The sequence below is a fragment of the Halomonas sp. SpR8 genome, from assembly GCF_031010195.1.
Taxonomy (GTDB): Bacteria; Pseudomonadota; Gammaproteobacteria; order Pseudomonadales; family Halomonadaceae; genus Vreelandella.
This window is the reverse complement of the sequence record NZ_JAUAMC010000003.1, coordinates 283922-397610: the sequence shown is the minus strand read 5'-3', so window position 1 is coordinate 397610 and position 113689 is coordinate 283922. Positions and strand designations below refer to the sequence as shown.

The following is a 113689-nucleotide window of genomic DNA, read 5'->3' as shown; positions in this document are numbered from 1 at the left end:
CACCGCCTCCTCATCGCTCCCAGCGAAAGAGAAGATTGCACAGTGGTCGAACATATGGCTGACGCTGCCGGGGGTGCCGATTTTACTCTTGGTTTTGGTAAAGCAGCCACGCACGTCGCCAAAGGTGCGGTTGGGGTTATCGGTAAGGCAGTCGACAATCACCATCACATTGCCAGGACCAAAGCCTTCGTAACGAGCAGCTGAGAAGTCTTCGCCGCCGGCGCCGCTGGCTTTGTCGAGTGCTTTATCGATAACGTGCGAAGGCACCTGGTCTTTTTTAGCCCGCTCCATTAAGCCGCGTAGCGCTAAATTACCATTCGGGTCGCTGCCACCCGCTTTGGCGCAAACGTAAATTTCGCGGCCATATTTGCTGTACACCTTGGTCTTTGCATCGGCCGTTTTGGCCATGGATTCCTTACGGTTCTGAAAAGCCCTACCCATGTTGCCGTCCTGTGTTAGCCATACGCCCCTCGTATTGAGCGACGATTCTGAAAGAAATAAGTGAAAATAAGCGCTAAAGGGGCAAATTTTACCCAACAGCGTACCATGCTAACAGCGTTATTTAAGACGCTCGCCAACCTGCGGCTTGGCTTGGCGTATACTGGCTGCCAGCCTACATACTGTGATATCGACCTTTCAACGAGGAACCGGGATGCCGTTGACGCTATGGCTATCATTAGCCGCTATCTGTGCCATGGGGGCTATGTCGCCGGGGCCAAGCTTGGCGCTGGTGCTGCGCCATACGCTAGGCGGTGGTCGCTTTTCTGGGGTGACCGCAGCGATATTTCATGCGTTTGGGGTGGGGTTTTATGCACTGTTAACCGTGTGGGGATTGGGCGCATTAATCGCCGGTTACCCGCTGCTGTTCCAATTGATTACCTGGTGTGGCGCCGCCTACTTGGCGTGGCTGGGCATTAAAGCGCTGCGAGCAGGCAAAGCAGGCGCCCTACGGCCCGAGGCCATTGCCACTAGCCGACAGCAGGCAGCCAAAGAGGGCGTGCTGGTCGCGCTAGGCAATCCTAAGCTGATACTGTTTTTTGTCGCGCTGCTGAGCCAGTTTGTCACCCCTGATATGAGCGTGCTCGCTAAGGCTATCATTGTGTTGACGGCGATGATTATTGATGGGGGCTGGTACGTACTCGTAGCGCTGGTGCTTTCGCACTCGCGCATTCTGCCTTGGCTGCAACAGCGTGCTCACTGGATCAATCGGATTACCGGGGTGCTGCTAATCACGCTGGCGTTAAGAGTGGTTGCCGGGCCACTGGTGTAAAAAGTATAGCCGTGGCATGGTAACTGCTATGCCGTTTGGGGTGTTTGTGGGGCTTAACGATGATTTACGATCAAGATTGTTTTAACCACCAAGGGCTGCCGTTTAATTTGCGTGCACTGCGCGGCCAAGTGCTTTTAGTGGTCAATGTCGCCAGCCAATGCGGCTTCACGCCGCAGCTAAAGGAGCTCGAAACCCTCTATCAACGTTACCGAGATCGCGGCTTCACCGTGCTTGGTTTTCCGTGCAACCAGTTTGGCCGCCAGTCGCCGGAAAACGCCCAAGCGTTCTGCCAGTTTGGAGAGCAGCAGTTTGGGGTGACGTTTCCGCTGATGGAGAAGGTGAAAGTGAACGGGGGAGATGCGCATCCGCTATTTATATGGCTTAAGGGCGAGGCGCCTGGTGTGCTGGGTACGCAAGCGATCAAATGGAACTTTACTAAGTTTCTGGTAGGCCGTGATGGCAACGTCATTGCCCGCTTTGGGCCTCGCGATCATGGACGGCCGCTGCGCTTGGCGTTAGAAGAAGCCCTCGATCAAACCTACCCCTAGGCTTGCTCCCCTCGCGAGACGGCCACGCGACTCATTAGTGCGTTCAAGCGATGACGTACCATCATGGTGGTTAAGCCTGAAAACAGTGCCCAACTTTTGCGCCGCCAGCCCTTTAAGCGCAAATTGTGATTGACCAACTGCTGCATCAGCTTACGGTCATTAAACTGTCGCCACTCGCTAGCAATAGAGAGTTGGTGGCGCGACAGCACCGGCGCCATTTCCAGGCGAAACATCCACTCAAGCTCGTTAAGGGTCATATCATAGCGCTCTATGACCTCGACCATGCGCGCGTAATCGCGCTCGCTGGGTTCACGGTCCAGCCACAGCGGGGCTAGCGCCAGCCATAAATCGCCGCGTTCATCTACTAGCTGCTGTGCATTCATGATCGCCTCATGGGAAGTCGTTGCTGACACAAGTACCGATATGAGTACCGATACAGGTACTGGCACAAGTACTGGGGCAGCTATCGTGACGCGAAAGCGCCTCTAGCTCAAGGGCAGACTAACGCTTAAAGATGGACAATCGCTCAAGAGCGGACAGGCTGCCCAGAGACCGCTAGAATACCCCCACTGAATCATGACATTGCTGTGGCAAACGCTATGGCAAAACGATGTTGCTAGTTATGATGTCAAAAGCAAAATCAATCCTATAACGAGGTTCGATGTGATTATTAAACCCAAAGTGCGCGGCTTTATTTGTACCACCACTCATCCTGTCGGCTGTGAGCAGAACGTTCGCGAACAGATCGAAGCGACCCGCGCCCGCGGCTTGGATAAGCAGGCTGGCCCAAAAAAAGTGCTCGTTATTGGGGCCTCAAGTGGCTATGGATTAGCCGCGCGTATCACCGCGGCGTTTGGCTACGGCGCAGACACCCTGGGCGTGTTCTTTGAAAAGCCAGCCACCGACAAAAAGCCAGGCACCGCCGGTTGGTACAACAGCGCTGCCTTCGACAAGTTCGCCAAGCAAGAAGGCCTATATAGCAACTCGATCAACGGCGATGCGTTCTCACACGAGGCGCGGGAAAAAGCCATTGAGCTGATCAAGCAGGATATGGGTGAAATCGATTTGGTGGTGTATTCGCTGGCATCCCCCGTGCGTAAGCTGCCAGACAGCGGCGAACTCAAACGGTCCAGTCTAAAGCCAATTGGCGAAACCTACCGCGCCACCGCTATCGATACTAATAAAGACGCGATTATTGAAGCGGAAGTCGAGCCCGCTACCCAGCAGGAGATCGACGACACCATCACCGTGATGGGTGGCGAAGATTGGGAGCTGTGGATGGAAGCCCTCGATCAAGCTGGTGTGTTGGCAGAAGGCGCTCGCAGCGTAGCGTTTAGCTATATTGGCACCGAAATCACCTGGCCGATCTACTGGCACGGTGCGTTGGGTAAAGCCAAGGAAGACCTTGATCGCGCCGCAACGGCGATCGACAGCAAGTTAAAAACCAGCGGCGGCGGTGCCAACGTGGCGGTGCTTAAGTCGGTGGTCACCCAGGCCAGCGCAGCGATTCCGGTCATGCCGCTTTACATCGCTATGGTCTATCGCATCATGAAAGAGCAGGGCCTGCACGAAGGCACAATTGATCAGTTGAACCGGCTATTCGGTGAGCAGCTCTATTCAGCCAAAGGGCTGCGTGGCGAACTTGCTACCGACGAAGCGGGTCGCCTACGCTTAGACGATTGGGAGTTGCGCGACGACGTGCAGCAAGCCTGCCAGGATCTATGGCCAGAAGTCACCACCGAAAACCTTTTCGAAATTACCGACTATGCTGGGTATAAGCACGAATTCTTGAAACTGTTTGGTTTCGAGCGTGACGATGTTGATTACGATGCCGACGTCAACCCAGAGGTTAAGTTTGACGTTGTGAATCTGTAAGCCATTCACTGACGCGCTAGCGCCGCGCCATTCGACCGGAACGCAGGAGGTGTTTATGGATACTAGGGAGAGCAAAACGCCGGAAGAAGAGAAGCAACACATTCTCAATGAGCGGATACCTGAGGATTATGAAACCTCAAAACCGCATCTACAGCCCGAAGCCAAGAAGCGACCAGAGGGGTTATACAAGCTGCTCCCTCTGGTGGTGATTGTTCTCGGCGTGATCGTGGTCAGTATCGTCGTGTTAGGCATTATTAATCGGGGAAATTAGTGCTTAACTAGGCTTTAAATTGCCGGGCTTTGGCCCGGCAATTTGCATTCATGCGTCACGTTTTTGCTGCAGTGGTCATAACGCTGCCATCCTCTACGCAATTGGGTAAGATGGTCGCTTCCCTAGGCCAATGGCGGTTTTTCATGCAGCTTTTCACGCGGTTTTTTATGCAGCTTTTTATACAACCCAGTCAGCTATCATGCTGCCCAACCCGTTAACTTCTCAAACTGGTATCTCTCGTCGGCGGGTGGCCTTTCTGCTGTTGCCGGGGTTTTCGCTATTGACCCACGCCAGTGCGCTGGAGCCGCTGCAAATGGCTAACCAGCTAAGTGGGCAAATGCTTTACCAAACCGTCACGCTTAGCCTCAATGATGAACCCGTGCGAAGTGGCGCCCAGCTTTCGCTAATAGCGCAACATGAGCTCAGTACTGCTCTAAGCCCACTCGACTTGCTGTTAGTATGCGCACCGACGCCGCTGCCCTATACGCTGCCTGCCAAGCTGAACGAATGGTTAAGAGGGCACCAGGGGCGCGGTGTGGCACTGGGCGGGCTAGCCGGTGGCACGGAGGTATTGGCGCGCTGTGGTTTGCTAGAAGGTTATCGGGCGACGCTGCCCTGGCAGCGTTTTGAGGCCTTTTCCCAGGCTTATCCGCAGGTGACGCTTTCTCAACAGCTGTTTGAAATTGACCGCGATAGACTCACCTGCGCGGGCGGTACTGCTGCCATGGACTTAATCCTCACGCTGATTGGTCAGCATCACGGAGCGCGCTTGGCGGAGCAGGTGTCTGAACAGTTTGCTTGCGACCGCATTCGCATGGCAGATGAGCGCCAGCACGTGCCGCTGCGTAGCCGTCTGGGCCACGCGCCGCAGAGCCTGGTGGATGCCGTGACACTGATGGAAGCCAACATAGAGGAGCCGCTCTCGACCCTGGAGCTGGCTGAGCACCTGGGGATTTCCCGGCGTCAGTTGGAGCGGCTATTTAAGAAATATCTTCAAATGGTGCCTAGCCGTTACTATCTCGACTTACGCTTGCGGGAAGCCCGCAAGCAACTGCGTGAGAGCGATCGGCCGGTAGGCGATATTGCTTTTGCCACAGGGTTCTCCTCTGGCGCTCACTTTTCTACCGCCTACCGACACCATTTCGGCATGACGCCGCGAGAAGAGCGCCTGGGATAAGCGCCGCTATTCATAATTTGCCGTCCCATTACTGAAAGCGGGCAACCTTGTTGGCCCCTTATACTGTTTGCATTCCTTTCCTCCACTGGAGCTAGCGTCCCATGAGCCATACCCCAAGCCGTCAAGATTACGACCACTACATGACGCCCAACTACTCACCACAGCAGGTCATTCCCGTGCGTGGTGAAGGTAGCCGCTTGTGGGATCAGCAGGGGCGTGAATATATCGATTTTGCCGGGGGCATTGCGGTTAACTCCCTTGGTCATTGCCATCCAGTGTTGGTCAATGCGCTCAAAGAGCAGGGCGAAAAGCTGTGGCACCTCTCCAACGTATTCACCAACGAGCCAGCGCTTGCCCTCGCCAAAACGCTGGTCGAGCGTACCTTCGCCGATAAAGTGTTCTTGTGCTCCTCTGGCGGTGAAGCCAATGAAGCTGCGCTTAAGCTGGCGCGCCGCTGGGCGGTGGATAACCACGGTGAAAACAAAGATAAAATCATCTCGTTCTACCAATCTTTCCACGGCCGCACTTTCTTTACCGTCAGCGTGGGTGGCCAACCCAAGTACTCCCAAGGCTTTGGCCCGGTGCCCGGCGGCATTCTGCACGCCAACTACAACGATCTGGAAAGCGTGCGCAAGCTGGTCGGCGACGATACCTGCGCGATTATGGTCGAGCCCATGCAGGGCGAGGGCGGTATCGTGCCCAGCACGCAAGCATTCCTCCAGGGTCTGCGCGACCTTTGTGATGAACATAACGCACTGCTGATTTTTGACGAAGTGCAAACCGGCGTTGGCCGCAGCGGCGAACTCTACGCCTATAAAAATTACGGCATTAAGCCGGATATTCTCACCAGCGCGAAATCCCTGGGCGGCGGTTTCCCCATTGGCGCCATGCTGGCAATCGACTCGGTGGCTAAATCGTTAGTTATCGGTACCCACGGCTCTACCTATGGCGGTAACGCGCTGGCATCCGCCGTTGCTCTGGCGGCAGTTGAATTTATCGACACCCCCGAGGTGCTTGAGGGGGTCAAAAAGCGTCACGATCTGTTCCGCGAGCATTTGGAGACCATCAACCGCAAGCACGGCGTGTTCAAAGAGATTCGTGGTATGGGCCTGTTGATGGGCGCCCAGATGTCGGACGCCTTTGAAGGCCGCGCCAAGGATATTCTGCCACTGGCCATTGAAGAGGGCCTGATGGCGCTGATCGCCGGGCCGAACGTACTGCGCATGGCGCCTTCGCTCGTTATTCCAGAGGCGGATATCGCCGAGGGCATGGCCCGCTTGGAGCGCGCGATTGAGCGGTTAGTTGCGGCCGCATGAGTGAACAACAGGCTGCGTCAGTCGTGTTAACGGAAGGGGAGGCGTCGAGAATGCTGGTAGTTCGACCCGTTAAAGCGTCAGATCTCATGGCGCTGGAGCAGTTGGCTGAGCACGCGGTGCCAAGGCTTACCAACTTACCCGCCAACCGTGAGCGGCTTCAGGAGCGCATTGCGCGCTCTCAAGACGCCTTTAACGGTGACGTTGAGTTTCCAGAAGACGAGCACTATACGTTTGTCCTGGCGGACGATACGCGCGAGGAAGTGCTGGGTACGGCCACTATCCGTGCCCAGGCGGGCGCCAACGAGGCCTATTACACTTACCGTCAGGAAACGCTGATTCACGCTTCCCAGCAGCTCAACGTGCGCCGCGAGGTGCAGACGCTGGCGCTCTCCCATGAAGTCTCTGATGCCACGCTGCTGTGCGCTTTCTCGCTTAACCCGCGCTATAAAGGGACCAGCGCGGAAAGTCTTTTACGTCGGGCGCGGCTGATGTTTATCGCCCAGTACCCTGAGCGCTTTTCGCGCATTCTGGCGGTGGCATTCCCCGGCTACTTGGATACCCGCAGCGAATCGCCGTTCTGGGAGAGCGTCGGGCGGCACTTTTTCGCCCGCAGCTTCCAGGATATGAATCACATTGCCGGAGTGCGTTCGAAAAGCTTTATTGCCGAAGTCATGCCCCAGTTTCCGCTCTATTTGCCGCTGCTAACGCCCCAGGCGCGTGCCGCGATAGGCCGTGAGCACCCGGCCCACGAAGAGGCGCTGGAAGAGATGCTGGCCGAGGGCTTTGTGCGTTCGCGGCATGTGGATATTTTCGACGCCGGGCCGATTGTCAAAGCCGAGCGCGAACGGCTGCAAACTTTCCGCAGTGCCGCCTGGCATCCGGTACGCATACGCCCGGAGCACACATTGCCTGACGCTGAACCGGCGCTGGTTGCCAATCAAAAGCTGAGTGAGTTCCGTTGCATCGTCGCGCGATACGCGCTCTCGCCCACCGGTCAGTTGATGCTATCTCCTGAACATGCCGAGCGGTTGAGCGTTACGGAAGGGCGGGCGGTACTTGCCGCGCCGCTAACGTTACCCACCGCGGTAGATGCACTCGATGAAGGAGAGATGTAATGCGCATTCGACCCATTGCCCGTGATGATTTGGATGGGCTTCAGGCGCTTGCGCAGCAGGCGGGTGTGGGGTTTACCTCGCTGCCGGATAATCGCGAGTTTCTGGCCGGTAAGATTGAATCCGCCGCCAGTGCCTTTGAAGAGCGCACCCCGGTGGATGACCGACTCTACTTCTTTGTGCTGGAAGACGAAGCAAGCGGCGAACTCGCTGGCTGCTGTGCCATAGAGGGCCAAGTGGGCCGCGAAGTGCCATTCTATAACTACCGGTTGGGCACCTTGGCCCACTCCTCGGTACAGTTGGATCTGCACCGCACCATCGATACGCTGTTTTTAAGCTCCGATCACACCGGTGACGCCGAAGTGTGCTCGCTGTTTCTGCGCCCGGAATACCGCGGCGAAGCCAACAAACATTTGCGCAACGGCGCGCTGCTCTCTAAAGCACGCTGGCTGTTTATCGCCCAGTTCCGCGACCGTTTCCCCGATAAAGTGCTGGCGGAGATGCGCGGTGTGTTTGACGAAAACAACACCAGTCCTTTCTGGGAGAGCCTGGGTAAACACTTCTTCCCCATGGATTTCAGTGAAGCGGATCGATTAACCGGTCTAGGGCAGAAAAGCTTTATCGGCGAGCTGATGCCCAAGTTCCCCATTTACACCACCTTTATGGCGGAAGAGGCGCGGGCCTGTATTGGTCAGGTGCATCGCCATACCCGCCCGGCGTTGGAGATGCTTAAAAAAGAGGGGCTGCGCTGGGAGGGCTATATCGATATTTTCGACGGTGGCCCGACGGTGGAAGCTTATATTGACGACGTGCGGGCTATCCGTAACTCACGGCTCTGCCAGGTGGAAATATCCAATAGCGCAGCGGAAGAGAGCGTTAGCCGCTGGCTGGCCGCCACCACCCAAATGCTGAACTTTACCGCCAGCTGGGTAGGTCGTGCGCCTACCGATGGCAACACCATCGTGCTTAGCGAACAAGAAGCGCAGCGTTTAGGCGTCGCTACCGGCGATACCCTTCGGCTACTCGAAACCTAGGCGACGTTTTTAGGAGATTTTTATGCACGCCCAACAGCAGCAACTCATCAATGGTGCCTGGGTCGCGGGCGACGCAGAGCCGTTGAGCAAGGTTGACCCCGTTTCCGGTCAACCGCTATGGCAAGCCGCGACCGCCAGCGCTGAGCAAGTCGCCGCCGCGGTAAAAGCCGCCCGCGGTGCCTTCCCCAACTGGGCACGCACCCCCTTTGCCGAGCGTCAGGCGCTGGTCGAACGGTTTGCCGGGGTGCTCAAAAACCGCGGTGAAGCGTTAGCCGTGGCGATAGCCTCTGAAACCGGTAAACCACTCTGGGAAGCGCGCACCGAAGCGGGTGCCATGGTGGGAAAGGTGGCGCTGTCGGTTAAGGCGTATAACGAGCGTACCGGCGAACGGGAAAAAGCCGTTGGCAGTGCAAAAGCCGTGTTGCGCCATCGCCCCCACGGCGTGATGGCGGTATTTGGCCCTTATAATTTCCCAGGTCATCTGCCCAACGGCCATATGGTGCCTGCGCTATTGGCGGGTAACTGTGTGGTCTTCAAGCCCAGCGACCAAACCCCGCTGACGGCAGATTTAACCCTGCAGTGCTGGCTGGAAGCCGGCCTGCCCGCAGGCGTTATCAACCTGGTGCAGGGCGGTGTGCCGGTGGGCCAAGCGCTGGCAGGTAACTCCGATATTGATGGGCTACTGTTTACCGGCAGCGCCAAAGTGGGCGGTATGCTGCACCAGCAGTTTGCCGGCCAACTGGATAAGATTTTGGCGCTGGAGCTGGGCGGCAATAACCCCCTGGTGGTGAAAGATGTCGACGACGAACGGGCCGCTGTGCTGGCGATTCTGCAGTCAGCGTTTCTTTCCGGCGGCCAACGCTGCACCTGCGCGCGGCGCTTAATGGTGCCGGAGGGTGCAGTCGGTGATCGCTTGATCGATGCGCTTTCAGAAGCTGTCACTAAGCTGCACGTGGCGGGTCAGTTCGAGGACGACCCAGCACCGTTTTATGGCGGTCTGGTCAGCATTGCTGCGGCAGATGGCCTGCTTAAGGCCCAGGATGAATTGGAGTCCATGGGCGGCACGGTAATCAACCGGATGCAGCGTCTGCAGGAGAACACCAGTTTGCTAAGCCCTGCGCTAATCGATGTAACAGGATTGGATGTGCCCGACGAGGAGCACTTCGGCCCGCTGCTAAAAATCCATCGCTATAGCGATTGGAATGAAGCTCTCGTGCTTGCCAACAACACTCGTTACGGGCTTTCCGCTGGGTTGATTGGCGGTGAGCAAGCCGATTGGGACGACTTTCTGCTGCGCATTCGCGCCGGGATCGTTAACTGGAACCGCCAAACCACCGGCGCCTCCGGCGATGCACCTTTCGGCGGCGTGGGTGACAGCGGCAACCACCGCCCCAGCGCGTTTTACGCGGCGGACTACTGCGCTTACCCGGTCGCTTCCATGGAAGCCGATAGCCTGGAGATGCCCGAGACCCTGCCGCCGGGAGTCAGCCTATGAGTGCTTCTGCGATCAATAACGTCCGAGAAGTCAATTTTGACGGCCTAGTCGGCCCGACCCATAACTACTCGGGGCTGGCGGTAGGTAACGTCGCTTCCATGAGCCACGGCGGGTTAGTGTCTAATCCCAAAGAGGGCGCATTGCAGGGTCTTCTAAAAATGAAGTCGTTGATGGACGCGGGCTATGCCCAAGGGGTGCTGCCACCCCAGCAGCGCCCAGATATTGGCGCACTGCGCGATTTGGGCTTTAGCGGCAGCAATAGAGATGTGCTGGCCCGAGCTGCCAAAGAGGCTCCTCAACTGCTGCGGGCAGTCTGCTCCGCGTCCAGTATGTGGACGGCGAACGCGGGCACTATCACGCCCAGCATGGATGCACCCGATAGTCGTGTACACCTCACCCCAGCCAACCTACAGTCCAGCTTTCACCGCTATTTAGAACCGCAAACGACAGGCTGCGTTCTAAAGGCAATTTTCCGCGACGAACAGCACTTCGCTCACCATCCGGTGCTGCCTGCAACGCCTGCCTTTTCCGATGAGGGTGCGGCCAACCACACCCGACTATGCGGTGAGTACGGCGAACCGGGCGTACATCTGTTTGTCTATGGCCGCCAGGCGTTTGGTGACGTGCGTAGCGGCGAGCGCGAACCCAAGCGCTATCCGGCTAGGCAAACCCTGGAAGCCAGCCAAGCGGTGGCTCGTCAGCACGGGTTAACGGAGGCGCAAACGGTGTTTGCCCAGCAGCACCCGGACGCCATCGACGCAGGGGTCTTCCACAACGATGTCATTGCCGTGGGCAACGGCCCCGTGCTGCTCTACCACGAAATGGCCTTTCTGGACGAAGAGGGCACCCTGGATGAGCTGCGCGCCAAAATGGCCACGCCGCTGATTCCTGTGCGCGTACCCTTGGAAGCGGTAAGCATGGAGGATGCGGTAGCCTCGTATCTGTTTAACTCGCAGCTACTCTCCAACCCGGACGGCACCATGACCCTGGTCGTGCCCGGCGAATGCCAAGAGCGTGAAGCGGTCTGGCGCACCATCCAGGACTACCTGCTGGCGGGCAATAACCCCATCAGCGAAGTGATCGTTAAAGACGTCAAGCAGAGCATGCGCAACGGCGGTGGCCCTGCCTGCCTGCGCCTGCGTGTTGTACTAACGGACGCTGAACGCGCCGCGCTCACCGGCCGTGTGCTGCTCACCGATGGGCTATACGATGATCTCACCGCTTGGGTGAATCGCCACTATCGCGACCGACTTGCCCCTGATGATCTCGCTGATCCACAGCTCGCGGAAGAGTCCCTCACTGCGCTGGGTGAGTTAACCCAGTTGTTAAAGATCGGGGCTGTTTATCCGTTTCAGTTGGGGTAGGGGATACGTCAGCCAGTAAAATAAAACGCCAAGGTAATGCCTTGGCGTTAATCGTATAGGGGAGAGCCGATACATCGCTCAAAGATAAACTCTAAAGGACGGTAGTCGCAGTAATAGCCTGCTATATTGGCTTCTATCCATTCATTGCGTTCAAGAGGATGCCATGAAAGGTGATAACCACAGTTGATTATCAGGTGTTCAAAAAACATTCGTTGCGCACGACCATTACCTTCGCGGAAGGGGTGAACGACATTCAAATCACCATATAGCTCCGCGCATGCGGGTATAAGATCTGCTTTTTCAAGCTGAGTGAAGTGGTTTCTTTCTGCAAGTTTATTGAATAGCTTTTCTGCCTCGGGAATGATGCGATTGACGTTGCAAAAACGCGTGTCGTCTTTGGCAATATCAATCGTTCGCACTTCTCCTGCCCAGTCATACAGGTCATGAAATAGCTGATGGTGAAGGCGTTTAAGATATGCAAAGTCGTAGGGCGGCAGCGAGAGTTCAATGCCATCAGCATTAATGAGCGACAACTCGCGCTCTGCCTCCTCAAGTTCTACTGCATCAAAAATCTCCAATTTATTACGCAGTATATCGGAGTCTGGGTAACAGTACGGATCCTGCCCCGTGCCGTACTTATCCATTAGCGAATTTTGTGCTTCTGATATTTAGCTATTACATCTGCTTTGCTGGCTTTTGGTGCTTGAGAGTCAACAGTGATCCCTTCAAGCGCCATGCTCGCTTGGTAATTGGAGCGTCGTACCTTCGCGTAATAGCGGCGCTTTGTTTCCAAAGAAACGTTGTTCATATTGCCTCCTTAGCTATTTGGCTCATTATAGCGGAATAACGTCGTGGTTCTCATCCCAATCGTGAGTCTATGCTAAACAGGCAGCAGCGCGGCGAGTCTTACCAATATCGAAGGCTAACGATCTCCAGATTACTGCTCTTCCAGGAGGCTAAGGATGCTATGATTTGTGTTAACTCTTCACATTGCGTCTCCTGTCGAGTTCTCCATTAATGGTAAGCAGCAATGAGACAATACATTTTGACCTTAATGATGGGAGTATTGTTAGCAATGTCTACAGAAACAAGTGCTAACGGCTTAGATTTCAAGGTGTTAGTTTCTGAGCAGGGCGCAGCGAGCCAAGTACCAACACTTCAGCGCTTTGAAGCGCGTGATGGAACAGGACTGGCGTATCGGCATTAACCCAGTGAATCTCCCACTGCACTGATTGTTCTTCATGGGTCAGGAGCGGACAGCAAATATTTGGCCACTTTTGCCCAGGCGTTAGCTGATGCAGGCGCCGCAACAGTGTATACCCCTGATATACGCGGTCATGGCCCTTCTCTGCAACGGCGCGGCGATATCGACTATATCAATCAGCTTATGGCTCGGAGACACTGGCTTATTCCTATCGTTTGATGACGGGGTTTAATCCTTCTAACTACCGAGATGACCTTCGTTCTATAAACGTGTCTAGCCTCTTCCTGATCGGCGCCGAGGATGAGGCCTTTTTCGCCGATCGATTTGAGTCTACTGTTCAACCACTTACCTCTGACGCAGAGGTCGCCATCGTCCCAGACACATCACACTTGGGGCTTTTAGTGAGTGAAGAAGGCATTGAAATGGTGCGTCATTGGCTTCAAGCGCTATAGGGCCAAAGAGTTACACGCTACCGCTGCCATTGCTTGAATGTTCGGCGATCGAAATACTACCGAGATTATGCTGATATGCCATTAATCGACATTCGCGCAGCACTCGCAACCGATATGGTTGATATTCAGACCTGCGCCCGCATGGCCTATGCAAAGTACATACAGCGTATCGGCCGTGAACCAGCACCGATGCATGCTGACTTTGCGAGCCAAATCGATAAAGGCTATATAGACGTTGCCACCTTTGATTTACAGTTTGCGGGCTACGTGGTGTTCTACCCAGATGGTGATTATGTTCATCTCGAAAACGTCGCCGTGCTGCCGATTTATAGTGGCAACGGTATTGGTAAGCACTTGATTGAACACGTTGAGCGTAAAGCCAAAGAGGCCGGGAACGAGGCGGTAGAACTCTATACGAATGAAGCCATGACGGAAAATCTTGCTATGTATGCGAAGCTTGGATACATCAAGATTGGTGGCAGGTGTGAGGCGGGTTTTAATCGCGTCTACTTCCGAAAACAGTTAAATTTTGGTAGCTGACTAGAAGAGAATTCCTAGTTCGGATGACTCAGTTGAAGCGTCAGACTTGAGTTTGCCACAGTTTTGGAGGCAGGCGATTTGAGGAAAGTATTAATAAGCGCCTGCCTTTTGGGGAAAAAGGTTCGCTACGATGGCGGCGCCCTTGCGGTGGCTGATCAGATCGTTGAGCGGTGGCGTTCTGAAGGCCGGATCGTTTCTGTCTGCCCTGAAGTTGAGGCGGGGATGAGTATTCCCAGGCAGCCAGCGGAAATTTTTATCAGCAACGGACAGAGTGTATTAAAAGGAGAAGCTGATGTGATTGAAAAAAATGGAACCAACGTCACTACCGATTTTTTGGCGGGTGCTTCCATTGCCTTGGATTTATGCCTTAAATTCAATATCACTGTCGCGGTACTCGCTGAATTCAGCCCATCATGTGGAAGCTCTGCTATTTATGATGGCAGTTTTTCCGGTAAAACAATGCCTGGTATGGGAGTAACCGCTGCGCTGCTTCGCCAGCATGGGGTTCACGTGTTTAATCAATATGAAATAGCGGAAGCCAACCAAGCGCTTCTCGCTAAACGTGGTGATTAAGAGATTGAAAAATAGAGGTATTTAGCCGCTATTAACACCCTGTTGAATTTTTTCGACTTGGGCAAGCGGCTAAAGTGGTTGCCATCGTTAAGCTTAATCGTCGTGAGTGGCACTGCTCTCATCGCTAGATTAACCTAGTGCTCACTGTATCGAGTCTTCGCGGCTTAATACCCTACGGTAAGTGCTTGTTGAATATGTATTGGCGTTTCTGCTTCATTGAGCATCGCCACCGCAAAATCCTCCATTGAAATACGCGACGCACCGTCATTGTCCGTGACGAGAGTGTCCGACCCAAGACGAAATGTGCCTGTCCGTTCTCCAGGACTGAGCATGGCGGCAGGGGAGAAGTAGGTCCATGCCGTGCGAGTTTCGGCAAGGCACCTTTCATACTGTGCTTGGCAGGCCTTGGCAATTTCTAGTGCCGTTGCCGGTAGAAAGTCTGGGGCTGTTAAGACCGTCTCGCCGTTGCGTCCGGGGATTAACAATCGTGCGGCTCCGCCCACCAATAGCACCCGCTGTTCTGCGAGGGCGCTCTCTAGAATCACATCCGTTAACGTCACAAGCAGCTCTTCTTGCCCCTCTGGTGGACGAACAGCACTGATAAGTAAATCCTGGCCTTCGACCACCTGCGCTAGCTGGCGCGGGTCTGATATATCGGCGACACGGTAACTTGCCTCAGCAGGCAGCTTATTAAGCTGATTTTCAGTTCTTACTACGCCTGTGACGTGATGTCCTCGTGCTAACGCTTCACTCATAATGCGTGTTCCGACGTCGCCTGCGGCACCCAATATCGCGATTTTCATGATAGTTATCTCTTGGTTTAGTTAATTTTGGTTTGGCTGTTTTTGATTTGGTTAGTACGAGGAAGCGGATTGGCTTTGCCAATATTGAGTAGGAAAACACCTGTGCCAATTAATACAATGCCTAGCAGTAAACCTTCGGGGGCGGCTTCTCCCTGGAGGAAAATAGCAACAGGTACCCCCACAACAGCGCCGACGGAACCCAATAAGCTCAGGAACACGGGGCCACCGCTTTTCTGTAGCAGGAACAGTAGTAAGAACTGGCCAGCGAACACTAGCGCTTGGAGCGCAATCAGCATGATGGGTAGGTGGTGCTGTGTTGGGACATTTAACGAAAACCCCGGTAAGAACCCTACTCCTAACAGGATTACAACAGCGGCAATTAGCATGCCGGGTGCTAGCGCATCGCTGGATACGCCTTCAGGCCAGCGTAGTGTTCGGTAAACGTTTCCGATGGCTAATAGCACTGGGCCAACCAGGGCAATGAGGATCCAGAGGTGATTGGCATCAGGCGAAGAGAGCTTACTGGTTGCTAAAGTGATGGCACCCAATAGCGCCGACATAACGCCAGCCGCTCGAATAAATTGGAATTTTTCTATTTTCAATAACAGTGCACCAACGTAGGTGAGCAGCGGCGGTAGGGTGATTATCAGCGCTACAAACCCTGCACCCACATGGGGGATAGCTGAGAAAAAGATTAAGTTAGAGCCAGCCACGCCAAGCAGTGCGGATACTGAGTAGTACTCAACCGAGCGAAAGCTAATAGGCGGTAAATGACCGCGGAGTGCTGAGATGGTCAGCAGAATTAACGCAGCCCCTGTGATTGACCAAAACAGAAATGCGAGTGCTGATAGCTGCATTTCACCGGCAAGTTTGGCCAAATTTGTTGATAGGCCTAGTAGTGCTCCACCTGACAGTAGATAAGCCAGTGGGGCAAGCCAGATTCTTTTGGATGAGTGTGTTGTCATTGTGTTTGATAATGTCATTAGCTACGCTCTCGATTAATGTCTTGATATCAAGATATATGCCATGTTTCTTGACGTCAAGATAAATGGGCGAAACGATAATTAGGAGCGCAGTACTTATATGGATCATGTAGATAGCATTCTTAATCAGTGGCGGCAGGAAAGGCCTGACCTTAATGTTGCTCCCATGGGCACCCTAGGACGGATTAAGCGGCTGAACCACACTTTAATGCGTGCAATGGAGAAGACCTGGGCGGAATACGGCCTGACTGACGCCAGCTTTGACGTTCTAGCGACTCTTCGCCGAGAGGGGGAGCCCTACGCGCTATCGCCGGGGGATTTGATGGCATCCACCATGGTGACCTCGGGCACCATGACTCATCGCATCAATCAACTGGAAAAGGCAGGGTTGATTGAGCGGGTCAAAAACCCCAATGATGGTCGCGGCTTTTTAATCTCTCTTTCCCAGCGCGGGTTCGATTTGATCGACGAAGCGGTGGCCGCCCATGTGGAAACCCAGGCTCAGTTGGTGAGTGGGCTGACTGACGAGCAACAAGCGCAACTTGATGAACTGCTCAAGCAGTTCTTGGCGGGGTTTGAGGACTTAGAATGAGTGAACAAAGATATCTCGAAAAATCACTCAACGCTCCTGTATACCCGCCACTAAAACAATCGCTTGAATTAGTGGAAAGCTCTTTGCCAAAGGTAGCCGTTGATGCTGGCTGCGGGTCTGGGCGTGATGCAATGTACTTGATGGAACACGGCTTTACGGTGCATGCCTTCGATAAAAGCGATGCGGCCATATCCCGCGTTCGTGAAGTTGGTGGTCGGCATATTGATAAAACGCTATTTCCTATGGTGTCCAGCTTTGAGCGGTTTGTGTATCCAAAAACGGTGCTCGTTAATGCATGCTCAAGCCTGTTTTTTTGTGATCCAGAGCGATTTGCTGGCGCTTGGCAAAATCTTACAAATTCACTGCTAAAGGGTGGTGTGTTTTGCGGTCATTTTATGGGCCCCAATGATAGCTGGGCTAAAATGGGGCGAGGAAATTTAACGATACATGCCTACTCTGAGATCCAAGCGCTATTTAATGGTCAGTTTATGATCATAGATATTGTTGAGCTCAACACAGAAGGTACGACACTGCTCGGTAAGACCAAGCATTGGCATGTTTACTCTGTTGTTGCTCAGAAGGTTATTTAACCCATCAAAGCAGAGCTTAAATCACTTCTTCCGAGCAGCATGGTAGGCAATTAAATAATCTCTACAGCTGTGCCAGCCACTACTGTTCCTCCTTGTTCGGGTACTTCAACCTGCAGCAGGCTTAATCGTCCCATCGCTTCACCCTGCTTTATCAGAAATTTTCCAGGCACATCCATTAACTTGGCATCGCGTAAATAACCGCCCAGGGCGGCCGCTGCAGCGCCAGTGGCAGGGTCTTCCACAACACCACCCACAGGGAAAGGATTGCGTGAATGGAAAAGGTTATCACTTTCGCGGAATATAAGCTGTAGCGTTGTTACTCCCTCTCGCGACATCCAAGACTTTAGTTTTTCAAAATCGTAGTCTAGTTGGTTCAGTCGACACTGGGAGTTGACCGCCAAAATAAGGTGCCAGACTCCGCCGTAGGCCAGGGCTGGAGGAATAGTGCGATCCAGTGCATCAGATCGCCACTGCAGTAGCGCGAGTACTTCATCGACAAGTTGTTCAGTAACAGGTTTATGGGCAGGCTCAACCGAGGTGAGTGCAGCCTGAATCTGACCATCAACCGAGTGAACCTTCACGGGTATGCGGCCTATTAATGTATCCAACTGATAAGTGCCGATACCACTTAGGCGCCCCAGCATAACGGCACTTGCAATCGTGGCATGACCACAAAAGTTGACCTCTGCTAGTGGGCTATAGTAACGAATGGTTCTAATGTCACCGCTTACTGGGGCGATAAATGCGGTTTCCGAGTAACCCACCTCTGCGGCGATACTCTGCATTGTCTTATTATCTGGCAGCGCATCACCAATCCAGACGCCCGCTGGGTTGCCCTTGGTTGGATCTGTCGAAAATGCCGCTAGTCGATATAAATGCTCACTCATGGTGCTCTGCTCCTAAAGGAATCATTTAAAAGAAAGCATCATTGTGACCTTAAAAATAATAATGGAAACTGCTTTATTGTCACCCATAGGGTTACTAGGATTTAGCCATGAGCAAAATCACTTCTCCTCCTTTAAACACCCTTCGTGCCTTTGAGGCTGCTGCACGATTAGGCAGCTTTGCCGCTGCTGCCCAGGAGCTTAGCCTGACCCCAGCAGCCGTCAGCCATCGTATAAAAGAGCTGGAGAGTAGGCTCGATATTGTGTTGTTTATACGCTTGCCACGGGGCGTAATCCTGACGGAGTCTGGCCGTCGCTACTATGGTCGTTTAGCTACTGTTTTTACCCAGATCGAACAAGCAACGAAAGAGCTTAGGCAACAGGGGATAGATGGCCCGCTGACGCTATCTGCCCCCCCACTCATTTATCCACTATTGGCTAATCCCACGGCTAGCTAATTTAAAAGCTCTTTACCCAGGCCTGCAGATAAAGCTGCGTGGTGAGAGTGAGTTATTGAGCTTTCGCGATAACCAAGCTGATATAGGCATCCGCTTTGGCACTGGTGACTACCCAAACCTTCATACTGAGCAGTTGATGGGCGATGCGGTGGCTGTCCTTGCTCCTACCATGTTGATAAGTAGGCTCAGCGACGTTCGTTCTGAAAGTTTATTGCAAACTCAACTTTTACTGGAAGACAGCACTATTCAGCCGTCAGAACCATGGAATACATGGCAGCCCTGGTTTCGTGAAGCGGGGGTTGAATGGCATTCATCATTACAGAAACTACAGTTCTCTGACAGCAGCCTGACCTTAACGGCCTGCGCTGAAGGGTTAGGACTCTGTATTGGCCGATACTCTATTGCCCGTCGACTACTTCAGGATAGGAAAGTCCAGGCAATCATGCCCTGGCGTAGCCATGAATTTGCCTATTACTTGGTATCGCATCCCGCTGAAGTTGAAAATCCGCGTGTTATGGCATTTAAACAGTGGTTAAGTGAAGAGATTAGAAATTTTCAAATGCCTTGAGTACCTGGATCGGCCAGCACTGAGCTAGATCCTTTGACTACGAAACCTCTCTCTTATCGTCTCCATAAATGCACGTACTCTGACCACATGGAGCAGGTCTGGATTCACTCTCTGACCATCGCTAGCACAATTTGAAGATCATCCCATCGTATCTGCTGTTCATTCATGCAAGCCTGATTCTCATTTTTAGCCAATGTTTTGGCGTATATGAACAGGTTAGCCTGTCGTCAAACCAATCGATAGGGGAGGCGCAGTATGAATGTGTTGATCGTTTTTGCTCATCCTGAGCGCAAGTCATTTAATGGCGGCCTTGTGGATGTGGCGGTCAAACAGCTGGTGGACGCGGGTCATACCGTCGAGGTGGATGATCTCTATGCTGAGCAGTTTGATCCGGTGGAGCGCGTTGAGCACTATACGCATAGCGCCGCGGTGTTGGACTACTTTTATCCCCTCAATGAGCAGCGGGCTCACTTCGAGAAAGGCTCATTACCACAGGATGTTCAGCGGGAGTTGGCGCGGCTGGAGTGGACTGATCTGGTGATCTTCCAGTTCCCTTTATGGTGGCACGCCCAGCCTGCCATTCTAAAAGGCTGGTTTGATCGCGTACTGGTATATGGAGGGCGCTACACAAGCCGTATGCGTTACGACCAAGGCTACTATCGCGGTAAGCAGGCGATGCTGTCAGTCACTACGGGCTCGCCGGAGAAGGCGTTTCGGCCCTTCGGTCGTGCCGGCAATATGGTGCACTGGCTATGGCCGATGCATGCATCGTTGTACTACGTTGGCTTTGATGTACTGGCCCCACAGGTAAGCTATGGCATTCAGGGCGGCGGTATTCGCTATCAAGAGGAAGCTGACATCATTGGCCATCTAGAGGCCTGCAAAGCGGCCTGGGTGGATCGCCTGACGAGTGTGGATAGCGAACGACCCATCCCCTTTACGGGTTGGGACGACTGGGATGATGAGGGCGTTTTACACCAGACAAGCCCGCTGCGCTGGCGGCTAGGCTGAGCTCGTGTAGACTCTTCACTGTCTACACAATCGATCAGCAAAAGGCCCGACCAGCGTCATGACCACCTTGAACCACCGTTTTTCCGATGCTGAGCGGCGTGGGCTCTACCGCGCCATCTTTGAGCGGCGCGATGTGCGCTCGCAGTTTTTGCCTGACCGGATTCCTCCTGAAGTGCTGAACCGCCTGTTGGAAGCTGCACATCATGCGCCGTCGGTTGGATTCATGCAGCCGTGGGATTTTATCGTGATTGAAAGTCGCGACGTTAGGGAGACGGTGCTGGCACTGTTCGAGCAGGAGAACCAGAAGGCCACCGAGCGCTTTGAAGGTGAGCGCCAAGCACATTACCGTAGCCTTAAGCTGCAAGGTATTATGGAAAGCCCGTTGAACCTTTGCATTACCTGCGACCGCAGCCGGGGCGGCCCTCATGTGCTGGGGCGCAATAGCATTGTCGATACCGATCTGTTCAGCACTTGTTTGGCAGTGCAAAACCTCTGGCTGGCAGCGCGAGCGGAAGGCATTGGTGTTGGTTGGGTGAGCATTCTCGACCAGGATCTGCTAAGTACGGCGCTGAACCTACCCGAGCATGTTTACCCACTGGCGTATCTCTGCCTTGGCTATGTAAGCGAATTTTTAGACCAGCCGGAGCTTGAGGCCAAAGGCTGGCGCTCCCGCCTGCCATTAAGTGAACTCGTGCATAGCGATAAGTGGGGACAATCATTTAGTAGTGATAATTGAAGCTGTTGCTGTTAGGGAGTGTTAGGGCATATCAATTGGATGTAACGAAGCATGCCCGCAACTGGCTATTAACTGGTTGGCGTGCTCACGTAGTGCCTCTTTGAGGCCATCCGGCTTGAGTACGGTAAATCGAAAAGGAAGCTGTGCCAGCCAAAAGGCAAACCACTCGAAGCTGTCGGTTCTGGTATTAAGTAATAGCCCACCTTCGACCTGTTCGAGTTGATCTGTACAGAATGAGTGGTTATCAAAGTAAGCGGCCGCGCTATGGTCAGTATGCAGTACCAGCGACACTTCATGAGTTGGGCCCCAGGACATGAGGCTTTCGCTCAAAAAAGCAGCTGCATCGAAGTGGTCGGGGCGTATAAAAGGATCGGCTAGTAGGTGAACGCCGCTGATACGATCCAGACGAAAGGAGCGCATGGCTCCCCTCAGGTGGCAAAAACCAACGACATACCACCGGCCTTGTTGGAAAACTAGTCCGTAGGGGTCGATCCGACGCGCAATTGGATCGTGCTGCGGAGAGTGGTAGATAAGCCCGACGGTTCGCATGGCTTCAGTGGCTTTAGTCAGTGTCTCAAGTGCACGGTCATCACGGCTGGGTTCACGCTGGGGTAAGAACACCTGAGTGGTCTCACTGATACTACGTACTCGTCTTTTTAAATTCGTAGGCATCACCCGTTCGAGCTTCGCTTGTACGCTGGCAATGGCGGGCGCTGCGTTCGTCAGGCCCAGTTGGCTGGCGGCCAATAAGCCTAGAGAAACGGCGAAAGTCTCTTCATCGGTAAACATCATGGGTGGCAGCTTGAAGCCTGCCACCAATCGGTAACCACCGTAGCGCCCCTGTTCGGTCACTATCGGCACACCTATATCTTCCAGCGCAGTAATGTAACGCCGGATAGTTCGTCGATCCACGCTTAGGCGTTCGGCCAACTCGGCTCCGCCCATCTGGCCATTAGTCTGCAGCAACTCAAGTACAGCAAGCACGCGCGTTGTGGGTCCAGCCATCGCCACCTTCCTCTCAAGGTTATTTTCGAAGTCTTGCAGAAAAAGTGCAGTATTGCGTTTATTTAGGACGCATTTTCGCCTATTAACCCACTAATCTTGCCTGGCAATATCTTGTGTCACTGAAAAATTGACTGAAAATGGAGCTCAGCATGTCAGAACTTACGTTTTACACTCATCCTATGTCTCGCGGGCGCGTGGTGCGCTGGATGCTGGAAGAAGTAGGTATACCCTATTCGGTAAAGGCGATGGAGTACGGCTCAGAGATGAAATCTGAGGACTACTTGGCCATAAACCCCATGGGGAAAGTGCCTGCCATTAAGCATGACAATACGGTGGTGACCGAAGTGGCCGCTATTTGTGCATACTTAGCGGATCAGTTTCCGGATAAAAAGCTGTCACCGCCCCCGCAATCTCCCGAACGCGGAACCTACTATCGCTGGCTGTTTTTTATGGCGGGTCCGTTTGAAATGGCGACCAGTGCCATGACTTATGATTGGAAAATCGATAGCAGCAACGCACAGGCCGTCGGCTGTGGCCAAGTGGAAGACAGCATCAATACGCTTGAAAAAGTCCTTAGTGAAAACAATTATATCTGCGGCGATCAGTTTACCGCTGCAGATATATTGGTTAGCAGTTATCTCTGGTGGGAAACGATGCAGAAGAACATCCAGCCAAACGAAGTGTTCAAGCATTACATAGAGCGCATGGAAAGCAGGCCAGCCGCCAAGCGGGCCAATGAGTTGGACGATAAACTGGCTGAGAAAATGAAGCCTGTCTCCATCTGATGATTTTGCCGCCAAACCTCTGGCCAGCAGCGTGTTCGGAAGGTATCGGCGCTGGCCAGCCTACCCTTAAATCGCTACTGTATTTGCTTGTGCTAAATAAGGCAGGGCACCGTTTATGCAAAGCGATATCTTCATCAAGCGGCTAAGAGCCGACGACCTTAATGCTGAAATAGTGGCGGGCTGGACATTTGAAGCCTGGGGGCATTTACACTCTGGGCTCACCCTAGAACAAGCCATTGAGCATCTAAAAAACGAATGTGGTCAGGGTGGCGTGCCTTCCATCTTTGTGGCAATGCAGGGTGAGACCCCTGTTGGGACTGCTAGCTTGATTGCTGATGATATGAGTATTCGCCGTGAATTGGCCCCGTGGCTGGCTTCGGTATTTGTCGTGCCCGAAAGGCGAGGGCAGGGTATTGCTTCGGCATTAGTGAAACGAGTGGAAATTGAGGCGCTTGAGAACGGTATTGAGCACTTTTATCTGTATACCCCAGACCAGCAGGCGCTCTATCGTCGCTTAGGTTGGCAAGATGTAGAAAGCCTTGAGTATCGAGGCGAAAATGTGACGTTGATGTCACGGCAGTTGGTGTAGTAAGGGGAGCTTATGATTAGTGGTCGTGCACTGCGTTACTTCGATACCGTGGCTCGCTGCCATTCGTTACGCCAAGCGGCGGCCCAGCTGCATATCGCTCCTACAGCGATTAGCCGTCAGATCGATTTACTCGAACACCAACTGGGTGCACCACTTATTGAGCGTGGCCCAAACGGTATTAGCCTGACCGCGGCGGGAGAGCTATTGGCCGCCCAGGCGCAGCGCACCCTGCGTGACCTAGAGCGGGTGCAGGAACATATCGCCGACCTTAAAGGTTTACGCACTGGCCGGGTAAGTCTGCAGGTGGCGGAAGGCGTTGTTGCGGGCTTGCTAGCTCCTGCGTTAGCTAAGATGGGGCTGCGCTTCCCTCATTTGAGTTTTGATATTGGGATCGTTAGCGCAAGCCAAATGGTGGAGGCACTACGCCGTGGCGATGCAGATATTGGCCTGTCGTTCTTTATGCCCCGCCACGATGACATCGTGTCGTTTGCCAGCGCGGAGTTACATCACCATGCCGTGATGGCCCCGGATCATCCGTTGGCCTCAGCTTGTGAGGTGAGTCTTCACACCTTGGCAGAGCACCGTCTGATCCTACCTGATGAATCCTACGGTGTGCGCCAAGCGCTGGAGCGCGCAGCACACCGGGCAGGCGTTACCCTAATCCCTACCTTCAAGACCGCTTCGTTGGAAACTCAAAAAGCACTTGCCCTTAACGGCGCGGGCGTTCTGGTATTGCCACCGATGGCGGTAGCCTGGGAGTGCCAATTAGGCGAGCTGGTGAGTGTTCCTCTATGCCCCTCGGAGCTGGAAGCTGCCAGAATTGATCTGTGCGTTTATCGCCATCGCCAGCGTAGCTTTGCCACTGAAGCGTGTCTTTCGTTGCTTGCGAGTGCACTGCAAACACTGTCAGTCCCATCATCCTAAAAGATCTTGAACCTAACAGACCTTGAACCTAACAGATTTTGAAACAACAGCGTGCACACAAAAAGTGGACACGCTGCGGTCATTATTGAAATAGCAGAAGACACGGTATGGGTTCATGCTGATCTTAACGACAGCGATAACAACAGCAAAAGGTAATGTGATGCCTGAACTACACCAACTTACGGCTACTCAGCTGCTGGATGGCTACCGCTTAAAATCGTTTTCTCCTAAAGAGGTGGCGGCTGCCTTGGTCGAGCATATTGCCATGTGGGAGCCGCACATCAATGCGCTCTATGCCTATCAGTCTGATGCATTCATTAAAGCAGCTGAAGCGTCTACCCAGCGCTGGGCCAGGGGCCAGCCTAGCGGCGCTTTGGATGGCGTGCCGATCACCCTTAAAGAGTTGATTGCCACCAAAGGGTTGCCGATCCCGATGGGAACAGGCCTTGGCGAGCAGGTAGCTGCCGCTGAAGACGCACCACCCGCCGCGCGTTTAGCGGAAGATAATGCGGTGCTGTTGGCGAAAACCACCTGCCCCGATTTTGGCATGCTCTCGTCCGGACTCTCATCGTTTCATGGTTTAACCCGTAACCCCTGGGATTTAGCCTGCAATACCGGCGGCTCAAGCTCCGGAGCTGGGGCGGCTGCGGCGGCTGGGTTCGGACCGCTACATGTGGGAACCGATATCGGTGGCTCCGTACGTTTGCCCGCCGCGTGGTGCGGCGTCGTCGGCTTTAAGCCTACTCTGGGTCGTATACCTATCGATCCGTATTATGTGGGTCGCTGTGCTGGGCCGATGACCCGCAGCGTAGAGGATGCGGCGTTAATGATGACGACACTTGCCCGCACGGATCGCCGCGACGCGATGCGCCTGCCGCCCAAAGAAATCAACTGGATGAATCTAGCGCTAGATATTAAGGGTTTGCGCGTGGGTGTGATGATAGAAGCGGGCTGCGGGTTACCTTTGAATGAGGAAATTCGTCTCCATGTTGAACAGGCCGCAAAGCAACTGGAAGCCGCTGGGGCAACGTTAGTATCGCTGGCGCCAGTGCTGACCCGCGACATGTTGGATGGGCTGGACCGCTTTTGGCAGGCCCGCCAATTGGGTGAGCTGCAAAAGCTCTCATCTGAAGAGCGTGAAAAGGTGCTACCCGCCATTTTAGCTTGGGCAGACGGTGGCACACGCTTAAGTGGCGTAGACGCGGTGCAGGGTTTTCAACAAACCATGGCCATGCGGCGCGCTACGGCGTCAGTATTTGATGAGGTAGACGCCGTTATTTCGCCGACTACGCCGAATATTGCCTTTCCCGCAGAGTGGCCATCGCCGACCAATGATCCGCGCCAGCCCTTTGAGCATATTGTGTATAACGTGCCGTGGAATATGGGCGAACAGCCTGCCATCTCGCTTAATGCTGGGTTCAGTAGCGGCAATATGCCGATAGGCGTGCAGTTGGTTGGCCCACGTTTTGCGGATCATTTTGTACTGAAGCTGGCGCGACAGCTTGAAGAGCGCTTGGCACTACCCATGCGCTGGCCAACGCTGCCAACTGATAAAGTGGGTGCTAAATAAAGCCGTTTTAAAAAACATTTTAAAAAGCCATCGTAAAAAACGGTTACTAAAAACCGTCATAAAAAACCATCTTTAAAACTTGAATTCAGAAACCAAGGGGAACACTCATGGGACGATTATTTGTGCTGCCTACCTCCCGAGCGGGCTGGGGGCTGTTAATCGCGTTTGTGGCACTGGTGCTGGCAGGTATATGGCCAGTGATTGGGTGGGTGAACCGGGCCACATTGGTGATGGGCTTGCCGCTGATAGTGGTGTGGAGTTACCTGGTGATTTTTGCCTGCGTAGTGGTAATGCTGATCGGCAACCGCATTGTGGAGCGAGACGACCATGAGTAGCCCCTGGCCACTACTGATAACCTTGACTTATGTTGCCATCGCGATGGTGATTGGCCTACGCGCCAGGGCAGGGCGCTCCATGAATAGCCTGGAAGAGTGGGGAGTGGCGGGCCGCAGCATGGGGCCGATAACGCTCTATCTGCTGATTGCCGCCGGTAGTGTGAGTGCTTATACCTTTATGGGCGCGCCGGGCTGGGCTTACTCCAAAGGGGTAGCGGTGTTTTATGTGGCGATCTACCTGGCTTATCTGGCGTTGGTAGCGTGGTACTTCGGCCCCAAAGTATGGCAGTTTGGTGAACAGTTTGGCCATGTGACTCAGGCGAGCGCCATTTCCGACCGCTACCAGAGCCCCGCGCTGGGCGCACTAGCGGCACTCGTTATGGCAATCGGCTCTATTGCCTACGCGGTACTGCAAACCATTGGCTCAGCGTATATTTTGTTTGTAATGAGCGGTGGTTTGATCCCCATTTGGCTAGGCGTCTTGCTGGTGCTGGCTTGTATTGCGGTGTATCTCTACGCCAGCGGTCAGCGAGCGATTGGCCGAACCAATGCATTTCAGGGCGTGTTAATGCTGATTGTGGCCTGGGCGGTTGGCCTGTGGGCTGTTCACAGTGCTACCGGTGGGCTGAGTTTTGCCGGAGTATTCGAACGCATTCAAATCGAGCATAGCGAGTTTCTCACTCTGCCGGGCGCAGGCGGCGATATGAGCTTTAGCTTCTGGACAACCTCGATTATCGTTTCGATGTTTTCATTTATGCCGCCGGTATGGACTCAGTGGATGAGTGCCTCTTCGGCGCGCACTATTCGCCGCAGTGCCACCTGGTTGCCTACTTATTATGTCGTCATTCTACCCATGGTTGTCGTTGGTTTTATCGGCATTTTCTCGCTGCCTGAGCTAGCCCGGGCCGATACCGTGGTACTCGAATACGCCATGCAACACTTGCCGGTGGTGCTGGTTGGATTGCTCGGCGCGGGAACCCTGGCGGCCTCAATGTCTTCAAGCGAGCCGTTTATCCATTCGGTATCGCTATCGCTCAGCAAAGATGTGCTTCAGCCAGTGCTAAAGCTTTCTGATGGCGTGACCGGCAAACTCGCCCGGCTGTTGATCCTGCCCATTATGTTCTTGGTGGTCGCGCCGCTGGCGATTGCCGAACCCGGCAGTTTGGTAATGATTCTGTTGGTGGGGCTAGGGTTCGCTTCCCAGGTGCTGCCGGCCTTTATCGGTATGTTCTTTTGGCCGCGGGCTTCTCGCTTGGGCGTGATGGCCGGTATCGTGGCGGGCTTTTTGATTACCGTGGCGTTTACTACGCTATGGCCGCACCCGCTAGGCATTCATGCGGGGTTCTGGGGGCTAATGCTTAATCTGCCGGTGTTTGTGACGGTCTCATTGATGACACCGGCTACCCATGCCGAGGTGGTGGAGCGCTTCTTTCGCATCGCTGCTCCCCGTGGATTCACCCGTTTGAGTCAATAGGTGTGTAGGGCGGCCACTGACTTAATCTATTCATGGTTATCGACTACCTTTATAACAAACCGTTTTTCTGCATCAACTTTTTTGCATCAAACAAGGTAATTCGATGAGTCATGCATTGACTGGACATAACCGTCCTCAGCGGGTGGTTGAGGCAACCCATCAGGCGAATAAGACCTTGCCAGCGGCCACCCGACAAGCCAAGTACGCAAAAATGGTGGCATCGCCCTACCGCTTTTACCGCGGTAGCAATCATCTGTATTGGAATGATGTATGGCACGATTGGCGTTTTGCCCTGTTTGGCGGCTGGCCCGAAACCCAAACCTGGCTGCAAGGCGATGCTCACGTCTACAACTTCGGCGCTTATGGTCATCATGACGATCAAGTCCGCTACGGCATGGATGACTTTGATGATGCGCTAATTGGCGACTACCAATATGATCTGTGGCGGCTAGCCATCAGCGTTGTGCTTGATAGCCGTGAAAACGCTGAGTTGGATCCAAAAGCGATCGATAAGGCGCTTAAAAAGTTACTAAAAGGCTACTACGAAACGCTGGCTGACCACGTAGACGGCAAGCCTCTTCACGCCGTGACGCTTGACAGCGCCAAAGGCCCGTTAAAGCCCTTTATGAGTAAAGTGGCGGATAAACAGAGCCGTGCCCGCATGCTCGAAAAGTGGACGGTGCTTGATGAGCAGAAGGGCCGCCAGTTCGCCGAGCGGCCGGGAAAACTTGCTAACCTGCCGGCAGATGTGGCCAGCCAACTGCGCCGCCTGATTGAGCAGGATTACCAACAAACGCTGCAACACGCCATAAAAGAGAGCGATCCCCACCATTTTCGCGTCAAAGATACGGCACGACGCCTGGATGCAGGCACCGGTTCCTTGGGTGTGGTGCGCTATTACATATTGATTGAAGGCGGTGTTGAACACGAGCACGATGACGTCATTCTGGATGTCAAAGAGCAGGTTCCCCCGGAAGCGTTTCGATTAATGGATAACAACCAGCAACAGGCGTGGCGAAAGTTATTCCCTAACGAAGCTATCCGCCATGCCGCTGCTTTCCACGCTATCGCCGAGCACCCAGACGCCTATCTCGGCTGGCTAACCATGAACGGCAAGGTGTTTTCAGTGCGTGAGCGCTCGCCGTTCAAGAAGGATTTTCCTACCCATAAACTCTCTGGTGGTAAGTCGTATCGAAAACTGGCCCAGCAGTGGGGGCAAATTCTCGCTCGAGAACACCTTCGCGGCGCTCAGGCGCTGAATCAGGGGAACTCAACACGCTTTGCCAAGGCTGTTTGTCAGCGATTAAAAGGGCGCGAAGCGCTGTTTGTGGAGGTGGTTTCGACGCTTGCAGTCGCTTACGCCGACTGTACAGAGCAGGATTATGCGGTCTTTATCGACCACTTTTTGGCGACCAATACGGACTAGCGTTGAGAGGGCATAGCCTTAATACAGCATAGATATGAAAAAACCGAGCCATTACTGGCTCGGTTTGATTGTGCTCGGAGTACATAGCTATTAAATCTTAGTGTCCGCTGGCAGCGCCGCCCACGATACCGCTGCGAAAATCATTGTCACTGCCGCTACGGCTTTTCAGATGGTTCTTCACTGCATCTTCCGGTGAGCCAGCCATTTCACGGAACATACCCATCGAACCAAGCAGCGCTGATGACTCGTATGGTACGAATACGCGCTCACCGTCCTTCGCCATAGTGGGTAATACCTTGATATAACTCTGACCAAGTAGGTAGCCGACTACCGTGCGCTTATTTTCTTCGCTATCACCAATGGCACTAAGCACCAGCTTGATCGACTCCTGCTCACCTTGAGCGCGTAGAATCGCCGACTCTTTATCACCTTGGGCATTAAGAATTGAAGACTCTCGCTGGCCCTGGGCCATGGCAATCGCCGCTGATTTTTCACCCTCGGCTTCAGTGACGGTGGCGCGGCGCTTACGCTCGGCGGCCATTTGCAAGCGCATTGCGGTTTCCACCTCTTCTGGCATGGCGATATCCTGCACCTCGACGCGGGAGATTTTGACCCCCCATTTAGAGGCAGGCTCTTCCATCGCCGCCTGGATCTCGTTATTCACTTCCGCGCGGGACTCAAACAGCTTATCCAGCTCCATTTTACCGACCACAGAGCGCAGCGTGGTTTTTGCCAACACCTCCACCGCTTGGCTCATATTCACCACTTCGTATACTGCCCGCTTTGGATCAATGATCTGGTAGTAGAGCGCACCGTTGATACGCACGGTGACGTTATCGGTGGTAACGACCGGTTGGCCTGGGAAATCCATGACCGTTTCGCGACGATCAATTCGGGTTTCGTCGGTAGTAATAGCGGTGTACTCCTCGCCCATTTTGCGATAGCGCAGCATGGTGATCGCTCGGGGCTGCTCAATAAAGGGAATGATAATGTTAATACCGCTTTCTAAAACGCGGTGGAACGACCCGAGGCGCTCAACCACCATCACTTCAGATTGGCGAATAATGATCAAACCTTTAGAGATGATCACGACGGCGATCAAAACGATAATCAGGCTTATTAATAAACCGGGGCTAATGGGTAAATCCATCGTTAGGGCTCCTTGCGTGGGGAATTATCTTCTTGAGGGTCAATATCGGTGGGCTGATATAGCGTGACCAGTGCAGTGGTGCCTTCAAAGCGTATAAACACAACCGACGTCCCGCTGGGTAATTCGGTTTCGCTGTTCTCAAGCACCCTGATGCGATAGAAATCGCCATTCACTTTTATGCCCGTAGCATCATCGAAGTCACGCCGCAGCGTGGTGTAGTGATTGCCTTTCTCGACGCCGGTACCTGTGGTGCCATAAGCAACGCCCCGAGGGGAGAAGCGCGGACGAATGACCATAATGCATAGTGGCAGCAGTACCCCGGTAAAAATCGCCATGCTAAGCAGTTGCCAAGGAAGCGTTAATCCCAACGCAGTGACGGCTGCTGTGAGTGCCGCGGCAATGCCCAGTGCAAGGAGTACCATCGCGCCGGAGGTTAACTCTGCCAAACTCAATAGTAGGGCGAGTACCAGCCAGCTGTAAGCTGGATTCCAGTCCATAGCTGTTTCCATTCCGTTATTATTGCGATACGTCAGCGTAACCTACTCGTAGGTATTTATCGCCCTTAGCGAACAAGTGTCGACGTCAATAAATGGTTAAAGGGTGCTATTCTGCCTGCCTTCAACAATAGCGAGCATAAAGGAGAAGGGCGTGTCGGGCGTGGTCTATTGGCTGGATATGGCGGGGGTCATCGTATTCGCGCTGTCGGGCGTTATTTTGGCGTGCAGGTCGCGCATGGACCCTATTGGCATGCTGGTGCTGGCGGCTGTGACCGGTATTGGTGGAGGCACACTGCGTGATTTAGTGCTTGGGGTAAGGCCGGTCTTTTGGGTGACGGATCCGACTTATCTGTGGGTGATTTTGGCCACTGTGAGCGTCTCGCTGGTGGGGTTTCACTATATCCATCGCCTGTCGCGGGGCTTCTTGCCTATCGCTGATGCGTTTGGGCTCGCGCTGTTCACTGTGATTGGTACGCATAAAGCGCTGCTGCTGGGTAGCTCGGGCACGGTAGCGGTATTGATGGGCATGATGACCGGGGTGGCCGGCGGGATGGTCCGTGATGTGCTGGCCCAGCGGGTGCCTATGGTGCTGCGTGAAGAGGTGTACGCTACGGCGGCAATGGCGGGAGGCATCATTTACGTGGTGCTGCATGCGCTGAGCGCGCCGCTTATGCTGGCGATTGCTGCATCAATAAGCGTGACCCTAGGGCTGCGTTTGGCGGCAATCCATTGGCATCTGGCTTTGCCGGTCTTTGCTTGGGTCACCGTGCCGCCAAAAACACACGATCAGTCGACGGCTCCGCTCTCTACCCCGAGAAAAGCCAAAGAGCGGGTCAGAATCATACGCCGTGAGCGAAAGAAACCCTAAGGGCTATACACGACATTAGGGGCTAATGGTTAAGGGCTAGCTAAACGGTTTGTTTCACGCCAGCGGTCAAACCAGCGGCGTGGTTGAATCACCCGCAACGTTGGCTCGCTCTCGTTAAGTTCTACTCCTAATCCAAGTACGCCCAGGCGCGCATAGAGCGCGCCATTAGCGTTGCGGTCAGCCAGCGTGACATCAGAAAGCAGCAGCAGTGGGCCGCCGGTGAGTGTTAAGTCCTGCAGGCTAATTTGCTCGCCGCTGATCTGTAGCTGCGCCGTGCCTTCAATATTGTGAACGTTAAGCAGCCTTCCTAACCAGTCGCTATTCCGGGCTCGGGCGAGAAATAGTCGGGCGAGTAGTCCGGTATCGCGCATCTCAAGGCGTAGCTGGCTATTGAGGCGAATAGGGTCTGCCCAGTCCAGCTCGGCATCCAGCATAGCGAGCTGTGCCCACCAGCCGGCATCTGCCGTGCCGTTTTCACTCAAGCGAGCGATATTTTCCAAGCGCAGAACAGAGTCATCGGCGGTAAAGCGGCGTGTTTCCAGATCGCCGTCGGTTAACTGTAGCGAGAGATGCAGATCACCGCGTAAACGCTGATCAAGTAACGCTAGCTCGGCGCCAAAGGCGCGCAAGGTGATTTCACCCTGGGCGTTTAAGCCTTCCAGCAACCACTCGCTTTCAAGGCTCGCTTGTCCATCCAGCAGTGTTATGCCTGCGCCCTCGGGTAGGTAACGGTTGTAGCGAGTGAAATCAGGCACCTCGGTTATCGGTAGCGCAATGCGGGTAGTGAAGTGATCGGGCTGAGGGGATTCGAGGACATCGCTAAAGTGCTCGGTTTGCGTGGTGAGGGCAAAATGGCGACCTTCCAGGTGCGGGCTGCCATCGTCTTGGCGCAGTAGGGCAACGCGGGGAATTCCAATGGAAAGCTGAGCTTGCTCGGCACTATCCAACTGAGCGGTGAGTTCGCCGCGCCCGGTGGCAAGATAATCTAAAAAAGTGACTTCGAGCTGCTTAGCATTAACGCGCAGCCGAGTAGGGGCCAACAAACGATCATCGCGAAAGGCGCCTTGGGCAAAGAGCTGGCCTTCGCCCCCAATAGACAAACCATGGGCGTCGGGCAAAAACGCGTTTAAAAAGCCTAGCTGTTGCACGCTGCCTTCAAGTACAAACTGCCCGCTGGGAACGTTGTTACGTCGTTGGAAGCGGCCATCGGTTAACACTAAAACGCTTTCTAAACGCTCACTAGGCCGGTCAATGTCGGCTACTTGCCAACTCAGGCGGGTGCCGCTGATCGTCAGTCTTGTGCCATCCATCGTTGCCTGCTGAATGGGCAGAAAAAGCTGCATATCGCTGGTTAAGGTGCCGGATTGTTCACCGTGTTGCCAGCGTGTGGTGAGTTCTTCTCCAGCTAGGTGAATCTCACCGCTCAACTGCTCTGACGCCATACTGAGCTGGCCGTGGCTAGCGGCTTGACCGCTAAGCAATTGAAGTGGTGGGGGAGCTGGCAAGATTGTGCTTAAGTAGTCTTGTAGCACGCTGATATCAGGCAGTCGCGCGTCATGCCAGCTAAGCGTCATAGTGGCTTCTTCGCGCGCGGTTTCCGGGTCAATGGGGCTGGTTGCGATGATCTCAATATCAGCCTCTTCAAGCAGTAACCGATCTTGGTGATTCAGGGTGGCCTCGGTAAAGTTAAGCGTTGCTTCTACGCCCTCTTGGGGCGTTAGTTGAGCAATGAGTGAGCCGTTACCCTGGACGGCGAAGCCGAGCGCATTCGCCATTAGCTCATTGGCTTGAATAGTTAGATGGCCATCATAAGGGCGCGACTCGCGAATATTTGCTTGCGCCTCGATTTGACCATTGCCTGACAAGCGAATGCCCTGGTTTTCAAAGGCGGTCACAAGGTGGCGGTCCAGCATATTCAAGCGGGTAATATCGCCCTGTAGCGCAAGTGTTGCCGAGGTAGGAAGATCGAGTTGATCCAGGCGCTGATTGGGAATCTGGGTGGCAAGCCTGAGCTCGGCATGCTCTGCGTAGGGCTGGGTGTCGGCCAGTGTTGCTTCCGCCAATGCTACATCGGCCAGTTGAGTCGAAAAATGCAGCTGATCGTTGTCTACCGACAAGCGTACCAGACCCTCCCCGGTGGCTGTGTGACGCGGGGGTGGGTTATCCGCGATTAGCCAGCGTGGCGAGTCATTGGGCGCACGCAAGCGTTGTTCATCCACCGCTAAGCGAAGCTCAGGGGCGTTTAGCGTGAGTTCGCTGGCGGGCTGTAAAACGCCAGCATTGAGCGCAAGCTCTCCTGTTAACGCACCGCGCCCTTCTAGGGTTAGCCAAGGCAGGGCATCCAAATACGGCATAAAGACATCCCAGGCATCCGCCTGCGCCTCAAGCTGGAGCCGCGTGGAAAGCGCTGTCAGCAAGTCGGGATTTAGCTCGCCACTGATGGCATCGACAGGCGTTATTCTATCAAGCGTTGCATCGGCGTTAAGATTAATATCACGAACTAAGGTCGCTTGATCACTCAGGCGAACTAAACGACCATGCGTAATAGCCAGCGAAAAATGAGGAACGGCTAGGGTGTCGCGACTTAACGTGGTGTCTGCTATTTGCAGTTGGCCCTCAGCTTCCAGTGCGATATCCCCAACGGTTAAGCGGCGAATGCCTTCTGCATCAAGGCTCTCGATATGCAGCTCGCCGCGCAGTAGGGCGAATAGCGATAGCGAAAGGGTGGCGCGTTCAGCCTCAATGGAGATAGGTAGTGCTTCGTCTTCACGGGCTAAATAAAGCCCCTCAACCTCCCAGCGGCCTGGGTGTCGGCTGGCGCCTTTTTCCCAGCGGATGTCGATGCCATCGAATTGAGAAATGCGGGTAGGTAGCCACTGGCTATTGAGCAGCCAATAGCTCCCCGCTATCCAGATAAGAAGGATTAAAAGTAGGCCAATCAACACCCTCGTCAGCAGGCGGGGTAGGCGGTTTTTACGAGTGTTCGCGTCAGACATAGTGGCTTTCCTAGCAGATAACTCCTGTTGGGGCGTATTTTGTGGCATTATGCGCGACGTTGGGCAGTGACGGGTTTTCGATTTCAACGCTAGGCAGGCAACAAACGCCATGTTCAAGGATTTTTACGCGCAGCGCGGAGAGTATGTTGTGATCTCCGCAGAGCAGGCCAGTCGTTTCGCCAAAGGCGTGGCGGGTGACTACAACCCTATTCATAACCCGGATGCACGCCGCTTTTGTGTCCCCGGTGATTTGCTGTTTGCGCTGGTACTCGCAACGTTTGGGCTATCGCGGCAAATGGAATTTCGCTTCACCAATATGGTGGGAGCCGACACGCCGCTTAAGTTTAGCGAAGCAGACGATGGCACGTTGCACGTCTGCGATGATAGCGGCAAGTGCTACCTGCAGGTGGTGCGCAGCGGCGAAATTACCCGCGATACGGCAGCGGTGGAAGCATTTGCACGCTGCTACGTGGCATTCTCTGGCAAAAATTTCCCCCACTATCTCAAACCATTGATGGAGCAACACGGGGTGATGTTTAACCCTAAACGCCCTTTGGTGATCTACGATAGCATGGGATTTTCGCTTGAGCGATTGGATGGCTTTTCACCCGGCTTGACGTTAAACCACTCCTCGTTAGAGGTGTATGGCAAGCGCGCTGATGCACTTTTGGATTTCTCGATTGAGTCTGCGGGCGAAGCGGTCGGCGTCGGCTCCAAAAAGCTCGTGGTGAGCGGTCTTTGTGATTATGACGCCGATGAAATGGCCGCCATTGTCGAAGAGTTTTATCGTCTCAAGGCCGCCTACGAGACGGCCTCAGCGTAGCTAACGTGCTTAATGATGGTGTTTCTTAGCCTCGTGAGAGGCTAGGTTAATGAGGGCTCCTGAACCGTTAAACCTACCGTGGTGATACGACCGCCGAGTGTTTCCAGCACTGCTAACGATATGCCCTCTATTTGCATTGAATCGCCTACCTTGGGCAGGTTAGGTAAGCTGTTGCGCAGTAGTGTATCCAGCGTCATTTGCCCATCCTGCTCCTTAATGAACAAGCCATAGGAGTGGCGTAAATCATCTATTTTTGTGCTGCCTTTTAGCTTTAATTCCTGGTCGGGGAGCTCTTCACTCACCACACCAATGGCGTCTGAAAAGACGCAGTCTATAAAGGGGCGCGTTTCTGGGCGTAGCACCACAAACAGGTGGTCGCCCGCCATTAGCTCTGTTGAGCCTCGAGGGGGAATCACATCTTTACCCCGAGTAATCATGGCGACCACCGTGGTATCGGGTAATGCCATTTGTGAAAGCCGCCGACCTGCTGCTCGTGGGTGATCACTCAGGGTGTACTCCACAATATCGGCATCTACCTCCTCCAGCGCGGTAATCTCAAGACTTGCTGCAGGTACTGCGGGGGGCATCTCGGTCAATCTTAATTTACGTGCCACGATAGGCAGAGTGGTACCTTGGATCGTTGCTGAAATCAGTACCACGAAAAACACCACGTTAAAGATTAACTCAGCGCCTTTCAGGCCAAACATAAGTGGAAAAATAGCCAAGATGATGGGCACGGAACCGCGTAAACCCACCCAGGCGACTAAACTGGTTTCACGGGCGTTAAAACCAAACAGTTTCATGATAGGGAAGACTGCAATGGGGCGTGCAATTAAAATAAGCACCGCCGCAATTAATAAACCTTCTAGCCATACATCCAGCAGTGATACGGGGTTAATCAGTAAGCCGAGTACCACAAACATGACGATTTGGCTTAACCAGGCGAGCCCGTCATGAAACAAGAAAGTGCTGCGTTGAAAAGCAATTCGATGATTGCCAATAAATACCCCGGTTAAGAAAATCGCCAGGAAACCGCTGCCGCCCAAATTGGCCGAGATGCCGAAGGAAAGAAAGCCGCAAGCAGCGACCATGACCGGGTAAAGTCCAGAGGCGACTAAGTGAATGCGGTTGATGAGTTTTACCGATACCCAGCCAACCCCTAACCCTACTAATCCACCCAGGCCCATTTGTAGAATAAGAAGCTTCAGTAATCCCGTGCCTGGCTGCATGTTATTAACCAGCACTTCCAGCAGGCCTACCGTCAAGAAAATAGCCATCGGGTCGTTCGAGGCGCTTTCAATCTCCAAGGTCGATTTAAGCTTTTTATTAATATGTATGCCAGCATTGCGCAGTAACGAAAATACCGCTGCGGCGTCTGTTGAGCCGACAATGGCGCCTAGTAAGAAACCGTCTAAAAGTGGCAGACCTAAAATATAGGCAGCGGCTAAACCGGTAATAAGAGCGGTAATTAATACCCCTAGCGTGGCGAGTAGGGAAGCAGGTTTCCAGACTTTTTTAATCGAGGACGTGGGTGTTTGTAGCCCGCCATCGAACAGGATCATCGCCAGCGCCAGCGTACCTAGCGCATGCGCGCCCGCGGGGTTGTCGAAGGCGATACCACCAATGCCACTCTCACCGGCAAGCATGCCTATCACTAAAAATAGTACTAACACTGGCAAGCCAAGACGCGCGGAGAGTTTGCTGGAAACAATGCCCACTAATATTAAAATTGCAGCAAGTAAAATGAGATGATCAACGGGAAACATAAACGGACGGCCCTTTTAAATGGTACCTACAACACGTTCTGGCAGTTAATTTCTGTGCTGCCAGCAACCATTAAGCAATCGTTAAATAACGGACTGTGATGTGGGGCGGAGCTCGATTCGGGGGGAGAATAGTGCGGCAGGAATTGGAGTAGCAGAACACTACTCTGGCTAAAACAGCGTGGTACAAAATTACTGGCGGTAGTGTGATAGTAGCGCCGGGAAATAGCTCATCACTGATAGGTAGAGCCAAACTCTCCGCTAGAGCTTCATCTGTCAGCCACTTGGTTGATTCATTTCGAATACGTAGTTTAGCGGGAAGCGAGGCAACACTATACTGGGTTGGATGACTTTGCAGATTTTCATCGGCTTGATGAAATGCCGCGAAATGGGGGGCGTGACACTGCTCAATAGCGCCAAACAGTAATACTAAAAAACAGCCTAAGAGTAGGCACCGGGAAGCCCACTGAGGCATATATCTAGCGTTTTGACCGCTCACACCATGCCGCATTGAGTCTTCCTTGAACCGACTAACCATGCTGCTGTTATACCTTAGGTGGGGGCTGTTTGCATTAGCTAGCTAAAGGCATCACGTCGACTTCGACCTCCAGACGATGCTCGCCGCCGCCGTTCATAACGCCTTTGAGCGGGGCGACATCTGCATAATCACGCCCCCAGGCCAACACCGGATGCTGCTCTCCAGCCACGGTGCCGTTGGTGGGGTCGAGAGTAAGCCAACCCCAGTCGGGAATCCAGGTTGCCAGCCACGCATGGGAAGCATCTGCGCCGATAAGGCGTGGCTGCCCTGGCGGTGGCTGGGTTTCTAGATAGCCGCTGACATAACGGGCGGCGAGACCCACTGAGCGCAAGGCGCCAATCGCCAGATGGGCGAAGTCCTGACACACGCCGCGGCGGTTGGCGAGCACCTCGCTTAGCGGTGTCGCCAGTGTGGTAAAGCTGGGGTCGTACTCAAAGGTTTGGTGAATCAGATGATTAAGCGCCAGCGCCGCTTCAACGATCGGTCTGCCTGGAGTAAAGCAGCTGTGGGCAAAGCTGGCTAGCTCATCGTTACGGCGGATAAACGGTGAGTCGAGGCGGTAAAGCTGAATATCAAAGCTGTTGTTCTGGCTAAGCTGCTGAGCAACCTGTTCCCACGTAGTTGAAGTGGTTGGTAGCGCCGCTAAGGGTTGTGTGCTCAGTGGCGTTACTACCGTGACATCCAGCGTTTGATGGACATCCTCCATCGCGAAATAGAGTACTCGATTGCCAAATACGTCGCGGCGCTCCATTTGCACCTGGGGCGCGGGGCTGATCTGAAGCTCCGATGCGCCGCACTGCTGGTGCGGGGTTTTACGCGGTAGCACCCGTGCTTCGCTATGGCACAACGTCACTGGGGCGCTGTAGTGGTAGCGAGTGGTATGGCGCAGCGTGTAGTTCATGCATCGGGCTCCATGCTGACTAACTGGCGCGGCCGCTCCACATGGCTGAAATGGCTCTGGCTGATGGCTTCACATAGCGCGCTTAAGGGGGCAATCAGGGCATCCAGCAGTTGCGCTAAGGCATCCTGCGCCTCCGGCGTATCGGCCAAGTGGCTTAAACGATCAATATCGGCCAGGTGCAGCGCCGCATTGGCTTGAATCAATAGCCGTCGCTCAGCGTTGCGGTAGGGCGATGTGCTGCCCGGTAGACGATCCATCTGGCGCTCAATGCGTTTGAGCATATAGCCCACCGAGCGGGGATTGGTTTCGTCGAACAGCAGGAGGTCGAGGATCGCTGCAGGGTGAAGCTCGCTGCGGTAGCGCCGCCGGTAGGCGGTAAAGTTGTCGGTGGTGGCGAGCACCACTTCCCATAGCGCTAAGCCCGGTGTATGGGGCGCATTGAGAGTGAGCTTGAGCAGCGAAAGCAAGCCCAGTACACGATCCAAAAAGCGGCCGATATCCATAAACCGCCAGCCGTAGTGATGCGGCATGGTTTCGTTGCATAGCCCAAAGAAGGCGGCTAGCTGTGCCGACAGCCCTTCGCAGGCGCGCCTTGCGGCGCTAGCCCCTAAACTGGGGTTAAAGGTGGCTATGCGCTGGCGCAACTGGTGGACTACCCGCCAGGAGTCGTCGCCTAAATGGTCGCGCACGCTGCGCGCATTGCGCATTAGCTGGGCAAACAGCGGCTGCAGTGCCTGGGGATCCACATCATCAAATTGGGCCAGCAGTGCGGCGCGCTTAAGCTCGAAGCCAATCAGCGGCGCCTGAAGCCGCTGTTCGTCCTCTTCGTTTAGCGTGGTGATATCCAGCGCTAGCAGCAGTTCATCGAGTAGCTGGTCGGCGATTTCATCCTGGTCGTACTCCATGAGCCTGAGCAACGCTTCACGCAGCAGACGCGCTCGAGTATCTAAGCGCTCGCCGTAGCGGCCTAACCAAAATAGGCTTTCGGCTACCCGGCTGGGTAAGTCAGTGCCGTCACGGGTGGCCACCACCGGGCCGCGGGCCTGGCGTAACTGGCTAACATGGGGCTGGGGAGCAGCGGCGGTGACCCACACATCCTTAACGGTAGTGCTGCTTAATGACGGCGAGCCAGGTTCACCCACCCAGGCTAAACCGCCAGGCATCACTTGGTACTCACTTGCTTCACTGCTTTTGCCTTTGGCGTTGTTGTGGATGGCGCTGGCTGGCGTGCGGGTCACAAAGCAGCGTAGGTTGAGGGTGGTGGGCTCGAGCCGCTGTAGGTAGCTATCAAACACCGGTGCAGTGGCGGACACCGTCGAGGCATCGGCGTTGGGCAACAGCAGGGTTTCACCCAGCAGGTGTTCGCACAGCATCGGTAAGTAATCGGCTAATACGGAGGCTTCCAAAATACCTACCCCCAAGGCGTTGGATAGCGCCACGCCGCCTGCGCGCATGGCTTGCAGTAGCCCCGGTACGCCAAGCTGTGAATCACCGCGCAGTTCCAGTGGGTCGCAGTAAGCATCGTCGCAGTGGCGCAGCACCACATCCACCGGCTGTAAACCGCCTAGCGTGCGCAGCCATACCTGGGTATCGCGCACGACTAAATCCTGGCCTTCTACCAGCGCAATATTGAGATAATTGGCAAGGTAAGCGTGCTCAAAATAGCGTGGGCTCCCTGGCCCCGGCGTCAATAAGATAAGCGTGGGGTTGTCGCGATGCTGGTAGGCCATGGCGATCAGAGTACGGTGGTGCAGGTCTAGAAATCCCGCTAGCCGCTTTAACGGTGCATTGCGGTACATATCCGGCAGGGCGCGGGCCATCAGTATGCGGTTTTCAAGCGCAAAACCGGTACCTGACGGCGCCTGTAAGCGATCTGCCATCACCCGCCACTGGCCTTTTGTATCCACAATGACATCCACACCGTGGAAGTTGATCGCTGCGCGGTCATTGGGTAGTGACTGGTGGCAAGGCAACAGCAAGTGCGGTGATGCAAGTAACGCTTGGCTTGGTAATAGCCCCGCTTCAAAGAGCGTTTTGGGCCCATAAATATCATCATAAAGGGCACTCAACAGGCGACTGCGCTGGATTAGCCCCACTTCCAATGTCTGCCACTGAACTTCATCAATCACCCAGGGCAGCGGATCAAGCCGCCACGAACGTCCCTGGGTGTCATCGTGCATATTAAAAATCACGCCGTTCTCAGCCAGCAGGCGCTGTATTTCTTCATGCTGCTGCAAGCGTCCCGTAGGGCCCATACCTTCAAGAGAGCCGAGTAAGCTCTGCCAACCGGGGCGCAGTTGCCCCTGGCCATCGAGCATGGCGTCAAAGGTGCCGGGCTGTCCCTTGCCTAGCTGATGTAAGTAATCCTCAACGAGCCCGTTAGCCACGGGCGCGAGAAGGGAGGGAGAGACAGGGGCCGTCATTATCCTTGTAATCCTGAGAGGTAAGGGGCGGATTATCCTGTACTGGGCGCTAAGAGAAAAGCGTTAGCTTTGTTAAAAAACATTAACTGGGCGTCCAACGCAGGTCGAGGGTTTGCGGCAGTTCCAGGCTGGGGGTTTCCAGCTTGGGCACCTGATGACCGTGACGATGACCGCTGTCACTAAAACGCCCCAGTCGGCGCGCTTCGGCTTCAAAGGCATTGACCGGGAAGCTATCGAAATTACGTCCGGTGGGGTGAACCACGTAGTAGGTGCAGCCGGCTACTGAACGCTGGTTCCAGGTGTCGATGACATCAAACACCAGCGGTGCGTGAATGGGAATTTGCGGATGCAGCGCTGAGGGTGGCTGCCAGGCACGGTAGCGCACCCCGGCCACTGCTTCGCCGTTTCTGCCCGTGGCTGAAAGCGGTATCCGTCGGCCATTACAGGTAACCACGTAGCGGTCGCCGCTCATGCCGCTGACTTTGACTTCCATGCGCTCAACTGAGGAGTCAACGTAGCGAGCGGTGCCACCAGCGGAGGTCTCTTCGCCGAGCACGTGCCAGGGCTCGATAGCTTGACGCAGTTCAATATCCAGCATGGGGGTATGCAGCTTTCCATGCAGCGGGAAGCGGAACTCCAGAAAGGGGGCGAACCACTCCAGGTCAAAATCGAAGCCGTGGTAGCGCAAGTCGCTTAACACATCGTCAAGGTCATTCCACAGGTAATGAGGGAGCATCCAGCGATCCTGTAGCGCGCTGCCCCAACGCACCGGTTTAGCTCGATAGGGCGTTTTCCAGCAGCGCGCCACCAGGGCGCGGATCAGCAGCATCTGCATCAACCCCATCCGCGCGTGGGGCGGCATTTCAAAGCCGCGAAGCTCTAACAGCCCTAGCCGTCCGCTGTCGCTATCCGGCGAGTAAAGCTTGTCGATACAGAACTCGGCGCGGTGGGTATTGCCGGTTAAGTCGGTCAGCAGGTGGCGTAGTAAGCGATCCACTAACCAGGGCTGTACGACCTCACCTTCGGGCATTTGCTGCAGAGCAATTTCCAGCTCGTAAAGCGCTTCGTGGCGCGCTTCATCCACCCGCGGCGCTTGGCTGGTGGGGCCGATAAACAGGCCTGAAAACAGGTAGGAGAGAGCAGGGTGGTGCTGCCAGTAAGTGACTAAGCTTGCAAGCAGATCCGGACGGCGCAAAAACGGCGAGTCCTCAGGCGTCAAGCCGCCAAGGGTGACATGGTTACCACCGCCGGTGCCGGTGTGGCGGCCATCGAGCATAAATTTTTCGGTGCCTAGACGGGTTTCCCGGGCCTCGGCATACAGCCGTTCGGTTTGGGCCACCAGGGTTTGCCAACTGGCGGCGGGCATAATATTCACTTCGATCACGCCCGGGTCGGGGGTGATCATAAAGTTTTCCAAGCGCGGATCCCGTGGCGGCGAGTAGCCCTCCACCATCACCGGGAAAGCGAGCTCCTTGGCGCACTCCTCAACGGTGCTTAGCAGGTCTAGGTAGTGCTCTAAGTGGGTTAGCGGCGGCAGGAAAATATGCAGGCGGCCATCTCTGGGCTCTACGCATAGGCTGGTGTGAATAACGCCACTTTCAGTATCGATTTCCGCTCGCGGCTGCTGCTGCACCGCTTCGCCCTCTGGATGAGAGGGGCTTGGATGGCTGGTTCGCCCCAAGCGCTCGGCCTCGCTGAGGTGGTGCTGTTCGGCGTTGCGGCGGGCAACTTCACCGTGAATATCGCCTAATTCTGGACGGGGCGCGAATAGCGACTCCGGTTGGGGCTGCTCTTCTGGGTCAGCCCAGGGCAGTGCCGAAAGCGGTAAACGTAGGCCCATGGGCGAGTCGCCGGGCACCAGGAACAGATGCTCACGCTTGAGCGGCCAACGGCCGCTTTCCCAGCGGTGGGCCTGGCTGATGGAGTGGCGCAGTGGCAAGGCGTAGCCCACGACTTCATCCAGGCCTTGTTCCAGCAAACGGGCTAGACGATGACGTTCGGCGTCATCTTTGAGATTGGCTTCCCGTGGGTCAACGTTGACCGGTAGTGACTGTTCTTTCCATAGATAGTAGTAGGTGTCCTCGAACGCCGGAATCCAGTAGCGCACGGCTACGCCCAGGCGTTCGCTAAGCGCTTTAGTAAAGCGCTGTGCCATTGCATCATCTGCGTGGATCTCTGGTGAGCCGTCTAGGCAGGCTAGCCATTGCGGGTCGCGCCATAGGGGCACGCCATCTTTACGCCAGTAGCAGGCCAGTGCCCAGCGGGGCAGTGGTTCACCGGGATACCACTTGCCCTGCTGTTGCTGAATAGCGCTGCCAGGCGCGTAGGCGGCTTGTAGCCGAGTCAGCAGTGCCTCGGCACGCTCGCGCTTGTGTTCGCCCAACGCTTCGGTATTCCACTGCGGGCTCTCCATATCGTCGACCGATACAAATGTCGGTTCTCCGCCCATGGTCAGGCGCACGTCTTCGTGCAGCAGCTCGGCATCCACTGCGTCGCCCAGCGCGCAGATACGCTGCCACTGCTCATCGCTATAGGGCTTGGTGACCCGTGGATCTTCGTGGATGCGTTCCACTTCCATGGTCACATCAAAGGTGACTTCACACTTATCTGAAAACCCGGTAATTGCAGCTGCGCTGCCGGTTGTCGGGGTGGCGGCGAGGGGGATGTGGCCTTCGCCAGCGAACAGCCCTGAAGTGGGGTCAAGACCTACCCAGCCCGCGCCGGGCAGGAAGACTTCTGTCCAGGCGTGTAGGTCGGTAAAGTCCACCTCGCTACCACTGGGGCCATCCAACGCTTTGACATCGGACTTGAGCTGAACGAGGTAGCCGGAGACAAAGCGAGCGGCGAGACCTAAATGGCGGAAAATTTGCACCAGCAACCAAGCGCTGTCGCGGCAGGAACCGCTGGCCAGGGTTAGCGTCTCTTCGCAGCTTTGTACGCCGGGCTCCATGCGGACCAGGTAACCAATATCCTCCTGCAGGCGCTGATTAAGCGCGACCAGGAAATCGACGGTGGTGGTAGGTTCGCGGGGAACGGCTTTTAGCCATTCCATTAGCCGTGGCCCTGACTCGGTTATTTCCAGATAGGGGCTCAGTTCCTGGCGCAGTGCTTCTGGATACGCAAAGGGAATTTTTTGCGCAATGTCGTCCAAAAAGAAATCGAACGGATTGATAACCGTCATCGGAGCGATAAGTTCGACGGCAATGGTTAACTCTTTGCGCGGCTCAGGAAACACCACGCGGGCATTGAAGTTGCCGAAAGGATCCTGTTGCCAGTTTAAAAAGTGGTCGTCGCCGGAGAGTTTAAGCGAGTATGCCTCGATATGCGTACGGCAATGGGGCGCCGGCCGCAGCCGAATAACGTGGGGCGACAGACGCACCGGGCGGTCAAAGTGATAGGTCGTACGATGATACAAGGCAACGCGAATGGTCATGGGCCACCCTCAAAAGAACCGTTATCAACCGGCTGGTCGGGTTAGAGATTAACCGAACGTTTGGCAAGTATCGTTCCACTTTAACTTTTTTGCAGCCGCTATCTTAACTAAGGCGTTTAACTAAAGTGGAAATCACTTAATGCACCAAAATAGCACTGTTTTGCTGCACCGATGTGGAGCATAAAGTCGCTTTAATTGGCTCGTGCTCCCTGTCAAGAAGCGTTTAAGTAAGCGAACGTTGAAATATCGCAAAAGATGGTACGTATTTTGCTCTCAATTGTTTGATTGTTTTGCGCGCGGCAGGCCTACACTGAGCATTGAGGAAGTTGCCGCTTCCACCCCAGCGCCAGGAGAGCGCCCATGAGCCAAGTGAATTGGAATAACTATGCATGTCGTGATTTCTACGATGAGCTGATGGTCGCACCCGGCCAGCCACGCGAGTCAGCGGGTGAATTGTGCAACATGTTGGCAAGGTTTAGCGCAGAAGAGTTAGCGGAGCGGAAAACAGCGGCGGAGATCGCCATTCGCACCATGGGGATTACGTTCACCGTTTATTCTGAAGGCGCAATGATTGATCGCGCCTGGCCTTTTGATATCGTGCCGCGGATTATTCCCGCCAGTGAGTGGCGTAAAACCGAGGCGGGTCTCAAGCAGCGCGTACAGGCGCTGAACCTATTTATTGATGATCTCTACCACGACCAAAAAGTCATCAAGGATAAAGTGTTACCTGCCGAGGTGCTGGCGCAGTCGGTTAATTTCCGCTCCCAGTGCGTCGGCATTAATCCCCCCCACGGCGTGTGGGCCCACGTTTGCGGTTCAGACCTGGTGCGTGATGGTGACGGTACGCTGTATGTGTTGGAGGATAACTTACGGATTCCCTCTGGCGTTTCTTACATGCTGGAAAACCGCAACGTCACTAAACGAGTGCTGCCCGAGCTGTTCGCCTCGGGCAAAATTCTGCCTGTGGATGATTATGTAGCTAATCTTTATGACATGCTCGCAGCGATGTCACCCAGACCTGGCGATGAGCCACAGGTAGTGGTTTTGACACCGGGTATTTATAACTCTGCCTACTTTGAACACGCGTATCTTGCTCAGCAAATGGGGGTTGAGTTAGTGCAGGGTAGTGACTTAGTGGTGGATGACGATGACGTGGTTTATATGCGCACCGTTGAAGGGCGGCGCCGAGTGGATGTGATTTATCGTCGCGTTGACGATGAGTTTTTAGACCCCGAAGCGTTTAATCCTGAGTCAATGCTAGGCGTGGCGGGCCTAATGCGCGCTTGGCGGGCGGGGAAAGTCGCGCTAGCCAATGCACCGGGAGCGGGCGTTGCGGATGACAAAGTCGTCTACGCCTTTGTGCCCGCGTTGATCCGCTATTATCTCGATCAAGAACCGCTGCTGCCCAACGTGCCCAGCTATCTGTGCATGTTTGAGGATGATCGCCGCTATGTGCTTGATCACCTGGATGAATTGGTGGTCAAACCCGCCAATGAGTCGGGCGGATACGGCATGCTAATTGGCCCGCGTTCAACCAAAGAGACCCGCGAAGAATTTGCCCGCTTGATTAAGGCGAACCCGCGCAATTATATGGCCCAGCCCACCCTGGCACTCTCTACTACCCCGACGCTGACCAATGGATTACCACAGCCACGTCACGTGGATTTACGCCCTTTCATTCTTTCCGGACCGGAAATTCATGTAACCACCGGAGGGCTCACCCGAGTGGCGTTGATAGAGGGGTCGCTGGTGGTGAACTCTTCTCAAGGCGGTGGCAGCAAAGATACCTGGATTGTGGAAACCGACGATAAGGCGGCAGTGGCCGCGGTGAAAGGAGCCTAACGCCATGCTGTCACGCGTTGCAGAGAATCTCTATTGGATGGCGCGCTACATCGAGCGCGCGGAAGATACCGCCCGTCTACTGAGCGTCAACAGTCACCTCATGCTTGATTTGCCAGGGCGCCTACCGCTGGGATGGGCACCGCTTATCGAAATGACCGGCAGTCTGGAAACCTTCACCGCCCGCCATGAAACGTTTGATGAGCGCAACGTGGTGCATTTTTTGTGTGCTGATCCCGACAATGACATTTCAATCCTCTCTGCACTGGCCAGTGCCCGTGAGAATTTGAGAACCACCCGGGATGTGGTACCCCGGGAAATTTGGGAGGAGGTCAATCAGCTCTATCTGAGCGTCGCCGATCATGCTGAAAATGGCGTTAGTCCACGCCGTCGCGATAGCTTTCTTAAGAGCGTGATTCGTGGCTGCCAATCATTGACGGGTCTTATTGAGGGCACGTTAAGTCATGGTCCCGCGCGCACCTTTATTGAGCTGGGGCGTCAGTTAGAACGCGTTGATATGACCACGCGCATTGTGGATGTGCGTTCGGCCAGCCTGTTGCCACAAAACCCTGAAGAGTTGCTGCCGTTTGAAAACCTGCAGTGGATGAGCGTGCTTAAATCGCTGACGGCGTACCAAATGTATCGCCAGCAGGTGCGTTTACGTGTGCGCGGGCCGGATGTGTTGCGCTTTCTACTGCAAGACCCCAATCTGCCGCGCTCGATTGCCTGCAGCCTGGAGACGCTGGGCCATGAGCTGACGCTACTACCCCGCCAAGATCGTCCGTCGGCGACCGTTTCATTGGTGCGCGCTGATGTGGTAGATGCCGATATTCAGGCGTTGGCGCATTCGCCCAGTAAGCTGCATGCGTTTATCGATGAACTGCAAATTGGCTTTGCCGCCATTCACGATACGCTCAGCGCGACTTATTTTGTCAATGATGACAGCGTCCCCCGTGTGGTCCCAACTCAAAGCCAGAGCCAGAGTCAAAGCCACTCGGGAGACAACGATAACGACTAGCTTTTAAAGGAATCACGTTCTAATGGGCTGGCGGCCTGGATGATGTGATGCAGGTACGCCAGCTTTTCGCGCACCGCTGGGGCGAGTACTCCGGGGGCCAAATCAAGCAAGCCCATATCCCGGTTGAGTTCATTAACCGACATACCTACCTGATGGAAGGCAATCAGCATGCTATCCAGGCTGCCGTCGTACTCAACGTGGGTGATGCCCATGTGCAGGGCGGTGTCGAGCACGGCGACCATATCTAAGTAGTAAGCGAAGGTTTCGGCAAAATCCTCCCAGGGGTGCATGGTGGCGTAGGCAGAGATGCAGCGGCTCGGCCAGTCGCTCGGCGCGCCCTGCTGGTAATAGCGCTCTAACGCTTCGGCATAGCTTGGCCGATGGTGGTTGCCAAATACTGCCCGGCACGCTTCCTCATCACGATCTTTTACCAACACATCCCAATAGTAGTGGCCGATTTCATGCCGGAAATGGCCAATCAAGGTGCGGTGGGACTCGTTCATATCGACCCGCAGACGCTCGCGCTCAACGTCATCGGCTTCTTTAACGTTGATGGTGATATGGCCCGATGCGTGCCCGGTATAGACCTTTTCTTGCTTGGCGGTGGAGCGCCATAGTCCCTGATCGGGCAGGGCATCGGCCATAAACGAGAAGCTGAGTGGAACCGCAATATCATCCTCTTGGGTGCCGTGGGGTAATTTAAGTAAATCCAGGGTATGAAACAAACGACGCTTTGCCGCCTCGAGTGCTGCCCAGCGCTCGCGGTTTCCATCAATGGTTAAATCGGGAATCATGGCGTTATATCGGCAGCAGTCGCATAGCGCGTCCGCTTGGCCATTTTCCATCACCACCATACGATTGCAGACGTTCTCAACAGCGAAGTTGTAACACTTCATCAATGGCGTATCACAACCTGGATGCGTACAGCGAAAGCCGCCATTATCCAGCGGTTCAATGGCAACGATATTACTACAGGCAGGGCACCAGCCAACCTCGGACTGGCAGCTAAGGCAGTGGGTATTTTCATAAAACAGCGGATTGCCACAGCGACAGCTAAAGGTCTGCATAATTAATTCCCTGTGTTAAACACGTCATGCGTTTACCGTGAGCACCCCTATCAGGCACGGCTTTGCTAATAAGTCGAAGCATAGCCAGCGCGGCGCCACTATGGAAAGGCGAATTGACGTCGCGCTGCAGATTTTGTTTACTCATACAATGGCTAGTTGACGTTAACGTCAACTTGCTGCTATACCCAATGCTCTTGCATTACAGCAACGTGCTTTATAAAAACTGCTTTTTTTATAACAACCAGCACCATAACAACCACAATCATCAACAGGAGCAACGCTATGTCCGTTCGCGAAATCACCATGTATATCGATGGCCAGCCCGTGCCGTCGCAAAGCCAGGAGTGGCGCGATGTGGTTAACCCGGCGACACAAGAAGTGGTTGCCCGGGTGCCGTTTTGTACCGCTGCCGAAGTAGAGCGCGCTATCAGCAGTGCCAAAGAGGCGTTTAAAGAGTGGCGTAAAGTGCCCCTGGGCAAGCGCATGCGCATTATGCTCAAGCTTCAAGCGCTGATCCGCGACAATACCGCAGAGCTTGCGGCACTGATTACCGAAGAGCATGGCAAAACCCTGCCGGATGCGGAGGGTGAAGTCGGCCGTGGCTTGGAAGTAGTGGAGCACGCCTGTTCGATTACGTCGCTGCAACTAGGTGAATTGGCTGAAAACGCTGCCAACGAGGTAGATGTATACACCATGCATCAGCCGCTGGGAGTGGGGGCGGGGATTACCGCGTTTAACTTCCCTATTATGCTGCCGTGCTTTATGTTCCCGCTGGCCATTGCCACCGGCAATACCTTTGTTCTGAAACCTTCAGAGCAAGACCCCAGCTCCACCATGCGTTTAGTCGAGCTGGCTCACGAAGCAGGCGTCCCCGCTGGCGTGCTCAACGTGGTGCACGGTGGCCCGGATGTGGCTAATCAAATTGCTGATCATCAGGATATTAAAGCGCTCTCGTTCATCGGCTCTACCCACGTGGGTTCGCTGCTGTATAACCGTGCGGCAGCGGCAGGCAAGCGCATGCAGGCGATGATGGGGGCTAAAAACCACTGTGTGGTCATGCCTGATGCTAACCGTAGCCAAGCGATCAACAACTTGCTGGGCTCAGCCTTTGGCGCTGCAGGCCAACGCTGCATGGCAAACTCGGTGGTCGTACTGGTCGGAGAGGCGCGCGAGTGGCTGGGCGATATCGTCGATGCGGCGCGGGAAATGAAAGTGGGTCCGGGCACTCAGCTTGATGCGGATTTGGGTCCGCTGGTATCACCAGCCGCCCGTGATCGCGTGCTGCGCTTGATTGATGCAGGCGAGAAAGAGGGCGCCAAACTGATGGTCGATGGGCGCAATGTTCAGGTTGAGGGCTATCCCAACGGTAACTTTGTAGGGCCGACCCTGTTTGCTGATGTCACGGCGGATATGACTATTTACCGCGAAGAGATTTTTGGCCCGGTGCTGTGTGTGGTTAGCGTGGAAACACTGGATGAGGCGATTGCCTTTATCAACGCGAATCCTAACGGTAACGGCACCTCTATCTTTACTAACTCTGGTTGGGTGGCGCGCCGTTTTGAAACGGATATTGAAGTTGGCCAAATCGGTATTAACGTGCCGATCCCCGTGCCGGTCGCTTACTTCAGCTTCACCGGCTCGCGGGCTTCAAAGCTGGGCGATTTAGGCCCCAACGGCAAACAGGCGATCGCTTTCTGGACGCAAACCAAAACGGTGACTGCACGTTGGTTTGAACCTGAAAATGTCTCTAGCGGGATCAACAGCACGATCTCACTTGGCTAAAACGTTGGTATCTGCTACTGCAACGGCAAGTACATTCACAATAATGAGGTGACTATGTCTGCATCACTAAGCCGTTTTAGCATTCCGGAAACGCTCGAGGATTTGCCAGAGGATATTCGCAACGCCATCATGGAGGTGCAGGCAAAAGCGGGCTTTGTGCCCAATGTGTTTCTAATGTTAGCTCATCGCCCGGCAGAGTTTCGGGCCTTTTTTGCCTATCACGATGCGTTGATGGAGCGCGAGTCAGATTCGCTTACAAAAGCGGAAAAAGAGATGATCGTGGTCGCCACTAGCGCGCGTAACCGCTGTTTATACTGCGTGGTTGCCCACGGAGCGTTGGTGCGAATTTATAGCAAAGACCCTCTGTTGGCAGACCAGGTCGCCATCAATCATCGCGTGGCGCCGATTAGTGAGCGCCACCGCGTGATGCTCGATTTTGCTATGCACTGTGCCATTGACGTCGGTGAATTGACCGATCAGTGGCTTACAAACCTGTTGGAAGTGGGCTTCACTCAGGATGATTGCTGGGATATTGGTGCCATTGCGGCGTTCTTTGGCTTATCGAATCGGTTAGTGACGTTAGCAGGCACCCCGCCCAATGAGGAGTTTTACTTGATGGGGCGTGTGCCTCGTAGTGATACGGCAAATACTACTTAAGCTTTACTAAGGCGTCTTTATCGGTAAGGATAGCGCCTACATTCACTGTCGCCAGGGGAGCCCTTTATCAAAGGGCTGAGAATGCGCAGCGCGCAGACCCTGGAACCTGATCCGGTTAGTACCGGCGGAGGAAGTGCGACATGCTTTACCTGACGTCAGCCGTGCTTGGCGCGGCGCTGTGTTGCTTTGCTTATTTGGGCTTAAGGGCTCGCTGGGTAGATGGCCCGCTAGATGACTATGTCACCGCTCGCAACTCGCAAACAGCTTCTACCCTGGGGCTCTCCTTTCTTGCCTCCGGAATGGGCGCCTGGATTCTTTTTGCTCCCCCCGAAATTGGCGCTTTTGTTGGCCCGCTCGCCCTCGCTGGTTATGCGCTTGGCTCTGCGCTGCCCTTCATAGTATTGGGCCTGTATGGGCCTAAGATTCGTCGCGCACTGCCCGAGGGACGCAGCATTGCCGAGTTTGCTGAAGCTTGCTATGGCATAGGCGTACGGCGTTGGGTCACGCTGGTGTCGGTCGGCTATATGGCCTGCTTTTTGGCTGCTGAGCTAACCGCCATCGGCGCGATCACCGCGCTGCTTTCTGATGTGCCGCCCGCACTGGTCATTATTGGTGTGGCACTTACTACACTGGTTTATACAGCGGTTGGAGGGCTGCGCGCCAGCCTTGCCACGGACCGTTGGCAGGCATGGCTGCTGCTTGTGCTCTTGTCAGCGGTGGGCAGCGTTGCGTTGTGGCGGTTGCCTGCAATGCCTAACGAAGCGACGCTGCCTTCAATTCCTGTCACCAGTGCGCTTAGCGTCGCGTTAACGCTGGTCATCGCAGTCACGGCGGCGAATCTCTTTCATCAGGGGTATTGGCAACGCGTATGGGCTGCCCGCGATGATCAAAGCCTCGGTCGTGGCGCTTGGTTAGGTGGCGCGATGACAGTGGCAGTGGTAATGGTGATTGGCGGTTTAGGCATGCTCGCCGCCATGAGTGGAATCTCCCTTGGCCAGCCACCCATGCCGTTTTTTGCGCTGCTAACGGAGACGCCAGCATGGCTGACGCTGCCTGCCTTAGTGCTGGCGGTCACCTTGGTGGCTTCTAGCGTTGATACACTACAAAACGGTATCGCTTCCTTGGTTGTCGCCCGCAGTGAACAGCAGGGCGTTTCATTGGTTGCTACCCGCTGGGTGACGGTAGTCGTAATGATCCCGGTGGTAGTCATTGCCTTGCAGGGCCTGTCGGTACTGCGGCTGTTCTTAATTGCCGATTTACTGTGTGCCGCCATTGTGGTGCCCGTTCTGCTTGGCTTATGGCAGCGTATGACGTCATTCGCGGCCATTGCCGGTGGGATGGCTGGGTTACTAGGCGCGATTCTACCAGGCTGGTTCAGTCAGGGTAGTCTGTTGGCGGGCGTGGTTGCGGCGAGTTTCCCGGGCAGTATTCCCACGCTGGGGCCGTTTTTAGGCGCGTTAATTGCTTCTACGCTGACAAGCGTCATACTCGCAAGGCTGGCTAGCAAGTAGTGAGAATTAAGCAGTAGAGTGCTGGTCGCGGTATGCTGGAGATACACACCTACTTCAATGGGTGAGATAGCTATGAGCTACCCAATAGCACTTAATGAAGAGGCGCGCTTAGCGGCGCTCTATGAACTTGAGCTGCTAGACACCCCCGACGAGCCTGCGTTTGATCGCGTCACTAGGCTTGTGGTCCAATTGCTGCATGTGCCTATCTCAACGGTGACTTTGATTGATGCAAAGCGTCAGTGGCTTAAATCGCGCGTTGGTATTGAGACGCGTGAGACCTCTCGAGATGTCGCTTTCTGTGCTTACACCATTATGGCCGCCGAGCCATTTATCGTTGAAGATGCCAGCGAAGACGCCCGTTTTGCTCAAAACCCATTGGTGACTTCTCCCAGCGGTATTCGTTTTTATGCAGGTATACCGCTGAGTTCGATAAAGGGCCTACCGCTGGGGTCTCTCTGCGCGATCGACACCAAGCCGCGTGCGATTAGCGAGGACGAGTTAGCGGCTCTGAAAGATCTGGCAGCGATAGTCACTGATGAACTTCATTTACGTGAGCGGCTAACAATAGAAAAGAAAAATGCCAAGGCCTCCCAGCAGGCGCTGGATGAGCTACATCGCAGCATGGAGCGCCAAATCGAACGGCGGACTAATGAGCTTAACCTTGTTATTGAGTCTGCCTATGACGCCTATATCAGTCTTGATGCACAAAACGTCATTCTGGATTGGAATCGAGCGGCCGAAATGATGTTTGGTTGGCCACGCAAGTCGGCGCTGGCTAAGCCAATTACACAACTGATTTTTCCTGCAGGATTGCCTGCCGCGAATGATCGGGCAACTATTGAGTTTACGGCGTGCCGTTGTGATGGTAATGAATTACCCGTTGAGGTGCGCGTCAAAAAATTGGTGATTGACGGCCGCGAACGGAAAAGCCTTTTTATCCATGATATTACCGAACGCCAGCAGCTAGAGCGCCTGCGCAATCAGCAGGCCCGTGAAGATGTGCTAACCAAATTGCCTAATCGGCGAGCCCTAGATGAACGCTTGCCTGAAGCAATGTCTCGCACACGGCGAACCCACCAGCCCTTAGCTGTTCTGTTTATGGATCTGGATGGCTTTAAGGTGATTAACGACACTCATGGCCATGCCGTGGGCGATGATTTGTTACGCGTCATCGCCGAGCGTTTGGAGAATGCTGTCCGTGAAACCGACTATGTTGCGCGGTGGGCGGGGGATGAGTTTGTGTTGTTGTTAGAAAATAGTGAACCTACGGCAATTGAGCCATTGGCTAATAAATTAATTCAACTGATAGAAGAGCCGATAGCCGCCGGTAATGCAGCGTTAAACGTAAGTGTCAGTATTGGCGTCGCTCTGTACCTACCAGCCAGCGTAGAAACAGCGAATGAGCTGTTAAAAAGAGCCGATGTGGCTATGTATGACGCCAAACGCTCAGGAAAAGCCCAGGTACGGTTCGCCCCGTCTGTGGATTGAACGGATTAGATGTTGTTTATTTCGAGATGACTACTCAAGGACGACCATGATTCGGACTATTTTGACTGCGCCTGAAGGGCAAGCCCAAGAGGGCGATGAACGCCTTGTAGCAGTATGGCAAGACACGCCGGGCAGCCATCTTTGGATCGATATGCAGGGCGAGACGCAGGAGAGCGAGCGCAAAATTCTAGAGGCGTTTGAGTTCCACCCGATGGCGATTCAAGACGCCCACAAAGAGCGCCATCCACCTAAGATCGAAGAGTTTGATAACCACACGCTGATTATTTATCGCGGTATTTCCTCCTTCGATGCTGAACTCAACTACCTGCCCCAGCAGGTGTGCTTTTTTGTAGGGGAGCGGTTTCTGGTGACCCTACACCCTGGCCAAGCGCTTTCCATTGAGCGCCTTTTCAACGAGCACGGTAAAGCCCTGCTGGCCCACTCGCCTGAACACGTCGCGCTACGGATAATGTATATTTCAGCGGGCTTTTATATCGATAGCTTGCTCGAATTTGAAACGGCGTTAAGCGATCTTGAAGACGAGCTGCTGGAAAACGGTAATGATCTGCTAATGCGTAAGATCATTACCTATCGCTCTCGATTGGTTAAAATGCGCCGCATTTTTAGCTACCACCAGGGAATTACCCAAGAACTTACCGCTTATGATTATGAGCATTTGCCCCGGGAGCAGAGCGAAACCCTGCACGCGATCAATGATGTGGCGGACCGTTTCGAACGTCTCTACACCCTGACCCAAATGTACTACGATATTTGCGGTGACTTAATTGATGGTTATATCTCGATTTCATCTCACCAGTTAAACATCACCATGCGCGTGCTCACGGTGATTACCGCGATCTTTGTGCCTCTTACGTTTATCGCCGGGATTTATGGCATGAACTTCGAAAACATGCCCGAACTGCGCTATCGGTACGGCTACTTTTTTGTCTTGGGGGCAATGCTGGGTATCGCTGGCGTCATGATTTGGCTGTTTAAGCGCAAGCGCTGGTTTTAACCCGTGAGCGAAAAGTTGACGCATGCATAGGTAGTCGGCGGTTGTCTGTGGCATCCTCTCCCGCGACCAAGACAATAAGGCATCAAGCCGTCGACTAGCGTATTAACTGGGAGAATATCCATGACGATTATGATTATCGGACTGCTGATTTTTTTAGGCAGTCACTCTGCGCGTATTTTTGCTGAAAGCTGGTGTCAGCAGCAGATTGCTAAACGCGGCGAAACCTCTTGGAAAATTGCCTATTCGGCGGTATCCATCGTTGGCCTTGGCATTGCCATTTACGGTTTTGGCCAGATGCGTCTCGATCCCCTCTTTATCTGGCACCCGCCCATGGGCCTGCGCCATGCGGTGGCGCTGTTGATGGTGCCCGCCTTTATTATGCTGGTGGCGGCCTATGTTCCGGGCAACGCCATCAAGGCCAAGCTGGGCCACCCGATGATGCTGTCAGTAAAAATCTGGGCGTTTGCTCACCTGCTGGTCAACGGGCGCTTAGGCGATATTATTTTTTTTGCGGCCTTTCTTATCTGGGCTATCCTGGCGTTTAAAGCCGCTAAAAAGCGCGATCGCCTTACACCGCCTGCGCCTTTAAGCACCAATAAAAAGGCCACCGTTGCTACCGTCCTCGTCGGCTTGATAGCGTATGTGGTGTTTGCTTTTTATCTACATACAGCGCTGATTGGTGTGCCTGTTTTTAGCTAATCTACTTTTAGCTAATATTTTTTTAGTCATCAGGCGTTAGCCTAACCGAGGATTACTCCATGGCCGAGACGACCCCCACGGTGCCAACCACAATGGCTGCCATGCTATTGACCGGACATGGCGGTATCGAAAAGCTTGAATACCACCAGGATGTTGCCACGCCAGAGCCTAAGGCGGGAGAAGTGCTGGTGCAAGTGACGGCAACGGCAAAAAACAACACTGACCGCAAAGCGCGCGAAGGGCTTTATCCCACCAAGGACAAGGGCGACGTTACCTCCTTTGCCATGGGCGGTACGCCAACGCTTACCTTCCCGCGGATTCAAGGTGCCGATGTGGCAGGACGCATAGTGGCGGTCGGCGAGGGAGTTGGCGCCGAGCGCATTGGACAGCGAGGGTTACTCGATTTTAATATCTACGCCGATGAGCGCCGCGATATTAACTTAACGCCGGATTACTATGGCCATGGCGCCGACGGCGGCTTTGCTGAGTATATCGCTGTGCCAACTGATCAGTTTCATCACGTGCCCAACCCAAAGCTGCACGACGCGGAGCTTGCCTCCATGGGCATGTGCTCGTATCAAACCGCTTACCACATGATGACCGCCGCTAAGGTGAGCGCTGGCGAGCGTGTACTGGTCAGTGGTGCCAGCGGCGGTGTGGGCACCGCGCTCATCCAGCTCTGCCGCATTATTGGCGCTACTCCCTATGCGGTCAGCCAGTTAGACAAAGCCGACGCGCTCAAAGCGCTAGGCGCTGAAGCGGTGATTGACCGTGACGACTTGCCGACGTTTGTTGAGCGGGTGCTGGAAACCACCGGCGGCAAACCGATTGATGCGGTGATGGACTTGGTCGGCGGTGAGATGACCAACCTGTTTATCGACACCATGATTGTCGATATGCAGGGTCGTAAGAGCTATCCACGTCTTTCTATTGCGGGTGCCAGCGGTGGCAACCTGAGCGAAATGATGTGGACCCGAGTGTATCTTTACCAAGTGCAAATTTTTGGCGTTTCCCACGGTACCCGTGAAGAGGCTGAGCAGTTGGTGGCCTGGATCCGCAGCGGCGAATTAAAGCCAGTGCTTCACGCCGCCTTCAAACTGTCTGATCTACACGCTGCCGAGCGCTATTTTGTTAATCGAGGCAGCAATTATCTGGGCAAAATTGTGCTTGTGCCTGATGCTCAGTGGGCGTCTCACGGTGCGCCTTTCGCGCTTGAAAAATCCTCTTCCGCTGATCAGGAGCGCCGCTAGTGCATAACCTCCATACCATCCAGTTAATGGATACTCACGCGGGGGGCGATGTTAGTCGTATCGTCACAGGGGGAATTGATGTGCTGCCTGGGGCCACTGTGCGCGAGCAGATGGAGTACCTGCGTGATGACGCCGATGGGCTGCGCCGACTGCTGCTGGAAGAGCCCTACGGTATTCCAGAAATGTCGGTTGATTTGCTAGTGCCTGCCTGTCATCCGGAAGCGGTGGCGGGTTACATTATTATGGAAGTGATGGGCTACCCCATTTACTCTGGCTCTAATACGCTGTGTACCGCCACTGCGGTGCTGGAGAGTGGCATTGTACCCAAGCAGGAGGGTATTCAGCGCTTTAAACTCGAAGCGCCGGCCGGATTAGTGCAAATCGAAGCGAAGGTGCATAACGGGATAGTGGAATCGGTTACCTGTGGCGGTCTGCCCAGCTACATCGATACCTATCGCGAGTCGATTCAAGTACCGGGGATTGGCGAAGTCACTTACTCCATAGCCTACAGCGGTGGATTTTACGCCTTGGTCGATGCCTCCGAGCTGGGCTTTAAGCTAGTGCGTGATGAGGAGCGCGCACTCTCCGAGTGTGCCTATAAAATCGTTGAAGCGATTAAAGCGCAGCGTGGCTTTTCTCACTACACCCTAGGCGACGTAGGTCCACTGCCATTTCTGCACTTTATGGGCCCTGAAGTGCAGGTAGGGGAAGGCTTTACGCGTTCACGTTCAACCACCTATGTTCATCCTGGCGTTATTTGCCGTAGCACAACGGGCACTGGGACATCGGCACGCCTAGCACTAATGAACTACGAAGGTCGTTTGAATGTAGGCGACAAGTTAGAGACGGTTTCACTACGTGAGACGGGGTTTATCGGCACCTTCATCGGTACTCATCAGGAGGGTGCCTATCAAGTCGTGGAGAACACCATTACCGGGCGCAGCTATGTGCTGGCCCACTCGGATATTGTGATTAACTGTGATGACCCGATGGTGGCCTGTGGTGAGCTCCACCACATATTGAGTGATCGACATCAGCACGCAGAGCCTTCAGCGACATAGTTTTTTAATGACATAGTTTTTTTATGACATAGTTTTTGGTGACATAGTTTTTGGTGACATAGTTTTTAGTGGCATGGTTTTTAGTGACATAACCTTCAGCTTCTAAGCGTTCCCATACCGGGGCTTTTTCGGCCTCGGCCATACTGCCCCAACCCGCAATTTCATCCAGTGTTCGGCCACAGCCTTCGCACACCGATGTTATTGGCTCAATCTGGCAGATCTGTACGCAGGGCGAAAGAGGGCGCCGAGTGGGAGGTGTGGAACGTTTAGTCATTATGATGCCGACACCTTACCGCGCAGCGATTTAATTTTTCCCTTACGGGTTTTGTGATCAACGCGACGGCGCTGCGAGCCTTTAGTTGGCTTGGTGGCACGGCGTACTTTTTGCTGTTTGTTGGCGCTCTGTATCAGCTCTTTAAGGCGAGCTAGTGCATCCTCTTTATTCAGTTCGAGCTTGCGATGACTTTGAGCTTTTATTATCACCACACCCTCTTTACTGATGCGCTGATCGGATAGGGCCATTAATCGTTCTTTATAGAGCGGTGGTAGCGTGGAGCTAAGAATATCGAAGCGCAGGTGTACCGCTGAGGCGACTTTATTGACGTTCTGGCCGCCCGCGCCTTGGGCGCGAATCTGGCTGATGTCAATCTCCCAATCAGCCAAGGTAACGTTACTGGAAATGGTGAGCATTAATGGCCTCTGTGTTACTCGTGAACCTGTTAGGCTAGCACAGTTGGCATAGAGGCGGTGGTCGTGGGGTTAATTGGCTAGATTGTTAACTGGTTGACCATCCATATAAGCGAGCAGGTTGCTAAAGGCGTCGCCAAAATAGAGCTCGTAGCTATCTTTTTCCACATAGCCAAGATGTGGCGTCGCGAGGAGATTGGGCAGTTCCAGCAGTGAGTTTTCAAGCAGCGGTTCAGCATCGAATACGTCTACCGCCGCCTGGCCTGGGCGACCGACTTTCAGCGCCTGCTCCAGCGCGCCAAGTGCAATGAGTTGAGAGCGACTGGTATTCACCAGTAGGGACGTTGGCTTCATGGTGGCGAGTGACTCAGCGCTGACAATACCGCGGGTATCGTCGTTCAAGCGCAAGTGTAGGCTGAGCACATCCGCACGCTCGAATAAATCTGCCTGGTTTTGGCCACCTCTATTCCAGCATCGGCAGCGCGCTGGCGGGTGCCTTCTCGGCCCCACACCAATACCCTCATTTCAAATGCCTGGCCATAGCGCGCCACCAAACTACCGATTTTTCCGTAACCGAAAATGCCCAAGGTGCGGCCTTTCAGGCCCGTGCCTAAAGTGCGCTGCCAACGGCCTGCTTTAAGATTCTCAACTTCCGCCGGTATATGACGCATGGCGGCAAGAATCAAGCCCCAGGTTAATTCTGCCGCGGCGTAGGGTGAGCCAGTGCCTGTCATTACCGTGATACCCAATCGGCGACAGGCTGCTATATCCACATGCGCCGCACCGCCCCCGGTCTGACTGATCACTTTCAGGTTAGGTAAACGCTCAAGCAGGGCCTCCGTGATAGGGGTGCGTTCACGAATAAGCACTAACGCCTCGGCCTCCTGAAAACTCGCACTCAGCGCATCCAGGTCGGTAAGCGTATCGTGGTAAATCGTTACATCGTGGCCTTCTAGCTGTTTGAAAGCGTCTAAATGGCGCACGCAGTCCTGATAATCATCGGGAATAACAATCTTCATTAAAAGGGATCCTCAAACGGGCCGCATCGATAATGGTAAAACAGAGCGTCGTGGGCTTTGCTGTTATAAAGTGATACTAACCTGAAAACTTGCCACCAAGGAGCCATCAATGAGTGATTATCTAATGGATGAGGAACCGCTAAGCTCTGGGGTTATATACCGGCTGCTATCCGGCAGCGTTTGCCCCCGGCCAATTGCCTGGGTGTCTACCCAGGATAAGCAGGGAAATGCCAATTTGGCACCGTTTTCCTTCTTTAACGTGGCCAGTGTGAATCCGCCGGTGCTGGCCTTTTCGCCATTACGCAATGGCAGTGGCGAACTTAAAGACACGGTGCGCAATTTATATGAAGTAGCTGAATGTGTTGTGCATGTGGGCAGCGAAGGGTTAATTGAAGCTCTCAATACCACCAGCGCTAGCTTGCCACCTGGCGAGGATGAGTTTACCTTGGCGGGATTGGATAAAGCTGAGATGACAGGCGTTAGCGTGCCCCGGATTGCAAGCGCCCCCATCGCATTCGGCTGCAAGCTATACGACATGATTCGCTTTGGCGACCAACCGCTGGCAGGCACGTTAGTGCTGGCTCAGGTGGTATCCATCCATATCGATGACACCCTGTGGGACGGTCGCCATGTGGATATGGATCTTCTCAAGCCCATTGGCCGTCTAGCAGGCAGCGATTACATCCGCATTAGCGATCGGTTTGCCATTGAACGCCCCGCTTAAGAGTTTTAACGAATTATTAAGTGTAGTGACTTGTGCATTCATATTCGCAACCACCTGAGCTGTAATTTAGCAAAGGTTATCGTGTTGTAGTAATCGCCTACTACCCACTGACAAAAGGCGCTTGCTAGTCTTATTTAACACGCCCCGCGTGTGCTCAAACACTCGACCAATAAGCATAAGATAAATAATCAAGAGGAGCACTGAGATGAGCAGCAAGCGTATTTTAATGATTACCGGCGATTTCACTGAGGATTATGAAACCATGGTGCCGTTTCAGGCACTTATGGCTGTCGGCCACCTTGTCGATGCTGTTTGCCCAGGAAAAGTCTCGGGCGACACTGTGGCAACGGCGATTCATGATTTCGAAGGCGATCAAACCTATTCTGAAAAGCCCGGCCACCGCTTTGCACTGAACGCTGATTTCGCCAGTATTAATCCTGCCGATTACGACGCGCTGGTGGTGCCGGGAGGCCGCGCACCGGAGTATCTACGCTTGAATAAAGAGGTGCTAACCATGGTTCAGCACTTTTTTGAGACCAATAAGCCTGTGGCTGCGATTTGTCACGGCGCCCAGTTGTTAGCCGCTGCCAAAGTGCTGGAAGGCAGGCAGTGCTCTGCGTACCCTGCCTGCCAACCGGAGGTAGAGCTTGCGGGTGGTCACTTTGCCAACCTGGAAGTGACCGATGCGGTGACCGACGGTAACTTGGTCACCGCCCCCGCATGGCCTGCCCACCCGGCGTGGCTTGCCCAGTTTATGGCGCTACTGAATAAGTAAGCCCATTAGCACGGTTAACGACGGTTGCGCCCAGCACCTGCTGGGCGCACTGTGTTGTTCTAGCGAGGCAAACGGTCGCCCGCTACACTTATAGCTTGTAAGAGTACTAATATGCCGAGAGGCCGTTCTGATGTGTAAACTATTTGTTCAAGCTGACTCTGAACTGTGGCGCAGTGCTACTCACTCGCTGCGCATTGATGGGATGGTCACTAGTGTCCGGATGGAAAATTATTTCTGGCATATTCTCGAGGAGATCGCCCAGCGTGATGGAATGAACACGGCTCAAATGATTACCCGGCTGTATCACGAATCCATTGATGCCGGGCACGACTTGGGTAACTTCACCTCGTTTTTACGCGTTTGTGCGCTGCGTTATCAAGCGCTTCAATTAAGCGGCGATATTCCCATGCAGCACCAAGTGCCTATTGCCGCCCTTGATGCTGAGCAAATTTTGGCTCGTGAAAGCGGCACCAGGCCGGATCCATTGCACTAATTCAAACCCAGTCAATAAAGCTTAGCAATTAAAGTCCAGAAAGACTGTTATCTGAGTCTCGCCTCAAGCGCCGTTAGAAATGCTTCAATACGTGCAGCGTTGGTACCCACATCGCTGGCGCCAAGGCGTGACGCCGAGCGCATATCTACCTGCACGCCGTTTTCAACTTCTGTTAAGCGAATGACGACGTCATCTTGAAAGCCAAACCAGCGTGTTGTCGCAGTGGCTTCTATGTGATTGTCAGTAATTCGGGCGATGCGCCAGCCAGCCTCTTCCGCTTCTGCTTGGGCAGCCGCTAGCACCGTTTGCGGGGGGGCGTTGATGACCAATGGCCCAATGTTGGGGTATGCCGCTCGCTGCTGATTAGCGGTTGTTTCGCCGGGGTAGTCGACTGCGTTAGGCGCGGCTTCGCGCGCATCGGCCAAGGCCTCGAAGATAGGTGGGCTTTGCATGTCAGTGGTGATGTCGTGGATGGGCGGCACGGCTTGAGCACGTTGCCAGTGCTGCCACGGCACATAAAGTAGCGCGGCGGCACTAACAATAACCAGTGTCGCTACCATTGCTGGCGTAGTGCGGCGAGCAAACATACTTATGAGCAGCGCGGCCAAGCTTATTGCCATTGCGCCTCCTGCGGCATAAACGCCGTTGCGCAAGAAGTTGAACGCTTCACCTAGCGAGATAAGCTCACCGCGATAGGCTGGTCCTGCACCTGCTAGCATTAATACTGCTGCGACTAAAAAGAGTACGCTTATAGCCGCGAAGAGGCTTGGCCAACGGCCGCCACGGGGGCGCGAGGCTTCGAACTGAGATGACATATTCTCTCCTTATTGCATCGTATTCCGCTATTCTTAGCATACATACTAAGCGAATAGGATTTTTCATGACCGATAAAGCGTCAGCTATACGCCAGTTGCTTCTCCGCGTGCCGCGTGATGCTTTGCCAATGACCTATCAACAGGTAGCGGCTGCGCTGGCGTTAACGCCTCCCCGTACCATCGCCCAGGTAACTCAGGCGCTTGAGCAGTTAATGCGTGATGATGCCGCGCAGCAAAAGCCGTTTATATCGTCACTGGTGGTCAGTCGCCGGGGCGAGGGTTTGCCTGCCGTTGGCTTTTTTGAGTTAGCCGTCGCGTTAGGGCGTTTCCCTGCTGATAGCGCTGACCACGAAGCGGCTTACCAAGCTGAGTTTCAGCGCGCCCTGAATGAACGCAACAACGATCTTAAAAGCTAATATAGAAGCGACCATCAGCATTATTAGCGCTAGGTTTCGCCGCGCTGGCTCGGCACTTTACGCAGTGGATCAAGTAACGGCCCTAAACCATTGTGATCAATTTCATGCATCAAATGCAGCAATTGGCCAATCTCCCCTGAAGGGAAGCCCTCTCGGGCAAACCAGTTTAAATAGGGGCCGGGGAGGTCGGCGATAAGGCGGCCCTCATACTTGCCAAAGGGCATGGTGCGAGTCACTAACTTTTCCAGATCCTCTGGTTTCATAGCTTAAATTCCATTCGCTCTATATAAGTAAGATTGCACATTTCCGGATAGGCGTATTTTTGCTAGACTTTAGTCGACAAATAATACCCCCCTCGATGCCGGAGACATAGTGTTCCGGTGCGTACTTTCTGTATCGTCTGGGACATGACATGCAAAAACGTTTTAGCCTATTACTCTGTTCTCCGCTGTTGGCGCTGACAGCCATGCCCCTTGCCGCCGATGAGCCTGTTGATGTGGTATTGATCGGTGGCGGCATAATGAGCGCCACGCTGGGCACCTATCTGCAAGAGCTCGAGCCTGAGTGGAATATCCATCTTTATGAGCGCTTAGATCAAGTTGCCGAAGAGAGCTCTAACGCCTGGAATAACGCAGGTAGCGGGCACTCGGCCTTCATGGAACTAAATTACACGCCAGAGGTTGAGGATCAAGTTCAAATTGAGCGTGCCACTAAGGTAACTGAACAGTTCGAAGTCTCCCGTCAGTTTTGGGCTCACCAGGTAGAGGCTGGCATTCTGGGTGAGCCTGATTCGTTTATCCAAAGTGTGCCGCACATTGCAGTGGTTTGGGGAGAGGACGACGTCGACTTCTTGGGTAAGCGCTATCAGGCGATGACGCAAAACCCCCTTTATGCGGGTATGGAGTACTCTGAGGATCGCGCGGAACTGGCCGAGTGGATGCCGCTAGTGATGGCTGGGCGTGAAGATAGCGATACGCCCGTGGCAGCAACGCGCATGCAGATGGGCACCGAAGTTAACTATGGTGCGCAAACGCGCCAAATGGTTGAGTCGCTGGCGCAAAGCGACCACTTTACGCTGGGGCTTAGCAGTGAAGTGCGCGGTCTGGAGCGCAATGATGACGATACTTGGAAGGTCACCGTAGCGGATCTCGCCAACGGTGGGGAAACCACCGTGGATTCCCGCTACGTCTTTATCGGTGCGGGTGGTGCTGCGTTATTGTTGCTGCAGGAATCTGGCATTCCTGAAGCCGAAGCTTACGCAGGCTTCCCAGTAAGTGGCCAGTTCCTTTACACCACTAATCCAGACGTGGTGGCCCAGCACGACGTAAAGGCCTATGGCAAAGCAGGCGAAGGTTCTCCGCCTATGTCCGTGCCGCATTTGGATCGGCGCAACCTGGATGGTGAGCCCGCGCTATTTTTTGGCCCCTTTGCGGCGGTCTCCACCAAGTTCCTGAAAGAAGGTTCCTGGACGGATCTGTTCAGCTCGTTGACGCTGCATAACACTTGGCCGGTGGCTGAAGTTGGAATGGATAACTTTAATCTAGTGCGTTACTTGGTTGGCCAGGTACTGATGTCCGACGATGATCGCTTTGCAGCACTACAGAAGTACTACCCTGAAGCAAACCAAGATGACTGGACGCTGTGGACAGCAGGTCAGCGGGTACAAATTATTAAAGAAAATCCTGAAAAGGGTGGTGTGTTGCAGTTCGGTACCGAAGTCGTAACGTCGCAAGATGGCACCATGTCGGCACTGCTGGGCGCATCGCCGGGGGCCTCGACGGCGCCTTCCATCATGCTAAACCTGCTTGACCGCGTTTTCCCTGAACAGATGTCCAGCGCAGAGTGGCAGGAAAAGCTGACCGATATCGTGCCATCTTATGGACAGCGCTTAGCGGAGAATCCTGAATTGCTCCGTGAAATACGTGCCTTTACCGCGCAAACCTTGCAGCTAGATGAGCCCATGAACCTTGCTACCGATAGCGACGCAGAGCAGGTGAGCGAGGAGAGTGACGCGCAAGGTGAGCAGAGCGAAGAGGTAGAAAGCGATACGCCTGCAAGCGAGATGCAGGAAGAAGCTGTCACCAGCGTATAACGTTATGTTGGCCGCACTTTAACGTCGATAACTAAAACGCTACCTCTATTGTTTGAGGTAGCGTTTTTTATTGCCTTCACAACGGCTGATGATGGCTATTAAAGGCCACTCACTAGGCTATTTCGCTAATCAGTTGGGCAAGCGCCCGGGCGGGCTCGCTTAAGTGGCCACTGGTTGGATGAATCAGCCCTATGTCGCGGTGAAATGTTCGCTCGCCTAAATCAATCGCCCGCACTCCTGCTGGCCAACGTTGCTGTGCAATCGCCTGGGGCACCAGGGCAACGCCGATGCCTTTGGCGACCAGCTTCACGATGGCCTCTAGTTCATCGACTTCGCAGACCTCGCGCACGTTGCAGTGGTTATTGCGTAGGAAACGGTCTACCTGGCGACCACCAAAGGAGGCGCGGTCGTAGCGTACAAACGGCTGGTGGGCGATCAGTTCCCGCCACTGGTCGCCCTCAATATGGCGTGGCACGATTAATCGAAAGGGTTCGTGGGCAAGGGGCGTCCAGCGCAAATCGCTGTGCAGAGAAAAGGGCGGACGAATAATCACCGCCATATCCAGCTCGCCAGCGTCGACCTGATTGACCAGCTCCATGGAGAGCCCCGGTACTACGCGGGTATGGCACTCTAAAAAGGTGTGATGAAAGCGTGCAAGTATATCGGGGAGTAGTGAGCGCTGGATGGAGGCGATGGCACCTATATTGACGCGCTGTGTAGAGGACTGTTCGGATAGCGAAGCCCCTAACGTACTGTAAAGGGTTAACAAGGCGTTGGCTTGCTGCAGCGTCTCTTGTCCCCGTTGGGTCAGGATGGCCGCTCGCCCTTTGCGCTCAAATAGGTCGACCCTCAGCTCTTGCTCCAGGCGTTTCATTTGTGCGCTTACGGCAGCCTGAGTCAGGCCTATTTTATTGCCCGCCGCTGCAAAGGTGCCTTCCTGGGCGACAGCCACTAACGTCTTTAACTCACGGATCATTGATAAATCCTTTTTGTGAATTGGCCAAATAGTTATTGATTTTATTTTCCCATGCGCCGCTCTAGGATGAATACAGCGTGGTGGCATAAAAGTGTCCGCCAGTTGATAAAACTAAATAAGCAGGAGACTTGCATGAGCCTTTCACCTTTCCATCTGGCTATTCCCGTCTACGACGTAGCGCTGGCGCGGGCGTTTTATAATGATGTGTTTGGTCTGGAAGAGGGGCGTTCCAGCGAACAGTGGGTCGACTTTAATTTCTTTGGGCATCAGTTAGTGATTCATGAGCAGCCAAAAACACCGGGGCAAGAGAGTGCCCATACCAATCCGGTGGATGGACACAACGTTCCCGTGCCGCACTTTGGCGTGATCTTGGAGTGGGACGAGTGGGAAGCCCTGGCTGAGCGCTTGAAAGCGCGGGAAACGCAGTTTGTCATCGAACCTTATGTGCGTTTTAAAGGCGAAGTCGGCGAGCAAGCCACCATGTTCCTGCTCGACCCGTGCGGAAACGCCCTCGAGTTCAAGGCGTTTAAAGATATGAGCCAGGTCTTTGCAAAATAAATTTTGTAAAATAAGTCCTGCGTTAAATCTCGTTTTAAGTACTGGGCCGGTGACGAGCGGGTAATCTGCTTAAAATGAATATATGTTGAAGAGAACGAATGGCCCGCGTCCTGAAGAGGACTCGGGCCATTTTTCATACAGCCTTTCTGTTATCAGCTTCGCGTTTGTCGCGTGCTTCGTGTGGCTATTACGCCCGCTAACAGCATCAAACCTGCCAGCAGCCAAGCGGGCCAACTACCCAGCCGGGTGAAAGGTGTTAGACCCTCCATGGCGTAGAACTCGCCGGTAAGCGTTGCGGTTTCAAACTGCGGCGCGCGTTCTACAATTCGTCCATTAGGGTCGATAATGGCGGTAATGCCGTTACTGGTTGCGCGAACCACGTAGCGACCATTCTCTAGCGCGCGCAGCCGTGCCATCTGCAGGTGCTGGTGGGGGCCAATTGAAGCGCCAAACCAGGTGTCGTTAGACACCGTCATAATTACACCGCTATCTTGAGCGCGGCGGGCGACTAGCTGCGGGTAAATAATCTCATAGCAGATCGCATTGCCAATATTGACCCCAGCGGCCAGCATCGGCGTTTGCTCTGTTTTACCTTTGGTAAAGGTCGACATTGGTAAATCGAAAAAATTAATCGCCCCGCGCAGCACGCTCTCCAGCGGCAGGTACTCGCCAAAGGGCACCAGGTGCTCTTTCTGATAGCTGCCCGCTACGTCGCCTACGCCAATCACGCTATTGAAGTAGCGTTCTTGTTCGTCGCGCTGAACGATACCGGTGAGTAGGGCGACGTCAGGCGGCAGGTTCGCTTGCACCCGCTCTAACACCGGGCGGGCCTGGGTCTCCATCATTGGCAGGGCGGTTTCTGGCCAGATGATCAGGTCGACCTCATCCGCGACTTCGCGGGTGAGGTCGCTATAGGTGTTCGCGGCGACCCGCTGTCCCTCGGGCGTCCACTTTAATAGCTGCGGCAGGTTGCCTTGTAAGAGTGCCACACGGGTAGGTTCGCTTGCCGGCGTAGTCCACTGTTGGGGGAGTGCCAGGGGGATTAACCAGATAGCCGCAAGGGGGGCGAGTGTCCACCACTGGCGGCGAAGCAGCAGTTCAGCCCCAAGCGCGCCGCTAAGCGCGACCATAAGTGAGAGCAGGTAGACGCCGCCAATAGGCGCCCAGGCAGCCAACGGCGAGTCGACATAGCCAGAGCCCAACAGCAGCCAGGGAAAGCCGGTAAACAGGTAAGTCCGCAGTACTTCGCCCAGTACCCAGGCACCGGCAAAGCTGATAAACGCCAGCCGTGCCGAGGTAAAGCGCCGGTAAAGCCAAAACGTACCGGCAAAAAACAGTGCCAGAACAGTGACGAACAGGGCAGTTAGAAATACCGCTAACGGCACACCTGTATAGCCATAGTCGTGGATAGAGACATACACCCAGGAGGTACCGCTGGCGAACAGTGCCACGCCATATAACCACCCTTTCAGGGCCGCCTGGGCGGGAGTTAAGGTGTGCAGGCCAACATACAGCAAACCAATCGCCACTGGGCCCAGCCACCAAAGCTCAAAGGGGGAGGCCGTTAGGGTGGTGAAGCCGCCTGCCACCAACGCGGCAAGCAGCTGTAACAAAAACGCGGGGGGAAAACCCATAGCGATAACCTATCGTCGGTAAGGTGCGAGAGTGTGGGGGTAGTGAGCAGAGTGACAACAAGCGCCTAGGCTGACTTGTTCTCCTGATCATCATCCTCTTCGTCATCACGACGAGTGTCGCGGTAGGCTTCGAGTAGACGAATGCGCCGAGTGTCGGCATTGAGAATCACAAACCGCCAGCCGCCCAGAATGGTGTGTTCACCGCGCCGAGGCAGATGGCCAAACTGCTGCATCACCAAGCCGCCAACGGTGTCGAACTCATCGTCAGAGAACTCGGTGTTAAAGCGTTCGTTAAAGTCTTCGATAGGTGTCAGTGCGCGAATGGCAAAGCGGCCATTTTCAATTTCACGGATATCATCCTCTTCATCGGTATCGTGCTCATCTTCGATGTCGCCGACGATCTGCTCAAGAATATCTTCGATGGTGATGATGCCCGCGGTGCCGCCGTACTCATCCACTACCACCGCCATGTGATTGTGGGTATCCCGAAACTCTTTAAGCAGGCTGTTGAGCCGTTTTGATTCGGGGATAAACATCGCCGGGCGCAAGATGTCTTCGAGCTTGAAGGCATCACGCTGGACCTGGGTTTGCGAGAGTAGTGGTAACAGGTCTTTGACCAGCAGAATCCCTTTTATATCATCCAGGTTTTCGCCAATTACCGGATAGCGGGAGTGGCCGGTTTCCTGAATCAGTGGTAAATAACCATCACTGGTCTGATCGAGGGCTATGGCCGACACTTGCGAGCGCGGTATCAGCACTTCGCGAACCTGTTGGTCGCTGATCTCAAGCGCGCCTTCGATGATCATGATGGCGTCTTGATCCAGCTTCAATTTCCCTGCGGTATGGCGTAAAAACGTCATCAGCTCATCGCGTGAGCTGGGTTCGTCATTGTCTCCGGAAAGGGCGCCAAAGAGTTTCTCGAGCCAGGATTTTTGATTGGGGGTGCTCGATCGGTCTTCGCTCATGCATCAAATCTCTCGTTTGCGGGCAGACAGTTGCTATCTCATTGACTACATCGTCAGGTAGCTGTTTTATCACTCAAGTGGGGGATAGTACCAGATTCATTGTTACCTGATTTAACGCAACCGCTGACAAATGATAAAGACATAAGCGCTTAGGCGTCATCGCCATCAGGCGCGCGGGTGCCTTCAGCGTAAGGATCAGGAATGTTCAGCTCGGCTAGTAGTTCACGCTCAAACTGCTCCATCTCTTCAGCTTCTTCATTGTCAATATGATCGTAGCCCATTAAATGCAGGATGCCATGCACGACCATATGGGCGTAGTGATGCTCTAGGGGCTTACGTTGCTCGTTGGCCTCTTTTGCCACCACCGCGTGACAAATCACCAGGTCGCCGAGTAGAGGCAAATCAACCCCAGGTGGGCTCTCAAAGGGAAACGAAAGCACATTGGTGGTTTTGTCTTTACCGCGGTAGTCACGGTTTAATGCTTGGCCTTCCTGTTCATCCACAAAGCGAATAGTGACTTCGCGGCGTTGATCATCCGGATGGTGGGCAAATACGCAGCCCACCCAGTGGGTGAGCTGCGTGAGTGAGGGCAGAAGTGGTTCGTTGATCGCCGCCTGACGATCGATCACGATGTCGTTGACCGCAAGATCGCTCATCTTGAGCTATCCCATGGGCCTTCACGCGACTGCATCCGGGCGTCGCGCTCTTGCTGGCGCGCTTCGCGGCGGGCACGTTCTTCGACTTCCTGCTGGGATTCGAACATATCGTAAGCTTCGATAATGCGCTGAACTAACGGGTGGCGTACCACGTCTTTGGCGGCAAAGTGGGTGACGCCAATGCCTTGGGTGTCTTTTAATACGTCGAGCACCTGGATCAGTCCCGAGCGTTGCCCTTTAGGTAAATCTACCTGGGTCACATCGCCGGTAATCACCGCTGTGGAACCAAAGCCAATCCGGGTCAGGAACATTTTCATCTGCTCCGGTGTGGTGTTCTGGCTCTCATCCAGAATAATGTAGGAGTTATTGAGCGTACGACCACGCATATAGGCCAACGGGGCAATCTCAATCACCTGGCGCTCAATCAGTTTTGCTACCTGCTCAAAACCGATCATTTCATACAGGGCGTCGTAAAGAGGGCGCAGGTAGGGGTCGATTTTCTGGGCTAGATCGCCGGGCAGGAAGCCAAGCTTTTCACCCGCTTCAACCGCTGGGCGGACAAGTAGAATGCGGCGCACTTCCTGCTGATTGAGTGCCTCGACTGCGGCGGCAACGGCAAGGTAGGTTTTACCAGTGCCCGCAGGCCCAATGCCGAAGTTGATATCGTGTTCGCGGATGCTTGTGACATAGCGTTGCTGGTTAAGCCCGCGTGGTTTGATCATGGTACGCGGTGTGCGCATGGTCACATCGTCGCTGCTGCCGCTGCCATCTTCTTCCTCTTCCAGGGCTTCAAGCCCGGACTCTTGCAGGAACAGGTGCACGGTATCAGCCTCAAGCTCGCTCGCCGCTGTTTCGCGATAGAGGTGCTCCAACACGTTCGCCGCTGCCTTAATGCGGTTGGCGGGGCCCGCTAGTTGAAACACATTGCCACGGTTGCGCAGCGTCACATCCAGGCGGCTTTCAATCAGCTTCAAATGCTCGTCCTGCTGGCCGCAAAGGCTAGCAAGGCGCTGCGGATCATTGGGTTCAAGGCTTAAGGTGATGATGCGATTGGCCTGAGGTGTTGGCTGGCTCAAGAGTGGGGAACCCCTCGTTAGTGTGTGTATCGTTCAGCTTACTGCCCCGACCATGGTCGGGGCAATTGCCTGTGTTAATGGCGCTGCTAAGTGAACGATCAATAGCGCTCGGGAGAGGCAAGCTCACCACGCAGTGAATTGGGAAATGCTTCAGTGATGTCGACATCGACAAAGTAACCAATCAGCTCGGTGGGGTTGGCGGCACGGAAGTTAACCACGCGATTATTCTCGGTGCGCCCTGAGAGCTGGCCTGGATCACGGGGTGAAAAGCCGTTGACCAACACGCGCTGGGTGCTGCCTACCATGCGGCGGCTAATCTGGGCCGTTTGCTGAATAATCCTTTCCTGTAAAATCGCCAGACGCTGCTTCTTGACGCTTTCCGGCGTTTCATCCGGCAGGCCAGAGGCGGGGGTGCCGGGGCGTGCGGAGTAAACAAAGCTAAACGAGTGATCGAAGCCGATTTGATGAATCAGGTTCATCGTTGCTTCGAAATCCTCTTCCGTTTCGCCGGGGAAGCCAATGATGAAGTCAGAGGAGAAGCTGATATCCGGGCGATTGGCGCGGATACGCTCCATCTTCTCAACGTACTCGGCGGCCGTATGACCACGCTTCATGGCGTTGAGGATACGGTCCGAACCTGATTGCACCGGCAGGTGCAGGTGGCTCACCAGCTCGGGAATATCGGCGAAGGCATCGACCAGGCTGTCGGTAAACTCTACCGGGTGCGAGGTGGTAAAGCGGATGCGGTCGATTCCGTCCACTGCCGCCACGCAGGCAATCAGTTCGGCCAGGTCGATCTCATCGCCTAACTGGTTCTCGCCGCGGTAGGCGTTCACGTTTTGGCCGAGCAGGTTGATTTCACGCACGCCCTGGTCAGACAGATGGATAACTTCATCCATGACCGCTTCAAAGGGGCGCGAGACCTCTTCCCCGCGGGTGTAGGGCACCACGCAGAAGGTGCAGTACTTGGAGCAGCCTTCCATGATCGAGACAAATGCCGTCGCACCGTCAGAAGTGGGCTTGGGCAGGTGATCAAACTTTTCGATCTCAGGAAAAGTGACATCCACTGCGGCAATCTGATTATTGCCTCGCGCGTCCAGCATGGAAGGTACCCGGTGCAGGGTTTGCGGCCCGAATACCATGTCCACGTGGGGCGCCCGTTTACGAATCGCTTCGCCTTCCTGGCTTGCTACGCAGCCGCCAACACCAATCACTAGGTTCGGGTTGGCGTCTTTGAGTTTTTTCCAGCGTCCCAGCTGATGAAAAACTTTCTCTTGCGCTTTTTCGCGAATCGAGCAGGTGTTTAACAGAATAACATCGGCTTCACGCTCATTATCAGTGAGTTCGAGCTGGTGAGATTCGCCGAGCAGATCCGCCATACGGGAGGAGTCGTACTCGTTCATTTGGCAGCCGTGCGTTTTGATGAAGAGCTTCTTCGCCATCGGTACCTGTCATCTATGAGTCGTCGGGGGACGAGGATGAATGGAGTTCTGTCATGCGGTCGGCAGTGATGTTGCCTGGGCCGCTATCATGTATCGGGGCATTATACGGATACAGGAAACCAGCGGCTAGCGTTCATCCATAACCGATGCTTGACCCTCACGTTTCTATGGGTATACTACGCACCGTGTTTGAGCAGTTCCTCGATAGCTCAGTTGGTAGAGCAAATGACTGTTAATCATTGGGTCGCAGGTTCGAGTCCTGCTCGAGGAGCCAATCACTTGCTGACATTTATTAGCATTTGGCTTCGCTTTAAACACCACAACGTTCCTCGATAGCTCAGTTGGTAGAGCAAATGACTGTTAATCATTGGGTCGCAGGTTCGAGTCCTGCTCGAGGAGCCAAGTTGTGCTGCTGTTAGTACTTTTTAGATCGTACGTTGTTCCTCGATAGCTCAGTTGGTAGAGCAAATGACTGTTAATCATTGGGTCGCAGGTTCGAGTCCTGCTCGAGGAGCCATTCGCTTTTTACCTGTTTTATCTACTACACCTTTTTCTAAAGCACCATCTGTGCTGTCACCAGCCTGAATCGACTGTTTCCCACCCCTGTGATTGATTTATGATAACACTCATTGCCTAATGGCATTTTGGGTGATTTTTTGCGTCCAATAGTTAGGGACGTATAGACTATTTCGGTTTCTCATCGTTTAGGAAGGTGCCCGTGGGAAAAGCTGCCAGCCTGCATGCACTGCAGGTGTTCAAGTGTCTAAGTGACGAAACGCGATTAATGCTGGTGCTTTTGATTGCTAGAGAACAGTCGTTATGCGTTTGTGAAATAACCTATGCGCTAGAGGAGTCGCAGCCTAAAGTGTCGCGTCATTTGGCCCAGCTGCGCCAATGTGGGCTGCTTATCGATCAGCGGGAAGGGCAGTGGGTGCACTACCGTTTGGCGCCGCAGTTGCCTGATTGGGTGCGAGATATTATCCGTGCGGGCGCCGAAGGTAGCGCGAAGCGCTTAAGTACGCTCTCTCAACGGCTGGCTAAAATGGGAGAGAGGCCCGTGCGGCGAGCAGCGCTTTCCTGTCACTAATTTTGTGACCTTTGTTTTACTGGAAATGATACAGAACTGTCAGTGTACTCTCTTTGTGCAGGGGTATGCGAAATAACACCATGGTTCTCAAGTACGTCTTCCAACCAGTGCAAAAAGACACGCACCTTGAGGGATAGGTTGCGTCGTTTGGTGAATAGAAAGGAGAGTGGAATAGGTGGTGGTGGCGTATTCGGCAGTATTGCTTTGAGCTCGCCTCTTTCAAGAAGATGACGTACATCATAGGTGGGCACTTGAATTAAGCCCAGGCCAGACAGAGCCGCTGCGATATAGGTCTCAGCCCCGTCGACGGTAATGGCGCTACGCATTTCTATTTCTATCGGGTGCTCACCGTGCTGGAATTCCAACGTCGCGGTTGAGGCCGGAAGTCGAGGGGAGTAGTTGATCAGTAAATGAGAGTTCAGGTCATCAAGCTTCTCTGGTAACCCGTAGTGAGCCAAATAAGCGGGGCTGGCGCAAGTCACAAAATCCACTTCGCCAAGTGGGCGGCAAACAAGGTCTGAATCTTCCAGTATCCCGAGCCGCAGGACGCAGTCGACACCATCAGCGACCAGATCGACCATCCTATCGCTTGCACTTAGGTCAATAGCTAGGCTGGGGTGTTGGGCCATAAAGTCTGGTAGTGCTGGGAGGACGAGCCTACGGCCGATGCGGCTCGGAATATCGACGCGAAGTCGACCGCTTAGGCGCAGGTTGCCTTGCAAGAACATCTGTTCGGAGGCCGTCACTGCATCGACGAGATCCTGTGCCGTTTCTAGAAACCGCCTACCGTCTTGGGTTGGAACGACCTTGCGGGTGGTGCGGAACAAAAGCTGCGTTTGCAGCCTGTCTTCCAATGCTTGGATTTCCGTTGAGACAGTAGAACGTGGCATGGCCAGCGCTTCAGCCGCCCGTGTGAAGTTTCCGCTCTCCATCACTTGGATGAAGATTTGCATTTGCCTGATACGATCCATGATCCATTGCTATTGTTCGTTAATTTCGACAGATCATGTCGATATTCGCATGTTTACCCTGACCACGCAACGCGTCATCTTATCCTTAAGCCGTGATCTTGAGCGGTGACACATATTTAATGTGAGGAATGAGCGATGTCTATCAAGAGTATTGAAGGCAAGGTGGTTCTGATCGCCGGCGGTGCGAAGAACCTGGGCGGACTGTTGGCGCAAGAATTTGCAAAAGCAGGGGCTAAGGCAGTAGCAATTCATTACAACAGTGATGCAGCCCAACAGGCTGCTGAGCAAACCGTGGCTTCGATTCGGGCGGCCGGAGCCGAGGCGGTCGCATTCCAGGCTGATCTGACTAGCGCGGCAGCCATGGAAAAACTCTTTCAGGATACCGTTGCCGCAGTGGGTAGGCCCGATATTGCCATCAATACTGTCGGTATGGTGGTTAAGCAGCCAATGGCAGAAGTGACCGAAGAGGCTTTTGATCAGTCTTGTGCGGTCAATGTTAAGGCGGCGTTCTTTTTCCTGAAGGAGGCAGGTAAATACGTTAATGATCATGGCAAGATCTGTACTCTTGTGACGTCACTGCTAGGGGCTTATACCCCCTTCTACGCGGCTTATGAAGGGTTAAAGGCCCCTGTTGAGCACTTCACGCGGGCGGCATCAAAAGAGCTTGGAGATCGTGGCATTTCTGTTACTGCGATTGGGCCAGGGCCGATGGATACGCCTTTCTTCTACCCTGCTGAAGGTGAAGATGCTGTTGCCTTCCATAAGACGGCTGCGGCACTTTCGCCTTTCTCAAAAACTGGTCTGACTGATATTGAAGACATCGCCCCTTGGATCCTTTTCATGGTATCTGGTGGCTGGTGGATGACTGGTCAGACAATTCTTGTCAATGGCGGCTATACCACAAAATAAATTAGCTGGCTGACGAATATCACCGCCAGCTACCTTTTTAGATTCAAAGGAGACGTTTCATGCATACGGTTATGGTCATCCTCGCTGGATTGGTATTGTTGGCGGTTTTTGTCGTCTTCGCTCGTATTGCATCAATCCGATTCGCGCGGCTTCTGCCTGTTTATCTCGTGGTCTGGTTAATTTGTACTGGTATCAATATGTGGATTGGTGTCAGTCAGGCGGGCTACAGCGTGATGCAGGAATTGCCGTTCTTGCTGATCGTTTTCGCTGTACCTGCGGTGGTTGCTATTTTGTGGTCGCGGAGAAGCTAAGGGAAGTTGCCATGGATGGCTGCTGGCGATAATAGAGAGAAGATTTTATGACGGCAACAATTCTTCATAGGCTCGTTCCAAAGGCTGCGTTGCGTAATATTGGTTCAGGCGAGACCCCGCGGGTGACCAATGTCGAGCTTTTCTTTGATTTGGTCTATGTTTTTGCAATTATCCAGCTTTCACACTTCCTATTAGCGCACGACAACTGGGTTGGCGCGCTTGAGGCCGTTACGCTTTTCGCAGCGGCTTGGTGGGCGTGGAATTATACGTCATGGGCGACCAACTGGCTTGATCCCGATCATACCAGCGGGCGAGCTCTGATGATTGTGCTCATGGCTTGCGCACTGCTGATGGCGATTGCGATCCCGCATGCTTTCTCCTCTCGTGCAGGCCTTTTTGTGGGTGCTTATGTTGCCATGGCGCTGATACGTGCGGGCTATATGTCCATCGTTTTTCGTGGCGAACAGATGGGGCGAAACTATGCACAGCTTTGTGCATGGAGTGCGATATCGGGCGTGTTCTGGATTGCTGGCGCTCTGATCCCTAGCGCTAGATTGGAGCTGTGGATCATCGCTGTGTTAATCGACTATTCTGCGCCTTATGCTGGTTTTTGGTTACCTGGTAAAGGAGCCACGCCAATGGATAGCTGGCCCTTGCGCGGTCTACATCTTTTGGAGCGCAACCAGCAGGTCTTCATTATCGCGCTTGGTGAATCCATCCTGCTTTTGGGGGGCTTGTTAGTTAGTCAATCTTTGGAGGCTGGAGTTATCGCTGCTGCGGCTATCGGCTTTTTGTTGATTATTACACTATGGTGGATCTATTTCGTGCATCTTGCTGAGGCAGGCGAGCACAGCTTTGAGCGTGCGTCCGATCACACGCGGTTGGCTCGGGCAGGTCTGGCCTATGCCCATGGGGTGATGGTCTGTGGTGCCATCGTGGTGGCCGTGGCAATCGAGCTGATTGTTGCCCATCCGCATGATGCTATTCACGCCACAACCGCGTTGATTGCTTTCGCGGGTCCAACGATCTTTTTGATAGGGTCAGCGATGTTCCACCACACCATGGCGCAGAAAATGCCTCTCCATTATCTTGTGGCCATTGTGGCTCTGGTTGCCTGGAGTTGGCTAATGTTTGTTCTGCACATGCAAGGGCTGTGGCTTGGGGTAGGGGTTCTGGTGATCATGATTCTGCTGGCTGGTTTTGGCCATATGCGTGAGACTTGAGCAAATATAGGCCATGAGCATCTTAAAGCACACCATTCCCTTTGCTTTTCTTCCGCGTGATCCGAAGGAAGATAATCGGGCGACGACGCCGCTAGAGTTGCTTTTCGATCTCGCTGCTGTCGTTGCGATTGGGATGGTGGCACGGGGGTTAGCTCATAGTTTTATCGAAGAGCAGGTGGCTCTGGGGCTGATCAGATTTCTGTTTAGTTTCTTCATGATCTGGTGGGCATGGATGAACTATGTGTGGTTCGCTTCTGCCTACTATAACCATTCTGGGGTGTTTCAGTTACTGACCATGGTTGCCATGTTCGGCCTGTTGATAGTTGCCGCAGGAGTTGAAATGCTCTTCTCAGGCGAGCGGATATGGCTCGTCTTGGCGGGCTTTATAGTGCTGCGGCTGGCCATGATTTTTTTCTGGTTAGGAGCAGCGCAGGGCGACCCTCTTAGGCGAAGGACAGGGAGGCGCTATGCGGCCGGTCTCTTTATCATGCAGTTATTCTGGTTGGTCGTTGTTGCAGTGGTTCCTCCAGGCTCTATTCTTTATTTGCCGTTGTTCCTGCTCGGGGCTGCCGGAGAGCTGGCGGTGCCCGCCTTGGCTGAATGGAAAATCGGGACTCCTTGGCATCGGGGGCATATTATCTCCCGCTATGCTCGGCTGAACCTGATCGTTTTGGGCCAGTGTTTTATAGCGATCGTTCTGGCGATGAAGGGTAGCCCTGGTATGATTTTTCCTGAGTGGGGCATGCTAGGGCAGGCGCTGCTCTTCGCTATTGTTGGGTTTTCGATGTGGAGCTTTTATTTTACGCATGAAGAACATTTAGGTAGCGATGATCTGCGGAGGGCGCTCCTGTGGGGATACGGACATTTCGCGGTATTTGGCGCCGCAGCGATGGCAGGGGCTGGTATGCAGGTAGTGCTCGCCACTGACGCCTACGCTGCTACACCTGTGGTGCTACCTATAGCGGTTTATTGCGCTACGCTTTGGCTTATTCGGGACCGGTACTGCCGGATTGGGATGGGGCGCTGGACCTTGCTGGTAACCGCGCTGGTTCTAGCGATTGTTGGCTCTATGCCATTGGCGGGATTCAACCTTGTGGCAGTAGCGCTTGTGTTAGCAGGGGCGGTCTTCATTCATCAGTGGTATGTGCCAGCCCTTTCTGGGCCAGCACATTGATGGAGCCTTTTGCTTGATTGGTCGCTCTGATTAGTATCTCGCCATACGCTGTGCACTTTGTAGGTGGGCGTAGTCGAGCAGGATTTCAGTCGATTCAAGCACATAAGCGCGATCGACGGCCAGTGCTTCATCTTCTCCTTTTTCGTCTTCACTGTCTTGCGTGGTTTCTTCGCCTTCTACCCCTTCGGGTACTCCATCAGTGCCCTCTGATCGGGCGTCCATCCATTCGTCCAGCTCTTCTAGGCCCAGCGCACGACGGCGTTGGTTTTCCAAGGATAGCTGTTCCGCTTCTTGAGCTTCCATTTCACGCTTCCGCTGTTCGCGATTTAGGCTCACGCTGGTGTGCTGTTCACGTAACTGGCGCGCCAGGGTTGACTGGCGCTCCAGATAGCGGAAGTTGGGATTGTTCTCGGCGCGCGCATCGTGGTGGGCAATAAGTTTGTCCAGCACTGTTTCCGGCTCGCCGTAGCGGCGATACTGAACATTTTGAACGGTATCCCACTCTAGCGCGTTATCCAGGCTGCTTTCACCGATGCGCTCGGGATCAATCAGGCTGGGAAAGTGGATATCCGGCTCAACGCCACGGTTCTGGGTGCTGTCACCAGAGATGCGATAGAACTTGGCGCGGGTCAGTTTAATCTGCCCATGGCTGAGCTCGTTAAGTGTCTGGACGGTGCCTTTACCGAAGGTCGGTGTGCCTAGCACTAGGCCACGACCGTAGTCTTGAATAGCGCCGGCGAAAATTTCTGAGGCGGAGGCGGAGAGACGGTTCACCAATACGCCTAACGGGCCGTCATAGAGCGTACCCGCTTCGCTGTCGCCATAAAGCTGGATGCGGCCCTGGGCATCGCGTACTTGTACTGTAGGGCCGCGATCAATAAACAAGCCAATCAGCGAGTTGGCTTCCTGCAGCGCGCCGCCGCCGTTGTTACGTAAATCCAGTACGATGCCTTCCACACCTTCTTCTTTAAGGCTTTCTATTTCCTTGGCAACATCACGTGTGGTGCTGCGATACTCCTCTTCGCCTGCTTGCCAGGCGTCAAAATCGACATAAAACGTTGGTACATTAATTACCCCAAGACGATGCGGTTCGCCGTCGCGTTCAACTTCAATCACTTCGCTGTGGGCGGCTTGGTCTTCAAGGCTGACGGTGTCGCGAGTGATCTCAACGGTCTGCGAGCGAGTCATATCGACCGCTTGAGCAGGTACTACATCCAGCCGGACGATGGAGCCTTTAGGGCCACGAATCAGATCCACGACGTTATCCAGACGCATGCCGACCACATTGACCATCTCGCCATCTTCTTGCCCCACGGCGATGATCCGGTCAGCAGGTTCCAATACCCCGGCACGTTCCGCCGGGCCGCCGGGGACTAAGCTGGAAACTTTTACGTACTCGCCGTCCGATTGCAGCAGGGCACCAATGCCTTCAAGGGAGAGGCTCATCTGGATATCAAACGATTCTCCCTGGCGCGGGGAGAGATAGCCGGTGTGCGGATCAATGCTGCTGGTAACGGCTGCCATCAACACGCCAAACACGTCTTCAGACTCAGTTTGCTCCAGCCGCGTCAGTTGGCCTTCGTAGCGCTGGCGCAGATTGGTTTCAATCTGCTCGTTATCCTGGTCGGTCAGGGCGAGTGTTAGCGCGTCATTTTTAAGCCGCTTGCGCCACAACTCGTCGAGTTCGCTTTGTCGGGTTGCCCAGGGTGCCTCTTCACGATCAATTTCCAAGCGCTCATTGCTATCAAAGTCAAAATCAAGGCCTTCATCAAGCTGCGCGAGCAGTGACTCAAGGCGGGCCCGCTGCCGGTCGCTGAAGGTGTTGTAGAGTTTAAACGCATCATCCAGCTCGCCATTGAAAAGGGCGTCTGCCATGCCCGTCTCTAAGTGGCGATAGGGCTCGATGTCGCTGCGCAGCAGGTAGGCGCGCTGGCCGTCCAGAATGTCCAGGTAGCGTTGGAAAGCGTCCTGCGACCACGCGTCGTCAAAAGTAATATCAGCATAGTGGCCGTAGCGGAGCGAATCCGCAATTTCCACTGCCGCCTGGCGTTGTTCATCGGTCGGTTCAAGTTGCGCGAAGGCGGCTGGGCTGGTAACAACCAGCATGACAGCCAGGGCGACCGAACGCGAAAGCGTTGCAAACAAGCTCATCAGTCAAGCTCTCCCGGATTTGTGTACACTCATTCTTCCCTAGACCCGCATATGACCCATGAGTTGTGTAGGTCGAGGGAGTATTGTAGCAGGTCACCTGCGCGATGAGACTCAATCATTACTGTTACGAGGAATTCCATGTCCGAGACTTTCAACGCTGAACGTTTAACGCGTCTATGCGATTTTCTGCGCCAATCGCCGACCCCGTGGCACGCCGCGCTTAATATGGCCGCGCGGTTAGAGCAAGCCGGTTTTCAGCGGCTGGAAGAGACGGCGAACTGGCAGCTTACCCCAGGAAAACGCTACTACGTTACCCGTAATGATTCAGCGATTATCGCGTTTCAGTTGCCGGCGTCTGAATTAGCAGCACTACGCATGATCGGTGCCCACACCGATAGCCCTGGGCTACACTTAAAGCCCAATGCGGCTCAGCACTCAGCTGGCTGGCTTCAGTTAGGTGTGCAGGTATATGGCGGTGTTTTATTGGCACCGTGGTTTGATCGTGACCTGGGGTTGGCAGGGCGGGTGCATGTGCGCCATGCCGATGGCCGCTTAGAGAGCGTGCTGCTCAATGTCGACCGGGCGATTGCCATGGTGCCGAGCTTGGCGATTCACCTTGATCGTGACGTGAACAGTGGCCGTCAGATTAACCCGCAGGCGCAAATGGCGCCGGTGTTGATGCAGAGCGAGGCGGCGACGTTGGCCGACTTGGTGACGCAGTGGTTAAAAGAGCAGCACAGCCTGGATGGCGTTGAAGTGGTGGATTTCGAGTTGGGCTTTTACGATGTTCAGCCCCCATCACTGGTTGGCGTCAAGCAAGAGCTGGTGGCGAGCGCCCGGTTAGATAACCTGCTTTCCTGCTTCATTGGTTTGGAAGCGCTGTTGGATTGCGATGGCAGCCAAGGCGCTTTGCTGGTCGCTAATGACCATGAGGAGGTCGGCAGTGCCAGCGCTTGCGGTGCCCAAGGGCCGTTTTTGGCAGATGTGTTAAAGCGCATCAATAGCCAGGTAGGCGGCAAAGGCGGTAAAAAGGGCAGTGAGGAGTCGCTGATTCAACTGATTCAGTCGTCGCTGATGATCTCGTGTGACAACGCTCATGCGCTGCACCCTAATTTTCGCGATAAGCACGATGAGCGCCACGGTCCGGCGATAAACGGCGGTCCGGTGATCAAGATAAATGCTAGCCAGCGCTATGCCACCAATAGCGTCACGGGCGCGCTGTTTCGCGATGTGTGCCGCGAAGCGGACGTGCCAGTGCAGTCGTTTGTGACGCGGGCAGATATGGGCTGCGGAAGCACGATTGGCCCGATTACTGCGACGGAGTTAGGCGTGCCGACTATTGACGTCGGGGTTCCCCAGTGGGCGATGCACTCGATTCGGGAGACAGCGGGTTCGAGAGATGTCGATTACCTGACCCGCGCGCTAACGCTGTTTTTAAACCGTCCTTCCTTGAGTTAGCGGTAAATGATTTAGAAACGAAAAAGCCCGCTGACAGCGTCAGCGGGCTTTTCAATAAGCTTTGGTGGCTACGCCCTGATTTGAACAGGGGACCCCATCATTATGAGTGATGTGCTCTAACCAGCTGAGCTACGTAGCCTTTCAACGGGGGCGAATGATACTGACAAAGGCCCCAGTGGTCAATGTTTTATTGCCGTCTATGCATAAGCAGCAGCTTACACATTAAAGCGAAAATGAACTACATCGCCGTCTTTAACAATGTACTCCTTGCCCTCCAAGCGCCACTTGCCGGCATCTTTAGCGCCTTGCTCGCCATTTAGCGAGACAAAATCGTCATAGGCCACGACTTCAGCGCGGATAAAGCCTTTCTGGAAGTCGGTATGGATAACACCTGCTGCTTCAGGAGCGGTCGCGCCCTCTTTGACTGTCCAAGCGCGAACTTCTTTAACACCGGCGGTGAAGTAGGTTTGCAGACCCAGCAGTGAATAACCTGCACGAATAACGCGATCAAGGCCGGGCTCTTCCATGCCCATCTCGCTTAAGAACATGGAGCGCTCTTCGTCGTCTAGCTCAGCGATTTCGGCTTCCAACTGATTACACACCGGCACTACTAGCGCGCCTTCCTCGGCGGCGATTTCATTAACAATATCCAGGTAAGGATTGTTCTCGAAACCGTCTTCATTGACGTTAGCGATGTACATGGTCGGCTTCAAGGTTAAAAAGCCAAAGCTCTTGACCTGACGTTGCTCTTCTTCGCTCAGGCCAAAGCTACGCAGCGGCAGACCTTCCGCAACGTGGGGCTGAATACGATCAAGAATAGCCTTAGTCGCAATGGCATCTTTATCGCCGCCTTTAACCGAGCGAACTAGGCGCTGGCTGGCTTTTTCGACGGTATCGAGGTCAGCCAGTGCCAATTCTAAATTGATCGTTTCGATATCGGCGCGCGGGTCGACCTGATTGGCAACATGGATAACGTTGTCGTTATCGAAGCAGCGCACCACATGAGCAATTGCCTGGGTTTCGCGAATGTTGGCCAGGAACTTATTGCCTAAGCCTTCGCCTTTGGAAGCTCCCGCCACCAAGCCGGCAATGTCGACGAACTCCATGGTGGTCGGCAACACTTTTTGCGGCTTGACGATCTCAGCGAGCTTATCGAGGCGCGGATCGGGCATCGGGACGATACCAACGTTCGGTTCGATGGTGCAGAAGGGGAAGTTTTCTGCATCTATGCCCGACTTCGTCAGTGCATTAAAGAGTGTGGACTTGCCGACGTTAGGCAGGCCGACGATGCCGCAATTGAAACCCATAAAATGTTCCTGAGAATAAGGTGGTAGGCGTGAAATAACCGCCATTCTACGAGATGTGCTAGACGTCAGCTACCGGCGTCATTAGCCAGTGCTGGACGGCCTCTATTCTGGCTTCAGGCTGTGTAACTGATTCATGGCTTTGGCCCAGTTGCCTGCAAGTGCTAGCGGCAGCGTCACGACGCACTCATCCAGGGCGCGAACGATGGCCTCTTGATCGGTTTTGCCAGGCCGGCCTAATACATAATTGGTCACTTGGCGCGCCTCACCAGGGTGGCCAATGCCGATCCGTAGGCGATGGAACTGTTTTTGATCGCCTAGTGCGCTGATAATGTCGCGTAGTCCATTATGACCACCGTGACCGCCGCCGGTTTTATAGCGTGCCTGGCCGGGGGGGAGGTCAAGCTCATCGTGGGCGACCAGCAAATTTTCGGGTGTCAGCTTGAAGAACTGAGCGAGCGCTGCGACCGCAGCGCCACTGCGATTCATAAAGGTGGCGGGGTTGAGTAAGTGTAGTTCGTGGTCGCCTAGGCGCACTTTGGCGTAGTGGCCGAAAAACTTCTTTTCCGGACGCAGCTCGGTATGGGCGCTGCGCGCAATGGCGTCCACCAACCAGAAACCAGCGTTATGGCGCGTTGCGTCATACTCGGCACCTGGGTTACCTAATCCAATAATGGCCATGACCTGGCTCATCTTCCCACCTCACAAACAGTTTCTGGGCGACCAACATCATCCAGAAGATATGGTCGACGTTGCTTCAGCGCTGGACGCAAAAAAAATCAAGCGCCGAGGCGCTTGATTTTAACATCATTCTAGCAACACAAGAGCCATGTAGGCGTGGCTCCGTTAGTAGGATGCTTAGCAGCGTGATTACTCGGCGCTGGAATCTTCTTCACCTTCACCTTTGTTTTCGCTTTCGCTGTCACCGTCTTCATCTTCTTCAAGACGTTCTTTCTTTTTGGTGACGCTAAGAATGGCGTTGTCGTGCTCTTCGCCGTGGGACAGGTCAACAGACGTGACGCCGGCCGGCAGGGTGAGATCAGACAGGTGCAGAGTGGTGCCAAGTTCAACAGCAGAGATGTCAATTTCCAAATAGTCAGGCAGGTCTTTCGGCAAGCAGCTGATCGCAACTTCGTTGGCCAGTACGTGCAGTTCACCACCTTGATCTTTGATGCCGACACACGCCTCTTCGCCGGTCACGTGCAGCGGTACGTTCATGGTGATTTCGTGGGTTGCATCAACGCGCAGAAAGTCGGCGTGGGTCAGCAGCGGCTTGAACGGGTGACGCTGCAGATCACGGACAACCACTTGCTCTTCTTTACCTTCGATCATCAGTTTGATGACCGAGGAGAAGAAGGATTCGTCTTCAATCGCTTTGTAGAAAGCGGTTTTTTCTACAGAGATAGACTGTGCGCCTTTCTCGCCACCGTATACCACGGCAGGTACTTGCTGGTTCGCACGACGCAGGCGGCGGCTCGCACCTTTCCCCAGGTCGTTACGAACGCTGGCTTTCAAGATAAAATCAGACATGGAATTGCCTCTTAGTTTAAGTAAGGAAGACGCCGCCGACCGCGACCAGACAGGCGACGTTTCCAGGGCCCCAAAAGGGGGGCTATATCGTCAGGCGTTTAATGGAACATCGCGCTGACAGATTCTTCGTTGCTAACCCTGCGAATCGCTTCCGCGATCAGGCCGGCAACGCTCAACTGGCGAATTTTTCCGCTACGGCGTGCAACGTCAGATAGCGGGATGGTGTCGGTCACCACCACTTCATCCAGTACGGAGTTGGTAATGTTGTCGACCGCCGGGCCCGAAAGAATCGGGTGAGTCGCATAGGCCACTACGCGCTTGGCGCCGTGCTCTTTTAGCGCTTCACCGGCTTTGCACAAGGTGCCAGCGGTATCGATCATGTCGTCGACCACGACACAGGTTCTACCTTCAATTTCACCGATAATATGCATCACCTGGGCTTGGTTAGCCTGGGGGCGACGCTTATCAATAATGGCTAGATCGGCATTTAGCTGTTTGGCGATAGCGCGAGCACGCACCACACCGCCAACGTCAGGGGAAACGACGACAAGGTCGCTGTAGTTCTGACGTTCAATATCATCCAGCAGAATGGGGGAGCCGTAGACGTTGTCGACAGGGACATCAAAGAAGCCTTGGATCTGATCGGCGTGTAGATCCATAGTCATCACGCGGTCAACGCCCGCTTTCACCATCATGTCGGCAACGACTTTGGCGGAGATGGGGACGCGTGCGGAACGCACTCGGCGATCCTGCCGTGCATAGCCAAAATACGGCAATACGGCAGTAATACGAGCTGCCGAGGCGCGCCGCAAGGCGTCGACCATCAGGATCAGCTCCATTAAATTGTCGTTTGTCGGTGCACAGGTGGACTGCAGGATGAAGACATCCTTACCGCGCACGTTCTCATTGATCTCGACTGCGATTTCGCCGTCGCTGAATTGACCTACCGTAGCGTTACCCATACGGCTGTCTAAGCTTTCGGCAATTTTTTGAGCGAGTGCCGGATTAGCATTCCCGGCGAAAACCATCAATTTTGACACGTGCAGCCACCTTTGCAGTGTTGAGAATCAGGGGAGAAAACGCAGGTCATACGTAGGCCAAATTTGCAAAATTAATTGGCTGGGGTACCAGGATTCGAACCTGGGAATGCCGATACCAAAAACCGGTGCCTTACCACTTGGCGATACCCCAACAAAGGCCTATTACGACGGCCCGGCGTTTTCAACTGCCCAGAGCAGGACTAATAATAGCCTAGAGCATCATGTAAGGGAGAGGTATTGAGTCCGCGTGCTACCCATGTCGGCCAACGTTGCCCTGCTAATTGCGCGATTGCCTGTGCTGCTTGCTGCGTCTCAAAGGCAGCAAACAAACAAGCGCCCGTGCCGGTAAGCCGACTAGGTGCATGCTGTGCGAGCCAAAAAAGCGCTTCCGCAATGGGCGGATAGCGTTCTTTCACCACGGCTTCACAATCGTTGCGCCACTCCGACGCTCCCCCCTGCAGTGCGCGCGCCATAGTAATGGGGCGGCTGTCACGTGTCAATTGCGGGTCTTGGAAGACCCCAGGCGTAGAGACGCTAATCCCAGGGTGAATAATCACGAACCAGGGAGTATCGAGCGTGACCGCCGTGAGCTGCTCGCCAACGCCTTCGGCCCAGGCGCTATGGCCGTGGACAAAAACAGGCACATCGGCGCCAAGTTCCAGCCCCAGGTGGGCTAATTCATCAAGCGATAGGTTGAGCTGCCACAGGTGATTCAGTCCTACCAAGACGGTGGCAGCATTAGAACTGCCGCCGCCCAAGCCGCCGCCCATGGGTAGTTGCTTATCGATAGCCAGCGTGACACCTAAATGGGTGTTGCATTGGCGCTGCAAAAGGTGCGCGGCGCGTACGACCAGATTGTCATCGTGGCTAACGCCTTTAACATCACTGATTAAGTGAATCTCGCCGTCATTACGTGGCGTGAAGGAGAGATAGTCGCAGAGATCAATGAACTGAAATAGCGTTTGCAATGAGTGGTAGCCGTCTTCACGACGGCCCACGATATGCAGCATGCGGTTAAGCTTGGCCGGTGAGGGGAGTGTTGACGGCGCATCCATCGCAACGGTTACCTTACTTTTTGTTTGCCTTACTCGTCGTTGGCTTGCCACTGATTAACCACTAGCGTGATGCGAACATCGTCGTAGTTCATGACGAGACGGCGGGGCAGCCACATATCTTCCACTTTCTCCCAGTCGCGGTAGTCGATTTCCCAGCCATCTTGAGATAGGTGGCTTGGGAAGCCAAGTTCATCGGTTTCTAACTGGTAACTATCATTTTCACCGGGTAGGCCACGTACCCATTCCGGCATAGCGCTGACAGGCAGTGCCCAGCCAAGCTGCTCTTCCATCAAGGCTTCAGGCGTTTCTGCTTCAAAGCGACCGTCGCTATTGGAGAGTGAAAAGCGCCCTTCGCGTCCTTCCAGTACGTTGCGTCCGCCGCCAAAAGGTCCGCTGATCAGCATGCGGAAATAGTGAGGGGTCTGATTCCAGTCGAGGTTAGCACTGACGTTCTCTTCGGGCGTACGTAGACCTGCTTTGCCGACGAGTGTCCAGGTATCAAATGCTTCTACATCCGCTTGTTGACGTTCCCACTGGCCAGCTTGGCGGCCACTTTCATCCATGGGGCCCTGGGAGGCACACCCAGCGAGTAAAAGAATGGTAAGGCCCGCAAGCCAAAGGCGCGCGGACGAGGGTGAAAGTGTCCAGCGCGAAGAAGAGATAGACGTCAGTGTCAGCATAAACAGGCTCCATGTTAGAGAAGAATGAACGATTAATAAGTCAGGGTAGCATTATTAATCGCGACCCTATTAATAACTATCCTTTCATTTAGAAGGTGACGGTTAGGGTGTTTGTGAAGGGGTTAGTTCAGGGAAGCGCTCAAGCAAGTCATCAATCATCGGATGCTGGTCTGTGCGCAGCATAATTTGCTGGATCAATTGGCGCGCCTCTTCATTGCGCCCTAGCGCCTGCAGTACTTCTGCCAGATGGGCGGCCACTTCCTGATCGGGCAATTGCGTATAGGCGCTTTCAAGCCAGCCAAGTGCTTCTTCCGGCTGACCTAGCCGAAAATAGATCCACCCCATGCTGTCGAGTACGGCCGGATTATCAGGATCGGCTTCGTAGGCGCGCTCAATCAGGTCGAAGGCCTCTTCCAAGCGCCCCGGCACGTTCAGATCGGCCAGGGTGTAGCCTAACGCATTGAGTGCTTCGGCATTATTTGGGTCGGTGCTCAGTACTTGGCGTAAATCCTGCTCCATGCCCGCTATATCTCCCGCTTCCCAGCGGCGCATGGCGCGCATATAGAGTAGCGCGGTGTCATCAGGAGTACGGGTGATTTCGCGATCTAACAAGGCATTGGCATCTGATAGCTGGTCGAGCTCATCCAGTAGCTGCACTTCCAGCATGACCAGCTCGCTAAAATAGCTATCGAAGCGCATTCGCTCAATGCGCAGGAAGGCGCGAGCATCAAGCAAGCGGTCCTCTTCAATCAACATCTCTGCCGCTGCCGCGCGCGCGGGAAGAAATTCATCACCCTCAGTGACTTGGCGGTAATAAAGCAGAGCGTTATCGATGTCACCTTGCTCCTGGGTAATCGCGCCGAGTAAGAAGTAAGCTAAGTTGGGTACCTTGGGTTGACCCATCAGTGGCTGTAGTAAGCGTTGTGCTGGCGCTGGGTGCCCCTCTTCTAGATAGAGCTGGGCCAGCGATAAGCGCAAATCCTGATTGCCGCCGTGGCTTGCGAGTAGCGCATCGGTTTGAATTTCAGCGGCGCTAATATTGTTGAGGCGAATTTCCGCCTGGGCCAATAGTAATATAAAGCGTACGTCTTCGGGCGCTAGTTCCAGGCCTTGTTGAGCCGCTTGTTGAGCGGTCGGGTAATCTTCAACTTCCAGGGCCAGACGCGCTTTCACTAGCCATAGCGCAGCAGATTCGGGGTCGAGTAACTCGACTTGATCAAGCCGCCGCTGGGCAAGTGCGGTGTCGCCAAGAGAGGCCTCAATCAAGGCTGTGCCTAGCAATACATCGCCATGATGCTCTAACTGATCGGCGTTAGGGCGGGCCAGATGCTCGCGCAGCTGTTCAGCAATTAATCTTAATGGCGCCTGTTCAGCCACTGCAACCTCAGCAAAAGCGGTTATATCTCCATGGCCGCCTGCTTCAGCAATCGCTAAGCGCTGCTCAAGACTGTCGAGCCAATCACCGCGCTGCAATGAAAACGCCGCCAGCAGGCGATTTGGGGCCTCTGCTTGGGGAGCCAGCTCACGCCAGCGCAGCGCAGACGCCTCTATCAACGAGGCTTCATTGCCAAAGCGGGCGGCGAAGGTGGCCCGCTCGGCAAGGGCGGGGTCGCGATAGCGTTGCGCCGCTTCTAAGTAGCCCTTGCTTGCTGAGCGATAGTCGCCACGCTGGCCCGCGAGTTCAGCGCCGAGCAGTGCGCTCAACCCAGCGGCGTCCAGCCCACGCGTGATCGGCGGTGCATCACGCATAGGGTCATCTGCCCACGTGCCGAGTGGATTATCCTGTAGACGAGGTGAAGATTGGCAACCGCTTAGCAAAATGGCAGTAATGGCCATGGGCAGCAGGGTTGAGCTGAGCAATTTCGAACCCATATAAGTGGAGCCCAGTAATGTAGCGCGCTGTGACATGCGTCTCTCGATTAGGTGGCCGAATGCTCAGCATAGCGGCTTGCCTGCCTGCGGCAAAGTGGTGTGGGCCAGATGATAGCCTGCTGTGATAGAATGTTCCTCCTAGAAAAGGTGGTCAGCAAATTTTATGCATACTGATATGCAGCGCTCGCACCACGCCAAAGACTTGTTTAAGCAAGCCCCAATTAACGAAAAGTCCGACACACTAGCGAAGACGCAAACCGCATGACGCTTCTTGCCCTGGGAATAAATCATCGTACCGCCAGCGTGGCCGTGCGTGAGCAGGTCGCTTTTACACCAACGCAGCTTGATACTGCTTTGGCTGAATTGCGTGATCTGCCACAAATTAGTGAAGCGGCGGTGCTGTCGACTTGCAATCGCACCGAGCTTTACTGCGTCACGGATGCGGCGGGTGAACAGGCGGTACTCAATTGGCTCGGACGTTTTCATAATTTGCGCGTCGATGAGCTGACTCGCTGTGCCTATCACTATTTAGACAACGATGCGGCGCGCCACTTAATGCGCGTCGCGGTTGGCCTGGATTCTATGGTGCTGGGCGAACCGCAGATTTTGGGTCAGTTAAAAGACGCCTATCAACAGGCGCGTCAATCTAAAGGGTTGGGCGGCGAGTTGGAGCGTCTGTTCCAGCACACCTTCGCGGTAGCCAAGCAGGTGCGTACTGAGACGGGCATCGGTAAAAACCCCGTGTCTGTGGCCTATGCCGCGGTCAGCATGGCTAGCCGTATATTTGACGATTTCAGTCGTTCTCGTGCCCTGTTAATTGGCGCTGGCGAAACCATCGAGCTGGTCGCTCGGCATTTAAACGAAGCGGGTGTTCTTCAACTGACTGTCGCCAACCGCACCCGTGAGCGCGCCGAACTTGTGGCCGGCCCTTTAGGTGGAACGGCGATTACCCTGCAGGAAATCCCCGAAGCGCTCGAACATGCGGATATTGTGATCTCTTCCACCGCAGCGCCTTTGCCTATCCTGGGTAAAGGCATGGTGGAGCGAGCACTCAAAAAACGCCGCCACCGGCCAGTATTTATGGTCGATATCGCCGTGCCTCGAGATATCGAACCCGAAGTGGGCGAGTTGGCGGATGTGTTCCTTTATACCGTGGACGACCTGGAGGAGGTGATTCAAGAGAATCGCCGCCACCGCCAAGTTGCTGCCGATCAAGCCGAGTCGTTGATTGAGCACGGTGTCGGCAGTTGGCAGCATGAGCGGCGCATCCGCAACGGCGGTGAATTGATTCGCGACTACCGCCAGCATGGCGAAGCGCTTCGCGATCTTTCGCGTGATCAGGCGCTGGAGCGGCTGGCGCGCGGTGAAGATCCGGCTAAAGTCATTGAGCGCCTGGCGCATCAGTTGACCAATCGGCTACTGCACCAGCCCACTCAAGCCATCCGCGATGCAGCCTCACAGGAGCATCACGACTTGCTGAACGCCGCTCCGCGCCTGTTGTTACCGATCAAACCAGCCTTTGAAACCACGCCCGCGCCCACGGCTAACCGCCAGAAGGATGATACGCCCGCATGAAAGAGACTCTGCGCCAACGTTTAGACAGCTTTACGGAACGCTTTGAAGAGCTGGCAATGCTGCTATCAGATCCTGAAGTGATCAATAACCAGCAGCGCTTTCGCGACTATTCGCGGGAGTATTCCGAGCTAGAAGAACTGGTGGCGGCTTGGCAGCGCTACCGTGATATCGAAACCAATATGCAGGAAGCTGAGCAGCTTAGCCGCGATAGCGACGCCGACATGCGAGAATTGGCGGAGATGGAACTGAGCGAGGGGCGCGAACAGTTAGCCGAATTAGATACCGAATTAAAGCGTCTGCTGGTGCCTAAAGATCCTGATGATGGCCGTGGGGTGTTTTTGGAAGTGCGTGCCGGAACCGGTGGCGACGAAGCCGCAATTTTTGCTGGCGACCTGTTTCGCATGTACTCACGCTATGCGGAAAAACGCGGTTGGCGGGTTGAGATAGTCAACGCCAGCCATGGTGAGCAGGGCGGCTATAAAGAAATTATTTCCCGTGTCAAAGGTGATGGTGTATACGCCCAGCTAAAGTTTGAATCCGGCGCTCATCGGGTTCAGCGCGTGCCTGCAACTGAATCCCAGGGCCGGATTCACACTTCTGCCTGCACCGTAGCGGTCATGCCTGAAGTCGATGACGTCGGTGATGTCGATATCAATCCGGCAGATTTACGCGTTGATACCTATCGCTCCAGTGGCGCTGGCGGACAGCACGTAAACACGACCGATTCGGCAATCCGCATTACCCACCTGCCTACCGGTGTCGTGGTGGAGTGCCAAGAAGAGCGCAGTCAGCATAAGAATCGTGCGAAAGCAATGTCGCTGCTGGCAGCCAAGCTTAAGCGCAATGCAGTGGACTCCCAGCGCCAGGAGCAGGCCGATGCCCGCCGTTCTTTGGTGGGCTCAGGGGATCGCAGTGAGCGAATTCGCACCTATAATTTCCCCCAGGGACGGATTACCGATCATCGTATCAATCTAACCCTCTATAAACTCAATGAAGTGGTTAGTGGTGAGCAGTTAGATGACGTCATCAACCCGCTGATTCACGAGTATCAAGCGGAACAGCTTTCAGCTCTTCAGGAAGCCTAATGTCTCTGGATGCGCTGCTGAAGCAGGCTGCTCAGGAGTTGCACGCGGCGGGATCCACTTCGCCGCGTGTGGATGCTGAAGTGCTGATGTGCCATGTGCTCGAACGTGACCGTACTTGGCTTTACACCTGGGGCGATAAAGCGTGTCCTCCACGGGAGCAAGCCCGCTTTGAGGCGCTTGTCGCCGCACGGGCTCAAGGAACCCCCGTTGCCTACCTTACCGGCGAACGCGAATTTTGGGGGTTGCGCTTCGCAACCGCACCTAGCACGTTAATTCCCCGTCCCGATACCGAAACCCTCGTAGAGCTTGCGCTTAGTCGTGTGACCCAGCCCACAGGACGACTGCTTGATCTGGGGACGGGCACCGGCGCCATTGCCCTGGCGTTTGCCAGCGAGCAGCCAGGTTGGCAAGTGTTGGGTGTGGACGTGCGTGAAGAAGCGGTCGAGCTGGCAATCCGTAACGCGCGCACCTTAGGGTTCGCTAACGCTCGTTTTATACAAAGCGATTGGTTTGCGGCGTTAGAGGCTTGTGATGAGACGGATAAGCGTTTCGATATGATTGTGAGTAACCCGCCCTATATTGCCGCCGATGATCCTCATTTGGCCGCAGGGGATGTGCAGTTTGAACCTCGCTCAGCGCTTGTTGCCGACGCCGAAGGCATGGCCGATCTGCTGTATCTGGTGCAGTCTGCTCAGTCCTATTTAACGGCATCAGGCTGGTTGTTACTTGAGCACGGCTACAGCCAGGCTGATAAGGTACGCAAGGCGCTTAAAAGCGCTGGCTATCAAAGCGTTGAAAGTATGCGTGACTTGGGGGGGCATGAACGGGTTACCCTAGGGCACCTTTAATAACTGCCTGATTCATCAGTATTGGATCCTGCCATGAAACCAAAAAATAGAACGCTGGACCGTATCGACCTTAAAATCCTGCACTGCCTGCAGGAGAATGCACGTATTTCTTACGTTGATTTAGCCTCAGAAGTGGGTTTATCCACAACGCCTTGTCTTGAGCGCGTCAAGCGTTTAGAGAAAGCGGGTATTATCCGTGGCTACCAGGCCATTCTTGATCCCCGCGCTTTAAAGGCTAACTTATTAGTCTTTGTCGAAATCAGCTTGGAAACCCAATCGCCAACCGTATTCGACGAGTTCCGACGTGCTGTCGAGAAGCTACCGCAGATTCAGGAGTGCCACCTTGTCTCAGGGCAGTTTGACTACATCTTAAAATGCCGCATTCCTGAAATGGCTGCTTATCGGCAGCTATTGGGCGATGTGGTATTAACGCTGCCGGGTGTGAAAGAGTCAAAAAGCTATGTGGTGATGGAAGAGGTAAAAGAGAGCTTCAATTTACACATTCCCGCCTTCGAGGAATTTGAGGATAAGTAAACCGATGATGGATGACCAGACGCTGCTGCGCTATAGCCGCCAGATTATGCTGCCCGAAGTTGATATCGAGGGGCAGGAGCGTCTGCAGTCTGCCCATGCACTGATTATCGGCGCTGGCGGTTTGGGCTCACCAGCTGCGCTCTATTTGGCTGCGGCAGGCGTCGGGCGCATCACCATCGCCGACGCGGATCAAGTCGAGCTTTCCAACCTTCAGCGTCAAATTGCGCATCATCAGGCCAGTATTGGTTTAAATAAAGCCTACTCTGCCCAGGCCAGCATGCAGGCGTTAAACCCTCACTGCCACGTCGTGGCCTTAGACGAACATGTAGAGGGCGAATCACTCGAACGATTGGTCGCTTCGGCGGATGTCGTGCTGGACTGTACGGACCGATTCTCAAGCCGTTATGCGCTGAATGCTGCGTCACAAAAGGCCAGGGTGCCGCTGGTCTCCGGCGCCGCTATTCGCTTTTCGGGTCAACTGGCCGTGTTTGATCCCCGCGATACAGCCTGTCCCTGCTATGCTTGCCTATATCCACTCGATGAGAGTGGCGATGAAGCGCTCAGCTGCGCAGAAAGTGGCGTAATGGCGCCGCTGGTCGGCTTGATTGGCTGCTTTCAGGCAGTAGAAGCATTTAAGCTACTAAGTGGCGCAGGTACTGCCCACCAGGGGCTTTCGACGTTTGACGGCTTAAGCGGGCAATGGCGGCATTTTCAAGTGCCTCGGGATCCCGCGTGCTCGGTGTGTGCTCAGCGCCATTAAATGCCTTGTTGGTTATGTAGGCCACCCCTTGTCTTTAAGACGACCTTAGGTCGTTTCATCTTCTTCGATACCAGCGGCCTGCAGCGCTATAAGATAACTAGAGCGCTTGAGAAAAGAGCTAATCCTGTCATCTTGTACAAGTCTGTTACCCTGTGTGTAGTAGTGATTCAGATAAGTGTTACCCAGATAAGCGAGAAAACATGAACGACGTTATTAAATTATTGAAATCCCACCGCTCAATCCGCAAATTTAGTGACCGTGCGATTCCCCGGGAGTTGCTTGTCGAGCTCATTCAAGCGGGTCAAGGCGCGGCAACCTCTAGTCATGTTCAAGCATATACCGTTATCCACGTTAAAAATCAGGCAAACCGTGAGCAAATTGCTGAGCTGGCAGGTGGTCAGAGCTATGTCGCTACCTGTGCAGACTTTTTAGTATTTTGCGCTGACATGAAGCGACCTACTGAAGCATCTGAGCACACCGGCGCCAACGTTGTGCGAGGTATGACCGAACAACTGCTGGTAGCGACGGTAGATACAGCGCTGATGGCGCAAAACGTGGCGGTGGCCGCAGAGTCTGAAGGGCTGGGTATCTGCTACATCGGCGGTATTCGCAATAACCCGCAACAGATTAGTGAACTGCTGCGCCTCCCTGAGCATGTTTATCCGGTGTTTGGCATGTGCTTGGGTTACCCTGACCATGAACCTGAGGTAAAGCCACGCCTGCCAGTAGAAGCGGTCCTGAAAGAAGACTACTACACTGAAGATAGTGAGCAGGTACAGGCCTTCGACGCCACTATGCAAGCTTACTATCAGGCTCGCAGCAGCAGTAATAAAGATTCTGATTGGTCGCACAATCTCAAGCCGCTGTTCGATAACAAACTGCGCCCTCACATGCGTGATTTCTTGATCGAGCGTGGTTTTGAAATGAAGTAGCTCTGAAATGAAGTAGCTCTCAAATAAATTAGTTTTGCAACGAAATGGTTTTGCAACGAAATAGCTTTGCAATGGAATAGCTTTGCAATGGAATAAAGAGGTAGTTAATGCCTCTTTAATAGAATTTTAGAAAAGACAACGCTCTGTTATTTAGAGATGTCTTTTCCTCGTTTTTCAGGAGCTTTACCGTATGCGCGTATTTGCTAATCCCGTCGGTTCCGGCTCCCTTTGGTTCGATAATCTCGCGACCGCTGATGGCACACCCGTCGCTTACGATCCCCAGGCTCGTGCCTTTGTGCCCATGCCTCCTTTTTGCATCAATCGAGAGATTATCGGTTGTAATTGGATAGCACCTGAAGAGGGCGCTTTTTGCCGCTCGTGCGCTATGACGGCGCTGGCGCCTGATCCTGAAATACCGAATGCTATGCAAAACTGGGCTAAAACCGAAGCGGCCAAGCGTTGGGTGCTCGATAATTTAGGCCGCTGGCACTGGTTTCGTCCTGAAGATCCTGGCGCGCCGCCTGTTTTCCATCTGCTCGCAGAGGGTCGTTCACCTGTACCGATGGGGCATATTGAAGGGGTGGTAACGATTAGCGTGGCCGAAGTAGATCCTGTACTGGTCACCACTCGAAGAGAAGCGTTGGAAGAGCCCTATCGGACCATGATTGGCCATATGCGCCATGAAATATCACATATGCTGTGGTGGAGGCTTAGCCTGCGTGAAGATTTTCTTGATGCGTTCCGTGAGATGTTTGGCGACGAGCGTCAGGATTACACAGCCGCACTTCAACGCCACTATAACGATGGGCCGCCCCCGAACTGGAAAGAGAGCTTTTTAACCACCTACGCCTCAGCGCATCCTCATGAGGATTGGGCTGAAACTGCTGCGCACTTGCTTCATTTAACCGATATAGCCGATAGCTTTGCCGCATCAAATCTTTCTTCTCCCGAGCTACCCAGTCACCAATGGGAGCCTTATGCGGAGCCAGACGCTGAACGGTTGATCTATGTGGCAGCAGAGCTCACTGTAGGGGTTAATCATGTTAATCGCTCCATGGGATTACCTGATCTTTATCCCTTCGTACTCTCAGAAGCTGCCAGACATAAGCTTGCCTTTGTGCATGATTGGCTGCGCCGAGGCGCACAAGGATTGTAATAGCGACTGTAAGCCGTTGCGTTAAAGCGCAAACAGTGAAGAACTGAGGTTATCATCTATACTGCAGTTCAAGGCCTTATTAGCATGCCGATAACAAAAAAAGCCGATGGGGACATAACCCCATTGGCCAACCAGCATGGAGATCGCACATGAACCTTGATCGCGCTTACCGTCTTTTAGCCGCTTTCTATAGTTTGATACTTCTTATTGGTGTTATCGCCCTTATAGCCGGGGGAGGGACACTGTTTGCTCCTGTGTATTTGGTGTTGGGGGCATTAGCCGTGATTGGGCTCTGGGGCTATGTTTTAAAGCGCAGATTCATGAACCCGCGCATGTGGAGGCCGTTAGCAGTCGTGCTCGCGATAGGTGTTGTAATTCAGCTATTCATTATGTTGACTACGCCGCCATCTAACGTTTTATTAACCTGGATGCTAACCAGTACCATATTTTCGGTTCTATTAGTCATCATGCTCTACCACTACGGAGAGCGTGATCAGCCTTTATGGGCGAGCGAAGAGGAGAGGGTGGCTGCCCGTCAGCTTGATGCAATGCTAATAGGGGATACACCGTTGACCGCCGTTCACCGCGAGAAAGGTCGCGAGAACAGCGTTCAGGTGACGAAAACAAAAGGCGAATATCAAGCCAGTGTGACGCGTCGATCACAAGAAGGTCAGGAGTGCTTTGAAGAGCGTTTTCGTTATCCTGAAACGCTAGTATTTTTCTTAGAAAAATTTACCAGCGTGACGGTTAATGATTTTCGAGATTCGAGTTCACTGGATAATCATGGGAATTCCACAGTTAAAATTTAATATTTTGCTTATGCTATATATGAGAAATGCTGGCTTCTTTGGCTAGCATTTTTTCTAACTGCGGTGTGAGTGAATGCTGTATGTGCAAGTAAAGTGGCAGCAATGCTTGTTTTAGCCCGCTTTCTGCTTTTTGCTTATCTATATAGTAAGCGCTTCTTCGTCCATGAAAGTTGATTGTCTCTCCTACCTTGGTGAAGTGAAACCCGGTTAAGGCGAGCAGTCGTGGCAGGCTAGGCTCCATCATGGCAAATACCTGGATTTTTCCTAACTGCCTTCCTAAGGCATATCCTGTGATAAATAGCCCACTTGAAAGTAATGGAAAGAGCTGCCTTTCTTCTGTGGAGAAGAATGGGATATTGCTAATTTTTTCTGTACTAGAATCGTCTCTAACCCTTGTTCTGAATAGTCGGTTAACAGCAAGTCGAGAAATTTCATAATAGCTATCTTGCTCAAGCCGATCAGGATGAAGCTCAATGTGAGTAAGACTTTGACTACCATATGACTGAAGAGGAAGTTGATTAAGTGGGTAAGGACTAGAGTGGCAGGGCATAACCACACGAACGCATCCGGCAACTATCCCGGTTCTACGGTGCTCAATCAAGCAATGTATAGAGTTTTGATCATGAATATCATATTCGAGTTTCTTGTAAGGATCTGTAGGCTCTTCATATTGAAGCTCTTCGCAGTAAACGTCATGCCTCAACCGATAAGCCTGTTGTTTTTCTTGCTCAGTCATACACAGTTTGAACGAGAACTCTTGTATAAACCTTTCTATTAAATCTGAAGGTACTTTTATTCTGTTTTCTGAAAGAGGAGAAGGTTTCATTGGCGATCCTTTTTAATTTTAAACATAAATGTATGTTATATCTAGCTAGCAATGCCGAATGCTTCGGTGAGTTTGGCTGGCTTTCCTAAATAAAACCCTTGACCATAAGTTATCCCATAAGATTTTAATATTGCCAATAAAGCTTCTTGATCAACGAACTCGGCAATAGTTTGCTTGCCAAAACCCTTAGCGATATCGGCAATAGCACGAACGATAACGCGACTGTCCGGGCTAATAAGTAGGCTGCGAATGAAAGAGCCGTCAATCTTGATATAATCAACCGGCAGCTGCCCTAAATAGTGGAAACTGCTAAAACCAACCCCGAAGTCATCGAGTGCAGTGCGGCAACCAAGATCACGCACAGTTTGTAAAACACCACGTGCGGTGGAAAAGTCAGTAACGGCCGCTGTTTCCGTCACCTCTAGAATAAGGTGGTGTGGATCAGCGCCGCTGGTAGCCAGCTCATCGGCTAAATACTGCTTTAATCCCTCGTCGTGAAGGGACTGACCAGAAAGATTAACAGCCAGCGTTATACCGCGGCTTTGCAGCTGGCTGAGTGCTTTTAAACTGTGCCGTAATACCCAGCGGTCAATTAAGACGATTTGACCACTCTGCTCAGCAATAGGAATAAACTGCGCAGGTGAAATGAGGCTGCCGTCTTCATTACGGATTCTCAGCAATACTTCATAATGTTTTATGTCTTGGTCTTCCAAACGCATGATGGGTTGCACCATGAGCTCAAAACTACTTTCTTCGAGCGCATTCCGTATACGGTCAACCCAGTAGACTCGTTCTTGCAGTTCATCTTTGGCATTTTCTGCTTTGGAGAGCAGATGCCAATGTTGAAGACCGCTTGCCTTCGCCTTATACATAGCTACGTCGGCGTTGGCCATCAGCTCGCCAGACTTAGTGCCATGGATTGGAAATAGAGCAATACCGATGCTGGCCGTTACCCGGTGTCGACGCTCTCCAGCTAAAAAGCCGATGCCATCCAACAACTGAACGATATACTGAGCGGCTCTAACTGCTTGCTCTGCGTTGGTATCTTCTAGCAGCAGCGAAAATTCATCACCACCCAGACGGGCGATGACGTGCCGGTGTCCAAGATGATGAAAGAGAGTCTCGGCTACCTCACGTAGTAATTTATCGCCTACGTGATGCCCGCTAAGTTCGTTGACCTCTTTGAATTGATCTAAGTCAAGCAGGAGTATAGCTCCCTGGATATTGCCAGGGCGCTCAAGAGCAGCTTGCAAAGCATTTTGAAAATAGCGTCGATTATGCAGCTCAGTCAACGGGTCACGCTCGGCAAGCCACGTTAAACGGGCTTCGGCAGCCTTACGTTCAGTAATGTCGAGTCCCACCGATAGGCGTGACACTTTTTCATTGCTGCCTGTTTGCAAGGGAGCATGATACCAAGCGATGGTATGAGTGCGGTGGTCAGGTGTGCGTAGTGTTTTTTCCTCTTGGAGAGGGAGGGAGAATGACTCAAGCGCTGTAGGGACGCCAGCCGCAAATACATCCACAAAGTGGCGTCCGAGTAAGGAGGGTTCATCAAGCCCCAGCATCGATTGAGTATACTCATTAACTAGGCTTATTCGCCCTGTGCTGTCTTGGGCAATAATAAACACTTGTGCAGTGTTCAATAAACTATTAACGAAATCGCGCTCTTTAGCCAGCTCTTCGATACGTTTGGCTAGCTGAGTGCCGCGTTCTTGAACCTCATCCTCAAGCATTTCAAGTTGATTTGAGAGGTCAAGCGTAGAGCTTTCGAGGACATCAATTTCATCAGGAAGACAGCGGCGATAATTGGGAATGGCGGAGCGAATAGCGCTGAACTTTCCGTCAGCAAGGGCAGGCAGCAGTCCAGCGACTCTACGAAGTCGAGCCATTGGGCCAATGAGTATGACTAATAACAGTAATTCAGCGGCCACCCAGCCGAATGCGCCTACGAACAGCAGTGTGCGCGTGTTTTGATTGATAGCATCAATTTGTTCGGTAATATCTGATATAAGTAGAAAGAATCCAGAGCTGCTACGCTCGTCATTATCTTCCATGCGTACTGCGCTGAGTTCCAAATGTCTGCCACCATACTCAAGGCCTAGTGGCGCCTCTTCAAGGCGATGAATAGAGACAGTCTCCGCTGCTCGTTGCAACGGTGCTAAGCTTTGCTCCTCGCTGGTGAGTGCCAATAGATAACCATTCCAAGCATTTAGTTGTCTTGTAGCAGCTACATTCGCCTCTTCAACGGGGCCTGTTACGAGCAGTGCAATTTCGCTGTTTGAGACTTCTTTGGCCTGTCGGGTAACGTCGGCTAATGAGCGAGCCAGCACTACCATGCCGACACTTTCTCCTTCCACTAATACCGGTACGGCAGCGAATTGTTGGCAACTGGTTGAGCAACGAAGGTTGGTTAGCGGCCTTTCGGTATTCATGACACGCCTTACCCAACTCAGTATGGGAAGCTGTGTTTCTGCATTACCGGTACCCCAGTTACCCACGACTTCACCGCGGGTATTAATGATTAAAATCTCATCAATTCCTGCTTCTAGTTGCAGCGCCGGCCACTGTGAATTCAGAGCTTCTCTTACATCGGCTGCATTACCCGCTTGTAATGGCGGACCCAAGCTGGCCGAGGCGGCTGTTAATCCCGCCAGTTGGCGCAAGTTCTCTGATGAACGAACAAGTGCTAAATGAATTTCTCGCTGTTGACGTTCATAATGCTGATTTCGGCTTTCCTGAAATTGGCGAGTGAGATTTTCGTGGCCCAGCCAGGTAAACAGTACGAGCAACGCTAAAAGCAGTAAGCTGCTTAGCGCGATGACGCGCCACGTTAAGCTTAGCCGCTGAGGCATTCGCAAAAGGGAGGAGAATTTCATCGCGATACCATCTTAGCCAGGATCTAATAAAACGTCAGAAGCGCAGCGATAACTGGAACAGCCACATATTCCAATGTTTGCTTGTCTCTGATGAGTTTGAATTATCCTGGGAGGGAAGCCAGGCGGTGCCATCTACATGATGGTATTCACCAGCTATCATTACTTGAGGGTGTGGCGTCCATTGCAGGCCAAATGTTAAATCATCTGCAAATTGAGAGTGAGCAGGCCCCCGCCCATTTGCCTCGAAATTTTTGCCTGAAGGATCACTGCGATTACTGGTTAAGCTATCGTAACGAACTAGCCATTGCCAATCGTCATAAAATCTACGAGTGTACTGCAGATACCAACTTTCACCTGTCGTATCGAAATTTAAAGGAGGTTGATTGAAGTTTTTTAACCCCGACCTGCGCAGTGCGTACTCTGCCGTTACACTCCACAGTTCCTGATTATACTGTAAAGAAAATATCCAGGGTCTAAAGTAAAAGTCTCCATCGCCGACGTCAGGGTAGCGTGAGTTTATTTTGGATCTGACATTGGCATGGCTTAGCGCTGCTACGATACGTCCAGCATCATGCTCATAGCGAACCTGTGCAATGGCTGATTGCTGCGGGTCGAAAGACCCCTGTATGCGATGTAACTGGAGCGTTTGATTTAAATCATCGCCAGCTTGGGGTTCTCCTAAGCCGACCTGCCCTCTAACGACTCCACTATCTAGTCGCTCTTCCAAGTATAACGTTACCCCGTCACCTGTAAGAGCCAGTGAACGCGTTCGATCAAAATAAATTGATTGAGGCAATAGAATACTAGGTCGTGTAAACGCTACATCTCGAGTTTGATTGTAAAATCCAAACGGGTTTTTAATCCGCCCAAGCTGAATACCAAAGGTACGCTTTTGATCGGAGAGCATCTGATAATCAATTAGGCCATAGTCGAGCTTCGGCTGTGCATCGCTACTATCACCGCCTGCACGACGGCTTAGCACCTGAGCCGCAAGTAGTACATCTTGGTGAGGACGTAATGAAGCATTGAGGCCAACTTCGGTGAATTCAAAGCTGCCTTCATCCTCGCTACTTGAGCCAAAGAAGTTGTTATCATCAGTGATAACCAGCGCTTGGCTAAGAAAACCATGTACCTGCAAGGTATCCATGACGCGCTCACTGCTGTGCACATAAGCAGAGGAACCTAAAGCAAGGAGACCTGCCACAACAGCAACTGCTCGACATTCACTCCATCGAAATAATTTGGATACTATCATCCAGATACTCCCTTTCCAGATAGCCAATCGCCCCGGGGGTCGTTGCAACTTGTTCGCGCATCTCTGCCTGATTACTTACGCGATCAGGGGCCTGGCCCGTTCCTGAAAAGACCATGCGATCCCAGGCCAGCTGAAGTTGGTGGGGGTAAACTGCCAATTGCTCTTTGGCAAAGCGTGCATGCACGGGGTTGCCATTATTCATTACAAATACTCTGACCGCTTGACCGTCTGGCCATGTGCGTTGACGCATTGCAAATATCGCGCGAGTAGTATCACGATTTAACCAGCGGGTAGTGACATCAGGATGGGCCACTAAAAAAAGAGGGGCTTCCCGAGCGATGGCATTCGCGCCCACAAAAGTGAGCCCCATCAAAAAAATGAGAGTGGTCACTGTCAGTAAGGACAATCGCATTAGAGAACCACTCAATAGCAGTGATGGCATTGGCTATTTCTTACTGGTCGATTGATGAACGCCAGGTTCATGCACGATGCAGTGTAAAACTGCATTTTAGGTGTGAATGAGTTGATGACGTGTGCTCCTTTCGGCCAATAGGCAGCGATATATTAATGTCCAGGGCCTTTTATAACTGGGTGGTAAACTCCAGAAAAACAATAGTACCGTATCGATTCGGCACATACATAAGCACTGCATCAATTTTAAAAAAATAACAGGAAGCTATGTCACCGACGAAGGCACTGATACCTTATTGGTAATTGTCTGTGAGATACTGCAGCTGCCATCCAAATAGAGAGAGTCCCCTACATGTTCACCGGTATGAGTGCATTTCCGTTAACGCCTATGGACGAGCAGGGCATTAAGGAGCGCGAGTTTGTCCAATTAGTCCAACACCTAGCCGAAGCAGAGGTGGATTCGATTGGCGTGCTAGGCTCGACCGGTAACTACGCCTATTTAAGCCGTGAAGAGCGCGCTCGGGTTGTCCAGCTTGGAGTGGAAAATGCAGGTAACGTGCCGGTAGTGGTGGGTATTGGCGCACTACGTACTCGCGATGTCACGGCGTTGGCTGAGGATGCTCAGCAGTTGGGCGCGAGTGGGGTGCTATTAGCACCGGTGTCTTATCAGAAGCTTACCGATGACGAAGCGTTTGCACATTACGAAACGGTCTGCCGTTCATTGAGTGTGCCGCTGTGCGTTTATGACAACCCTGGAACCACTCATTTTGAGTTTAGCGATGAGTTACATGGGCGTATCGCTCAGTTGGCACAGGTGCAATCAATCAAAATTCCGCCGGTGACTAGCGACCTTAACGCCGCAAGAGAACGGGTCGCACGACTACGTTCGTTGATTCCTCACGATGTCACCATCGGTATTAGCGGCGATCCGGCAGCAGCAACCGGGCTGAATGCGGGGTGCGATGCCTGGTACTCAGTCATTGGTGGGTTATTCCCCAAGGCTGCTTTAGCGCTAACCCGGGCTGCTCAATCGGGTGATGCTCATCAGGCCGAGACGCTTTCTGACGCGCTTGAACCGTTATGGGCTCTCTACCGTGAGTACGGTGGTAGCCTGCGAGTGGCCGTGACTATTGCCGAAGTAACCGGTAAGGTAAGCCAACCCTGCTTGCCCCAACCGCTTAAAGCGCTGCAGGGTAAAGACCGGATAAGAGTGGAGCGAGTAGTCGAGCAGCTAGGCTTAGCATCAGAATTTCGGGTTAGGGGTTAAAGCCGTCCAGCAAAAACGCCCAGCCAAGGCTGGGCGTAATAACGACTCCCCGAAAGCTTACTCAACGAGTTCCAGCAAGCGATCTGAATAGTTAGTAAACAGACCGTTGACGCCCATCTCCATCAGGTGCTTCATTTCCTCGGTTTCATTGATGGTATACACATGCACCGGCAAGCCGTTTTCCTGGGCTTGCTTAACAAAGTCGGCGTCAATGACCTCCCGGCCGTCATAGAGGTAGTTCGTGCCGATGCCCACGGCGTAATCGGCGACTTCCTGAAAGTCCTCATCGGTAATCTCGGCGGGTCCCGGCGTCACGCCTGTCCACTCCACCAGGCGCGAGTCGTCTTCTTCGCTCGGGTAGTACCACACCAACTGGATCAGCGGCACGTCGTCGTTTAATTCCTGCACTTTCAACAGGCTATCCTGCTCAAACGATTGCACCAGCACGCGGCCGCTCTTGATCATGTCGTACGCTTCCAGTGTCTCTACCAGGGCTTCTTCCAGACCAGGGTTCAACTGCGGCGACTTGGTTTCAATGTAGTAGCGAGCATCGTGGCCAAAGTGATCAAAGAGCTCGTCCAGTGTCAGCATCTGCGCGCCGTCAAAGGCCGTGTCGGCGCTGTCTGGGTTTTCCTCGTTAAACCAGGTGCCGGTATCCAAGGCTTTGAGTTCTTCCAGGGTGTAATCGTTAATCTCGCCTTCACCGTCACTGGTACGATCAATGGTGTCATCGTGGAACACCACCAGCTCACCGTCGGAGGTGATTTGCACGTCCAGTTCCAGGTAATCGACGTCCCACTCATAAGCCAGTTCATAGGCGGCCATGGTGCTTTCCGGCGCGTGGCCGCTAGCTCCGCGATGAGCGATCACCTGAAACGACTCCAGATCCTTTAGTTGTTGCTCTAGTGGCGTTGCCTCTGCAAGTGCAGTGGACGTAGCAGCACCAGCAAAAAGACCCAGTGACACGGCAGCAATCAACGGATGACGTTGCATAGAAATTCCTTAATTGAACAGTTGTTCAATTATCCTACATGCCCGTAAGCATAAATGCCAAACTGTGCACACCTCCCAAGGTTACATTGTAAGCCGATTAGCGTGGCTATTCGGCTTACCAGTGAGTTGAATAACATCACTACTAATCCACACGGAGTAAGCATCAGCATCTAAATAGTCTAGACAGAGGCATCATGGCGGAGGCTATCCACTAGCATCTGCGCTTCTCTACGCGAGGTTAAACGCACAAACTGGATATGGGCATAGCGTGAATCAATCATATCGGCGAAGTAACGTTTGCGGTTTTGATTCCATGTTTTAAGCGACCAGAGCAGTACTGAATCACGGCTTAAAAATGTTCGACGAAAGCTTTCGCGGTTTCCGGTGCCGGGCCAGATCTCTTGCCTGCTAATAATACGCTTTACGGCTCGTGTGCTGGCTTGGCTAAATACACGCCAGAAAGGGAAATCGATCCATACCACCATATCGACATCGTGCCATTTAATAGGGCGAGTGCGATCAAAATTACCATCCAACACCCATCCTTTTGGGGATGTTGCCAATACTTCTTCAAGCTTGGCGAGGAATACATCGTCCTGTGTACCTTGCCAGTTAGCGCGCCAAAACAGCTGATCAAGCTGAATGTAAGAAGTATCCAGCGCTACTGCGAGTTGTTTAGCCAGCGTGCTTTTGCCACTGCCACTAGTGCCGACCACGTTAATTTTCATGAAACGCTCTCCTGGGCGGCGCAGCAGTTTAAGGATTGCTTTAGGTACGGGCAAGCGCATTTAAGAAAAGAAACTAAAATAACCTATAGATGAGCTGGAAGATTGCATCGTATTGGTGAGGAAGTTCAAAAGGCGTCATTTATCTGCTTACCGACAGCTCCAAGGGCAGGATGCTAAAAGTCATGTCTTGGCAATACACCGTTGACGCTGCCTATGTACGCGACCCCGATGGTGACACACTAGCGTTTATGGTTAAGCGCGCGGTCTTTAGTTTAGGGTAAGTGGTCTCTGTGCGCTGGTTTATTAGCGTTAATAATTAATCAAGAGAGTTATCTTATGCTGGGTTGGATAGCGACAAAAAGTGCAGGGGCGCTCATCGGCGTGTTAATGACATCAATAGTGCATGGGGACAACAGCGTGCTCTCCTTTCCAGATGATTCAGAAGCGTCTTGGCGAATCTCTGAAAACGGCGTCGTCCATCACACCCCAGAGGCGTTGGAGATACCTGTAGTAGTTGGAAAACAACAGGCCATCGGTTCGGAGCGAGCTTACATTCTGATTCAGGCGCCTTATCAGCAGGTAAAGACAGTGGTTTCTGAAGCACTGAAAGATCGAGTTACCCTGGTGGAGGAGCAGTTGTTATTGTCCACTTTGGAGGCGCCGTGGAGGCAGGTCATGCTGTCTCGGCGTCCGCAGCAAATGACGGAACTGGCCGATAACGAGCCGACCTTGGCACAGGCTGTGAGCGATGGTGCTTTGATGCCAGAAGAAAGCGACTGGCGTCAACGTCACGCAGTTGCAAACCTGCAAGCCTCCAGCGAGGCGTTGGCAACGCTACCTGAGCTACGTAATTTGTATACCCGTGCTGAGTCCTTCCGCCAGTGGCAGGAAGGTTGGAGAAATCAGTATGACATCGAGCAGACGGTAGTAGTGTTCGATGCGATGCTGCTGTTTGGTACTGAGTCTACAATCATCGATATCCATCGTCGCCACTCCTTCCCTAACCCTGCTCGAAAGGTAATTCTGGCGGCAGATGGCGTGCCCACACATCTTTCTCAATCGCTGGTGCCGGGCGAGATGTTTATGGCGGTGATCAGTGCTTTGGATCAGGCTTTGCCTGGGGTAGAGCGTCGTATTAGTACCGATCCCACCGCCTGGGAAGCGGGGCATCCTCTCCTGCCGAGCATGCCGGAGCCTGACTTACGCTTTGAAGATGATACTCAATCAGAGCTTACGCCCGATATTTTTACGTTAACCAGCGACGACGCTTTAGATCCGCAGACGCTACAAGTTATGGCTGATGGCAGTTTGGCCATTGGTGTGCAGCGATCCGCCCGTATAGATGGTACACGCGAATGGATCACCGAGGTTTGGCGGTTATTACCGGAACAATCCTCGTTGACTGTCCTTTGGCAAGGGTGGGAAGGGGCAGACCCTATGCTGGTGAATGAGGAGGGCAATACCTTGTGGTTTCGAGGGCGGCCATTCGGTGAGAGTGACTGGCAGCTTTATCGATACCAAACTTCTCAAACTGTCGCGGAACCCTGGCCAGTGTCGTTGGCTGCTGGCACATCGAGCCTGGGAGGCATACTACGCGGGCAGTTGGATGGCCAGGGGCGCCCCCGTTTCTACAGCTATAACGTGGGGCGCTTTTATCGCTACCGAAATGAAGAGCATGGACAGTGGCACTACCATGCGGTTGAGGTGCCCAGAGCTGCTCTGTTTTCGCAACCTCTGCGCCCAGTACGCTGGATGGGGGAGTCACTTTGGGTGGAGGACCTTTATGGCCTAGCGGAACTGGACGCTGAGAGTGGGCGGGTAGAGCGTGTGATCCAAGCACCTCAGCGGTATGGCAATTTTCCACATCAGGGGGTGCCTGCCACCCCTGATCTGCGTGATCACCCTGCGTCCTGGGAGCCGATAGGGTCGGCTCGAGGGCAGTGGGCCACAAGCGGTTTTCAGCTTCGTTTGGAATCGAGGGGCGAGCAGGTGGCTGGCATGCATGTGTTTGATACCGATAAAGGTAGTTACCTCTATTCTGCAGTGCTCGATGGTCAGGATCATATACACACGGCTGCAGCCTCTCCCGATGGCCGTTGGTTAGCGATGGCGGCAGCCGACCAGCTACAATTGCGCGAAGTAAGAACCGGACGAGCGCCAATCGCGCTACAGGTGCCAGCAGAAGCATATATACGGGCGCTGGCATTTTCGGCTGATAGTCATGATCTGTACGCGCTTACTTTCTCCACCGTGCTGCACTGGCGTTTACCTTCACCGTAAAAATTAAGAGGGTCTAACCTTGCCTATTGAACAGAGGGTAAGTTGTTTGTTGGTTTGCTATGACGTTGAAATATGCATGCCATCGGGCAGGTGGCTTAATCCATCCAACCCAACAGTCGCCACCAAAAGTAGTCCAACGGAATAAGTAGCAAGATCGTTATCAGTGCCAACGGAACGATGATCTTTAATAATTGGCCAAGGGGTTCTCTTGAAAGTTGCATCGCCATAATCAGCGGTGCCACCTGATAAGGAAAGATCACCGTGGAAAAGCCTACTACCTGAGTCATCAGTACTGCAGGAAGAGAGAGCCCTGAGGCGCCAGCGAGTTCTGACGCCATGGGGGAAAGTACCGTAGGAACACTGGGTGTGGTAGCGACGACTCCCGTCAAGGTCGCCATCAGTGACAGCGACATAAAGTCCCAAAAACGGCTGCCGTTGTTGGCTTCCAGTAGTTGGGTAAAGCCTTGGCCCACAGCACTGCCAATGTCTGAAACGTTGACGAGTGTACCCAACCCTAGTGCAGCGGCCACAAATATCACAGTGCCAAAATCTACCGCTGTGTTGAATGACTTCGGAGTCACAGCACCAATCTTTGGCATCAACAGCACTACTGCAGCTACGAGTCCCACCCACGCCGGATTTACGCCATGTAGTGTATCGGTTACCCAGAAGAGCAGGGTGATGACCATTACCACGGCCACCTTTTTTTGCTGTGTAGCGTTAACGGATGGTTTGGCCATATCGATGGTCAGTTGGCACTGAGAGTCGATACGGGCTGGAAATACCACGAGTACCAGCACCACAATTAAGCTCGACTTCAGGAGTCCCAAAATGGGAAAGTGCAGTAGTAGATACTCCGCATAGCCAAAATGAATGCTATACAGACTTTCGCTCGACCCTGTCAAAATCATATTAGGGAGATTGGATGGAAGCACTGCAAAACTCGGCATGTTACAAGCGGCAGCCAGAGCGGTTGCTACGCCCAGGCGGCCAGCACTGCCCGGTTCAAAGCCCACTCGTTCGGCTAACGCTAAGCCAATAGGGATCAATACCACCGCTCGGCCCCCGGAAGATGGCATCACAAAGCCCAATGCCATAGCGGTAAAAACTAACCCGCCAATCAATCTCGGGTAGCTTGCGGTCAGGAGCGGCGACAGCACGGCTGCTAGCCGATCGCCAAGCTTGCTAGAGGTAATGGTCGAGCCGATGATAAATCCTGAGATAACCATCCACACAGCTGTCGAGCCAAACCCAGCGAATAGCTGCTCTGAGGGGAGCAAGTTGAATACGCTCACCAGCGTGAAAAATAACAAACCGGTTAGGAAGGGGGGCAGCACACCGGTACTCCAGAGAACCAGCGTGATCACTATCACACCAGCGGCGTAAGAAAATGCTGTGGGGTGGGGCTCTATGGGAAAAAGTGCCAGCAGCAAAGCAGCCAGCAAGGCCGCTGCCACTACAGCATGAGAGAAACTAAGCGAGCGAAGCATGGCGAGACCCTAGTTGTGGTGAGCCCAATTGCGCGGTGTGCGCAGAGGAATCTACAATAGGCGCTGCATGTTGACGTGTTAAGGGCAAGTTATGACAACAGATGGTGATAATGCGACAATGTCGCTGCCCAGTGATATAGCGTTCACCCTTGACCCTGCTCGTCCTGTATTGACCCATTCTCGCAATATGCAAGCAGAAGCCGGTATGGTGCCTCACTCTCACCCACGCGGGCAGTTGTTATGGGCCAAACAGGGTGTGTTGCGTGTTACCAGTGAACAAGCCGTATGGGTGGTGCCTTCTACTCACGGTGTATGGATACCCGCTAACTGCGACCACCAAGTTAATTGCGAAACGCAGGTGGAAATCCGTAATCTCTACATTGATCCTACTTACCCGGTACGCGATCAGGATACCCAAGTAGTGATGGTGGCGATGACCGCGTTGATGCGCGAAATCGTGCTCAGGCTAAACGATTCCGAGACGAGCAGTGGGGATGCCAGTACCATTCGCCTAGGTTTAGTTGCTATTGATGAACTCAATAACCTACTGGCCGCGGACTTGTCTCTACCTGCTGGTACTGACCCGCGATTGCGACGTATCATCAGCCATATGGTCAACCATCCAGATTCCAGCCATCTATTAAGAGAATTGGCTAACCTCGCTGGAGCGAGCACGCGAACGCTAGAGCGGCTATTCAAAGCTGAAACCGGGTTGACCTTTCGGCAGTGGCGTACCCGTTTTAAGCTGATGAACGCGCTTGAGGCCTTGGGTAGAGGTGAGAGCTCTACCACAGTGGCCTATACAGTAGGTTATAAAAGCACCAGCAGTTTTGTAGCTGCCTTTAAGGCAGAGTTTGGCTATACACCCCAAGTCTATGCCCGCCGCCAGTGATCTGGCCTACGCCGAGACGTTACAGACTCTGGCAACACTTATTTCCAGCCAGGGTGGGCAAAAGGCTGTTAACTTATGCGTTAACCCCCTTCATGCCTTCCGGTGTGTAACGTTCACCGGTCACCGGAAGGCGCTCGGTAGCCACTTCAAGCTGTTGCTGCTCATCAGCCGTCAGGGTGATGGACGCGGCTGCCGCATTCTCCTCAAGGTAGCGCAGTCGCTTGGTGCCCGGAATTGGCACAATATTATCGCCTTTGGATAGTAACCAAGCCAGCGACAGCTGCGCCGGGGTGCAGTCTTTTTGAGCAGCCATGTCACCAATCACGTCGGCGATTCGGCGGTTGGCATGCATTGCCTGTTCAGAGAAGCGCGGCAGGTTAGGACGAAAATCACCTTCGCCGAAGTCGGCATTCTCCTGAAGTTTTCCCGTCAAAAAGCCGCGACCCAGCGGCGAGTAGGGTACAAAGCCGATGCCGAGTTCCTGGCAGGCGGGGAGCACCGCTTGCTCCACATCCCGCGTCCAGAGAGAGTATTCGGTTTGTACTGCCGTCACCGGGTGTACCGCGTGGGCGCGACGCAAGGTGTCAGCGCTGACCTCGCAGAGGCCGATGTGGGCAATCTTGCCGTCCTGCACCAATTGCGCCAAGCCCTCCATGGTCTCTTCGATGGGTATGTCCGGGTTAATGCGGTGGACGTAGTAGAGATCGATCTGTTCGATGCCCAGCCGCCGCAGCGATGCCTCGCAGGCTTGTTGGGCATAGCGGGCGCTGCTGTCCAGGCTGCGTTGGTACTCACCGGGGTTGCGTACGATGCCAAACTTGGTGGCGATACGCACCTTAGGCTTATGACTGGCGAGAAAGCGACCAATCAGCTCCTCGTTATGGTGCGGCCCGTACATATCCGCTGTGTCGAAAAAGTCGATACCCAGCTCTACTGCCCGTGCTAATACTCGTAGCGACTCGCTATCGTCTCGGGGGCCATAGAATTCGCTCATCCCCATGCAACCTAAACCGATAGCGGAAATGGTTAGATCGCTGCCCAGCATTCGTTTTTGCATGATGTTTCTCCAGAAGTAACTCGTTCTTGAGTGGCGCCGTAACAGCGTGGCACTATCCGATAATGGAAAAAATAAACGATTTCGATAAACCGGTTTCCGGTTTTGAAAAACAAATGCCGCATGGCTGGGTATGGGACGACACGCGCACCTTCCTGGCGGTGGCCCGTCACGGCACGCTGAGTGGTGCCGCCGCCGAGCTGAGCTTGGGTATCGCCACGCTCTCCCGGCGTATCGAACGGCTGGAACACGCTTTAAAGCTGCCGCTGTTTGTACGCCAGCAATCGGGCTATCGGCTTACCGAGGAGGGGGCAGGGCTAATCGAGAAAGCTGAAGCCTTGGAGGCTGCCGCGGCGGTTTTTTCCAGCGGGGTTTCCAGTGCGACGCAACTGAGCGGTAGAGTGCGTTTAGCGACCGCTGAAAACCTCGCCACGGCGGTTATTCTGCCCGCATTACCGCAATTTCATGCGCAGTACCCCGGCATCACGCTTGAGCTGGTGACCGATATCACCACTGTCAACCTGCACCGCCGTGACGCCGATTTAGCGCTTAGAATGGTCAAGCCCGAGCGGGGCAATGTCACCCTTCGACGCTTGGGCTCTCTGGGTTTCGGGCTTTACTCGAGCCCCGGCTATGCAGCGCAGCGCGAGCCTCACCATGATGCAGGCGATTTTGACACGGATGCCTTTATCACCTGGGGTGAAACGCAAGCGCACTTGCCCGCCGCCCAGTGGGTTGAGCGTGTTTTGCAAGGGCGTGATCCAGCGTTAACCACCACATCATTGGCGACCCAGCTAGCGGCGGCCAAAGCGGGGCTGGGGATCGCGGTACTGCCGCATTTTCTGGCCAGGGAAGCTGGTCTGATCTGCGTTGCTGAGGATATCGGCGTGGATCAGCCCATTTACCTCGTTATCCAGACGGACCTTACTCAATCCGGGCGTATTCGGGCTGTAGCGGACTTTCTGGCTGAGCTGGTAGCCAGTAACCGTGAGCGCTTGAGTGGCCGATAGCCACTACGTTTTCATGTTGCTCTTCATCAAATAAAGAGTATCAGGACTGATCGTAGTGACCGCCGATGGCAAGAATATAAATAGCGTGGTCATCAAACCGATAGATCAGTCTGTCTTGTGGTCAATAAATTGACAGCCTTAACTCTGGTTGTGCGTATCCATGGAAACCGCGATTTGTTGCATCAGATCCTGGTTTTGAAGAACTTGCAGCGTTTCTTTGTCACTGGCTTTTACGTTGAGCATCCTCAACTCTCCCTTAAGCCATTCCGCCAGCGACTCGCTTCGGCGGGGGTGAGAGGATAAGCCCGCCTGACCGCGCAGCCACAGGCAGAGCCGGGCGGATGTTTCGATGCTGCCCCAGGGCGCCACCAGCCGCCCGCTCTTCAGATCGTCTTCCACCAACAGCGTGGGCGCAATCGCCACACCCAGCCCCGCCACCGCCGCTTCCATCAAGTAGTAAAGGTGCTCGAACCCCTGGCCCTGGTTTAGCGCCGCTTCCAGTTGTGCCTGCTCAAGTCCTTCCGCGCTGGCCCACTGCGGCCATGCCTGGGGGCGGGAGGCGGTGTATAAGAGTTTATTCGAGAAGAGCGTGTTTGGATCAGCCGGATCAAGCTGTGCTGCCAGTTGTGGGCTGGCCACCGCGCAAATCTGCTCGGGGATAAGCTCGACGACGTCTACATCCGTGGGCCAGGGTGGCTCGGAAAACGCCAGGGTGGCGCTGGCGTCCGTTTGCTTGCTGGGCTGCTCGGTGTCACTCACCACCACTTTCAACTTCAGTTCGGGCAGTTCACGGTGCAGGCGGTCCAGCCTGGGAATCAACCAGCGGGCCAACAGGCTGCCAGGGCAGGCGAGGGTGAAGGGGGCTTCCTCCACATCACGTTTGAGCGCGGCGCAACTATCGCGCAGCTTGGTAAACGCCTCGCTTAGACCGCTTTGCAGTTTCTCGCCGTGCGGGGTAAGCACAATGCCACGGCCCGCTTTGCTAAACAGGGCCACGCCAAAATGCTCATCCAGGCTTTTCAACTGGCGGCTGACGGCACCGTGAGTGACGCTTAGCTCCTCGGCAGCGGCGGTCACACTGCCTAACCGGGCAGTGGCTTCAAAGGCGCGCAATGCGCTTAGCGGGGGCATGCTGTTGTGCATGAATGCGTGACTCCAGCTCACATATGGCTGACATCTTATCGATTTTTATCTTCGCGCGCTTGCCTTAACGTCATCACATACTCAACTCGCATGACGAGGTCGTGATGAATCAACCTGTAGACGTATCCAAGAGCCTGCCCGACGCCAACGGTCTGTTTGGCAGCTTCGGCGGCCGCTTTGTCGCCGAAACCCTGATGCCGCTGATTCTGGAGCTGCAAGATGAATACACCACCGCCAAGCACGACCCGGAATTCCAGCGCCAACTGGCCTACTTCCAGGGCGACTACGTGGGGCGGCCAAGCCCGCTCTACTTCGCCGAACGGCTGACCGAGCACTTCGGCGGGGCGAGTATTTACTTCAAGCGTGAAGAACTCAACCACACCGGCGCCCACAAGATCAATAACTGCATCGGCCAGGTGCTTTTAGCCAAGCAGATGGGCAAGAAGCGCATCATCGCCGAAACCGGCGCCGGCATGCACGGGGTGGCGACCGCCACCGTAGCGGCGCGTTTTGGTCTGCCCTGTGTGATCTACATGGGCACCACCGACATCGAACGCCAGCAGACCAACGTGTTCCGTATGAAGCTGCTCGGCGCGGAAATTGTCCCCGTTACCTCCGGCACCGGCACGCTCAAGGACGCCATGAACGAGGCGCTGCGCGACTGGGTCACCAATGTCGACGATACCTTCTACATCATCGGCACCGTGGCCGGGCCGCACCCGTATCCTGCCATGGTGCGCGACTTCCAGGCCGTCATCGGCCATGAAACCCGCACCCAGATGCTCGAAAAGCAGGGCCGCCTGCCGGATTCGCTGGTGGCCTGTGTGGGCGGCGGCTCAAACGCCATTGGGCTGTTTTACCCGTTCCTGGATGACCCGGACGTCCAAATGATCGGCGTGGAAGCGGGCGGCAAGGGCGTGAAAAGTGGC

The 113689-nt window shown here is 53.9% G+C and carries 108 protein-coding genes, 5 tRNA genes, 1 pseudogene and 1 riboswitch (2 of these 115 cut by a window edge); of the genes and pseudogenes, 67 read left to right on the top strand and 47 right to left on the bottom strand.

Annotated features, from left to right (window positions below):
• On the bottom strand, positions 1–441 hold the 5' portion of the coding sequence (locus QT230_RS08445) for a YebC/PmpR family DNA-binding transcriptional regulator (protein WP_308321173.1). 294 nt of this gene lie to the left of the window's left edge; 441 of the gene's 735 nt are visible here — the first part of the coding sequence; it begins with the start codon at positions 439–441; its stop codon lies off the left edge, out of view.
• Between the two features lie 211 nt (positions 442–652).
• Between QT230_RS08445 and QT230_RS08440 the strand changes: the two genes are divergently transcribed.
• On the top strand, positions 653–1270 hold the full coding sequence (locus QT230_RS08440) for a LysE family translocator (RefSeq protein ID WP_308321172.1): 618 nt from the start codon (positions 653–655) through the stop codon (positions 1268–1270).
• 59 nt (positions 1271–1329) lie between these two features.
• Positions 1330–1818, top strand: a complete 489-nt coding sequence (locus tag QT230_RS08435; RefSeq protein WP_308321171.1) for a glutathione peroxidase — start codon at positions 1330–1332, stop codon at positions 1816–1818.
• Here the strand turns inward: QT230_RS08435 and QT230_RS08430 are convergent.
• Complete coding sequence (locus QT230_RS08430) at positions 1815–2201, bottom strand: hypothetical protein (protein ID WP_308321170.1); 387 nt, start codon at positions 2199–2201, stop codon at positions 1815–1817. The two genes, QT230_RS08435 and QT230_RS08430, sit on opposite strands and share 4 nt — an antisense overlap.
• Positions 2202–2481: 280 nt before the next feature.
• Here QT230_RS08430 and fabV point away from each other — a divergent pair, with 280 nt between their 5' ends.
• The 8 genes from fabV to astB all read left to right on the top strand — a co-directional run bounded on the left by fabV (position 2482) and on the right by astB (position 11462).
• Positions 2482–3693, top strand: coding sequence for an enoyl-ACP reductase FabV (gene fabV, locus QT230_RS08425; RefSeq protein ID WP_308321169.1), 1212 nt, complete (start codon positions 2482–2484; stop codon positions 3691–3693).
• 55 nt (positions 3694–3748) lie between these two features.
• Complete coding sequence (locus tag QT230_RS08420; protein ID WP_308321168.1) at positions 3749–3964, top strand: hypothetical protein; 216 nt, start codon at positions 3749–3751, stop codon at positions 3962–3964.
• A gap of 199 nt (positions 3965–4163) precedes the next feature.
• A complete protein-coding gene (locus QT230_RS08415; RefSeq protein WP_308321167.1) occupies positions 4164–5141 on the top strand; it encodes a GlxA family transcriptional regulator in 978 nt (325 codons plus the stop codon).
• A gap of 101 nt (positions 5142–5242) precedes the next feature.
• Positions 5243–6457: an aspartate aminotransferase family protein gene (locus QT230_RS08410; protein WP_308321166.1), complete on the top strand. Its 1215-nt coding sequence runs from the start codon at positions 5243–5245 to the stop codon at positions 6455–6457.
• A gap of 50 nt (positions 6458–6507) precedes the next feature.
• Positions 6508–7572 carry an arginine N-succinyltransferase gene (locus QT230_RS08405; protein ID WP_308321165.1) on the top strand — a complete coding sequence of 355 codons (1065 nt, stop codon included), beginning with the start codon at positions 6508–6510 and terminating at the stop codon, positions 7570–7572.
• Positions 7572–8603: an arginine N-succinyltransferase gene (gene astA / locus QT230_RS08400; protein WP_308321164.1), complete on the top strand. Its 1032-nt coding sequence runs from the start codon at positions 7572–7574 to the stop codon at positions 8601–8603. The genes QT230_RS08405 and astA overlap by 1 nt, the downstream gene beginning before the upstream one ends.
• Positions 8604–8625: 22 nt before the next feature.
• Entirely contained in the window at positions 8626–10098 is a 1473-nt protein-coding gene (astD, locus tag QT230_RS08395; protein WP_308321163.1) for a succinylglutamate-semialdehyde dehydrogenase, read from the top strand.
• Positions 10095–11462 carry an N-succinylarginine dihydrolase gene (gene astB / locus QT230_RS08390; RefSeq protein WP_308321162.1) on the top strand — a complete coding sequence of 456 codons (1368 nt, stop codon included), beginning with the start codon at positions 10095–10097 and terminating at the stop codon, positions 11460–11462. Before astD ends, astB begins: the two co-directional genes overlap by 4 nt.
• A gap of 47 nt (positions 11463–11509) precedes the next feature.
• Here astB and QT230_RS08385 read toward each other — a convergent pair whose 3' ends face one another.
• Both QT230_RS08385 and QT230_RS08380 read right to left on the bottom strand, forming a co-directional pair.
• Positions 11510–12106 (bottom strand): putative adenosine monophosphate-protein transferase Fic, encoded by a 597-nt coding sequence (locus QT230_RS08385; protein WP_308321161.1) that lies wholly within the window; start codon positions 12104–12106, stop codon positions 11510–11512.
• Positions 12106–12270, bottom strand: a complete 165-nt coding sequence (locus QT230_RS08380; RefSeq protein WP_308321160.1) for a YhfG family protein — start codon at positions 12268–12270, stop codon at positions 12106–12108. The genes QT230_RS08385 and QT230_RS08380 overlap by 1 nt, the downstream gene beginning before the upstream one ends.
• A 267-nt stretch (positions 12271–12537) precedes the next feature.
• Between QT230_RS08380 and QT230_RS08375 the strand changes: the two genes are divergently transcribed.
• The 4 genes from QT230_RS08375 to QT230_RS08365 all read left to right on the top strand — a co-directional run bounded on the left by QT230_RS08375 (position 12538) and on the right by QT230_RS08365 (position 14231).
• Positions 12538–12669, top strand: a complete 132-nt coding sequence (locus tag QT230_RS08375; RefSeq protein ID WP_308321159.1) for a hypothetical protein — start codon at positions 12538–12540, stop codon at positions 12667–12669.
• Between the two features lie 21 nt (positions 12670–12690).
• Complete coding sequence (locus QT230_RS20855) at positions 12691–12885, top strand: serine aminopeptidase domain-containing protein (RefSeq protein ID WP_374694452.1); 195 nt, start codon at positions 12691–12693, stop codon at positions 12883–12885.
• 308 nt (positions 12886–13193) lie between these two features.
• Positions 13194–13658 (top strand): GNAT family N-acetyltransferase, encoded by a 465-nt coding sequence (locus QT230_RS08370; RefSeq protein WP_308321158.1) that lies wholly within the window; start codon positions 13194–13196, stop codon positions 13656–13658.
• Positions 13659–13736: 78 nt separating this feature from the next.
• On the top strand, positions 13737–14231 hold the full coding sequence (locus tag QT230_RS08365; protein ID WP_308321156.1) for a DUF523 domain-containing protein: 495 nt from the start codon (positions 13737–13739) through the stop codon (positions 14229–14231).
• 164 nt (positions 14232–14395) lie between these two features.
• Here QT230_RS08365 and QT230_RS08360 read toward each other — a convergent pair whose 3' ends face one another.
• The gene (locus tag QT230_RS08360; RefSeq protein ID WP_308321155.1) at positions 14396–15034 is read right to left on the bottom strand and encodes an NAD(P)H-binding protein; all 639 of its coding nucleotides are present in this window, start codon (positions 15032–15034) and stop codon (positions 14396–14398) included.
• Between the two features lie 17 nt (positions 15035–15051).
• Positions 15052–16017, bottom strand: coding sequence for a DMT family transporter (locus tag QT230_RS08355; protein WP_308321154.1), 966 nt, complete (start codon positions 16015–16017; stop codon positions 15052–15054).
• A 100-nt stretch (positions 16018–16117) separates the two neighbouring features.
• Between QT230_RS08355 and QT230_RS08350 the strand changes: the two genes are divergently transcribed.
• Together QT230_RS08350 and QT230_RS08345 are read left to right on the top strand one after the other, a co-directional pair.
• The gene (locus tag QT230_RS08350) at positions 16118–16609 is read left to right on the top strand and encodes a MarR family transcriptional regulator (RefSeq protein WP_308321153.1); all 492 of its coding nucleotides are present in this window, start codon (positions 16118–16120) and stop codon (positions 16607–16609) included.
• Positions 16606–17199, top strand: a complete 594-nt coding sequence (locus tag QT230_RS08345; RefSeq protein WP_308321152.1) for a methyltransferase domain-containing protein — start codon at positions 16606–16608, stop codon at positions 17197–17199. Before QT230_RS08350 ends, QT230_RS08345 begins: the two co-directional genes overlap by 4 nt.
• A 50-nt stretch (positions 17200–17249) precedes the next feature.
• On the opposite strand, the gene QT230_RS08340 is transcribed toward QT230_RS08345, so the two are convergent.
• Positions 17250–18086: a PhzF family phenazine biosynthesis isomerase gene (locus tag QT230_RS08340; protein ID WP_308321151.1), complete on the bottom strand. Its 837-nt coding sequence runs from the start codon at positions 18084–18086 to the stop codon at positions 17250–17252.
• Between the two features lie 107 nt (positions 18087–18193).
• Here QT230_RS08340 and QT230_RS08335 point away from each other — a divergent pair, with 107 nt between their 5' ends.
• The 4 genes from QT230_RS08335 (at position 18194) to bluB (ending at position 20856) form a co-directional block, all read left to right on the top strand.
• A complete protein-coding gene (locus QT230_RS08335) occupies positions 18194–18541 on the top strand; it encodes a LysR family transcriptional regulator (protein WP_308321150.1) in 348 nt (115 codons plus the stop codon).
• Positions 18492–19109 (top strand): LysR substrate-binding domain-containing protein, encoded by a 618-nt coding sequence (locus tag QT230_RS08330; protein WP_308321401.1) that lies wholly within the window; start codon positions 18492–18494, stop codon positions 19107–19109. Before QT230_RS08335 ends, QT230_RS08330 begins: the two co-directional genes overlap by 50 nt.
• A gap of 255 nt (positions 19110–19364) precedes the next feature.
• Positions 19365–20120, top strand: a complete 756-nt coding sequence (locus QT230_RS08325; protein WP_308321149.1) for an NAD(P)H-dependent oxidoreductase — start codon at positions 19365–19367, stop codon at positions 20118–20120.
• A gap of 58 nt (positions 20121–20178) precedes the next feature.
• Positions 20179–20856: a 5,6-dimethylbenzimidazole synthase gene (gene bluB, locus QT230_RS08320; protein ID WP_308321148.1), complete on the top strand. Its 678-nt coding sequence runs from the start codon at positions 20179–20181 to the stop codon at positions 20854–20856.
• 21 nt (positions 20857–20877) lie between these two features.
• Here bluB and QT230_RS08315 read toward each other — a convergent pair whose 3' ends face one another.
• Positions 20878–21861, bottom strand: a complete 984-nt coding sequence (locus QT230_RS08315; RefSeq protein ID WP_308321147.1) for a YafY family protein — start codon at positions 21859–21861, stop codon at positions 20878–20880.
• Positions 21862–22010: 149 nt separating this feature from the next.
• On the opposite strand from QT230_RS08315, the gene QT230_RS08310 reads away from it, so the two are divergent.
• The 7 genes from QT230_RS08310 (at position 22011) to QT230_RS08280 (ending at position 28964) form a co-directional block, all read left to right on the top strand.
• Positions 22011–22646 carry a glutathione S-transferase family protein gene (locus tag QT230_RS08310; RefSeq protein ID WP_308321146.1) on the top strand — a complete coding sequence of 212 codons (636 nt, stop codon included), beginning with the start codon at positions 22011–22013 and terminating at the stop codon, positions 22644–22646.
• Between the two features lie 115 nt (positions 22647–22761).
• Positions 22762–23235, top strand: coding sequence for a GNAT family N-acetyltransferase (locus QT230_RS08305; protein WP_308321145.1), 474 nt, complete (start codon positions 22762–22764; stop codon positions 23233–23235).
• Positions 23236–23247: 12 nt separating this feature from the next.
• Positions 23248–24159, top strand: coding sequence for a LysR family transcriptional regulator (locus QT230_RS08300; protein ID WP_308321144.1), 912 nt, complete (start codon positions 23248–23250; stop codon positions 24157–24159).
• A 160-nt stretch (positions 24160–24319) separates the two neighbouring features.
• Positions 24320–25729 (top strand): amidase, encoded by a 1410-nt coding sequence (locus tag QT230_RS08295; RefSeq protein ID WP_308321143.1) that lies wholly within the window; start codon positions 24320–24322, stop codon positions 25727–25729.
• Between the two features lie 107 nt (positions 25730–25836).
• Positions 25837–26064 carry a hypothetical protein gene (locus QT230_RS08290; protein WP_308321142.1) on the top strand — a complete coding sequence of 76 codons (228 nt, stop codon included), beginning with the start codon at positions 25837–25839 and terminating at the stop codon, positions 26062–26064.
• A complete protein-coding gene (locus QT230_RS08285; RefSeq protein WP_308321140.1) occupies positions 26057–27538 on the top strand; it encodes a sodium:solute symporter family protein in 1482 nt (493 codons plus the stop codon). The genes QT230_RS08290 and QT230_RS08285 overlap by 8 nt, the downstream gene beginning before the upstream one ends.
• Positions 27539–27641: 103 nt before the next feature.
• Complete coding sequence (locus QT230_RS08280; RefSeq protein ID WP_308321139.1) at positions 27642–28964, top strand: DUF2252 family protein; 1323 nt, start codon at positions 27642–27644, stop codon at positions 28962–28964.
• A 97-nt stretch (positions 28965–29061) separates the two neighbouring features.
• Here QT230_RS08280 and QT230_RS08275 read toward each other — a convergent pair whose 3' ends face one another.
• On the bottom strand, positions 29062–30114 hold the full coding sequence (locus QT230_RS08275) for an SPFH domain-containing protein (protein WP_308321138.1): 1053 nt from the start codon (positions 30112–30114) through the stop codon (positions 29062–29064).
• Between the two features lie 2 nt (positions 30115–30116).
• Entirely contained in the window at positions 30117–30611 is a 495-nt protein-coding gene (locus QT230_RS08270; protein WP_308321137.1) for a nodulation efficiency, NfeD-like protein, read from the bottom strand.
• A 151-nt stretch (positions 30612–30762) separates the two neighbouring features.
• On the opposite strand from QT230_RS08270, the gene QT230_RS08265 reads away from it, so the two are divergent.
• Complete coding sequence (locus QT230_RS08265) at positions 30763–31479, top strand: trimeric intracellular cation channel family protein (RefSeq protein WP_308321135.1); 717 nt, start codon at positions 30763–30765, stop codon at positions 31477–31479.
• A gap of 29 nt (positions 31480–31508) precedes the next feature.
• Here the strand turns inward: QT230_RS08265 and QT230_RS08260 are convergent, their stop codons facing one another.
• On the bottom strand, positions 31509–34475 hold the full coding sequence (locus QT230_RS08260) for a hypothetical protein (RefSeq protein ID WP_308321134.1): 2967 nt from the start codon (positions 34473–34475) through the stop codon (positions 31509–31511).
• 109 nt (positions 34476–34584) lie between these two features.
• Between QT230_RS08260 and QT230_RS08255 the strand changes: the two genes are divergently transcribed.
• Positions 34585–35298 carry a DUF3581 family protein gene (locus QT230_RS08255; protein ID WP_308321132.1) on the top strand — a complete coding sequence of 238 codons (714 nt, stop codon included), beginning with the start codon at positions 34585–34587 and terminating at the stop codon, positions 35296–35298.
• Between the two features lie 41 nt (positions 35299–35339).
• Here QT230_RS08255 and QT230_RS08250 read toward each other — a convergent pair whose 3' ends face one another.
• From QT230_RS08250 to QT230_RS08235, 4 genes are all read right to left on the bottom strand, one after another.
• Positions 35340–37064: a potassium/proton antiporter gene (locus QT230_RS08250; RefSeq protein ID WP_308321131.1), complete on the bottom strand. Its 1725-nt coding sequence runs from the start codon at positions 37062–37064 to the stop codon at positions 35340–35342.
• A 569-nt stretch (positions 37065–37633) separates the two neighbouring features.
• Positions 37634–38500, bottom strand: a complete 867-nt coding sequence (locus QT230_RS08245; protein WP_308321130.1) for a transglutaminase family protein — start codon at positions 38498–38500, stop codon at positions 37634–37636.
• Positions 38497–40923, bottom strand: a complete 2427-nt coding sequence (locus QT230_RS08240) for a circularly permuted type 2 ATP-grasp protein (protein WP_308321129.1) — start codon at positions 40921–40923, stop codon at positions 38497–38499. Before QT230_RS08240 ends, QT230_RS08245 begins: the two co-directional genes overlap by 4 nt.
• Positions 40924–41005: 82 nt before the next feature.
• Positions 41006–44356, bottom strand: a complete 3351-nt coding sequence (locus QT230_RS08235; RefSeq protein WP_308321128.1) for a transglutaminase family protein — start codon at positions 44354–44356, stop codon at positions 41006–41008.
• A 360-nt stretch (positions 44357–44716) separates the two neighbouring features.
• Between QT230_RS08235 and QT230_RS08230 the strand changes: the two genes are divergently transcribed.
• Together QT230_RS08230 and QT230_RS08225 are read left to right on the top strand one after the other, a co-directional pair.
• Positions 44717–46198 (top strand): circularly permuted type 2 ATP-grasp protein, encoded by a 1482-nt coding sequence (locus tag QT230_RS08230; RefSeq protein ID WP_308321127.1) that lies wholly within the window; start codon positions 44717–44719, stop codon positions 46196–46198.
• 4 nt (positions 46199–46202) lie between these two features.
• On the top strand, positions 46203–47213 hold the full coding sequence (locus QT230_RS08225; RefSeq protein ID WP_308321126.1) for an alpha-E domain-containing protein: 1011 nt from the start codon (positions 46203–46205) through the stop codon (positions 47211–47213).
• Here the strand turns inward: QT230_RS08225 and QT230_RS08220 are convergent.
• Complete coding sequence (locus QT230_RS08220) at positions 47210–48280, bottom strand: putative zinc-binding metallopeptidase (RefSeq protein WP_308321125.1); 1071 nt, start codon at positions 48278–48280, stop codon at positions 47210–47212. The two genes, QT230_RS08225 and QT230_RS08220, sit on opposite strands and share 4 nt — an antisense overlap.
• 282 nt (positions 48281–48562) lie before the next feature.
• Between QT230_RS08220 and QT230_RS08215 the strand changes: the two genes are divergently transcribed.
• From QT230_RS08215 to QT230_RS08180, 8 genes are all read left to right on the top strand, one after another.
• Complete coding sequence (locus tag QT230_RS08215) at positions 48563–50062, top strand: CoA-acylating methylmalonate-semialdehyde dehydrogenase (protein WP_308321124.1); 1500 nt, start codon at positions 48563–48565, stop codon at positions 50060–50062.
• Between the two features lie 54 nt (positions 50063–50116).
• A complete protein-coding gene (locus tag QT230_RS08210) occupies positions 50117–50719 on the top strand; it encodes a peroxidase-related enzyme (RefSeq protein WP_308321123.1) in 603 nt (200 codons plus the stop codon).
• Between the two features lie 43 nt (positions 50720–50762).
• Positions 50763–50870, top strand: a riboswitch (TPP riboswitch).
• On the top strand, positions 50860–52230 hold the full coding sequence (locus QT230_RS08205; RefSeq protein ID WP_308321122.1) for a sodium:solute symporter: 1371 nt from the start codon (positions 50860–50862) through the stop codon (positions 52228–52230). (Overlaps the previous riboswitch by 11 nt.)
• Positions 52231–52302: 72 nt before the next feature.
• Positions 52303–53718, top strand: coding sequence for a diguanylate cyclase domain-containing protein (locus QT230_RS08200; RefSeq protein ID WP_308321121.1), 1416 nt, complete (start codon positions 52303–52305; stop codon positions 53716–53718).
• A gap of 46 nt (positions 53719–53764) precedes the next feature.
• Positions 53765–54733: a magnesium/cobalt transporter CorA gene (corA, locus tag QT230_RS08195; protein ID WP_308321120.1), complete on the top strand. Its 969-nt coding sequence runs from the start codon at positions 53765–53767 to the stop codon at positions 54731–54733.
• Between the two features lie 120 nt (positions 54734–54853).
• The gene (locus QT230_RS08190; RefSeq protein WP_308321119.1) at positions 54854–55432 is read left to right on the top strand and encodes an NnrU family protein; all 579 of its coding nucleotides are present in this window, start codon (positions 54854–54856) and stop codon (positions 55430–55432) included.
• A gap of 59 nt (positions 55433–55491) precedes the next feature.
• Positions 55492–56682, top strand: a complete 1191-nt coding sequence (locus tag QT230_RS08185) for a zinc-binding dehydrogenase (RefSeq protein WP_308321118.1) — start codon at positions 55492–55494, stop codon at positions 56680–56682.
• Entirely contained in the window at positions 56682–57743 is a 1062-nt protein-coding gene (locus QT230_RS08180) for a proline racemase family protein (protein WP_308321117.1), read from the top strand. Before QT230_RS08185 ends, QT230_RS08180 begins: the two co-directional genes overlap by 1 nt.
• Before the next feature lie 4 nt (positions 57744–57747).
• On the opposite strand, the gene QT230_RS08175 is transcribed toward QT230_RS08180, so the two are convergent.
• The 3 genes and pseudogenes from QT230_RS08175 to QT230_RS08165 all read right to left on the bottom strand — a co-directional run bounded on the left by QT230_RS08175 (position 57748) and on the right by QT230_RS08165 (position 59449).
• The gene (locus tag QT230_RS08175) at positions 57748–58017 is read right to left on the bottom strand and encodes a DUF1289 domain-containing protein (protein ID WP_308321116.1); all 270 of its coding nucleotides are present in this window, start codon (positions 58015–58017) and stop codon (positions 57748–57750) included.
• Positions 58017–58433, bottom strand: coding sequence for an alternative ribosome rescue aminoacyl-tRNA hydrolase ArfB (gene arfB, locus QT230_RS08170; protein ID WP_308321115.1), 417 nt, complete (start codon positions 58431–58433; stop codon positions 58017–58019). The genes QT230_RS08175 and arfB overlap by 1 nt, the downstream gene beginning before the upstream one ends.
• 69 nt (positions 58434–58502) lie before the next feature.
• A pseudogene (locus QT230_RS08165) lies at positions 58503–59449 on the bottom strand (D-2-hydroxyacid dehydrogenase family protein).
• A gap of 109 nt (positions 59450–59558) precedes the next feature.
• Between QT230_RS08165 and QT230_RS08160 the strand changes: the two are divergent.
• The 3 genes from QT230_RS08160 (at position 59559) to QT230_RS08150 (ending at position 61441) form a co-directional block, all read left to right on the top strand.
• Positions 59559–60173 carry a flavin reductase family protein gene (locus QT230_RS08160; protein WP_308321114.1) on the top strand — a complete coding sequence of 205 codons (615 nt, stop codon included), beginning with the start codon at positions 59559–59561 and terminating at the stop codon, positions 60171–60173.
• Positions 60174–60378: 205 nt separating this feature from the next.
• Positions 60379–60948 carry a DJ-1/PfpI family protein gene (locus tag QT230_RS08155; RefSeq protein ID WP_308321113.1) on the top strand — a complete coding sequence of 190 codons (570 nt, stop codon included), beginning with the start codon at positions 60379–60381 and terminating at the stop codon, positions 60946–60948.
• 130 nt (positions 60949–61078) lie between these two features.
• Positions 61079–61441, top strand: a complete 363-nt coding sequence (locus QT230_RS08150; protein WP_308321111.1) for a ribbon-helix-helix domain-containing protein — start codon at positions 61079–61081, stop codon at positions 61439–61441.
• Positions 61442–61488: 47 nt separating this feature from the next.
• On the opposite strand, the gene QT230_RS08145 is transcribed toward QT230_RS08150, so the two are convergent.
• A complete protein-coding gene (locus QT230_RS08145) occupies positions 61489–62256 on the bottom strand; it encodes a DUF1499 domain-containing protein (protein ID WP_308321110.1) in 768 nt (255 codons plus the stop codon).
• A 65-nt stretch (positions 62257–62321) separates the two neighbouring features.
• Here QT230_RS08145 and QT230_RS08140 point away from each other — a divergent pair, with 65 nt between their 5' ends.
• A complete protein-coding gene (locus QT230_RS08140; RefSeq protein ID WP_308321109.1) occupies positions 62322–62672 on the top strand; it encodes a hypothetical protein in 351 nt (116 codons plus the stop codon).
• A 29-nt stretch (positions 62673–62701) separates the two neighbouring features.
• Here QT230_RS08140 and QT230_RS08135 read toward each other — a convergent pair whose 3' ends face one another.
• Positions 62702–62935: a DUF3820 family protein gene (locus QT230_RS08135; RefSeq protein WP_308321108.1), complete on the bottom strand. Its 234-nt coding sequence runs from the start codon at positions 62933–62935 to the stop codon at positions 62702–62704.
• A 149-nt stretch (positions 62936–63084) separates the two neighbouring features.
• Here QT230_RS08135 and mqo point away from each other — a divergent pair, with 149 nt between their 5' ends.
• Positions 63085–64764, top strand: coding sequence for a malate dehydrogenase (quinone) (mqo, locus tag QT230_RS08130; RefSeq protein ID WP_308321107.1), 1680 nt, complete (start codon positions 63085–63087; stop codon positions 64762–64764).
• A 112-nt stretch (positions 64765–64876) separates the two neighbouring features.
• Here mqo and QT230_RS08125 read toward each other — a convergent pair whose 3' ends face one another.
• Complete coding sequence (locus tag QT230_RS08125) at positions 64877–65740, bottom strand: LysR substrate-binding domain-containing protein (RefSeq protein ID WP_308321106.1); 864 nt, start codon at positions 65738–65740, stop codon at positions 64877–64879.
• 132 nt (positions 65741–65872) lie between these two features.
• Between QT230_RS08125 and QT230_RS08120 the strand changes: the two genes are divergently transcribed.
• Complete coding sequence (locus QT230_RS08120) at positions 65873–66298, top strand: VOC family protein (protein WP_308321105.1); 426 nt, start codon at positions 65873–65875, stop codon at positions 66296–66298.
• A 152-nt stretch (positions 66299–66450) separates the two neighbouring features.
• Here QT230_RS08120 and lnt read toward each other — a convergent pair whose 3' ends face one another.
• The 5 genes from lnt to miaB form a co-directional block, all read right to left on the bottom strand.
• Positions 66451–67932 (bottom strand): apolipoprotein N-acyltransferase, encoded by a 1482-nt coding sequence (gene lnt, locus QT230_RS08115; RefSeq protein WP_308321104.1) that lies wholly within the window; start codon positions 67930–67932, stop codon positions 66451–66453.
• Positions 67933–67997: 65 nt separating this feature from the next.
• Positions 67998–68897 (bottom strand): transporter associated domain-containing protein, encoded by a 900-nt coding sequence (locus tag QT230_RS08110; protein ID WP_308321103.1) that lies wholly within the window; start codon positions 68895–68897, stop codon positions 67998–68000.
• Between the two features lie 149 nt (positions 68898–69046).
• The gene (gene ybeY / locus QT230_RS08105; protein WP_308321102.1) at positions 69047–69553 is read right to left on the bottom strand and encodes an rRNA maturation RNase YbeY; all 507 of its coding nucleotides are present in this window, start codon (positions 69551–69553) and stop codon (positions 69047–69049) included.
• Positions 69550–70629: a PhoH family protein gene (locus tag QT230_RS08100; protein ID WP_308321101.1), complete on the bottom strand. Its 1080-nt coding sequence runs from the start codon at positions 70627–70629 to the stop codon at positions 69550–69552. Before QT230_RS08100 ends, ybeY begins: the two co-directional genes overlap by 4 nt.
• A 98-nt stretch (positions 70630–70727) precedes the next feature.
• Positions 70728–72071 (bottom strand): tRNA (N6-isopentenyl adenosine(37)-C2)-methylthiotransferase MiaB, encoded by a 1344-nt coding sequence (gene miaB, locus QT230_RS08095; protein WP_308321100.1) that lies wholly within the window; start codon positions 72069–72071, stop codon positions 70728–70730.
• Positions 72072–72269: 198 nt separating this feature from the next.
• Here miaB and QT230_RS08090 point away from each other — a divergent pair.
• From QT230_RS08090 to QT230_RS08075, 4 genes are all read left to right on the top strand, one after another.
• Positions 72270–72345 (top strand) — tRNA-Asn (locus QT230_RS08090).
• Between the two features lie 52 nt (positions 72346–72397).
• Positions 72398–72473: transfer RNA gene (locus tag QT230_RS08085), tRNA-Asn, on the top strand.
• 39 nt (positions 72474–72512) lie between these two features.
• A tRNA-Asn gene (locus tag QT230_RS08080) sits at positions 72513–72588 on the top strand.
• Between the two features lie 201 nt (positions 72589–72789).
• Positions 72790–73158 (top strand): metalloregulator ArsR/SmtB family transcription factor, encoded by a 369-nt coding sequence (locus QT230_RS08075; protein ID WP_308321099.1) that lies wholly within the window; start codon positions 72790–72792, stop codon positions 73156–73158.
• On the opposite strand, the gene QT230_RS08070 is transcribed toward QT230_RS08075, so the two are convergent.
• Positions 73155–74111 carry a LysR family transcriptional regulator gene (locus QT230_RS08070; protein ID WP_308321400.1) on the bottom strand — a complete coding sequence of 319 codons (957 nt, stop codon included), beginning with the start codon at positions 74109–74111 and terminating at the stop codon, positions 73155–73157. The genes QT230_RS08075 and QT230_RS08070 overlap by 4 nt on opposite strands.
• Before the next feature lie 153 nt (positions 74112–74264).
• Here QT230_RS08070 and QT230_RS08065 point away from each other — a divergent pair, with 153 nt between their 5' ends.
• Genes QT230_RS08065 through QT230_RS08050 form a run of 4 tightly spaced genes read left to right on the top strand, consistent with a single transcriptional unit; the run spans position 74265 to position 77746 of the window.
• Positions 74265–75038, top strand: coding sequence for an SDR family oxidoreductase (locus QT230_RS08065; RefSeq protein ID WP_308321098.1), 774 nt, complete (start codon positions 74265–74267; stop codon positions 75036–75038).
• Between the two features lie 59 nt (positions 75039–75097).
• Entirely contained in the window at positions 75098–75349 is a 252-nt protein-coding gene (locus QT230_RS08060; RefSeq protein WP_308321097.1) for a hypothetical protein, read from the top strand.
• Positions 75350–75396: 47 nt separating this feature from the next.
• Positions 75397–76572: a low temperature requirement protein A gene (locus QT230_RS08055; protein ID WP_308321096.1), complete on the top strand. Its 1176-nt coding sequence runs from the start codon at positions 75397–75399 to the stop codon at positions 76570–76572.
• A gap of 13 nt (positions 76573–76585) precedes the next feature.
• Positions 76586–77746: a low temperature requirement protein A gene (locus QT230_RS08050; protein ID WP_308321095.1), complete on the top strand. Its 1161-nt coding sequence runs from the start codon at positions 76586–76588 to the stop codon at positions 77744–77746.
• Positions 77747–77776: 30 nt separating this feature from the next.
• On the opposite strand, the gene QT230_RS08045 is transcribed toward QT230_RS08050, so the two are convergent.
• Positions 77777–79897 carry a carboxy terminal-processing peptidase gene (locus tag QT230_RS08045; RefSeq protein WP_308321094.1) on the bottom strand — a complete coding sequence of 707 codons (2121 nt, stop codon included), beginning with the start codon at positions 79895–79897 and terminating at the stop codon, positions 77777–77779.
• Between the two features lie 138 nt (positions 79898–80035).
• On the opposite strand from QT230_RS08045, the gene QT230_RS08040 reads away from it, so the two are divergent.
• Positions 80036–81355, top strand: a complete 1320-nt coding sequence (locus QT230_RS08040; protein WP_308321093.1) for a M18 family aminopeptidase — start codon at positions 80036–80038, stop codon at positions 81353–81355.
• 62 nt (positions 81356–81417) lie between these two features.
• Here QT230_RS08040 and QT230_RS08035 read toward each other — a convergent pair.
• The 9 genes from QT230_RS08035 to QT230_RS07995 all read right to left on the bottom strand — a co-directional run bounded on the left by QT230_RS08035 (position 81418) and on the right by QT230_RS07995 (position 88872).
• Positions 81418–81494: transfer RNA gene (locus QT230_RS08035), tRNA-Met, on the bottom strand.
• Positions 81495–81570: 76 nt separating this feature from the next.
• Entirely contained in the window at positions 81571–82662 is a 1092-nt protein-coding gene (gene ychF / locus QT230_RS08030; protein WP_240717500.1) for a redox-regulated ATPase YchF, read from the bottom strand.
• 102 nt (positions 82663–82764) lie between these two features.
• Entirely contained in the window at positions 82765–83352 is a 588-nt protein-coding gene (gene pth / locus QT230_RS08025; RefSeq protein ID WP_308321092.1) for an aminoacyl-tRNA hydrolase, read from the bottom strand.
• Positions 83353–83529: 177 nt separating this feature from the next.
• Entirely contained in the window at positions 83530–84189 is a 660-nt protein-coding gene (locus QT230_RS08020; RefSeq protein WP_308321091.1) for a 50S ribosomal protein L25/general stress protein Ctc, read from the bottom strand.
• Between the two features lie 98 nt (positions 84190–84287).
• Entirely contained in the window at positions 84288–85229 is a 942-nt protein-coding gene (locus QT230_RS08015; RefSeq protein ID WP_308321090.1) for a ribose-phosphate pyrophosphokinase, read from the bottom strand.
• Between the two features lie 76 nt (positions 85230–85305).
• Positions 85306–85380: transfer RNA gene (locus QT230_RS08010), tRNA-Gln, on the bottom strand.
• Between the two features lie 49 nt (positions 85381–85429).
• Entirely contained in the window at positions 85430–86284 is an 855-nt protein-coding gene (gene ispE, locus QT230_RS08005; protein ID WP_308321089.1) for a 4-(cytidine 5'-diphospho)-2-C-methyl-D-erythritol kinase, read from the bottom strand.
• Between the two features lie 29 nt (positions 86285–86313).
• Positions 86314–86964, bottom strand: coding sequence for a lipoprotein insertase outer membrane protein LolB (gene lolB, locus QT230_RS08000; protein WP_308321088.1), 651 nt, complete (start codon positions 86962–86964; stop codon positions 86314–86316).
• 102 nt (positions 86965–87066) lie between these two features.
• Positions 87067–88872, bottom strand: a complete 1806-nt coding sequence (locus QT230_RS07995; protein ID WP_308321087.1) for a tetratricopeptide repeat protein — start codon at positions 88870–88872, stop codon at positions 87067–87069.
• 225 nt (positions 88873–89097) lie between these two features.
• Here QT230_RS07995 and hemA point away from each other — a divergent pair, with 225 nt between their 5' ends.
• The 8 genes from hemA to QT230_RS07955 all read left to right on the top strand — a co-directional run bounded on the left by hemA (position 89098) and on the right by QT230_RS07955 (position 96535).
• Positions 89098–90411, top strand: a complete 1314-nt coding sequence (gene hemA / locus QT230_RS07990) for a glutamyl-tRNA reductase (RefSeq protein WP_308321086.1) — start codon at positions 89098–89100, stop codon at positions 90409–90411.
• A complete protein-coding gene (prfA, locus tag QT230_RS07985; protein WP_308321085.1) occupies positions 90408–91496 on the top strand; it encodes a peptide chain release factor 1 in 1089 nt (362 codons plus the stop codon). Before hemA ends, prfA begins: the two co-directional genes overlap by 4 nt.
• Positions 91496–92344, top strand: coding sequence for a peptide chain release factor N(5)-glutamine methyltransferase (gene prmC, locus QT230_RS07980; protein ID WP_308321084.1), 849 nt, complete (start codon positions 91496–91498; stop codon positions 92342–92344). The genes prfA and prmC overlap by 1 nt, the downstream gene beginning before the upstream one ends.
• Positions 92345–92377: 33 nt before the next feature.
• The gene (locus QT230_RS07975; protein WP_308321083.1) at positions 92378–92878 is read left to right on the top strand and encodes an Lrp/AsnC ligand binding domain-containing protein; all 501 of its coding nucleotides are present in this window, start codon (positions 92378–92380) and stop codon (positions 92876–92878) included.
• Between the two features lie 4 nt (positions 92879–92882).
• Positions 92883–93638, top strand: coding sequence for a molybdopterin-synthase adenylyltransferase MoeB (locus tag QT230_RS07970; protein ID WP_308321082.1), 756 nt, complete (start codon positions 92883–92885; stop codon positions 93636–93638).
• A 200-nt stretch (positions 93639–93838) separates the two neighbouring features.
• Complete coding sequence (gene nfsA / locus QT230_RS07965; protein WP_308321081.1) at positions 93839–94570, top strand: oxygen-insensitive NADPH nitroreductase; 732 nt, start codon at positions 93839–93841, stop codon at positions 94568–94570.
• 190 nt (positions 94571–94760) lie between these two features.
• Entirely contained in the window at positions 94761–95726 is a 966-nt protein-coding gene (locus tag QT230_RS07960; RefSeq protein WP_308321080.1) for a putative zinc-binding metallopeptidase, read from the top strand.
• A gap of 149 nt (positions 95727–95875) precedes the next feature.
• On the top strand, positions 95876–96535 hold the full coding sequence (locus tag QT230_RS07955) for a hypothetical protein (protein ID WP_308321079.1): 660 nt from the start codon (positions 95876–95878) through the stop codon (positions 96533–96535).
• A 13-nt stretch (positions 96536–96548) separates the two neighbouring features.
• On the opposite strand, the gene QT230_RS07950 is transcribed toward QT230_RS07955, so the two are convergent.
• The 4 genes from QT230_RS07950 to QT230_RS07935 form a co-directional block, all read right to left on the bottom strand.
• A complete protein-coding gene (locus tag QT230_RS07950) occupies positions 96549–97361 on the bottom strand; it encodes a PEP-CTERM/exosortase system-associated acyltransferase (protein ID WP_308321078.1) in 813 nt (270 codons plus the stop codon).
• 41 nt (positions 97362–97402) lie between these two features.
• Positions 97403–100237 (bottom strand): EAL domain-containing protein, encoded by a 2835-nt coding sequence (locus QT230_RS07945; protein ID WP_308321077.1) that lies wholly within the window; start codon positions 100235–100237, stop codon positions 97403–97405.
• A 34-nt stretch (positions 100238–100271) separates the two neighbouring features.
• Positions 100272–101384 carry a hypothetical protein gene (locus tag QT230_RS07940; RefSeq protein WP_308321076.1) on the bottom strand — a complete coding sequence of 371 codons (1113 nt, stop codon included), beginning with the start codon at positions 101382–101384 and terminating at the stop codon, positions 100272–100274.
• A gap of 76 nt (positions 101385–101460) precedes the next feature.
• Complete coding sequence (locus QT230_RS07935) at positions 101461–101904, bottom strand: hypothetical protein (protein ID WP_308321075.1); 444 nt, start codon at positions 101902–101904, stop codon at positions 101461–101463.
• Positions 101905–102255: 351 nt separating this feature from the next.
• Here QT230_RS07935 and QT230_RS07930 point away from each other — a divergent pair, with 351 nt between their 5' ends.
• On the top strand, positions 102256–103170 hold the full coding sequence (locus tag QT230_RS07930) for a dihydrodipicolinate synthase family protein (protein ID WP_308321074.1): 915 nt from the start codon (positions 102256–102258) through the stop codon (positions 103168–103170).
• A 57-nt stretch (positions 103171–103227) separates the two neighbouring features.
• Here QT230_RS07930 and QT230_RS07925 read toward each other — a convergent pair whose 3' ends face one another.
• Together QT230_RS07925 and QT230_RS07920 are read right to left on the bottom strand one after the other, a co-directional pair.
• A complete protein-coding gene (locus tag QT230_RS07925; RefSeq protein WP_308321073.1) occupies positions 103228–104163 on the bottom strand; it encodes a glycerophosphodiester phosphodiesterase family protein in 936 nt (311 codons plus the stop codon).
• Between the two features lie 179 nt (positions 104164–104342).
• Positions 104343–104891: an adenylate kinase gene (locus QT230_RS07920; RefSeq protein WP_308321072.1), complete on the bottom strand. Its 549-nt coding sequence runs from the start codon at positions 104889–104891 to the stop codon at positions 104343–104345.
• 336 nt (positions 104892–105227) lie between these two features.
• Here QT230_RS07920 and QT230_RS07915 point away from each other — a divergent pair, with 336 nt between their 5' ends.
• Positions 105228–107171, top strand: a complete 1944-nt coding sequence (locus tag QT230_RS07915) for a hypothetical protein (RefSeq protein WP_308321071.1) — start codon at positions 105228–105230, stop codon at positions 107169–107171.
• A gap of 95 nt (positions 107172–107266) precedes the next feature.
• Here the strand turns inward: QT230_RS07915 and QT230_RS07910 are convergent, their stop codons facing one another.
• A complete protein-coding gene (locus tag QT230_RS07910) occupies positions 107267–108661 on the bottom strand; it encodes an SLC13 family permease (protein WP_308321070.1) in 1395 nt (464 codons plus the stop codon).
• A 91-nt stretch (positions 108662–108752) separates the two neighbouring features.
• On the opposite strand from QT230_RS07910, the gene QT230_RS07905 reads away from it, so the two are divergent.
• Entirely contained in the window at positions 108753–109553 is an 801-nt protein-coding gene (locus QT230_RS07905) for a helix-turn-helix transcriptional regulator (protein ID WP_308321069.1), read from the top strand.
• Between the two features lie 73 nt (positions 109554–109626).
• Here the strand turns inward: QT230_RS07905 and QT230_RS07900 are convergent, their stop codons facing one another.
• Entirely contained in the window at positions 109627–110610 is a 984-nt protein-coding gene (locus QT230_RS07900) for an aldo/keto reductase (protein ID WP_308321068.1), read from the bottom strand.
• A gap of 62 nt (positions 110611–110672) precedes the next feature.
• Between QT230_RS07900 and QT230_RS07895 the strand changes: the two genes are divergently transcribed.
• Positions 110673–111617: a LysR family transcriptional regulator gene (locus tag QT230_RS07895; protein ID WP_308321067.1), complete on the top strand. Its 945-nt coding sequence runs from the start codon at positions 110673–110675 to the stop codon at positions 111615–111617.
• A gap of 138 nt (positions 111618–111755) precedes the next feature.
• Here QT230_RS07895 and QT230_RS07890 read toward each other — a convergent pair whose 3' ends face one another.
• Entirely contained in the window at positions 111756–112760 is a 1005-nt protein-coding gene (locus tag QT230_RS07890; RefSeq protein WP_308321066.1) for a LysR family transcriptional regulator, read from the bottom strand.
• Positions 112761–112864: 104 nt separating this feature from the next.
• On the opposite strand from QT230_RS07890, the gene trpB reads away from it, so the two are divergent.
• Positions 112865–113689: the 5' portion of a tryptophan synthase subunit beta gene (gene trpB / locus QT230_RS07885; RefSeq protein WP_308321065.1), read on the top strand. The gene runs 393 nt beyond the window's last position; only the first 825 of its 1218 coding nucleotides appear in the window; it begins with the start codon at positions 112865–112867; the stop codon falls past the right edge of the window.

Coding starts and splice junctions, on each gene's coding strand:
- QT230_RS08190 (WP_308321119.1), top strand. CDS start 54,854: ATGACGATTATGATTATCGGACTGCTGATTTTTTTAGGCAGTCACTCT.
- QT230_RS08345 (WP_308321152.1), top strand. CDS start 16,606: ATGAGTGAACAAAGATATCTCGAAAAATCACTCAACGCTCCTGTATAC.
- QT230_RS08155 (WP_308321113.1), top strand. CDS start 60,379: ATGAGCAGCAAGCGTATTTTAATGATTACCGGCGATTTCACTGAGGAT.
- QT230_RS08310 (WP_308321146.1), top strand. CDS start 22,011: ATGTCAGAACTTACGTTTTACACTCATCCTATGTCTCGCGGGCGCGTG.
- QT230_RS08305 (WP_308321145.1), top strand. CDS start 22,762: ATGCAAAGCGATATCTTCATCAAGCGGCTAAGAGCCGACGACCTTAAT.
- QT230_RS08055 (WP_308321096.1), top strand. CDS start 75,397: ATGACGGCAACAATTCTTCATAGGCTCGTTCCAAAGGCTGCGTTGCGT.
- QT230_RS08040 (WP_308321093.1), top strand. CDS start 80,036: ATGTCCGAGACTTTCAACGCTGAACGTTTAACGCGTCTATGCGATTTT.
- QT230_RS08290 (WP_308321142.1), top strand. CDS start 25,837: ATGGGACGATTATTTGTGCTGCCTACCTCCCGAGCGGGCTGGGGGCTG.
- QT230_RS08220 (WP_308321125.1), bottom strand. CDS start 48,280: ATGCAGACCTTTAGCTGTCGCTGTGGCAATCCGCTGTTTTATGAAAAT.
- QT230_RS07930 (WP_308321074.1), top strand. CDS start 102,256: ATGTTCACCGGTATGAGTGCATTTCCGTTAACGCCTATGGACGAGCAG.
- QT230_RS07975 (WP_308321083.1), top strand. CDS start 92,378: ATGAAACCAAAAAATAGAACGCTGGACCGTATCGACCTTAAAATCCTG.
- astD (WP_308321163.1), top strand. CDS start 8,626: ATGCACGCCCAACAGCAGCAACTCATCAATGGTGCCTGGGTCGCGGGC.
- ychF (WP_240717500.1), bottom strand. CDS start 82,662: ATGGGTTTCAATTGCGGCATCGTCGGCCTGCCTAACGTCGGCAAGTCC.
- QT230_RS08240 (WP_308321129.1), bottom strand. CDS start 40,923: ATGACGGCCCCTGTCTCTCCCTCCCTTCTCGCGCCCGTGGCTAACGGG.
- QT230_RS07925 (WP_308321073.1), bottom strand. CDS start 104,163: ATGCAACGTCATCCGTTGATTGCTGCCGTGTCACTGGGTCTTTTTGCT.
- QT230_RS08300 (WP_308321144.1), top strand. CDS start 23,248: ATGATTAGTGGTCGTGCACTGCGTTACTTCGATACCGTGGCTCGCTGC.
- QT230_RS08260 (WP_308321134.1), bottom strand. CDS start 34,475: ATGTCTGACGCGAACACTCGTAAAAACCGCCTACCCCGCCTGCTGACG.
- ispE (WP_308321089.1), bottom strand. CDS start 86,284: ATGGATGCGCCGTCAACACTCCCCTCACCGGCCAAGCTTAACCGCATG.
- QT230_RS08020 (WP_308321091.1), bottom strand. CDS start 84,189: ATGTCTGATTTTATCTTGAAAGCCAGCGTTCGTAACGACCTGGGGAAA.
- QT230_RS08430 (WP_308321170.1), bottom strand. CDS start 2,201: ATGAATGCACAGCAGCTAGTAGATGAACGCGGCGATTTATGGCTGGCG.
- QT230_RS07935 (WP_308321075.1), bottom strand. CDS start 101,904: ATGCGATTGTCCTTACTGACAGTGACCACTCTCATTTTTTTGATGGGG.
- QT230_RS07920 (WP_308321072.1), bottom strand. CDS start 104,891: ATGAAAATTAACGTGGTCGGCACTAGTGGCAGTGGCAAAAGCACGCTG.
- QT230_RS07890 (WP_308321066.1), bottom strand. CDS start 112,760: ATGCACAACAGCATGCCCCCGCTAAGCGCATTGCGCGCCTTTGAAGCC.
- QT230_RS08335 (WP_308321150.1), top strand. CDS start 18,194: ATGAGCAAAATCACTTCTCCTCCTTTAAACACCCTTCGTGCCTTTGAG.
- QT230_RS08215 (WP_308321124.1), top strand. CDS start 48,563: ATGTCCGTTCGCGAAATCACCATGTATATCGATGGCCAGCCCGTGCCG.
- QT230_RS07940 (WP_308321076.1), bottom strand. CDS start 101,384: ATGGATACCTTGCAGGTACATGGTTTTCTTAGCCAAGCGCTGGTTATC.
- astA (WP_308321164.1), top strand. CDS start 7,572: ATGCGCATTCGACCCATTGCCCGTGATGATTTGGATGGGCTTCAGGCG.
- QT230_RS08160 (WP_308321114.1), top strand. CDS start 59,559: ATGAGTGATTATCTAATGGATGAGGAACCGCTAAGCTCTGGGGTTATA.
- QT230_RS07915 (WP_308321071.1), top strand. CDS start 105,228: ATGCTGGGTTGGATAGCGACAAAAAGTGCAGGGGCGCTCATCGGCGTG.
- pth (WP_308321092.1), bottom strand. CDS start 83,352: ATGAGCCAGGTCATGGCCATTATTGGATTAGGTAACCCAGGTGCCGAG.
- QT230_RS08235 (WP_308321128.1), bottom strand. CDS start 44,356: ATGACCATTCGCGTTGCCTTGTATCATCGTACGACCTATCACTTTGAC.
- QT230_RS07895 (WP_308321067.1), top strand. CDS start 110,673: ATGGAAAAAATAAACGATTTCGATAAACCGGTTTCCGGTTTTGAAAAA.
- arfB (WP_308321115.1), bottom strand. CDS start 58,433: ATGCTCACCATTTCCAGTAACGTTACCTTGGCTGATTGGGAGATTGAC.
- nfsA (WP_308321081.1), top strand. CDS start 93,839: ATGAACGACGTTATTAAATTATTGAAATCCCACCGCTCAATCCGCAAA.
- QT230_RS08070 (WP_308321400.1), bottom strand. CDS start 74,111: ATGCAAATCTTCATCCAAGTGATGGAGAGCGGAAACTTCACACGGGCG.
- QT230_RS07905 (WP_308321069.1), top strand. CDS start 108,753: ATGACAACAGATGGTGATAATGCGACAATGTCGCTGCCCAGTGATATA.
- QT230_RS07955 (WP_308321079.1), top strand. CDS start 95,876: ATGAACCTTGATCGCGCTTACCGTCTTTTAGCCGCTTTCTATAGTTTG.
- QT230_RS08295 (WP_308321143.1), top strand. CDS start 24,320: ATGCCTGAACTACACCAACTTACGGCTACTCAGCTGCTGGATGGCTAC.
- QT230_RS08065 (WP_308321098.1), top strand. CDS start 74,265: ATGTCTATCAAGAGTATTGAAGGCAAGGTGGTTCTGATCGCCGGCGGT.
- QT230_RS07900 (WP_308321068.1), bottom strand. CDS start 110,610: ATGCAAAAACGAATGCTGGGCAGCGATCTAACCATTTCCGCTATCGGT.
- QT230_RS08175 (WP_308321116.1), bottom strand. CDS start 58,017: ATGACTAAACGTTCCACACCTCCCACTCGGCGCCCTCTTTCGCCCTGC.
- QT230_RS08050 (WP_308321095.1), top strand. CDS start 76,586: ATGAGCATCTTAAAGCACACCATTCCCTTTGCTTTTCTTCCGCGTGAT.
- QT230_RS07960 (WP_308321080.1), top strand. CDS start 94,761: ATGCGCGTATTTGCTAATCCCGTCGGTTCCGGCTCCCTTTGGTTCGAT.
- QT230_RS08280 (WP_308321139.1), top strand. CDS start 27,642: ATGAGTCATGCATTGACTGGACATAACCGTCCTCAGCGGGTGGTTGAG.
- QT230_RS08145 (WP_308321110.1), bottom strand. CDS start 62,256: ATGTCATCTCAGTTCGAAGCCTCGCGCCCCCGTGGCGGCCGTTGGCCA.
- QT230_RS07970 (WP_308321082.1), top strand. CDS start 92,883: ATGATGGATGACCAGACGCTGCTGCGCTATAGCCGCCAGATTATGCTG.
- QT230_RS08210 (WP_308321123.1), top strand. CDS start 50,117: ATGTCTGCATCACTAAGCCGTTTTAGCATTCCGGAAACGCTCGAGGAT.
- QT230_RS08440 (WP_308321172.1), top strand. CDS start 653: ATGCCGTTGACGCTATGGCTATCATTAGCCGCTATCTGTGCCATGGGG.
- QT230_RS08370 (WP_308321158.1), top strand. CDS start 13,194: ATGCCATTAATCGACATTCGCGCAGCACTCGCAACCGATATGGTTGAT.
- QT230_RS08255 (WP_308321132.1), top strand. CDS start 34,585: ATGTTCAAGGATTTTTACGCGCAGCGCGGAGAGTATGTTGTGATCTCC.
- astB (WP_308321162.1), top strand. CDS start 10,095: ATGAGTGCTTCTGCGATCAATAACGTCCGAGAAGTCAATTTTGACGGC.
- QT230_RS08415 (WP_308321167.1), top strand. CDS start 4,164: ATGCTGCCCAACCCGTTAACTTCTCAAACTGGTATCTCTCGTCGGCGG.
- lolB (WP_308321088.1), bottom strand. CDS start 86,964: ATGCTGACACTGACGTCTATCTCTTCTTCGCGCTGGACACTTTCACCC.
- QT230_RS08405 (WP_308321165.1), top strand. CDS start 6,508: ATGCTGGTAGTTCGACCCGTTAAAGCGTCAGATCTCATGGCGCTGGAG.
- QT230_RS08225 (WP_308321126.1), top strand. CDS start 46,203: ATGCTGTCACGCGTTGCAGAGAATCTCTATTGGATGGCGCGCTACATC.
- QT230_RS08270 (WP_308321137.1), bottom strand. CDS start 30,611: ATGGACTGGAATCCAGCTTACAGCTGGCTGGTACTCGCCCTACTATTG.
- miaB (WP_308321100.1), bottom strand. CDS start 72,071: ATGGCGAAGAAGCTCTTCATCAAAACGCACGGCTGCCAAATGAACGAG.
- QT230_RS08350 (WP_308321153.1), top strand. CDS start 16,118: ATGGATCATGTAGATAGCATTCTTAATCAGTGGCGGCAGGAAAGGCCT.
- hemA (WP_308321086.1), top strand. CDS start 89,098: ATGACGCTTCTTGCCCTGGGAATAAATCATCGTACCGCCAGCGTGGCC.
- QT230_RS08245 (WP_308321130.1), bottom strand. CDS start 38,500: ATGAACTACACGCTGCGCCATACCACTCGCTACCACTACAGCGCCCCA.
- QT230_RS08325 (WP_308321149.1), top strand. CDS start 19,365: ATGAATGTGTTGATCGTTTTTGCTCATCCTGAGCGCAAGTCATTTAAT.
- QT230_RS08185 (WP_308321118.1), top strand. CDS start 55,492: ATGGCCGAGACGACCCCCACGGTGCCAACCACAATGGCTGCCATGCTA.
- QT230_RS08360 (WP_308321155.1), bottom strand. CDS start 15,034: ATGAAAATCGCGATATTGGGTGCCGCAGGCGACGTCGGAACACGCATT.
- QT230_RS08135 (WP_308321108.1), bottom strand. CDS start 62,935: ATGAAACCAGAGGATCTGGAAAAGTTAGTGACTCGCACCATGCCCTTT.
- QT230_RS08125 (WP_308321106.1), bottom strand. CDS start 65,740: ATGATCCGTGAGTTAAAGACGTTAGTGGCTGTCGCCCAGGAAGGCACC.
- QT230_RS08340 (WP_308321151.1), bottom strand. CDS start 18,086: ATGAGTGAGCATTTATATCGACTAGCGGCATTTTCGACAGATCCAACC.
- QT230_RS08230 (WP_308321127.1), top strand. CDS start 44,717: ATGAGCCAAGTGAATTGGAATAACTATGCATGTCGTGATTTCTACGAT.
- QT230_RS08435 (WP_308321171.1), top strand. CDS start 1,330: ATGATTTACGATCAAGATTGTTTTAACCACCAAGGGCTGCCGTTTAAT.
- QT230_RS08110 (WP_308321103.1), bottom strand. CDS start 68,897: ATGAGCGAAGACCGATCGAGCACCCCCAATCAAAAATCCTGGCTCGAG.
- QT230_RS07945 (WP_308321077.1), bottom strand. CDS start 100,237: ATGAAATTCTCCTCCCTTTTGCGAATGCCTCAGCGGCTAAGCTTAACG.
- QT230_RS08315 (WP_308321147.1), bottom strand. CDS start 21,861: ATGGCTGGACCCACAACGCGCGTGCTTGCTGTACTTGAGTTGCTGCAG.
- corA (WP_308321120.1), top strand. CDS start 53,765: ATGATTCGGACTATTTTGACTGCGCCTGAAGGGCAAGCCCAAGAGGGC.
- prmC (WP_308321084.1), top strand. CDS start 91,496: ATGTCTCTGGATGCGCTGCTGAAGCAGGCTGCTCAGGAGTTGCACGCG.
- QT230_RS07950 (WP_308321078.1), bottom strand. CDS start 97,361: ATGAAACCTTCTCCTCTTTCAGAAAACAGAATAAAAGTACCTTCAGAT.
- lnt (WP_308321104.1), bottom strand. CDS start 67,932: ATGGGTTTTCCCCCCGCGTTTTTGTTACAGCTGCTTGCCGCGTTGGTG.
- mqo (WP_308321107.1), top strand. CDS start 63,085: ATGCAAAAACGTTTTAGCCTATTACTCTGTTCTCCGCTGTTGGCGCTG.
- QT230_RS08150 (WP_308321111.1), top strand. CDS start 61,079: ATGTGTAAACTATTTGTTCAAGCTGACTCTGAACTGTGGCGCAGTGCT.
- QT230_RS08275 (WP_308321138.1), bottom strand. CDS start 30,114: ATGGATTTACCCATTAGCCCCGGTTTATTAATAAGCCTGATTATCGTT.
- QT230_RS08250 (WP_308321131.1), bottom strand. CDS start 37,064: ATGTTTCCCGTTGATCATCTCATTTTACTTGCTGCAATTTTAATATTA.
- QT230_RS08380 (WP_308321160.1), bottom strand. CDS start 12,270: ATGAACAACGTTTCTTTGGAAACAAAGCGCCGCTATTACGCGAAGGTA.
- QT230_RS08205 (WP_308321122.1), top strand. CDS start 50,860: ATGCTTTACCTGACGTCAGCCGTGCTTGGCGCGGCGCTGTGTTGCTTT.
- QT230_RS08375 (WP_308321159.1), top strand. CDS start 12,538: ATGTCTACAGAAACAAGTGCTAACGGCTTAGATTTCAAGGTGTTAGTT.
- ybeY (WP_308321102.1), bottom strand. CDS start 69,553: ATGAGCGATCTTGCGGTCAACGACATCGTGATCGATCGTCAGGCGGCG.
- QT230_RS08060 (WP_308321097.1), top strand. CDS start 75,098: ATGCATACGGTTATGGTCATCCTCGCTGGATTGGTATTGTTGGCGGTT.
- QT230_RS08285 (WP_308321140.1), top strand. CDS start 26,057: ATGAGTAGCCCCTGGCCACTACTGATAACCTTGACTTATGTTGCCATC.
- QT230_RS07995 (WP_308321087.1), bottom strand. CDS start 88,872: ATGTCACAGCGCGCTACATTACTGGGCTCCACTTATATGGGTTCGAAA.
- prfA (WP_308321085.1), top strand. CDS start 90,408: ATGAAAGAGACTCTGCGCCAACGTTTAGACAGCTTTACGGAACGCTTT.
- QT230_RS08420 (WP_308321168.1), top strand. CDS start 3,749: ATGGATACTAGGGAGAGCAAAACGCCGGAAGAAGAGAAGCAACACATT.
- QT230_RS08355 (WP_308321154.1), bottom strand. CDS start 16,017: ATGACATTATCAAACACAATGACAACACACTCATCCAAAAGAATCTGG.
- QT230_RS08120 (WP_308321105.1), top strand. CDS start 65,873: ATGAGCCTTTCACCTTTCCATCTGGCTATTCCCGTCTACGACGTAGCG.
- QT230_RS08410 (WP_308321166.1), top strand. CDS start 5,243: ATGAGCCATACCCCAAGCCGTCAAGATTACGACCACTACATGACGCCC.
- bluB (WP_308321148.1), top strand. CDS start 20,179: ATGACCACCTTGAACCACCGTTTTTCCGATGCTGAGCGGCGTGGGCTC.
- QT230_RS08140 (WP_308321109.1), top strand. CDS start 62,322: ATGACCGATAAAGCGTCAGCTATACGCCAGTTGCTTCTCCGCGTGCCG.
- QT230_RS08385 (WP_308321161.1), bottom strand. CDS start 12,106: ATGGATAAGTACGGCACGGGGCAGGATCCGTACTGTTACCCAGACTCC.
- QT230_RS08045 (WP_308321094.1), bottom strand. CDS start 79,897: ATGAGCTTGTTTGCAACGCTTTCGCGTTCGGTCGCCCTGGCTGTCATG.
- QT230_RS07910 (WP_308321070.1), bottom strand. CDS start 108,661: ATGCTTCGCTCGCTTAGTTTCTCTCATGCTGTAGTGGCAGCGGCCTTG.
- QT230_RS08200 (WP_308321121.1), top strand. CDS start 52,303: ATGAGCTACCCAATAGCACTTAATGAAGAGGCGCGCTTAGCGGCGCTC.